This is a genomic window from Amycolatopsis sp. lyj-109, from assembly GCF_046548995.1.
In the GTDB taxonomy this organism is placed as follows: Bacteria; Actinomycetota; Actinomycetes; order Mycobacteriales; family Pseudonocardiaceae; genus Amycolatopsis.
Genome location: NZ_JAJPWR010000002.1, coordinates 618,165 through 731,143 on the forward strand (window position 1 = coordinate 618,165; position 112,979 = coordinate 731,143).

A 112,979-nucleotide genomic window follows, 5' to 3' on the forward strand; every position below is an offset into this window, starting at 1 on the left:
GGGCGCCCAGCTGCCGGTCCCGGGCCTCGAGCTTCACGAAGGACAGGGTACGTAGCGGAAGTCCGGGCCCTGGTCGAGGTCGGCGACCAGGGACTTCGCCTGTTCCGCGCGCGGGTAGACCGAAACCCAGTACGGCGTGCCGACGCGGCGGAAGGTCGCGACCTCGTACTTCCCCGCGTACACCGGGTCGATCGCGCAGTGCTGCCGATCGGCGTAGCCGCCGTCGGCGGGCACGGCGACGGTCGGACGGCGGCCGTTGACCACGTAGTCGTAGTCGGTCGCGACGCCGCCGTCGTGCCGTCCATCGCGGGCGATGTGGTCGTCGGTGCGGCCGAGGACGTCGATGATGAGCAGCTGCCCGCCGCGGGCGGCGAGCGCGCCGGGCGCGGCGGCACTGACCACCGAGCCGGGCGGCAGGTACTCGCCGAGCCAGCCGCCGATCTCGGTGAGCTCGCTGCCGTGCGAGTGCCAGTCGCGGACGCGGTCGAGCATCTCGGGGCTGAACACCGAGACGAGCACCGCGATCCCGGCCAGCCCGCAAGCGGTCACCGGGACCAGCCGCGTCGTGAGGGGTTTCGGCCGCGGCGACGGCTTCGCCACGATGTCCGCGGTCAGCACGCCGTACGTCCCGGCGGCCGCGACGGCGAGCAGCGGCGGCACCGGTGCCAGCAGCCGCCACGACGGACCGGGGTCGCCGCCGATGAGCACCGCGGCCGCGGCCAGCACGGGGATCATCGCGAACAGCAGCCAGAGCAGCGCCCGAGCCTCGACGGCTTCGGTGCGGCGCAGCACGAGCGCGACGGCCGAGACCAGGCCCAGCAGCACGAAGCCCTGGTGCGCCAGCGCGAACCCGGACAGGTACGGCCAGCCGCCGTCGAGGTGCTCGCCGAGCGGGCCGCCGAGCTTCGCGGCCAGCGGCGCGGGCAGGAAGTGCTGGTAGAACGTCGCGCGCCAGGCGAGCCGCGGGATCAGGAAGACCAGCGCGCCCAGCACGTACCCCACCGGCGCCCACCAGCTGTGCTTCTCCTTGAGCGCGGCGCCGACGAGCCACAGGCCGGCCAGCACGGCGACCACCAGGCCTTCCGGACTGGTCATCACGGCGAAGGCGACGAGTACCCCGGCGACCACCGGGCGGCGCGCGGCGAGCGCGTAGCCGACGGCGAGGACGAGCAGCACGAACAGCGGGACTTCGGAGCCCGAGGCCCCGTAGACCGCCAGGCCGCCGGCGCTCGCGGTGAGCACCGCGGCGGCCACCCCGATCGCGGGCCGCGGGCCGGCGCCGTTCGGGGCGGCCGCGGCGACGATCCGGTTGACCAGGAAGCAGGACACGAGCACGCAGCCGAGCGCGGCGAGGACCCCGAGGACGACCGCCGTGGTGCGGACGTCGGCGCCGAACGCGGCGCGCGGCAGGGCGACCAGCACCAGCCAGAAGAAGTTCGTGTACCCCTCGACGCGTTCGCCGGGGTTGAAGACCGGGCCGTTGCCGTCGGCGATGTTCTGCGCGTAGCGGAAGGTGACGAGCGCGTCCTCGGTGACGGTCGCGAACAGCAGCTGGTGCAGCAGGGAGAGGCCGAGCGTGAGGGTGAGGACGAAGGCGCGCCAGCCGCGGTCGGCGTCGAGGCGGGCCCAGGTCAGCACCACGATCGCGGCGACGACCAGCCACGCCACCACGACCGCGTAGACCACCCGGCCCCCTCCGCCTCGGCACCGCACCCGCCCGGCTCTTCGGCCAGGTTATCGATCGTCGGCGGCGAAGTGTTTCCTGTGGACCGATCACGAGCCCGAATGGGGGATGGATCACTTCGCCGGCGACAGTCAATCAGGGAAATTCACCGCCCAGAATAACCCGATCGGGTGTTGCCCCGGAGGGCCGAAGTGACGTCCTGAAAAAACGCCGATCGAGGTATCACCTCGGCGCGACGGACCGGTCATTCCCGGCTTACTCTCCACCGTGCTCTGCGTAGGCATCGCCATTGTCGTCATCACCGGCCCCGGCCTCCTGATCGGTCTCGCCGCGGGTTTGCGCGGCTGGGTCCTGGCCGGGATGGCGCCGCTGCTGAGCTACGCCGTCGGCGGGCTGACCGGTCCGTGGGCCGCCGCGGCCGGGCTGTCGTTCACGCCGCTGACGTACGGCGTCTCGACCGTCGCGTTCACGGCGATCGCCTTCGGTGTCCGTACGTTCACGGTGCGCGACCACTGTCCGGAGCCGCCGTTGTGGGCGCGCCGCGGGCACCTGGCGGTACTGGCCTGCCTGCTGTTCGCGGCGGCCATCGGGTGCTGGGCGGCCCTGCTCGGGCTGGGTCACATCGGCGCCCTGCCCCAGGGCTTCGACGCGGTCTACCACGGCAACGCCGTCCGCTACCTCGCCGACACCGGCGACGGCAGCCTGTTCGGCACGGGCCACGTGAACTGGTACGGCGACGCGGCGCCGGTGTTCTACCCCAACGCCTACCACCTGCTGGCGGCGGTGACGTACCGGCTCGGCGGGGCGTCGATCCCGGAGACGCTGGACGCGAACACCGTGCTGTTGCCGGGTCTGCTGGCGTTGTCGCTGGTGACGCTGGTGCGGGAGTTCCGCGGCCGGGCGGTGCTCGCGGGCGCCGTGGCGCTGGTGGCGGTGGCGCCGGTGACGGGCGTCTACGAGTCGATGAACCGCGGGCCGCTGCTGCCGTTCGCGCTGGGCGTGACGCTGACGCCGCTGGCCGCGGTGGCGCTGCGGCGGTACCTGGAGCGGGCCGCGCCGGACACCGGGCTGGTGCTGGTGCTGGCCGCGGTGGGGCTGCTGTGCATCCACTCGTCGACGTTGTTCGGCGGGATCCTGTTCGCCGGCCCGATGCTGGTGCAGCGCCGGCTCGCGGGATGGCGCCGGCTCGGCCGCGACCTGCTGGCGTTGCTCCCGATCGCGGTGGCGTCGCTGCTGGTGGCGTGGCTGCAGCTGTTCGGAGCATTGGGTCTGGCGTTGCCGTACTACGGCTGGCCGAGCGAGTACCGCGCCTCGACGGCGTTGGGTGCGCTGCTGGGGTTCCAGCACTTCGAGCCGCACCCGCAGGTGTGGCTGTCGGTGGCGTTGTTCCTGGGGATCGTGTTCTTCGCGCGGGCGGGCGAGCTGCGCTGGATCGGCCTGACGGCTTTGGTGACGGGGTTGGCGTACGTGGCGGTGGCGTCGTCCGACGCGCCGATCGTGATGGCGCTGTCCCGGCCCTGGTGGGACGACCCGTTCCGGTTCTTCTCGATGGCGGCGGTCCCACTGTCGGTCCTGGCGGCCCACGGCTTGGCGTCGACGCAGGCCTGGCTGCGTGACCGGCTGCCCTCCCGGGTCCCGGCTGTCGCGTTGCTGGTCCTGCCGGGGTTCGTGCTGCTCTCGGACGGGCTGTACGTCCGATCGAACGGGGACGAGGTGTACCCGGGCTACCAGGCGGCGGACCCGTCGACGCTGCGCGTGACACCCGGCGAGGAGACGGCGATGGCGAAGCTCGGCACCTTGGCGGCCCGCGGTGAGTGGGCCATGAACGACCGGTTCGACGGAACCGCGTGGACTTACGCTTTGACGGGAATTCGAACGGTCGCCGGACATTTCGACGAAACTTCCCCACCGTCGGACGCGGTGTTGCTGGCGAACCGCTTTCGAGACTATTCGACGGATCCGGCGGTCCGGGCGGCGGTGCGCCGGCTGAACATCCATTGGGTCATTTTGGGAAAACCGTCCGGCGACCCGGGCAAGCCATATCAGCCGGGGTTGACCGGATTGGCGGGCGAGCCGTTCTTGACGCCGGTGTACCGCAACCCGGACGCGGTGATCTACCGACTGACGCCCTGAGTTGTCCACATGTGCGCAAGGGCTGTGGACAACCTGGGGACAACTGGCTCACACGGGGGTGGCGACCGTGCGGGCCGCGACCGCCGCGAAGCCGGCCGTCAGGAGGTCCGCCACCGTGAACATCACCCGGGAGGCCACCGCGAACGCCGTGGCCTGGCCGACCGTCAGGCCGCTCGCCGTCAGGACCGCGACCTGGGCCACCTCACGGACGCCGACGCCGCTGGGGAGGATGAACGCGAACGTGCCCACCGTCATCGCCACGGCCATCGCGCCCACGCACAGCACGAAGCCGCCGATGCCCGGGGTGCCCACCGAGTTGGCCAGCAGCCACAGGTGGACGCCCTGCAGGCACCACGCCGCCGTCGAGGCGCCGAAGACCTTGCCGATCACGCGCCAGCCCAGCGGGTGCGCCAGCGGCGGGCGGCGGAGGATCCGCAAGACCAGCGAGGTGCCCCAGGTCAGGATCTTCGGGTGCAGCATCGCCAGGCCGAGCGGGATGAGCACGAACAGCCACAGCGCGCGCGGGCTGTTGCTGAACACCGCCGGCGCCGCCAGGAGCGACACCACCAGCGCCGACACCATGCCCACGCCGAGCTGGATCAGGGAGCCGGTGAAGATGCGGGCGCGGGCCAGGCCCGCCTTGCGGCCCAGCTCCATCTGCAGCAGGTACGCCCAGACCGAGCCCGGCACGTACTTGCCGAGCGAGCCGACCAGGCAGATCTGTGCGCCGCGGGCGTAGCCGATCGGCTCACCCAGGTCGTCGACCATCACCTGCCAGCCCCAGGTCGACACCAGGATCGCCGCGACCAGGGCGACCAGGCTCAGCAGAGACGACTCCCAGGCGACGTCACGCAGGGTGTGCCAGAACTCGCCCCAGTTGGCCGCCAGCTGCTTCGCCGCGAAGCCGATGACCAGCAGGATCGCCACCCACCGGACGACGTCGAGGATCTTCGCCCGGGTGGACTTCGGCTGCTTGCCGGCAGCCGGCAGGTCCTCAACTGTCGTCATCGACGGCTCTCCTCAGGCCTGCACCGTGACCAGGCGGCTGAACTCGGAGAGCAGATCGTAGCCGTCCCACACCGCCGAGAAGGTCAGGGCGGAGCCGAAGGGGACGATCCGGTCGACGCCGCGGCCCGCGAGTTCGTGCGCGAACGCCGTCAGCTCCTCGGCCGTGAAACCGAACTGGCTGACGGTCTGGTCCTTCCGGAGGACGATCGGCACCAGATCCGCCAGCGAGGACACCCGCGCGTTGGCGAACGTGCCCGCGCCGAGCCACTCGCGCGGCAGCACCGCCGGGTCGGTCAGCTCGAGCGTCGCCAGGCCGTTGCCCTGGAACTCGATCTCCTTGACCAGGCCGTCGACCGCCGCGCCGTACGCCGAGACGCGCTTCTGGACCGCCATCGCGGGCTCGGTGACGTGCTGCTTCGTCTCCAGCACCGCCGCCAGCAACGTCCGGAACTCGCTCCCCGCGGCCTGCGCTCCGGCTTCGTCGCCGACCCAGAACACCGCGCGCGGCGACGAGCAGGCGGCCTGGTCGAACCAGTACGAGTCGTTGTAGAAGCCCTCGGCGGCCGCGCGACGCTCTTCGGCGGACGCGCGCTGCCAGCCCGCCACCGACGCGACGGCAAAAGACGAGCGGTCCGGGAACGTCAGGTCACGCGCGTGCGGCGCCAGGGGGTACTTCCGCAGGGCCGCGACCGAGCCGTCGCCGCCCCAAATGACGCGCAGGTCGGCGGCCAGCGACAGGGCGCCGCTCACCTCGTCGCTGCGGTCGTACGTGACCATCCGCTGGGTCGCCGTGATCGCGGCGGCGGTCGAAGGGTCCACTTCGGACAGTGCCGCGTTCAGCGCCTCCAGCACCGCCTCGGCCGCCCCGGCCGAACGCGACGAGACCCGCACGACGTTGTGGTTGCCCGCCAGCGCGGACAGCGCCCACGAGTAGACGAAGATCGTGTCGACGTTCGCCGGCGGCACGTGGAACACCAGCCCGCGCGGGAACCGCAGCGCGTTCCCCGAAGTGTCCAGAGTGGACAATGCCTTGGCGATTTCCCCCTTGCGCAGGAAGAAACCGAGGGAGGCGAGCTCCGGGAACCGGCGCGCGGTGGCCGGGGCCAGCAGCTTGCGCGCGAACTTAGTGACGAACTCGATGATCCGCGGGTCGCCGACCTTCAACCGGCCACCCGGCGGCTCGGCGCGCAGCTGGTCGGCCAAGTCACTCACGGAAACCGCCGGAGCAGCGGGGAACCGCTGGGTCAGAGAAGTCATGCCGCCGCTCCCGAGAACGTGTCCGAACATCCGCGGGCCTCCGCCTTCGGCAGCCGCCCGAGCACGGAGAAGTGCTTGCCCGGCCAGTCGCCGTCGTCGATGCCGTTGCAGACACCCAGGTCTTCGGTCAGCAGCACGTGGCCCGGGTAGGACCGCGGCAGCGTCGAGACGACCTCGATCACGCCCGGCTCCCCGACCGGCTGCTCTTCCCACGTCTCCGGGTTCCGGATGACGACGTCGGCGAAGTCCGGGCAGTACAGCGAGTTCCCGGACGGGCCTTCGAGGAACACGGTGCCGATCTGCTCGATCATCCCGTAGTAGTTGTGGATCCGGGTGAGGCCGGTGTCCTCTTTGAACCGCCGCCGGAACTCGGTGTTGTCGACCGCGCGGTCGATCAGCTTCTTCCAGCCGCCGGAGTGGATGAGGGTGCCGTTCGACAGGTCGAGACCGTGGTCCCGCGCGACCTCGTACAGGTACTGCCACACCATGAACGTGAAGCCGAAGATCAGGAAGGGTTTGTCGCCGTACTCGGCCAGGAACTTCTTGACCGCTTCGATGTCCGGCTGGTCGTTCTCGTCGAGCACGTAGGTGTGCTTGCGGCCGAAGTTCGCCATGCCCAGCACGCCCGCGCCGCGCGCGGAGAACGAGCGGCGGTTCTTGATGATGCCGATCGTGTCGACCATCAGCATCGGCAGCCGCTCGCCGCCGAGGACCTCCTGCAGCGTCGCGCCCAGCTGCTTCGTCTGCGCGCCCGCCGCCTCCTTGTCGAGGTAGATCCGCGACGCGCCCGCGCCGGTGGTGCCCGACGACGTCAGCGTCTTGAACACCTCGCTGTCCGGGACCGACTTGAGGTCGTGCGTCTTGAACATCCGCACCGGCAGCCACGGCAGGTCGGCGATCGAGCCGAAACGCGCGTCCGAAGCGATGCCCAGCGAGGAAAGGATCCGGTCGTAGCCCTCGGAATTCGCCCGGTGGTGGGCGGTGAGCGAAGCCAGCTCGGGCAGCAGCAAGGCTTCCCGATCGGCCCGCGACCGCGTGAACACGCTCATGCGCCGACCTCGCTGACGCTCAGGTCGGCCTGAGCGGCAAGCGCTGTGTTGAATGATTCGCTCGCAAGCTCCCTCATACCCGCCCCTCCAAGGTCCGGTAGTCGATCTTGCCGCTGGCCAGCAGCGGCACGGTGTCGATCGGGCGGACGTCGAACCCGCTGACGTGCAGGTGCAGCCGCTCGGACAGCGCCCGCGACGCGTCCTTGCAGATGTCCTTGTCCACCCCTTCGGCGAACAGCACGACCTTGTCCCCGGCGGCCACCGCGGCCACCACGTCGATCCCGACCGCCGCGGTGCGCGCGGCCTGCTCGAGATCGTCGAGGCTGACGCGGTTGCCGAACACCTTGCCGATGCGCTTGAGCCGCCCGGTGATGAAGAGGTAGCCCTCTTCATCGACGTACCCGAGGTCACCGGTGGCCAGCACGCCGCCGTATTCGTCGCCCTTGGCCAGTCCGGACTCGTCGTCCGCATAGCCCATCATCACGTTGGGCCCACGGTAGACGACCTCACCGACAATTTTCGGGTGCGTGGTCTCCGAGCCGTCGTCCCGGCGGACCGCGAACTTCCCGCCCGGCAGCGCCGGCCCGGCGGAACCGAGCTTTTCGGCCAGCTTTTCGGCGGGCACCGTCGTCATCCGCGGCGACGCCTCGGTCTGGCCGTACATGACGTACATCCGGCCGCCGACGGCGAGCATCTTGGCGTTGAACTCGGCGATCAGTTCGTCGCGCAGCCTCCCGCCGGCCTGCGTCAGCGTCCGCAGCGTCGGGTACTTCGCGGGGTCGAACTTGAGCCGCCGCAGCATTTCGTAGTGGTACGGGACACCCGAAAGCGACGTGACGCCGTAGGTGTTCACCGCGTCCCAGAAGCCGCGGCCGAGCACGCCGGACGGCTCGATCACGACGGTCGCGTCCCGCACCAGGTGCGAGTTCAGCACCGACAGGCCGTAGCTGTAGTGCAGCGGCAGGCAGGTGGGCGCGACCTCGTCGGCGTCGATGTGCAGCACCTGCGCGATGGCGTCGGCGTTCGAGAGGATCGCCTGGCGCGAGAGCCGGACGAGCTTCGGGTTGCCGGTCGATCCGCTGGTCGGCAGCAGGACGGCGAGGTCGGGGTGCGGCACGACACCTTCGGCCGACGTGCGGACCCAGTCGGCGCCCTGCGCGGTGTAGCCGTCGGGCGCGTCGCCGGAGGCCGACAGCACGGCCGCCGGCCGGAACCGCGAAACGAGCCCGGCCAGCACGTCGGCGTCCAGCGCCGGGTCGATCAGCGCGATCGCCCGCCCGGACTCGAACGCGCCCAGGTAGGTCAGCACGCTCGGCAGATCGATCGACATCCGCGCGAACACGACACCGGTCGGCAGCGCGCTCAGCGCCTCCATCGCGCGGCCGACTCCGGCCGACAGTTCCGCGCCCGCCAGCGTGCGGCCCCCGGCCACGTCCACCAGCCGAGCTCCCGCACCCAGCAACGTCACAGCACCAAGCCTCCGTCGATCCCCAGCACCTGGCCGGTGATGAACGACGCTTCGTCGCTCACCAGGAACCGGATCGCGTTCGCCACTTCTTCGGGCCGGCCCAGGCGCCCGAGCGGCGTCCGGCCCGAGTTTTGGGCCTTCGCGTCTTCGCTCAGGCCCGCGGTGAGATCGGTCTCGATCACGCCCGGCGCGACGGCGTTGACGCGGATGCCGGACCGGCCGAGCTCCTTCGCCGCCGACCGCGCGATGTTCGCAACGGCCGCTTTCGACGCCGCATACACCGTCTGACCAGCGCTTCCGTGCTCGCCGACGATTGAAGCCAAAACGACGATCGCGGCTGTGCTTGTGCCTCTATCGCCGGCGGGCGAGGCTTTCTTCCGCATCATCGCGCGGGCCGCGGCCTGGACGGTGTGCAGCGTGCCGGCGACGTTCGTGCTCAGCGTGGTGTCGACGAGCTCTTCCTTGATCATGCCGAGGAGCGCGTCCTCCATGATCCCGGCGTTCGCGACGACGATGTCGAGCTTGCCATGCTCCTTCGCGACACCCCTGACCAGCGAAGACACCGCCTTCGCGTCGGTGACGTCGAGCGCGAGCCCAGAGGCGCCGACGGAGGCGGCCGCCTCCTTGGCGCGAGCCTCGTCACGTCCGGTCAGCACCACCGTCGCGCCCGACTCCACCAACGCGCGGGCGGTGGCCAGGCCGATCCCCCGCGTCCCGCCGGTGACGAGCGCGACACGACCCGACAAATCAGTCATTCTTCGACTGCAGCTCGGTGACCATGTCCACGGCGACCTTGAAGCTCGACATGTCGATGACCTGGTCGGTGTCGAACTCGACGTCGAACTCGTCCTCGATGGCCGCGACCAGCGCCATGTGGCCGACCGAGTCCCACGCCTCGATCTCGCGGTACTTCAGGTTCTCGACGTCCACGTCGCCGTCGAGGTCCAGTGCCTCGACGAAGACCTCGCGCAGCTTGGGGGCGACTTCCGACATCTGACAGCTCCTAGTGCTCTTCGCGCGGGCGGGCGTCCCACGCCTTTACCAAGGTAGAGAGGTCTTCGGGCAGCGTGACGTCCGGGAGACCTTCCTTGCCCTTGAGCCACGGCCCGAGGGCCTCGATCGTCTCCTCGTCGAGACCGCGGCGGGACAGGCCCACGACGTTCACGCCGGTGACGCGGGCCGGGTTGCCGACGGCGATGGTGAACGCGCCGATCTCGCGCCGCACCGCCGAGCCCATCCCGACCATCGCGCCGGGGCCGATCACGACCGTCTGGTGCAGGATCGCGCCCATGCCGAGGTTCGCGCCGTCCCAGATGTGGCAGTGGCCACCCGTGACGGCGTTGGAGGCGATCGTGACGCCGTCGCCGACCAGGCAGTCGTGTGCGATGTGGGAGTTGCGGAGGAAGTAGCTGCCGCTGCCGACGGTCGTTGTCCGCCAGGTCCCTTGGTGGACACTCACGTACTCGCGGATCCGGTTGCGGCTGCCGATGACCACCCCGTGGCCATCGTGATCAGGGTCACCGGTCGGTGTGTCTTCCCAGGCCGCGGGATGGGGACGGCTACGGTCCTCGCCGGGCGTGCCGATCGTCACGTGCGGGCCGATCCAGTTGCCGTCGCCGATGCGGGTGGGCCCGGCGATCACCGCGAACGGCCCGATGACGTTGTCCTCGCCGAGCTCGACGCCTTCGCCGATGACGGCGGTCGGGTGGATGCGGTTGGCCACGGGCGGGTATCCGTTCGTCGGCGGCTGGGTACTGGGCGTGCTACCGCGCCCGGTAACGTGTGGCCCGCGTTGCTGCAGGGCGGCCGGGCGCAGAACCGGCGGCTCACTGTACCGGACGCACCGAAATCGCCTGCCGAGAGAGACTGCCCATGATCCCCATCACTGTGGTCGACGTCCGCGACGCGGAGGACCTCGTCGTCGAGGTGCTGCGCTCCGGCGCCATCGCACAGGGACCGATGGTCAAGCGCTTCGAAGACGCCTTTGCGGCGGTCTCCGGGACGAAGCACGCGATCGCCGTCAACAACGGGACCACCGCGCTGGTCGCGGCCCTGCAGGTGCTCGACCTGAAGCCGGGTGACGAGGTCATCACCTCGCCGTTCACCTTCGTGGCGACGCTGAACGCGATCCTCGAGGCCGGCGCGACCGTCCGGTTCGCCGACATCCGGCGCGACGACTTCGCGATCGACCCCGACGCCGTGGCCAAGGCCGTGACGGACCGCACGAAGGTCCTCATGCCGGTGCACCTCTACGGCCAGACGGCGGACATGGGCAAGCTCGCGCCCCTGGCCGCCGAGCGCGGCCTGCAGGTGATCGAGGACTCGGCGCAGGCCGTCGGCGCGTCGTTCGAGGGCAAGCAGGCCGGTTCGTTCGGCATCGGCTGCTTCTCGCTGTACGCGACGAAGAACATCACCACCGCCGAGGGCGGCGTGATCACCACGGACGACGACGCGCTGGCCGACAAGCTGCGCGTGCTGCGCAACCAGGGCATGCGTGCCCGCTACCAGTACGAGGTCGCCGGGCACAACTACCGGATGACCGACCTGCATGCCGCGGTGGGTATTCCGCAGCTGGAAAAGCTCGACCAGCTGACCGCCGCCCGCCAGGCGAACGCGAAGCGCCTGTCGGAGGGCCTCGCCGGCACGCCGGGCCTCGACATCCCGCAGGTGCTGCCGGGCCGCGAGCACGTGTGGCACCAGTACACGGTGCTGGTCGGGCCGCACGCGTTCCTCTCGCGCGACGAGCTCGCCGCCGCGTTGACCGAGCGCGGCATCGGCAACGGCATCTACTACCCCAAGATCGTCTTCGACTACGACTGCTACGCGGGTCACGACCTGATCCCGGGCGCGCGTGTCGAGGACTTCCCGGTGGCTCGCGCCGTTTCGCAGCAGGCGCTGTCGCTGCCGGTGCACCCGCACCTGACCGAGTCCGACCTGGACACCATCATCGAAACCGTTCGCGAGGTACTGGGCGCATGACGCATCGGATCGCTCTTGTCGGTACCGGGAACATGGGTTCCCTCCACGCCCGCGTGCTCGCCGGGAACGAGCGCGTCGACCTGGTCCGCGTGATCGATCCGCGCGAGGAAGCGGGCAAGGCCGTCGCCGAGCGGTACGAAACGCAGTGGACGCCCGAGATCGGCGAACTGTCCGATGTGGACGCTGTCGTGCTGGCCTCGGCCACCGAGGTGCACTACGACCTGGCGCAGGAGATCTTCCGCCAGGGCAAGCCGATGCTGGTCGAGAAGCCGGTCTGCAACAGCTTCGAGAAGTCCCAGGAAATCGTCTCGCTGTCGGCGAAGAACGACATCCCGCTGATGTGCGGGCTGCTGGAGCGCTACAACCCGGCGGTCATGACCGCGCGGGCGCTGGTGCAGGAACCGATCCACCTGATGGCCCGCCGCCACGGCCCGTACGCGCCGCGCATCAAGACCGGCGTCGCGTGGGACCTGCTGGTGCACGACGTCGACCTGGCGATCCAGTTCTTCGGCGGCGCGACGCCGGCGCGCGTGACGTCCGGCGCGGGGTACTTCCACCCGTCGTCGGCCGAGGGCGCCGAAGACACCATCGAGACGGTCCTGTCGTTCCCGACCGGCCTGGCCACGGTGTCGGCGTCCCGGTTGGGGCAGCGGAAGGTCCGGTCGCTGATGGTGTCGGAGCTCGACCGGCTGATCGAGATCGACCTGCTGCGCCGCGACGTCACGATCTACCGGCACATCTCGCACGACTCCGTCACCCCGGACGGCCTCGGCTACCGGCAGCAGACGGTCATCGAGATCCCGGAGCTCGTCACGGCCCGCGAGCCGCTGGCGACCCAACTGGACCGGTTCTGCGACCTGCTCGAAGGCAAGATCGACGCCGACGCCGAGCGCGACCTGATCCTGCCGTCGCACCACGTCGTCGAGCAGGTCCTGACGCAGGCCGCCGCCTAGCTCGGTCAGCGAGTTGGCCGCTCCGGTCCGCGAGTTGGCCGCACCGGTCTGCGAGTTGGCCGCTCCGAGTTGTCCACATCGGGCAAAGTTGTCCACAGATTTCGCGAGCGATCACCCACGGTCATGAGTTCGATGCATGCTGTGTCACGTGGACACGCTTTTTCCTGCCCGGCACGGCGCCGCGACCCGTCAGCAAGTACGCGATGCCATCGGCAACCAGGCCTTGCTGGCCGCCCTCGGCAACCGATCCCTGGTCCAGCCGTGGCGGGGCGTGGTCATCCTGGGCAATCGCGCGCTGGATCCGCTCACCCTGGCATCCGCCGGGTTGCTCGCCGCCGGCCCGGAAGCCGTCCTTTCCCATGACACTGCAGCCGCCCTGCACGGCTGCAGTGTCATGGCGACCACGGACGTGCACGTGACCGTCCCGTACTCGCATTGGGCCAAGTCCAAACGCGGTCTCGTCGTTCACCACGGCCATTTCACCGGCAGGGACGTCGTCGAACGGCATGGCATGCCGGTGTTCAAGCTCCAACAGGTGGTCGCCGACGTCCTGTGTTCCCCTCCGCCCTGGCGTGCTCTCGCCTGTCTTGACCAGGCCCTTTCCGGGCTCGACGACAAGCAGGCCCGTACGTTGGTCGCGAAGGTCGATCGGTATCTGGCCGACCGCCTTGACCGCCGCGGGACCCGCATCGCCGAATCACTGCTCTGCCTCGGTTCGGGGAAAGCGGAGTCTCCGCAGGAAAGCCGGCTGCGGTTACTGGTGATCCATGCGGGTTTCCCCGCCCCGGTACCCCAATACCAGATCCTGAGTCTGTCCGGAACGCTCTTGTATCGCCTCGACCTGGCGTGGCCGTCGTTGCGTATCGCCCTCGAATATGACGGCTACGAAGCGCACGAGGACCGCGCCGCCGAAGACGCCACTCGCGATCACCGCATGAGCGAGCGGGGGTGGATCGTCATTCGCGCCCGTAAGGCCGTGTTCACCTGCCCGGAGGCTGTTCTGGGCGAGCTGGAGACGGCTTTCCGGGTGAGAAGGGTCGCCTAGGGCCGCACGGAGTGGCCAATTCGGGCACCGGAGCGGCCAACTCACCCGATGGAACGGCCAACTCACCCGCCTACTTGGTGAGCCGCTTGCCGTCGGCGTCGTAGGCGATCAGCGGCGTCAGGACGGCGGAGTCGGGGACGGCGTCGGGGCTGAACCAGAAGATGACCACCTCGGGGTCGGCGGTCCACTTGGCCAGGTGCGCCTCGACGGTCTGGCCGTGCACCGTGGTCGTGATCTTCGCCGCCGGGCCGGCGAAGTAGCCGAAGACCGGGATGAGCTGGTCGCGAATCACGTCGCCACCGTCGGTGGCGTGGAAGCCGAACGACCGGTCGGAGCCGCGGGTCTCGTTCGTCGCCAGCACGGGCTCCAGCGACGTCCCGGACCGGAAGCCGGCCACCAGGCCGAAGCGGATGCCCGGCAGGGTGACGGTCCGCGCGTAGATCACGATCTCCCCGGCGGGAGTCCGGATCCCGGTGCCGACGACGTCGCCGATCGCCTTCTCCGCGGGCGGCGTCGGGGACGTCGTGGACACGGCCGGTGACGGCGGCTTCGCGACCGGCGCGGGCGCGGGCTGCCGCAGCTGGATGGCGAACACCACGACGAGCACGACGGCGGCCGCGGCGGCGACCCCGGCGGTCCCGGTCAGCAGGCGGCGGCGACGGCGCAGGCGTGTGCCGCCGGCCATGATCGCGGCCAGGTCAGGTTCGGCGAAGGGCTCCTCGGGCGGCTGCCGGAGGGCGGCGCGGAAGTCGTCGAGATCGTTCACCGCCCGCTCCTCCCGATCAGCGTGTCTTCCGGGTCCGCCTCGACCCGCAGCTTGGCCAAGGCCCGCGAGTTCGTGCTCTTCACGGTACCCAGTGAAACGCCGAGCTCACGGGCCACGTCGGCTTCCGGCAGGTCGAAGAAGTGCCGCAGCACGACGACGGCGCGTTCGCGGTCGGTGAGCGTCTTGAGCACCGCGGTCAGCCACGCGCGCTGGGTGACGGCCTTGTCGACGTCGAGGCGGTCCGGTCGCTCGGGCATCGCCTCGGTGGCGTACTCGCGGATGGGGCGCCGCCAGCCGTCGATGACGTGGTTCATCAGGACGGTCCGGGCGTAGCCGTAGGCGTCCTTGTGCCGGACCCGCGACCAGGCGGCGTAGGTGCGTGTGAAGGCGGTCTGGGCGGCGTCTTCCGCCTGGTGGCGGTCCCCGGTGAGCAGGAACGCGGCGTGCGTGAGCCGAGCCGACGACACGCGGACGAACTCCGCGAACTCCTCGTCGCCCCGCGCCATGCGTCACCTCGTTTCGTCCTTCCCAGCGACGGCCGAAGCGCCGGAAGGTTGCTTCTCAACCTTTTCGAGGTTACGCGCGTACTGGGTGTGGACGATCTTGCTCCCGGCTCGCACCGGGAGCCGACTGAGGGAGATAGCCCATGAGCAAGCGCATTCTCGTCGCCGCCGTCGCAGCCGCCGCCGGCGCAGTCGCCGGGGCGGTGCTGCTGTCCGGCGTCCCGGCCTCAGCGAACGCGGCGACGCCAGTGCCCACCGCGGCCGCCGCGGCCGCCGTCACGACCCCGGCGCTGGGCGACGTCATCCCGTCGGGCTTCGGTGACGTGGTGTTCTACGGCGTGCCGGTGCAGCTGCCGCGGCTGCCGGAAACGACGTTCGGCATCATGGCCGGCGCGCGCGACGCGGCGGGCGGGCTGACGAACCTGGTGGCCACGAACGAGACGTCGGGCTCGGACAAGGCACCGGGCTTCCACGCGGTGGCCGCCGGCATGAACGTCGGCGGCCACGACGTCCCGACGTTCGGCTACTACTACGGTCCGGCGGCGAAGATCACCGCCCGCATCCGGGGCACGGTCGGGGTGGCGCACCAGGCGCGCTGGAGCGAAGACCCGAACGTGGTGGTGTTCTGGTTCGACCCGGGCGTGGCCGACCCGGAGAACCTCCAGGCCTTCGACGCGGCAGGCACCGAGCTCCCGGCGGGCGACACGGGCGTCGGCCACGGATGAAACGTTGCGTAACCGATATCTCGCGCTCGGTCACTGAGTACTAGATTGTGTGCTGCGCGCGGATCGTGCGGTTCCGTGCGGAGGACTTCGCCGCCGGGAGGATCGGGCGGTTTCACGACGGCGGTACCGGCGTTCGGCGCCGGTGCCGCCGTCATCCACGTCAGGGCCGCTGGGCGCGCCGGGCGGTGAGGGCGTCCAGGTCGATGATGAGCGACGTCAGGCGAACGGACGGTCAACGGCGCTTCGGAAACGACGATCTCGACTTCGCTCAGCGCCCAGTACTCGTCCGCAAGCTCCTCACGCCAGCTTGTCCTATCGCTACTCCGCTGAGTAGTCGCCCGATGGGGCTCCCCAGCCCGAAGTGTCCTGCCCGTGCGACTCCGCGATCTCCCGGCGCCGCGCGTTCTCCGCCCGCACCCGGTCCACTTCGGACTGGATGTACTCCTCGTCGTACCGCTGGAACACCCGCGCCGGGTTGCCCGCCACCAGCGTCCGCGGCGGGACGTCCTTCGCCACCACCGAGTTCGGCTGGACCGTGGCGAAGTCGCCGATCGTCACGCCCGCCATGATCACCACCAGGCCGCCGATGAAGCAGCCTTTGCCGATCTTGACCGGTTTGCGCTCGATCAGGTCGCTGCCCGAATGGTTCTGCAGCGTCATGTTCGCCAGCCAGCTGGAGTGCGTGAAGATCAGCGTGTTCAGCCCGATGCTGGTGTGCTCGCCGATCTCCAGGCCGCCGCTCGCGTCGAGGGCCGCTCCTTCACCCACCCAGCAGTGGTCGCCCATCTTCAGGTTCTCCGGGCTGATGATCTTCACGCGCTCGCGGACGCGGCACGTCGAGGGCAGCCCGTAGAACTGAGCACGCTCGGCGTCGTTCATGTACTGCGAGACGAGCTCGGTCAGGATCTGCGGGCGCAGCCGGTGGCTGCGCTCGTCATCGAAGAACATCGGCTTCCGACACCAGCTTTTCGAAGGTCCTGAGGTGCTCTTCCGCGACGACGTCGAGGCCGAAGTTCGACCGCACCATCTCGCTCTCCCGCTGGGCGATCAGGGCCCGCTTCTCCGGATCGTCGAGCAGCCCGATCACCGTGCGGGCCACCGCTTCCGCATCATCCGGGCGCACCAGCAGCACGTTCTCGCCGTTGCGCAGCTCGATGCCCGGGTAGTTGTCCTCGGTGACCGACGCGATCGTCGCCGTTCCGGACAGCATCGCCTCCAGGGACGCCGTGCCGCAGCCGCCGTTGAGGTCGTGCGTGACGATGTCCGCCGCCGCGAAGTACGCCGGGACGTCCTCCTTCGGCACCGCGCCCGTCACGATCAGTGCGTCCGAGACGCCCAGCTCGGCGGCCCGCTTCAGGAACGCGTCGTGGTACACGCGGCCGACGACGACCACCCGGACGCCGGGGTGCTTGTCCAAAATGGACGGCAGCGCCTCGATCAGCGGCAGCCGGTTGCGCAGCGGGATGACGTGGCCCAGCGAGACGATCAGCGGAGCGTCGCCGATCCCGTGCTCCGCGCGGACGTCCTTCTCCACCGGCTTCGCGAAGTGGCCGGTGTCGACGGCGATCGGGAAGTACTCCGAGTTCGCGTCGCTCGTGCCGTACCGCACGACGCAGTAGTCGACGCCCAGCTTGTCGAGGATGATGTACTTCGGCTTCAGGTACGCCAGGATCGGCCGCACCAGGACCGCGTCGAGCAGCCGGAACACGCCGCCGTACAGCTTGTTGTCGCTGATCAGCAGGGTGTGGATGGTCAGCAGCGTCGGGACGTCGTGCCGCCGCGCCCAGATGCCGGCCAGCCACGACAGGTCGAAGAACTGGCCGTGCAGGTGGATCGCGTCCGGCCGGAACTCGTCCAGCAGCTTCCACAGCCGCCGCCAGTTGCCCGGCCTCAGCGACGCGAAGCTCATGTCGAAGTCGATCGACAGGCCGATCTGCGGCATCTTCACCGCGGGGAAGCGCACGACGCGGTAGCCGTCGCGCTCCTCTTCCGCCGGGGCGTCGGCGTACTCCGCGGTGATCGCCAGGACCTCGTGCCCGGCCGCGGCGAACTGGGCCGCCAGCGACGCCGCCATGTGCGCGCTGCCGCCCACCCGCGGCGGGAAGAAGTTGTTCACCACCGCGATGCGCATCGCACGTCCTCGGGCCGGCCCCGCGGTAGTAGTCACTCCGTTTCCTTGACCAGATCCCGCATGCCGTCTTCGACGGTGATCCGCGGCTCCCAGCCCAGCACGTCCCGCGCCCGGCTGATGTCGGCGGCGCGCCGCGAGACCAGCACGTCACGCTCGTTGAACAGCGGCTCGACGTCGACGCCGACGGCCTCGATGAGGATCTTGGCCAGCGCCGCGATCGACGTGTCGATGCCGGTGCCGATGTTGATCGGCACGTTCGCCTTCTCCGACTCCAGCGCCGCGACGACGGCGTGCGCCAGGTCGGTGACGTGCACGAAGTCCATCGACTGATCGCCGCGGCCGTCGATGATCGGCGGCCGGCCGTTGCGCAGGCGCTGGATGAAGTGGTTGATCACCGACGTGTAGTAGGCCTCGATCTTCTGGCCCGGGCCGTACACGTTGAAGAACCGCAGCGCGTTCCAGGACAGGCCCTTCTGGCGCTCGTAGAAGCCGAGCAGGTCCTCGCCGGCGCGCTTGGAGATGCAGTACGGCGTGAGCGGCTTGAGCTCGTCGTCCTCGTGCATCGGCAGCCGCTTCGGGTCGCCGTAGACCGACGCGGTCGAGGCGAACACCAGCCGCTCGACGCCCTCGTCGGCGGCCGCGGCGAACACGTTGTGGTTGCCGATCATGTTGATGTCGATCGACTCGTGCGGGTCGGCGATCGACTTGTTGATCGACACCGTCGCGAAGTGGATGACGTGCGTGCAGCCGCGCATCGCCTCGCGCACCGCGCCGCCGTACCGGACGTCCTTCTCGACCAGCTCGACCTGGCCGGTGGCGACGAACTCGTTGACGCGGGCACGGTCGCCGCGGGTCATGTTGTCGAAGATCCGGACCGTGTAGCCGCCTTCGAGCAGCAGCGGGATCACGTGCGCGGCGATGAAGCCACCGCCCCCGGTGAAGAGCACCTTCTTGTCGGACACCAAATTCTCCTCGGTCGGTGGCTTCAGGACAGGGACTGCACGGCTTCGCGCACGACCTCGGCGACGCGGGTGACTTCGGCATCGGTGAGGTTGGCGTGCATCGGGATGGCGAGCTGACGTGCGAACGCGTCAGCCGAGACGGGCAGCGGGGCCTGAGGCCCGTAGATCGGCTGCAGGTGCGACGCGTACGTGCCGAAGTTGCACTGGACACCCTGAGAGCGGATCCGCAGGGCGAGGGTGTCGCGGCTGACCCCGGGCGCGACCGTGAGCAGGTAGGCCTGCCACGGGTGCTCGCGGTCCGGCAGCTCGACAGGGATCGTCAGCGCGCCGGTGTTCGCCATGTCCTCGAACGCCTCGTGGTAGCGCTTCGCGACCGAGCGGCGGGCGGCGAGGAGGTCCGGGAGGCGGTCGAGCTGGACGTTCATGATCGCGGCCTGGACGTCCGACAGGCGGAAGTTGTAGCCGAGCTCGTGGAACTCCGGGATGGGCAGCGTGTCCGAGCCCTCGCGGCTGATGGCCGGCTCGATGCCGTAGGTGTGCAGCTTGCGGGCGCGGCCGATGAGGTCTTCGCGGTCGGAGACCAGCGCGCCACCCTCGCCCGCGGTGATGCCCTTGCGGCCGTGGAAGGAGAACGCGGCGAGGTCGGCGAGGCTGCCGGCCGGGCGCGTCTTGTACGTCGCGCCCGCGGCGCAGGCGGCGTCCTCGAAGAGCCAGAGGCCGTGCTTGTCGGCGATCGCGCGGTATTCGTCGAAGTCACCGGGCTGGCCGGCGACGTCGACCGCGAGTATCCCCACCGTCTTCGGCGTGACCAGGGCTTCGACGTGCGCCGGGTCCGCGCTGAAGACGTCCGGGCGGATGTCGGCGAACACCGGCTTCGCGCCGGCCTGCACGACGGCGTGGCCGGTCGCGGGGAACGTGTAGTCGCCGACGATCACCTCGTCGCCCGGCTGGACGCCGAGGACCTTGAGCCCGAGGAAGAGCGCCGAGCCGCAGTTCGCGGTCGTCAATGCGTGCGCCGTGCCGGTGACCTGGGCGAACCGCTCCTCGAAGCGGCGGCACGCCGGTCCGGCGCCGGCCAGCCAGCCGGACCGGAAGACCTCGGCGACAGCGGCGAGCTCTTCTTCGCCCACGGTGGGTTGACCTAGGGCAATCCCGCCGACGGACTCTTTCCCGCGGAGGCGGAGTTCAACACTGTCGGACGACATACCTCTCCCATTGCGTGGGGACCCGGCGAAGTGTATATACGCACGCTCAGGTGATTCACAGGCCCACGCCGAACTCCCCTTTGGAGGGACACCCGCCGCAGGTCGGGGACGTCTTAGGCTGGGTCCATGCGATTCGGGGTGCTGGGGGCCGTCGCCGCGTGGCGCCCGGACGGCACGCAGGTGGCGGTGGGCGGCCCGCGGTCGCGGACGCTGCTGGCGCTGCTCGCGCTCGAGGCCGGCCGGTTCGTCCCGGCCGAACGGCTGATCGACGGCATGTACGGCGAATACCCGCCGGACGGCGCCGCGAACGCCCTCCAGTCGCAGGTGTCGCGGCTGCGGACGGTGCTGAAGGACCTCGCGCCGGTCGAGTTCACCGCGGCCGGGTACCGGCTGGCTGTCGCACCGGACGAAGTAGACGTTCACTGCTTCGAACGTCTCACCCGCGAAGGCCGCGGGCTGCTGAAGAACGGCGAGCATGCGCGGGCGGCGTACGTGCTGGGCGAAGCACTGGCGTTGTGGCGCGGGCTCGCGTTCACCGACCTGGCCGACGCGCCGTTCGCCGCCGCGCAGGCCACCCGGCTCGGGGAGCTGCGCGCGGACGCCGTGGACGACCACGTCGAGGCCCGGCTGGCACTCGGGCAGGCCGAAGACGTTCTGGCCGGCCTGCGGGAGACCGTCGCCGCACACCCGCTGCGGGAACGGCCGCGCGCGCAGCTGGTCCGGGCGCTGGCCGCCGCGGGCCGGCCGGCCGACGCGCTCGCCGCGTTCGAAGACGCCCGCCGCACGCTGGCCGACGAGCTGGGCGCCGATCCCGGCCCGGAACTCGCCGAAGCCCACCTCGCGGTGCTTCGCGGCGAAACCGAGACGCCGGTCCTGCCTGCGTTGCCCGCGCAGCTGACCACCTTCGTCGGCCGCGACGCCGAGCTGCGGCAGGTGACGCAGCTGCTGGTCCAGGCCCGGCTCGTGACGCTGACCGGGCCGGGCGGCACCGGCAAGACCCGGCTCGCGGTCGAGGTCGCCGCGGCCCAGGCGGGCCCGGTCGCGTTCGTCGAGCTGGCCCCACACGGCGGCGGCGACGTCGCGGGCGCGGTGCTGGCCGCGCTCGGCCTGCGCGAGAGCTCGCGCGGTGGCCCGCAGGACCCGGTCGAGCGGCTGGTGCCGGCGCTGCGCGACCGCCCGGTGCTGCTGGTGCTGGACAACTGCGAGCACGTCGTCGACGTGGCGGCCCGGCTGGCCGCGCGCCTGCTCGCCGCGTGCCCGGGGCTGCGGGTGCTGGCCACCAGCCGCGAGCCGCTCGGCATCACCGGCGAGCAGCTGGCACCGGTGCCGCAGCTGGCCGTGCCGCCGCCCGGGACGTCCGCCGCGCAGGCCCGGGAGTTCGCCGCCGTCCGGCTGTTCGCCGACCGCGCGGCGGCGAGCGACCCCGCGTTCGCACTCGACGAGTCGACGATCGGCGACGTCCAGCACGTCTGCGCGGCCCTCGACGGCCTCCCGCTGGCCCTGGAGCTGGCGGCGGCCCGCGTCCGGACCTGGGAACTCGGCGAAATCGCGGCCCGGCTCGACGACCGTTTCCGGCTGCTGGCCCGCGGCAGCCGGACGGCCGAAGCGCGGCACCGCTCGCTGCGCGGGGTGGTCGAGTGGAGCTGGGACCTGCTGACCGGCGAGGAGCGTTCGCTGGCCAGGAGACTCGCGGTGTTCGCCGGCGGCGCGACCGCCGCGGCCGCCGCCGAGGTGTGCGGCGCGGACGCCGACCTGCTGCCGGAGCTGGCCGACAAGTCCCTGGTCGAGGCCGTCGGCGGCCGGTTCCGGATGCTGGAGACGATCCGCGCGTTCGGCGGCGAGAAGCTTGCCGAGGCGGGTGAGGCGGAGACGTTCCACCGCGCGCACGCCGAGTACTTCCTGCGGTTCGCCGGGGAAGCGGACCCGATGCTGCGGACGGCGGAGCAGCTGGAATGGCTGGCCCGGATCGACGCCGACTACGACAACATCCTGGCCGCACTCCGCTGGTCGACCGAAAACGACGTCGTGCTGGCGCTGCGGCTGGTGCCGCTGCTGGCGATGTACTGGTGGATGCGCGGGCGGCGGTTCGAGGGCGCCGGGCTGTCGCTGGCCGTGGTTTCGCGGTGCTCGCCCGAGGTGCGCGAGGAGTACGTCGAGGAGTTCCTGGTGTGCGTGCTCGGTGCGCTGGCCGGGCCGCCGCACGAGTCGCTGGAGCAGTACCTGCCGCTGGTCCGCCGGTTCGCGACGACGGAGGACTGGACGCCCCGGAACCCGATGCTCGTGATGCTGCTGGGCGTGGTGGCCGGCCCACCGGGTGACGAAGCCGAGCTGATCGGCCGCGGCCTGCTGGCGGCCGGCGACGCGTGGGGCTGGGCACTGCTGCCGATGGGCATGGGGTTGCGGGCGATGATGTCGGGCGACCTGGCGGCCGCCGAAGAAGGCCTGCGCGAGGGCGCGGCGCAGTTCCGCGCGCTCGGCGAGCGGTGGGGCCTGTCGATGGCGCTGGACCACCTGTCCCAGCTGCTGACCTGGCGAGGTGAGTACGCGGCCGCCCTGCCGCTGATGGATGAGGCGCTCGGCCTGATGCACGAGATCGGCGCGACCGACGACGTCGCGGACCTGATCTGCCGCCGCGCGTGGAACCACCTGCTGTCGGGAGATCACGCCCGGGCCCGTGCGGACTACGAGCTGGCCGCGGCCACGGCCCGCCGATCGGGCATGCCGGAGTCGCGCGCGGCGGCGTACGTCGGGTTGGCGAACCTGGCCCGGCTGTCGGGCGAGCTGGCCGCGGCCCGGGAGCTGTGCGAGCGCGCGCTCGCGGAGTGCGCCGGCGGCTCGTTCTCGGCGGAGGCGGTCCGGGCGACGGCGCTGGTCTCGCTGGGCTGGCTGGCCCTGGCGGAGGGCCGGGCAGCGGAGGCGGCGGGATTGCACCGCTCGGCACTGGTGATCGGACGGCAGTGGAACGCGAGCGACGTGGTGGCGTTCGCCCTGGAAGGCCTGGCGGGGGTGGCGGAACCGGAGCAGGCTGCGGTCTTGCTGGGCGCGGTGGTGACCGTGCGGGGAACGGCGATCAGCGGCGACCCGGACGTCTCGGCGGTCCGGGCGCGGCTGGTGGCGTCGCTGGGCGTGGCCGGCTTCGAGCGGGCCTACCGGACCGGGCTGGGGATGACGGCCCAGAAGGCGCTGGAACACCTCACCCGCTGACCAGCGGGACCGCCCGCCGATCCCCCGACCGGACCATCGCCAGCAGCGGCTTCACCAGCACGCTGAGCACCCGCGCCACCACCGGCCGGCCGTTCTCGCGGGCGATGTCCGGGCCGAAGCGGTCCATCAGCGCCACCAAGCCCGGCAACGTCCGCACGAACAGCGTCGCCTCCTCGATCAGGCCGTCGTCGTTCAGCTTCAGCAGCGCCGCTTCCTCGATCGGCTCGCCGCCGACCCGCGCGGTGTAGACCAGCACGCGGGTCCGCGCGTCGCCGGTGTCCGTGTGGAACCGGATGTCCGTCAGGTGCCGGTACGCCACCGCGATCAGCGGCCGCAGTTCGGCGTGGCCGGTGAAGCGCACCCGGGACGTCAACGGCGAATGCAGTACCGCGTCCGGCGCGAACGCCGTCAGTGCCAGTTCGGCGTCCCGCGTTTCGGCTGCGCGCCGGTAGATCTCGGTGCTCATCGTTCCCCCTTGATCAGTGTCGCGAGCCCGCGCCACAGCAGGTCGACCGTCAGCGCCACCACCTCGTCGCGTGGGATGTCGCGGTGGCGCCACCACCACGTCGCGATCGAGTTCAGGGCGCTCTTGCACGCCTCCGCCAGCACCTCGTCGGCCAGCGGGCGCGGGATGCCGGAGGTCAGGTCCAGCGGCACCCCGTGGAACAGCGAAGCCAGGTTGGCCGTCGCCCGGGCCTGCCCGTGGCGGTGCACCGCGGCGACCGCCGGGTCCGACGGCGCCTCCGCGAAGATCATCCGCCAGCCGCGCTCGTGCGCGTCGATCCAGCGGAAGATCGCCGACACGCGGCTGCGCAGCAGGACCTCCGGATCGTCCGGCGCCGGCAGCGCGGCCCAGCCGGCCAGCAGTCCGTCCACTTCGGACTCCAGCAGCGCCGCGTACAGCTGCGCCTTCGCCGGGAAGTGGTCGTAGAGCACCGGTGTGCTGATCCCGGCGGCCGCCGCGACCTCGCGCATCCCCGCGGCGTCGTAGCCCGCCGAAGCGAACACTTCGCCGGCCGCCGCGAGGATCCGCTCGCGTCGCGCTTCCCGCGTCAACCGCTTACCTGACATCGGTTAGGTACTGTACCTGACGAACGTTAGGTAACGCCAGGAACACGACCTGCAAAGACTCGCGTAGCCTGATCGACCGTGCGTAACGTGGTAGTCGTCGGGGGCGGGATCGTCGGTCTGGCCGTGGCCTGGGAGCTGACCAGGCGCGGGCTGGACGTCACCGTCCTGGAAAAGGAATCCCGCTGGGCGGCCCACCAGACCGGGCACAACTCGAACGTCGTGCACGCCGGGCTGTACTACAAGCCCGGTTCCTTCAAGGCGCGGATGTCCGTCGCCGGCAACCGGTCCATCGTGGACTTCGCGCGGCAGTACGGCGTGCCCGTCGAGGTGTGCGGGAAGCTCGTCGTCGCGACCCACGAGCGGGAGATCCCCGCGCTGAACACCCTGGCCGAGCGAGCCGAGGCCAACGGCGTCCCGGCCAAGCAGATCTCGCCGGCCGAGGCGCGCGAGTACGAGCCCGAGGTCGCCTGCGTCGCCGCGCTGCGCGTCGAATCCACCGGGATCATCGACTTCCCGGCCGTCTGCCACGCGCTCGTCCGGCTGCTCGACGAAGCCGGCGTCGACCTGCGGCTGAACTCACCCGCCCTGGCCATCCGGCCCGGGAACACCGGCGGTGTCGAGGTCGCGACCGGCGACGACGTGGTCCAGGCCGACGCACTGGTGAACTGCGCCGGCCTGCACTCCGACCGCGTCGCGCGGCTGGCCGGGCTGACGCCGTCGGCGAAGATCGTGCCGTTCCGCGGCGAGTACTACGAGCTCAAGCCGGACCGGCGGCACCTGGTCAAGGGCCTGATCTACCCCGTGCCGGACCCGACACTGCCGTTCCTCGGCGTGCACCTGACGCGCATGCTCGACGGCAGCGTCCACGCCGGCCCGAACGCCGTGCTCGCGCTGCGCCGCGAGGGCTACCGCTGGCGCGACTTCTCCCCGAAGGACGTCGCCGAGGTCGCCGCCTTCCCCGGTGCCTGGCGGCTCGCGAAGAAGTACGCGTTCCCGACCGGGCTCGAAGAGGTCCGCCGCTCGTTCTCGAAGAAGCGGTTCGCCGCGAGCCTCGCGCGGCTCGTCCCGGCCGTCACCGAGGCCGACATCGTCCGCCACGGCTCCGGTGTGCGCGCCCAGGCGATGCGCCGCGACGGCTCGCTCGTCGACGACTTCCTCATCGAGACCGCGCGCGACCAGGTGCACGTCCTGAACGCGCCGTCGCCGGCCGCGACGAGCGCGCTGGAGATCGCGCGCCACATCGCGGACCAGGTTTCCGAGGGCTAAGCGGGCAGGTTCGCGGTCACCAGCGGCAAGCCCTGCTTCACGAGGTCGCAGGTCTTCGCGTCGTCGCCGATGAATCCGCTGACCACCTGCACCGACGACGTGCCGGTGATCGCCAGGGTCGCGCCGCAGGTGACCCGCAGGCCGCCCATGTTCGGGAACAGGCCCCACTTCTTGCCGCCGACGTCGACGGTTTCGGTCGGGGTGACGCCTTTCGCCCCCGGCCAGTCCCCGACCGGTGTGCTCGGGCCGAACCAGACCTCGAACGCCTTCTGGCCGCCGTCGCCGTCGGTGTCGTCCCAGAGGCAGTAGGACGCGTTCGGCACCGTGGACGAGGTGTCCTTCTCCCCGGTGGGCGAGATGTCCTTCAGCTGCGAGACCTGGTCCGGCTTCAGCATCGCGCACGGGTCCGCCGACAGCAGCGGGCCGCCCGGCTCGGGCTTCGCCGACCTCGACGGCGTGACCGGCGGTGCGTCCTGCCCGCCCGGCAGGTGCGCCGCGGCCTGCGGGATCGCGAGCTTCGCCAGCTCGCACGACCGGTCGAGCTTGCCCGCCGAGACGCCGACGTAGGCGAAGGACTTGGCGCCGAGCAGGGCGTAGAACGTGCAGTCGTCGGGGAGGATCGAGGCGTACTGCGTCCAGGTCAGCCCGCCGATCTCCTTCGGCTCGGACTTCTTGACGGCGCCGGAGATGTACTCGTTGAAGTCCATGTCCGAGGCGAGGCCGACGCTGAGGATGGCCGACGGTTCGATGTCGTCCTTGGAGTTCCACAGGCACATCGGCGGCTGGAGCCGGTCCTTGTTCTCCTTGACCGGCTTCCCCGGGGCCTCGTAGCCGAGGGCGTCGACCTGAGCCTGGTCGAGCAGCGCGCAGGCGTCGACGGCCTTGACGATCGGCCCCTGGCCCGGGACCGGCGACGCCGAGCCGCCGACCGTCACCGTGCAGCCGGTCACGACGGTCACGGCCGCCAGCGCCGCTGCGACCTGCCACTTGTTACGCATGAGTCCTCCCGTTCGGCCCGGACTGTACTGGGACGAACGGAGCAGCACCGCGGATCCGCCCGATTCAGCGAGGCGTGAGGACTTCCTTGCCGCCGACGAACGGGCGCAGCGCCTCCGGCACGCGGACCGAGCCGTCCTCCTGCTGGTGGTTCTCGACGATCGCGACGATCCAGCGGGTGGTGGCGAGGGTGCCGTTGAGCGTCGCGGCGATCTGCGGCTTGCCGTTCTCGCCTCGGTAGCGGACCGACAGCCGGCGGGCCTGGAACGTCGTGCAGTTGGACGTCGAGGTCAGCTCGCGGTAGGTCTCCTGCGTCGGGATCCACGCTTCGCAGTCGAACTTGCGGTGCGCGGAGGTGCCGAGGTCGCCGGTCGCGGTGTCGATCACCCGGTAGGGCACCTCGATCTTGGCGAGCATCTGCTCTTCCCAGCCGAGCAGCCGCTCGTGCTCCGCCTCGGCGTCCTCCGGCTTGGTGTAGACGAACATCTCCACCTTGTCGAACTGGTGGACGCGGATGATGCCGCGGGTGTCCTTGCCGTACGAGCCGGCCTCGCGCCGGTAGCAGGACGACCAGCCCGCGTAGCGGTTCGGGCCGTCGGTGAGGTCGAGGATCTCGTCGGCGTGGAAGCCGGCGAGCGGCACCTCCGACGTGCCGACGAGGTAGAGGTCGTCGTCTTCGAGGTGGTAGATCTCGCTCGAGTGCTGGCCGAGGAAGCCGGTGCCGGCCATGATCTCGGGGCGGACCAGCGACGGCGTGATCATCGGCGTGAAGCCGTTGTCAAGGGCCTGCGCGATGGCCATGTTGAGCAGGCCGAGCTGCAGCTGGGCGCCGACGCCGGTGAGGAAGTAGAACCGCGAGCCCGAGACCTTCGCGCCGCGTTCCATGTCGACGCCGCCAAGCGCTTCGAGCAGCTCGAGGTGGTCCTTCGGGGTGAAGCCGAGCTTCGTCGGCTCGCCGACGTGCTTGACCACCTTGAAGTCGTCCTCGCCGCCGACCGGCGCGCTCGGGTGGACCAGGTTCGGCACGGTCCGGAAGAGCTGGTCGAACTCCTCCGACGCGGTGTTCTGCTCCGCCTCGGCCGCCTTGACCTGCGCGGCGAGCTCCTTGGCCGTGGCCAGCAGCCGCTGCTTCTCCTCCGGCAGCGCCTTCGGGATCTGCTTGCCCAGGAGCTTCTGCTCGTTGCGCAGCTTGTCGGCGGCCGCGATCGAAGACCGGCGCCGGGTGTCGAGGGAGAGCAGTTTGTCGACCACTCCCTCGTCTTCACCACGGGCGCGCTGCGACGCGCGCACGGCTTCCGGGTCATCGCGCAGAGTCCTGGGGTCAATCACGGATCTGAGGGTAGTCCGTACAGACTGTGCGTCCCTACTGGGTTATCCCGACAGTCTGATCGTTGAAGCGCTGTTCACGGCCTCCCCATACTCCTTGGAGACCGCAGAGGAGGCGTCCGAATGACCGACGAGCTGCTGGCCCGCCACCGCGCAGTGATGCCGAGCTGGATGTCCTTGCTCTACGAAGAGCCGATCGAGATCGTGCACGCGCACGACCGCCGGATGACGGATGCCCAGGGGCGCACGTACCTGGACTTCTTCGCGGGGGTGCTGACCAACTCGATGGGCTACGACGTCGCCGAGATCGGCGACGCGGTCCGCAAGCAGCTCGACACGGGCATCCTGCACACGTCGACGTTGTACTTGATCCGCTCCCAGGTCGAGCTGGCCGAGCGGATCGCGAAGCTGTCGAACATCCCGGACGCCAAGGTGTTCTTCACCAACTCCGGCAGCGAGGCCAACGACACGGCGCTGATGCTGGCGACGCAGTTCCGCCGCAGCAACCAGGTGCTGGCGATGCGCAACTCCTACCACGGACGGTCGTTCGGAACGGTCGCGATCACCGGCAACCGCGGCTGGTCGGCGTCGGCGCTGAGCCCGGTCAAGGTCAACTACGTCCACGGCGGGTACCGCTACCGCAGCCCGTTCCGGGACCTTTCGGACGCTGCCTACATCGACGCGTGCGTCGCGGACCTGGTCGACGTGCTGAACACGGCGACGGCGGGCGACGTGGCCTGCCTGATCGCCGAGCCGATCCAGGGGGTCGGTGGGTTCAGCCTGCCGCCGGACGGGCTGTTCCGGGCGATGAAGGAGGTCCTGGACGAGTACGGGGTGCTGTTCATCTCGGACGAGGTCCAGACCGGCTGGGGCCGCACGGGCGAGCACTTCTGGGGCATCGATGCGCACGGCGTGACGCCGGACATGATGACGTTCGCCAAGGGGCTGGGGAACGGGCTCGCGGTGGGTGGCGTGGTGGCGCGCGGGGACGTCCTGGACTGCTTCCAGGCGCAGTCGTTCTCGACGTTCGGCGGGAACCCGGTGTCGATGGCCGGGGCGACGGCGGTGCTGGACTACATCAAGGACCACGACCTGCAGGCGAACTGCGCGGCCCGGGGGGCACAGTTGCTGTCGGGGCTCCGGGCGGCTTCGTCTCCGCTGGTGGCGGAGGTCCGCGGCAAGGGTCTGATGATCGGAGTCGAGCTGATCAAGCCGGGAACGACCGAGCCGTTCGTGGCCGCGGCGGCCCGCATGCTCGAGGAGACGAAGAAGCGCGGGTTGCTGATCGGCAAGGGCGGCCTGCACGGCAACGTGCTACGGCTGGGCCCCCCGATGACCCTCACCGCGGACGAGGCCCAGGAGGGCCTGGACATCCTGGTCGATTCGCTGGCCGCAACGCACGCAGCGCTGGCCTGACCCCAATCAGGCGACGGGATGACCACCCAGCGGCCCACCTCTCAAAGGCGAGACGGCAGCGATCCCGGTGGTCATCCCGGAGCCTGCCTGTCCGGCGAGGACGCTCTTTTCTTTCCTGCCGCGTGTTTCTACCGCGGCAGGGTCCCGCCAAAGTCGCGGTGGCTCGCTCACCCGGCAACGCAGCTCAGCCAACGTCTTGAATGACTCATTCAGGACCTCCGAAGCCCTGAATGACTCATTCAAGACACCGCGGCCACACCAGCGCCGCCGAAACCGCCCCCTTCGGACCCGCCCCCTCGACTTTGCCGGAACCCTGCGCCCCTCCGGCAGCGTGGAAATCGAGGGAAGCTCACCCACGCACGAAGCGGGCCACGTGCTCGGCCAGTTCCTCACCCTTGTCCTCCTGCAGGAAGTGCCCCGCGCCGGCGATCACCGGGTGGTCCAGGCCCTGCGCGCCCTTCATCGAGCGCTGCAGGATCGGGGCCAGGCCACCCGTGATGGGGTCGCCGTCGGAGAACGCGACCAGGAACGGCAGGTCCAGCGTGCTCAGGGTCTTCCAGGCCGCGCGGTTGGCCTCCGTCGCCGGGTTGTCCGGCCGGTAGGGCACCAGCGAAGGCATCGCCCGCGGGCCCGCCTTGTACATCTCGTTCGGGAACGGCGCGTCGTACGCGGCCCGCTCGGCGTCGGAAAGAACCGAGGTACACCCCGACTGCACGAACCGCCCGACGTCCAGCACCGGCGCCTTCTCCACCGCCTCGCGGAAGGCGTGCCAAAGGGGCGGCATGTCGTGGTCGCCGCTCGGCAGGCCGGTGTTCGATGCCACCACCCGGGCGAAGCGGGACGGGTGTTCCGCGACCAGCCGGAGTCCGATCAGCCCGCCCCAGTCCTGGCCGACCAGCGTCACGTCCCGCAGGTCCAGCGCGTCGAACGCGAACCCGCGCGTCCACTCCACGTGCCGGGCGTAGCTGTGGTCGGCGAGGTCGCCCGGCTTGTCGGAGCGGCCGAAGCCCACCAGGTCCGGGGCGATCGCCCGCAGTCCGGCGGCCGCCAGTACCGGCAGCATTTTCCGGTACAGGAACGACCAGCTCGGCTCGCCGTGCAGCAGGAGCACCACCGGGCCGTCCGCCGGGCCCGCCTCGACGTACCCCACTCTGATCCGGCCGCCGTGGGGATCCGCCAACTCGACGTAGCGAGGTTCGAAGGGGAAGTCGGGCAGGTCCGTGAACCGGTCGTCCGGTGTCCTCAGCAGGCGCACGCACCCACGCTAGTGCGAATGCTCAGGAGATGCCGACCGCCACCACGAGGCCCAGGCCGAGGTGGGCCGCCGCGACGACGATGCTCACCGGGGCGAACTTCTCGCTCTCGATGGTCGAGGCCACGTCGATGCGGGTCGCCCACTCCAGCAGCCGGACCGCGACCACCTGGACGATGATCCCGAGCAGGCCGTAGACCAGCGAGGTGATCAGGCCCTCGGTCAGGTCGCTCGCCGAGTTGAAGATCGCCACCACGACGATGAACGCCATCGAGAGCATCCCGGACGCCGTCACGATCACGGCGTTCGGCAGGCCCTGCGTGACCAGCTTCGACAGCTTGCCGGGCGTGGTCCAGTCGATGGCGTAGAACCCGGCGAACATCAGCAGCAGGCCGATGACGCCGTACAGCAGGATCGCGCCGATCCCCCGCACGAGGTCGGAGCCGAACGTGTCGGACAGCGCAAGCGTCGAGGTCACGAGTTTTCTCCCGGAAGGTCAGCGATGGGGTGTTTTATCACGACTCGACGATGCGGTGTGGGACGAATGCCGCACCGTCGTCGGTGACCAGGCCGCCGGTTTCGCGGATGCCCAGCCCGGCGGAGCTGTCGCCGACGATCCACGCGCCGAGCGCCGGCCGGTAGCCGTCGAACTCGGGCAGCGGGTCGAACGCCTGGTAGACGAAGCCTTCCGCGCCGTACACACCGTCGGTCTGGGTCTCGTAGCCGGTCGCGACGATCTGGACGTTCGCGCCCTCGCGGCCCAGCTTCGGCTTGCGGACGTACTCGGTGAGCAGGCCGGGGTCGTCGGCGAACGCGGGCAGCAGGTTCGGGTGGCCCGGGTAGTTCTCCCACAGGATCGCCAGCAGCGTCTTGTTGGAGAGGATCATCTTCCAGAGCGGCTCGATCCACAGCGTCCGTGGCAGCGACTCGACGGCGTGGCGGCCGAACTCCTCGTCGACCACCCACTCCCACGGGTACAGCTTCAGCACGGTCGCGATCTGCGCCTCTTCGAGGTCGACGAACCTCTTGAGCACCGGGTCCCAGCCGATCTCCTCGATCGCCAGGCCCACCGTGTCGAGACCGGCTTCGGCCGCGGTTTCCTGCAGGTACGCCGTCGTGACGTTGTCCTCGCCGGACGGGTCCGCCGCCGACCAGGTGAAGTGCAGCTCGTTGGACGGCAGCTTGTCCCGCAGGAAGGCCCACCGCTCGACGAGTTTCTCGTGGATCGAGTTCCACTGGTCGTCGTCCGGGAAGACGTCGGTCTTCCAGTGCCACTGCAGCAGCGACGCCTCCAGCAGCGTGGTCGGCGTGTCCGCGTTGTACTCGAGCAGCTTCGCCGGCGACTTGCCGTCGTAGCGGAGGTCGAACCGGCCGTAGACGTGCGGGTCCTGCCGCTTCCACGACTCGGCGATGTGCGGCCAGACCCACTCCGGGATGCCGAAGCGCTGGTAGCCCTCGGTCGTCACGACGTTGTCGACGGCCTCCAGGCACATCGAGTGCAGCAGCTCGACGTCGGCCTCCAGTGAGAGGACCTCGTCCATCTCGAAGACGTAGTGCACGGATTCGTCCCAGTACGGCCGCACCCGGCCGCTGCTGTCGCGGGCCGGCGTGCCGTAGACGAGCCCCTGCTCTTCGACGATCCGCTGCCAGTCGCGCCGCGGCTCACGCCGATCCCGGTACACCTACGATCCCCCGCTCTTGCCGCTGCCGCCGCTTCCGCTGCTCTTGCCGCTGATGCCGAACCCGCCGCGCTGGACGGACTTGCCCGACTTGGTGTTGACGTTGGCGCGTGACGACGGCGCGTCGTACGTGCCGCCGGTCACCCGCTGGCCGACCGCGCCGCTGCCGCCGTAGTTGTACCGGTAGCTGTTGTAGCCGCCGCCCGGGATAGGCAGGAACAGGAAGCCACCGCTGCTGTAGCCGCCGTGGCTGGTCACGTAAGTCTCGTCGCAGTCGTCGTCGTTCTGGACGACGCCGTTCGAGTCGGTGCAGACCGCGGTGACGTTCTCGGTCTTCGCCACCGTGTAGTACGTCGCGACCAGGCCGACGAGCCCGACCGTGACGCCGCTGCCGATCAGGATCTTGCGCCGCGTCGCCGACTTGGCGTCGGCCTGGCGGGCCAGTTCCTCGTCGCGCTCCTCCTGGGCGAGCGCCTGCTGGCGGGCCCGCTGCTCGGCCAGCGAGGGCTGGCGGGGCTGGGTGTTCGAGTCCTGAAACCTCATCGAGCCACGCGCCGGCGGCTCGGGGGGCGGCTGGTCCCCAGTACTGTTGTCCTGCGTCATGTGCGCTCCGTAATCACCGGCCACCGCGAAACCCTGACCACCCTAACCACCCGGACCGCGCACGTCATGCGCGACGCAGGCATCATGGACTGCGATGTCCTCCAGCGCCGATCGGTTCCCCACCGCCACGCAGACGTTGCGTACTCGCGTCGTGATGGGCGGGATCTTCGCGGGCGCGCTCATCGCGCTCGCGCTCAGCGTCGTGTTCTCGTGGAGCGACGGCATCACCGGCGGGGCCGGCGGCGGCGCCGGCAAGCTGTCCGCGGCGGCCCAGGAGGCGTTCCACTCTCCGCCTGGCAGCTGCCTGACCTGGGACAATCCGGACGCGAGCGACGCACGCAAGGTGGCCTGCACCCAGCCGCACCTGTTCGAGGTGACCACGCTCGTGGACATCGGCGCCCAGTTCCCGGAGGGCGCGCCCGTCCCGTCGCTCGACCAGTGGCAGCAGATCGCGCAGCAGAAATGCACCGCGGACGTGAAGCCGTACCTCGGGCACAAGCTCGACCCGTACGGCAAGCTCACGACGAACCTGCTCCGCCCGACGCCGTCACAGTGGGAGGACGGCGACCGCCAGCTGCGGTGCGGCCTGCAGTGGGCGGGCTCCGGTGGCAAGCTGCTGCCGACCACCGGGCCGGCCAAGGAGCAGGACCAGTCGCTGGTCTTCGACCCGGGCACCTGCCTGGCGCTGCTCGGCAAGGGCGTCGGCGATCCGATCGACTGCACGAAGCCGCACTCGTACGAGATCGTCGCGACCCTGGACCTCAAGTCGAAGTTCAAGGACGCCTACCCGTCGCAGGACGACCAGAAGGCCTGGCTCGACACCGAGTGCAACAGGGCGGCTCTCGTCTACAGCGGCGGCGCCGAACTCGACGCGAAGAAGCTGATCCTGACCTGGGACCTGCGGGAGCAGGAAAGCTGGGACGCCGGCTCGGCCAAGGTCAACTGCAAGGTCGCGTCGGCCCTGCCCGACAAGAGCGGCCTGCAGGCGGTGACCGGCAGCCTCAAGGGCGCCCCGGCGGCCCCCGACGGCGGCCCGCCGTCCGATGGCGGCGGTGGCCCGGCCACGCCGGGTTCCGCCCCGACGACGGCGAAGCAGGGCGGCTGATGCCGGTCGAGATGAGCCGGGAGCGCTTCGAAGAGCTGGTCTCCGAAGCCCTGGACGAGGTGCCGCCCGAGTTCGCGCGCGCGATGGACAACGTCGTCGTGCTCGTCGAAGAGTTCAACGACGAGGCCCCGGACATCCTCGGGCTCTACCACGGCATCGCGCTGACCGAGCGGACGTCGTCGTACGGCGGGGTGCTGCCCGACCGGATCTCGATCTACCGGCAGCCGATCCTGTCGATGTGCGAAGACGAGGACGAGGTCGTCGAAGAGGTCCTCATCACCGTCGTGCACGAGCTGGGCCACCACTTCGGCATCGACGACGCCCGGCTGCACGAGCTCGGCTGGGGCTGAGCGCACCCAGTAGTAATACGTGACCACGATCGGGTGACGGCACCCCTTATCCTGTTACCCGAAGTAGCTGGGTGACTGCGATGTGTGCCGGGGGCGACGATGGACAACGCGCGGAGACTCACGTGGCTGCTGACGTCGAGCGCGGCGTCCCACCTGGGCGACGGCATCGGCAAGGTGGCCCTACCCCTGCTGGCCACGACGCTGACGCGCGATCCGGTGCTCATCGCCGGGCTGTCCGCCACCCAGTTCCTGCCCTGGCTGCTGTTCGCCGCGGTCGCCGGCGCGCTGGTCGACCGGATCGACCGGCGGCGCGCGATGATCGTCGCGAACACCGCCCGGGCCGCCGCCGTCGGCGCGCTGGCCGTGCTCGTCGCCGCCGGCGGCAGCACGATCTGGCTGGTCTACCTGACCGCGCTGATCATCGGGACGGCCGAGACGATCGCGGACAGCGCGGCGAACGCGCTGATCCCGGCGGTCGTCGGTGACGGTTCACTGGACGCGGCCAACAGCAAGCTGCAGGCCTGCGAGATCGTCGGCCAGACGTTCCTCGGCGGCCCGGTCGGCAGCCTGACGTTCGCGCTCTTCGCCGCCTTCCCGTTCATCCTCAACTCCGCCGGCTTCGCGATCGCGGCGGCGGTGCTGCTCGGGCTGGCCGGCACCTACCGCGCGAAAGCGGAGACGCCGGTCGAACCGGCGAAACTCCGCACCGAGCTCGCCGAAGGCCTGCGCTGGCTGCGCGGGCACCCGCTGCTGCTCCGGCTGGTCGTCGTCGCCGGGCTGCTCAGCCTGGTCAGCGAGCTCGCACAGGCGCAGCTGGTGCTGTACGCGCTCGAGGACCTCCACCTGTCCGACGCGACGTTCGGGTTCTTCGCCTTCGTGGGCGGGATCGGCGGGCTGCTCGGCGCGGGCGTCGCCCCGCGGCTGGTGCGAGCGGCCGGCCGACTCCCGGTCGTCACCGGCGGGATCGTCTGCTGCGGCCTCGGGTTCGGCGGGATGGGCCTGGTGCGCTCGCCGGTCGTGGGCGCGGCGCTGTTCGGGCTGTTCGCGGCGGCGGTGGTGGCGGTGAACGTCGTGCTCGCGACGGCCCGCCACACGCTCGTGCCCGGCGAGCTGCTCGGCCGGGTGCTCGGGGTGTGGCGCACGGTCGTCTGGGGCGCGATCCCGCTCGGCGCGCTGCTGGGCGGCGTGCTGACCGAGCGGCTCGGCTCGGCCGCGCGGACCTTCGCGGTGTCCGGCGTGGCGATGCTGGCGGTCGCCGCGTTCGCGTTCGGCGCGTTGCGGCGCTTCTCCCTCGGTGACAAATCGGACTCAGCCGCGGCCCTGACGCACCACGATCCGGGAATGTGAGCTGAAATAGCTCCTCACCCAGGTGGTGAGGAGGCAGTCATGCGCACCGTGGACCCGGGGACCGGCACCGACGCCGATCCCGACTTCGACGAGTCTTCGGAGGAGGCCGAGTCCAAGTCACCCCCGCCGTCACGCCGGCTGCTCGTGCTGTCCGCGGTGGCCGGGTTCGTGCTGGGTGGCAGCGTGCTCGGGCTCCTGTGGGGACTGTCCGGGGTGCACGCCGGCGCGCTCGACGACGCCGTCGCGGCGTGCCAGGCGCTCGACCGCGTGGGCGAGCTGCCCGACACGAGCCGGGACACGCGGCCGTCGCTGACGCCCAGCCTCAGCTCGGAGCGGCTGCACCGGATGATGGCCGCGCGCGAGCTGTCCGCGGCCGCCGCCCAGGTGAACGCGAACTACCAGCCGCTGGCCGATCACATCGACGGCGTCAGCCGGATGGTGCTGAGCCTGCACTTCAACGACATCTCCGGCCAGCGGCACCTGACCGAGGCCAAGGAGATCTGCGGCCGCATCTAAGCGGGGTGGACCGTCTTCACCGCGAGCTGGTTGCCGGGGATCTTCGTGCTCGCGCAGCCGGTGCCGTCACTCGGCACGAAGTTCGACGCGGTCTCCTGCGGCAGGTAGATGCGCAGGCCCTTGACCGGCGTCGGCTGACAGGTGCCCGGGTCGTAGTTGCGCACGTTGACGAACTGGATGTCGGCGGCCGCGGTCTGGCCCGGGTCCAGCTTGACGGCGTTGCCCTTGGTGCCTTCGCGGAAGGCGTCCTTGCCGACCTGGTGCCCGTCCGTACCGGCCACATAGGACACGCCGGGGAACCCCTGGATGGTGCAGGGCTTGGCGCTGGAGTTCGTGATGAGCAGCGGCCGGTACGTCGAGCCGGCGCCCGAGTCACCCTGGCCGAGCGAGAGCTTGACGTCCCCGGACTTGCACAGCCCGTTGTCCGCGGGCTGGGCGGCCGGGGTCGAAGCGGGGCTCGACGTGGCGGTGGTGACCGTGGTGGTGGCGGTCTCCGAGGACGACGCCGTCGACGCCGTCGACGCCGTGGAGCTGCTCGCCGCGTTCGTGGTACCGCCACCGCCGCAGGCGGAGAGCGCGAGGACTCCCGCCGAGGCCGCGACGACCGGGAACAACCGTGAAAGCTTCATGTCAATCGCCTCCCTGGTGTGGTGCTACTGGGGTAGACGTACCGGGTCGCGGGCGGGTTGGCTGCTTTCGTAAATTCCCCACCGAACGTGTTCTAAACGTGACAGGATCACACGTTCGTGGCGTTCAGAGCGGCGTGTCGACCCAGGTCAGGCACCGCCACCGACCGTCCGGCTGCGCCACCAGCTCCACCAGCCCGGTGTTCGGGATCAGCGCCGCGTTGGCGACGTCCGCGTGCACGTTCGGGGCCAGCCATTCCGCGCCCAGCCGGATCGCGCCACCGTGGCTGACCAGTGCGATCACGCCGTCCGGGTCGGCCTGCTCGTGCTTGGCCCGCAACCGGCCGACCGCGTCCAGCATCCGGGTGCGCACGCTCGTGCCGTTCTCGCCGCCGGGCAGCGACGGCGCCAGCTCGCCGAGCGTCCAGCGCCGGACCGTGTCCATGTAGGTCCGGATCGACGCGTGGTCCGTCGCCCCTTCGAGGTCGCCCGCGACGACCTCGTGCACGCCGTCGACGACCTGCACGTCCAGGGAGAACCGCGCGGCCAGCGGCGCCGCCGTCTGCTGGGCGCGCGTCGCCTGCGACGCGTACACCGCGACCAGCGGTTCCTCCGCCAGCCGCGCCGCGAGAGCGTCCGCCTGCCGGCGGCCGAGGTCGGTCAGCGGCGGGCCGGGCAGGGCGGTGTCCAGCGCGCCACGGACGTTCCCGTCGGTCTGCCCGTGGCGGATGAGCAGCAGCCTCACGCCAGGTCCCCCTTGCGGACCGCGTCGGCCCACACGGCCGCTTCGACGAAGTCGTCGTTGCCGAAGCCCTGCTCGATCGTGGTGCGGGTCCCGTCGGCCCGCGGGTGCGAGCCGAGGAACCGGAGGTTGCGGCAGTGCCGGCGCAACGCCGTCAGCGCGTCGAGGACCCGCGGCTCGGCCACGTGGCCCTCGAAGTCGATGAAGAAGCGGTACTCGCCGAAGTTGCTGCGCGTCGGCCGGGCGTCGAGCCGGGTCAGGTTGATGCCGCGGCTGGCCAGCTCGGTGAGCAGCTCGGCGAGGGTACCGGTGCGGTTCGTGGCCGCGGCGACCACGGACGTCCGGTCCGCGCCCGTCGGCTCCGGCAGCTCGCCCGGCGCGCGGACCAGCAGGAACCGCGTCGCCGCGTCGGTGACGTCGGCGACCTCGGTGGCCAGCACCTCGAGGCCGTAGTGCTCGTTCGCGACCGGTGCGCAGACCGCCGCGTCGAAGTCGCCCTCCAGCACGCCGACCGCGGCGGCGGACGTCGACGACGACGCCACCGGGTGCGCGCCCGGCAGATTCCCCTCGAGCCACTCGCGGACCTGGGCCAACGCGTGCGGGTGGCTGGCGACGGTCCGGATCTCGCCGCCACCGGGCCGGGTCAGCACGCTGAAGTGGATCGGCAGGATGGTCTCGGCGACGGCGACCAGCGGCGTCGACTCGCTGAGCGCATCGAGCGTGGTGGGCACCACGCCTTCGACCGAGTTCTCGATGGGGACGCACGCCGCGTCCGCCTCGCCCTTGCGGACGGCCGTCATCGCGAGCCGGACGGTCTCGACCGGGATCAGTTCTTCGCCGGCGGCGAGCACCCGCGCGGCCTGTTCGGTGAAGGTCCCTCGGGGGCCGAAGTATGCGATCCGTGACACAGCACCCAGGCTACGGGGCCTGGCCGTGGCGACATTCACTCGGACAGCCGGTACGGGAACCGGTTACGCCGGGTGGCATTTTTTGCGATGCTGAGGGCGTGACCGCCGAATCGGGCACGCACACCGGACATGAGGGCACCAAGCCGCCGCTCGCCCCTCGCACACCGGAGCTGGTGCTGTGCGCCGTCGATGACCCACTCGCCGATGCCTGGACCGCCGCCGCGCAGAAACTGGCCGGCCGGGTCCGGGTGCACCGCGGGTCGGTGCTCGACGTCGTCGCCCAGGCCGTGGTCAGCCCGGCCAACTCCTACGGCTGGATGCGCGGCGGCATCGACGCCGTCTACGCGCGGGCGTTCCCGGGCGTGGAGCAGAGCGTCCGCAGCGCCGTCCTGGCCTTCCACGGCGGTGAGCTGCCGATCGGCGACGCCGTGGTGGTGCCGACCGGCGAAGCCGAGCCGGCCTGGTTGATCAGCGCACCGACCATGCGGGAGCCCGGCGAACGGCTGCCCGCCGACACCGTCCACCCGTACCTGGCGGCCCGCGCGGTGTTCCTGACGTGGCGCGACGGCCGGCTCGACCACGGCCCGGTGCGGGAGTTCGTCGGCACGATCGCGATGCCGGGGCTCGGCACCGGCGTCGGCGGCGTCGCCCCCGCGACCTGCGCCCGGCAGGTCGCCGCGGCCTGGGCCGAGGTCTTCGAAAACCCGTGACGCTCGGTGATCAACCCCGAATGGGGGGTGGACTACGTCACAGCGCTTTCACCAGCCGTAAGCCCTACCGTTAATCACGCAGGTGAACGTCCGCCAGTGCAGGCGACGGCCGGAGGAGTGTGCGATGACCCGGGTTCGCGAACTCAGCCCGTATGTCGAGCTGCACCGGGAACAATGGAAAGAACTGCGGAGCTCGACTCCGCTGCCGCTGACGGCGCCCGAGCTGCTGCGGCTGCGCGGCCTCGGCGAGCAGGTGGACCTGGCCGAGGTGGCCGACGTCTACCTGCCGCTGTCCCGCCTGATCAACCTTCAGGTCGCCGCGCGCCAGCGGCTCTACGAGGCGACGACGACGTTCCTCGGTGACGACTCCCGCGGCACGAAGGTCCCGTTCGTGATCGGCATCGCCGGGAGCGTGGCGGTCGGCAAGTCGACCACCGCCCGCATCCTGCGCACGCTGCTCGCCCGCTGGCCGGACCACCCCCGCGTCGACCTGGTCACCACCGACGGCTTCCTGCACCCGCGCGCCGAGCTGATGCGGCGCGGGATCATGCACCGCAAGGGCTTCCCGGAGAGCTACGACCGTCGCGCGCTGCTGCGGTTCGTCACGGAGGTCAAGTCGGGCGCCGAGCGCGTCACCGCGCCGGTGTACTCGCACCTGGCCTACGACATCCTGCCCGGTCAGGAGCAGGTGGTGCAGCAGCCGGACATCCTCATCCTCGAGGGCCTGAACGTGCTGCAGCCGGGGCCGCGGCTGATGGTCTCCGACCTGTTCGACTTCTCGATCTACGTCGACGCGCACACCGACGACATCCAGCGCTGGTACATCGAGCGGTTCCTCGAACTGCGGCACACGGCGTTCGCGGACCCGGCGTCGCACTTCCACCACTTCGCCGGCCTGCCCGACGACGAGGCCCGCGCCGAGGCACGGCACCTGTGGCACTCGATCAACGAGCCGAACCTGATGGAGAACATCAAGCCGACCCGGCCACGGGCGACCCTGGTGCTGCGCAAGGACTGCGACCACACCATCAACCGCGTCCGCCTGCGCAAGCTCTGACCCGCGCGTGAGTGGCCTGCCGCGGCTCTCGTGAGTGGTAATTCGGGTTAGAACCCTAATTACCACTCACGACGGTGGTGACTGGCCTCGTCACCCACATGCCGCACATTCGCACGCTCAGCGAGTGGGCGGGCACGATTCGTCGGGGGCTCGCGACTCTCCGCGCCGGAATCCGGCCGATCGGCCGAGGCGGGCCGTTCAGCCGTAACCGGTTGGCCGATACCGGGCGGCTGCGGTGAAAGCGACCCTGAAGGAGTCAGGAAAACGGCTCTGAGCTGGGGAGGAGGCCCACGATGTTCACGATGATCCTCACGTGGGTCGGTGCGGTGCTCGGTTTGGCCTTGCTGATCGCGATGGCCGCCGGAACGTTCGTCGTCGACTTCGACGACCGGCTGCAGGAGCGCCGCCGCAAGGGGAAGCCCGCCGAACCGGCAGGCCCCCTCCCCTAGCGGGTCAGAGCTCGGCCAGCGCCTCGAGGTAGGCGTCGGCGTCGTATTCGAGGTTTTCCGCGTCGATGAGACTGTTTTCCAGCGCGTCGATCAGCTGCTCGAAGATTTCGCCGCGGTCGAGCTCGCCCTCCTGCAGGCGTTCGACGGCCGGCCAGACCTCGGCGGGCTCGTTGTCCCACAGCTGGTCGACGATCGTCGCGCGCAGGATCAGCCGCTGCTCTTCCTCGTCCTCGTCGGCCTCGGCGATGACGAGCGCGCGGCGCTGGTCGGGGTCGGTCGGGTCGAGGTCGACCTCTTCCTCGTCGATCTCCGTGGTCAGCGACGGCACGGCGAACATCCGGCGCTCCAGCGCGTCGGCCAGTTCGGTCGGCGACAGGTCGCCGGTGTCGGCGAAGTAGCGCTCCAGCGGGGAGTCGTCCTCGTCGGCGTACTCGCTCAGGTAGTCCTGGACGGCCTCGTCGAGGGCGGCGATCGCGGTCTCGGTCAGGTGCGCCCGCTCGCCCGTCCACTGCACCCAGGCCAGCACGACCGGCTCGACGGCGTCCTCGTGGTCGGCGTCGAGCTCGTACTCCTCGCCGAGCAGCCCTTCGAGGAACCGCGCGATCTTCTCGGGCCCGACGCGCAGCGGGTTGCCCGGGTCGGTGCGCAGGCCATGCTCCAGCAGCAGGCCCCCGAGCGCGCGGGCGGCGTCGGCGTCTTCACCGCTCGCCGCGACGAACTGCTCGACGACGGCGGCGCGCTCGGTCTCAGACCACTCGGCCACCTCGGGCACGAGCGCGGGCTCCGGCAGCGCGCGGCACCAGGTGAGCGCGACCGCGTGGAAGCGGGCGTAGTCCTCGCTGACGTCGGCCTCGTCGAGGTGGTCGGTGGCGGCGAGGCCGTCCGCGATCAGGCGGTGGGCCTCGGCGGGGTCGACGGCCTCGAAGAGGACCAGCTCCGGATCGGCGTCGGACTGCTCCCGCATCTCGGCGACGACATCGGCCGGCCCGTCGATCACGACGAGGTCCCGCACCCGGCCGCCCTCGGTGAAGTCGAGCAGCGCGAGCAGGCCGTATGCCTGGTCGCCGTGGGAAAAGACGCAGAGCAGGGACGACTCGTCGCCGTAGACGTCCCCGGTCCGCCAGCACTCGCCGGCGGTGGCCCGGCCCAGCCCGTCGGCCCAGGTGGGTGCGGGGATCCCGCGGCCGAGGACAACCTGCAGCCCGGCGTCGGCGGCCTTGCGCTCGACGTCGGTCTCGGCGACAACCTTCAGCGCGGCCAGCAGCGCGGCGGCACCGGGCGTGATCTTGCGCTGCGCGAAGGCGATGAGCTCCAGGCCGAGCGGCTCTTCGCCGGCCTCGACGGGCACGTCGTGGAACTGGCCGAGCACCTCGGAGGCGAGCAGTTCGACGTCGACCGGCGCGGGGTCGGCGCCCAGCGCCGAGAAGTCGTTCAGGACGTCCTTGAACAGGCCGGTCACGCTGTGGGTGACGGGCTGCGGCGGCTTCTTGCGGGCGCGACTGACCGGGCTCATGGCTTCATGCTTTCACCTCACCGCGAACGGGTCGCGGTGGCCCTGGCGCGGGTCCCGCCGCGTGCCCGGCGGGGAGGCGCCGAGCCGGACGACGGAACCGGGCCACCGCGACGCCTGGCGCGTTCACGATGTCCCGGTGCACGTGAAACACCGGTTCGACTGGGTCAACGAGGTGCGCGCGGGGAGGTTACGGCCTTTGGCATGGCGATCCTGGCGGCCCGGATTTCCGTGATCAGACGGGTTTTCCGCCGGTGGTTTTCCACCAGTGCAGCCAGGTAAGCGGTGAATTCTTCGGAGGTCTCGGCTCGCTTGTGCAAGGTGCGCAACAGCTTCAACCGGCGGGCGGCGTCCTGGTAGGCCTGCGGATCCTTGCGCTCGATCAACTCGTCGACGTGCTCGCGGAAGACCGGGATCGTCTCGGCCGGGTGCTCGGCCGCCCGCTGTTCCGCCAGTTCGAGCTTGAGCTCGGCGGACGCGCCGAATCGGACACAAGCTCGCCAGGCTTCGTCGGGACGGCCGTCGTCCAGCAGGACCCGGACCAGCTCGTCCGCCTGCTCGACACCCTCGGCGGCACGTTCGCGCAGGCACGCCAGCGCGTCCCGGCGCTGCACCGTCCACTTCCCGTCGGCCGTCGCGGCCTCGCGCAGGGCGGCGAACGTCTCGCGATCCGGCTTGGCGTCGAATTCCTTGCGACGGCGGGCGGTTTCGCTTTCCGGCTCCGGTGCCGGCGGATTCTTGTCGTGCGTGAGCGCGCGGGCGGCGTGTGCGATGGCCTCGCTGTGCCGGCCGGCGGCCCGCAGCACCCGGACGATCTTGAGGCTGACGTCCACCCGCGGCGGCTTGGCCGACAGGATCGCCACCAGCTCGTCGACGTCGCCGAGCACCTCGGCCAGCTGTTCCCGCAGCCGTTCGGCCACGTCGCGGCGGTGTCCCGGCCCGTTCGCCGCGAGCACGTCGTCCACAGTGGACTTGATCCGCTTGAGGCCCGGCTCGCCCAGCGCCGTCGCGAACTCGGCGAGGTCGATCACCGGGCGGCCGGGGCCGTCGAACTCGACCTCGAGGATCCAGCCGGCCAGCTTCTCCGGGTCCGGCGGCCGGGCGGCGCACGCGCGGGCGTACAGCTCCACGGCCCGGTCCAGCCGGTCGGCCAGGTCGCCGGGGTGGTCGCCGGACTGCTCCAGCACCTCACTGATGTCGTCGACCGTGCGCCGGGCCAGCGGGGCCAGGTCGGCGCGGCTGCCGGCGTCGAGCATCCGCTGCAGTGTGTCGAGGACCGCGCCGATCTTGGCGGTGTACTCGACGTTCCCGTCGGTGACCGCGGTGTCGAGCAGCCGGTGCGCCTCGCTGACGTCACCGGATTGGGTGGCCGCGCGCAGTTCGAGCGAATGCCGCAGCTCGGGATCGCGCTCGGCTTGGGCGTGCAGCAGGTCCGCCAGCGTCTCCGCGTCCAAAGTGCGCAGGTAGGGGCGAAGATCCGAGTGGGGACTCACGCGCACCAGTGTGCCCGACGGCCGTGGCCACGCGTGTGGGCCAACCGCGTGCTCTTTTCGGAGTAATCAGTCACTTTGCGTGAACAGTTCATTGGCGTCGCAAGTCGTCGAACACGGCTTTCAGTGGCCACGGATCCGGGAGTCCCGGCCGTCGTGACCGTGCGTGTCGGGGCAGCGGGATGGCCGGGTGCACGGTCGGCACCATGATCGGCACGACGGGCACCGGCACCCGCGCCACCAGCCGCCGGACCACCACCATCAGGAGCCCGGCGAACAGCAGGAGCGCCGTCCCCGCCGCGAGGGCGCCGGCGAGGGTGCGGCGGCCGTCGTCGAGCGTCAGCTGCACGGCGTACTGGCTCTGCTGCGTGTACATCAGGCCCAGCTGAGCGGACACGGAGTAGGCGGCGCTGCGCCAAGCGTGCTCGGCGACCGGAAGCGCTTCGGCGGCGGTGAAAGCGTTCTCGGCGGCGGCGAGCCTGCTCCATTCGGCGCTGCGCGTGAGCGATTCGTACGCCATCCGGCCACTCTCGGTGAGCTGGGGGACGACGCGGGCCAGGTCGGCCCGGTAGGAGGCGACGGCGGAGGTGAAAGATCCCCGCGTCACATCGTCCAGCCCGGCCAGGGCGAGGGAATCGGAGCGATCCATGCCCTCGGCGACGGAAAGCAGCTCGACGGCGGTCGTCTGCTGGTAGGCGGATTCGGCGTCCGGGGCGTGCCGCGCGTAGTCGCGCAGCCCGGCGATGGCGGACTCGATCCGCTGGGTGTAATTCGCGTACGCGGCGCTCCGCTGCTCGGGCGCGGCCATCGCCGCGCTCCGCTCGCCCTGCAGCGCGACCACCGCGCGGGCCGTCCGGTCGGCGGCGGTCGCCGTCTCGACGGCCATGTCCCGGGTCCGAACCGCTTGGTGGATCAGGAGAATCGCGATCACGACAGCCACGGCGACGAGCGCGCCGCCGGGGATGAACGCGATGCCCAGCATGCGGCCGCGGACGGATCGCAGGTACTTCAAGACGTTCCCTTCCCAGCCTTGGTCCCCGCAAGAATCCCGACGAAGTTCAACCTATTGAGTGAGAGATTTACCGGTCAACGCCAATCCGCCATACGGCCGTTAGCGCAGCGTGACCACCGGGATAATCGCGCCGTGACTTTCGACGACGTGACCCAGCGGCTGCGCGGCTTCGCGGCGGCCCGCGCCTGGGAGCCGTACCACACCCCGAAGAACCTCGTGATGGCGCTTTCCGGCGAGGTCGGCGAGCTGACCTCGCTGTTCCAGTGGCTGACCCCCGAAGAATCCGACGCGTGGCGCGAGAATCCGGCGCTGGAAGCCGAGGTGCTGGACGAGATCGCCGACGTCACGCTGTACCTGCTGCAGCTGGCCGACCGCCTCGGCGTCGACCTGGCCGCCGCGGCCCACACGAAGATCGACCGCAACGAGGTCCGCTTCCCGCCGCCGGCCTGACCACCGTCCAGGACCAGTACTACAGGGACAGTTCTTCGGTCGGCGTGGCCGTGGTGGCTGGTCTGCCGGGACAGGAACGGCCAACTCACCGCTCGCAGCAGCCAACTCACGCACCGGAACGGCCAACTCGCCGGGCACTCGGGTGAGTTGGCCGCTGCGGTTGGCGCTGATGCGCCTCACGACAGCTGCGGCAGACCGGCCAGCCGGGTTTTGCCAGGTCGCGCGCACAAGTGTCCCTGTAGTACTAGCCCCAGAACACCCCGCCGGGATTGCGTTCGATCTCGGCGAGCAACGCGGGCGGCGTGCTGGCGACCGGCGCGTCCGGGTAGCTCAGCCACCGCCCGTTCCGATCGGCCCACCACACCGACCAGATCCCGAACTCGTCGAACCGCAGCTGCGCGATCTTCTGCTCGGTCCAGTCGGGCCCGGCCTGCGGCGACCACGGCGCGCGGCATTCGACGATGGTCACCGCGCGGCCCCGGGTCCGGCACTCGACCCGGATCCGGTCCTGGAGGTGCTCGGGGACGCGCTGCGCGCACCACCGTTCGATCTGCCGCAGCGCGAGCTCCGGAATTGCCATGACTCCAGTGAACCGGACCCGCTCAGCCGGCGCGCAGGTGGGCGAGCACGGCGTCGTAGGTGTCCCCGGGCGCACCCGTCGGTCCGCACGACGGCGCAGCCGGGCCGCTGCGGGAGGTAGGCGGCGAGCTGGTCGTGGATCCGTTCGACCAGGGCCGTCCCGCCGCGTTCCTGCACGACGTCGTCGACGCCTTTGGTCGCGGCAGCGCCGTCCGCGGCCCGCGCGGCGAACCGCCCGCAGGCGACGGATTTGTCGGCGGTGAGCAGGATTTCCCGGTATTCGGCGTGGCACCTCCCGGCAGCGGTCTCGAACGGCTCGACGTCGGCGACCCGGGTGGCGAGCTGCGGCATGACGACGTCGTGCCCGGTCCGCAGGTGCGTCTCGGCCATGGCGACGGCGAGCAGCTGCGCGGCCTGGAAAGTCTGGAAGAAGGTGTCCCGCCAGCCCCCGATCAGGCAGACGACCCGGTCGGTGTCGAGGTTCAGCACCCCGGGGTGCTGCTCGGCGTAGGTCTGCGCGATCGTCGACTTCCCGATCCCGGACGGACCGTTCAAGTGGATCAGTCGTGGCACCGCACCGAGGCTAGCGCGACGCGGGCTCGGCGAGCCACCAGCCGCCGAGCAGCGCCCCCACCCCGAACACGGCGAAGAAGATCCCGGCACCCACCGGCGTCCCCCCGAACATCGCGACGACGACGATGAACATCAGCAGCAGCCCGATCCCCATCAGGACCCGCCCGCCGACCAGCTTCGACGTCGCCGCGGACACCGCGGACACCACGGACGCCAGGGCCGGTTGCGCGGGCGGCGGGTCGAAGCCGAGGGCCACCGGTGCGACGCCGACGTCGAGCAGCACGGCACCCAGCTCGGCGGCCCGCGCCGGCCGGGGGTCGTTCGCGGGCACAGTCTCGTCAGCCACGACGTGGGTGACGCTCGCGGTCAGCTTCTTGGCCAGCTGGACGCCCTCGGCGAGGACGCGGGCTCGCAACCGGTCCGCCGCCACGCTGGTGCCGAGCACCAGCACGCGGGTCGGTTTCCCACCGGCAGCCGGCCGCAGGTCACCGGCGGCGGCGACGCCGAGCGCGGTCGCCACCTGCCGCAGCTCGCGCGCTTCCGCCGCGGTCACCACGCCGTCCCGTTCCGCGATCTGCCGCAACGCGGTCACCAGCTGCTCGTGCGTCGACCGCACGTGCGCTTCGGACAACCCGGCCTCGCTCGCCAACGCGGCCAAGGCCGTCACCTCGCCGGGCGTCAGGTGCTGGTCGGCGACGACGCCGGCCAGCAGGTCCAGGTAGGCGTTCCCGGCCCCGTCGTCGGGGATCCGCTCGACGGCCTCGGCCATCCACCCCGGCTCGGCGGGAAGCTCCTCGGCGCGGGGCAGCAGCCGGCCGCCGGCGAACCGCGGCAGGCCGGGGAAGACCGGCGGCGACGCGAACGTCAGGCCGTACCGCCCGAACAGGACGGTCGCCAGCCGGGCGAGCGTCCTCGCCCCCGACAACGCGGACGACCCGGGCCCGGCGGGCACGCCGAGGGCGTGCGCCACGGTGGCCGGCCGGTAGTTGGGCAGCCGCACCACCGACCGGGCGGCCGCCGGCACCGAGACGCCCGGCAGGGCGGGCACCCGGACGCCGGTGGCCCCGATCTCGCGGTCGAGGAACGACCCGGCGAAGGCGGGGTCGTGCGCCACGATCACGCTGCCGGCGCACAGGTCGAGCAGTGGCCCCAGCACTTCGCCGAACGGCGGCGCGCCGTCGAGTTCGCCGCGCGTGATGCCGTGCACGAGCGCCGGGCCGAGCGGCACCCCGGGGCCGGGGTCCACCAGCGTCGACAGCTCACCGGCGAGCGAGCCGTCCGCGTGCACCCGCACCGCGGCGAGTTCGACGACGCGGCCCGGGCGCAGGCCGGTGGTCCGGATGTCCACAGCGGTGAAGTCGAGGCCGTGCGCGGGACAACCGCCGGCGCCGAGCAGCGGGAGGGATTCGATCACGTCCGCAGGTCGTTTCCCGATCCGCCGTTGTGACACCTTTTCGGTGCGCGGCCGTGGTTCGTGACGTGATCGTGACGGCAACATTCCGCCGGATAACGACTGATGGTCGATCACCAGCTTGTGCGTAACAAGGGCGGGAGATTTCCCGAGTACACCGTCGGCACGTCGCTCGAGGAACGAGGAAATCCCGCATGCAGCCGAAGAAGCGCTTTCCGAACTGGCTGAAGATCGTCCTGGCCGCGTTCGCGGTCCTGTTCGTGCTCGGCGCGATCTTCGGCGAGGCACCCGAGCCGAAGCTCACGACCGCCGCCGCTCCGGCGTCCTCGACACCCCCGCCCACCAGCACGACCGCGTCCCCGACGCCGACGCCGGTGGCCGTCACCTACACCGTCACCAGCGTGCCGGACGGCGCGACCGTCGTCGTCAACGGCAGTGACGGGACCAGCAAAACGGTGCACGTCCTCGGCGCGATCGCCCCTCTCGCCGGCAACGGCTGTTACGCCGCGGAATCGCTCGCCTGGGCCGCCTCGACGCTTTCCGGCAAAACCGTCACGCTCGGCACGGAAACCGCGCAGGGCATCGCGGTGACACTGGCCGACGGGCAGGACTACGCGACTCTGGCGATTCAGAACGGCTATCTGAAGTACGCGGCAGGCGCCGCATTGCCCGCACTCGCCGCCACCGAAAACGCGGCGAAGACCGCCGTCAGCGGGCTGTGGGGGCCGCCGTGCAACGGGACCATCGACGCACCCGCCCCGGCGCCGACGCCCGCGCCGGTCGCGACACCCACCCCGGCACCCACTCCGGCCCCGAAGCCGGCCCCGAAGCCGGCCCCGGCCACGAAGGCGGCTCCCCCGCCGCCGCCTGTGGAGGCCACCGAAGAAGCCCCCGCCCACAGCGCCTACTACGCGAACTGCTCGGCCGCGAAGGCCGCCGGCGCGGCACCGCTGTACCGCGGCGAACCCGGCTACCGGTCCGGGCTCGACCGCGACGGTGACGGCGTCGCCTGCGAACGGTGATCTAGCCTGGGTCGATGACCACCGCCGACGAACTGTTCGGCAGGCTCGCGGGCCTGGACAAGAACGCCCTGGCGAAGGTGCTGGCCCACCGGCCGGACGTGCTGGAGGAGCCGTGGCCGCGGCGGCTCGACGTCGTCGCCGCACGGCTCGCGTCGCCCGGGTCCATCGATGCCGCGCTGCTCGCGCTGCCGATGCCGCTGGTTCAGGTCGTGCGAGCCGTCCAGCTGTGTTACGCGCTCGGGCAGCGGCCGGCCCCCGTCGGGGAAGTCGCCCGGCTGCTCGGCACGGACCTCGCAACCGTCGAGTCCTCGGTGGACGAACTGACCGAGCGCGCCCTGCTGTGGTGCGACGATGGCGGCGTCAAGCTGCCGGAATTGCTGCACCGCAACAGCTTCGGCGTCGAAGGGCTCGGCAGGCCGGTCGCGGACCTGCTCGGGGAACTCGGCGCGAACCGGCTGACGACGCTGTCGCGGGCTCTCGGGTTGCCCGGCACCGGCCGGAAGCCGGAACTCCTGCTCGGGCTCGTCCGCTTCTTCCGGGACGGCGAGCGCGTCCGCGAACTCTTCGCCGCCGCGCCTGGGGAGACGCGGAAGCTGCTGCTGGACATGGCCGACGGCGTTCCCGAGGTCGAGGGCCTGGTGCCGGCGGGCTGGGCGTTCGACCACGGCTTCCTGTTCGGAACCTACTTCGGCACCGTGGCCATGCCGATCGAGGTGTCGCTCGCGCTGCGCGGTCCGGACCACCAGCTGCCGTTCACGCCCGAGGAGCCGCCGTACGCCGTCGCCCACACCGGGGCGGAAGCGGCCGAGGCGGCGTCGTCGGCTGCCGCGCTGCGGTTGCTCGACCGGGTGTCGGCGATCCTCGACCTCGCCGCCGCGGAGCCGTTGCCGCTGCTCAAGGACGGCACGATCGGCGCCCGGCTGGTCAAGAAGCTCGCCAAGGAGACCGGGGGCGCACCGGCGGAGATCGAGCTGGCCATCGACCTCGCCGCGCAGGCCGGGCTGCTGCTGGCCGACGAGCCACCGCCGCCGAGGCGGGGCCAGAAGCCGCCCGCGCCCACGCTCGCACCCGACCCGGACCTCGCCCGGCCGGAGCCCGCGCTGCTGTACCGCCTGCTCCTGACGACCTGGTGGGACCCGGCGCCCCCGGAGTTCGAGACCGACGTCGACGCGCTGGTGCGGCGGCTGGTCGTGCGGCTGCTGGCGCGGCTCGGTCCCGGCGACGCCGTCACCGACGTCGACGCGCTGATCCGGCTCGCCGAGTGGCACGCGCCGCTGCTGCCGACCGACGACTTCGCCGGGTACGTCCGGGGAGCGCTCGACGAAAGCGAACTGCTCGGCGTCGTCGCGCACGGCGCCGTGACCGCGGCCGGCCGCGCCCTGCTCGCCCCGGAGCGGCTCGTCGACGTCACCGGCGAACTGGTCTCGCGGGCGCGCACGACCGCGTTGTTCGGCACGGACCTGACGGCGATCGTGCCCGGCTCGCCCGACACCCGGCTCGCCGCGCTGCTCGACCGCGTCGCCGACCGGGAGACCCAGGGCACCGCGACCAGCTGGCGGTTCTCGCCGGCGTCCGTGCGGCGGGCGTTCGACCAGGGCGCGACGACCGGCGGCCTGCTCGACGACCTGCGTGCCGTCGCCGCGGACGAGCTGCCGCAGCCGCTGGTGTACCTGGTCAACGACGTCGCGCGGCGGCACGGCGAAGCGCAGGTGATCGACGTCGCGAGCGTGGTCGTCGGCGAACCCGCCGTGCTGGCCGAGCTCGCGGCGCACCGGAAGCTCGCCAAACTCGGCCTGCGCGCGGTGGCCCCGACCGTGTTGACGTCCACTGTGGACGCCTCGGGCACGCTGGCGGCCCTGCGCCAGGCGGGTTACGCGCCGACCCACCACGCGGCGGACGGCAGCATCGTGCTCCCCGCCCGTGAGCAGGCCGAGCCGACGGTGGCCGTCCACGACCCGGAACCCGGCGACCGGCCGGCCGATCCCGCCGGCCACGCCGAGCGGCTGCTGGCCGCCCCGGCGACCGGCCCGGCGCTGCTGCGCGGCCAGCTCGCGCGGGCGATGAGCGACCGCTACGCGGGCCGGCTCACCCCGAAGCAGCAGCAACTCTGCTGGCAGCTCGAAGCCGGGCTGCCGGTGGACATCGCCTACGGCGGCGAGCACCTCGTCATCGCCTACCCCGAGCTCGATGGTGACGTCCTGGACGTCTGGTCCCTCGGGGAGCGCACCTACCGGCGGCTCGAACTGGCGCGGATCGACCTGGCTCAGGCCTCGACGGCGGTGAGCCTCGCGTAGGCGACGACGTTGTCGAGGTAGTTGCCGCTCTCCCGGTCGAACACCCCGCCGCAGGTGATGAGCCGCAGTTCGGGGTCCGGTGTGTCGCCGTAGACCTGGTCGGTCGGGAACGCGGCCTTCGGGTAGCGGTCGACGCGGTAGACGGTGAAGACGGCGATCCGCCCGTCCGCGCGGCCGACCCTGGCCTGCTCGCCGGGGCGCAGTTCCTTCAGGCGGGAGAAGGCGCCGGGCACGTGCTTGTAGTCGACGTGCGCGGCCAGCACCGCCGGGCCGGCCTCCCCGGGCGACGGCGCGCCGGTGAACCAGCCGACCGTCGTGGCGTCGCCCGGGACTTCCAGTGCGCCGTCCGGCGTGAGGCCGAGGTCCTTGATGTCCTCGGCCCGCACGCCGATCGCCGGGATGCTCAGGGACGCCGGTTTCGCCGCGGGGAGGCCGTCGGCGGTCGTTGCCGGGGTGTCCGCGACGCTCGCGGTGCCCGCCGGATTCGTGGCGGCCGGGCTCGGGGCGATCTCCTGCGGCGCCTTCGGCGACAGGACGAGGACGAGGGCCACGGCCACGACCACGCCGAGCGCGGCGATGACCGCCGTGACCGCCGGCCACAGGCGCGGGTGCCTCAACTCGGGCGCCGACGCAGGTAGAGCACCATGCCGCCGGACACCGTCGCGGCGAGCAGCGTGCCGCTGAGCACGAGGAAACCGGGGACGTCCTCGTCCGGCTCACCGCCGCCGGTGGCGACACCGCCGGCCGGCTTGACCTTCACCTGGTTGCCGGTGGCGGGCTTCTTGGTGGCCGTCTTCGGCGGCGCGGGCTTTTTCGCCGTCGACGTCGTCGTGCTCGGCTGCTTCGGACGGTGCGCAAGGGATTCGCAGGCGATTCCGTCTTTGTCGTCGTCCAGGTGGTAGGGGTCGCCCGGCGTGGCGTCGAGGACGTCCTGGGCTTCCTCCTGGTACTGGAAGTTCTTGCAGTCCACGTCGCCGGTCAAGGGCGTCGCGAGCTGCGCGGAAGCGAAGGGGACGGGGCCGAGGAGAGCGAACCCGGCGACGGCTGCGGCCGTCGTCAAGGCACGACGAAACAGGGACAACGGAATTCCTTCCGAACGGAATCTGGGGCGATTGCGTGGTTACTATCGCGGCCTCGGCGACACTGTTACGGACCTTTCCGAAATTCCGGAAATGCCAGCGCTCCACGAAGAACGGCGGGTTCCGTGATTCTTTCGCATTTCCGCCTCGACCTTCGGATTTTCGGTCCCGGAATGCGTACCGGCCGGAATGTTACGGGGTCGCGGCCACACCTTTGAGGTAATTCACGTGTGATGGTGCCGACCGGCCGCCACCGCGGCGGCCGCACACCCCGTAGCCTCGGGGTATGCCGATCCAGGTACTGCTCGTCGACGACCACGAACTGGTCCGCCGCGGGCTCCGCGACCTTCTCGGCGACGAGCCCGACATCGAGGTCGTCGCCGAGGCGAGCAGCGTCGAAGAGGCGCTGGCGGTGGCGATGCACGTCGAGCCGGAGGTCGCGGTGGTCGACGTCCGTCTCGGCGACGGCGACGGTGTCACGCTCTGCCGCGAACTGCGCTCGAAGCCGAACCCGCCGGCCTGCCTGATGCTCACCGCGTTCGACGACGAGGAGGCGATGGTCGGCGCGATCATGGCCGGGGCCGCGGGCTACCTGCTGAAACAGGTGCGCGGGCAGGACGTGGTGAACGCGGTCCGCGAGGTGGCGGCCGGCCGGTCGCTGCTGGACCCGGTGAGCACCACGCGGGTGCTGGACAAGATGCGGCACCCGCCGACGGACGAGCTGGCGACGCTCACCGAGCGCGAACGCGACGTGCTCGAGCTGATCGGCCAGGGCCTGTCGAACCGCGAGATCGCCGAGCGGCTGTTCCTCGCGGAGAAGACGGTCAAGAACTACGTCACGTCGGTGCTGGCGAAGCTCGGCATGCAGCGCCGGACGCAGGCCGCCGCCTGGATCGCGCGGCGCGAGAAGTAAACCGGCCGCGACCTGCGGGTCCGCAATCCGCCGTTCGCTGCGACCTTTTCAGCACCTCGTCACGGTCCGCCATGTCGATCAGGGCATTTTCCGGCGAAGATTCACTCGGACGTGAGTCGAATATATGTTCGACGAGCCGGTAAGATCAACGGTGAGGACGTGGAAAGGAGGCTGGATGACCCGAGAAGGATGAGTCGCAGAAGTACCGGTCAGTCGAGTGGCAGGTCGAACGCGACGAGTGTGCCGAGGCTGGGTGAGGAGTTCAGGAAGAACTTCCCGCCCGCGGCGTCCGCGCGTTCGGCGAGATGACGCAGGCCGCGGGTGGCGACGCCTTGGGGAACGCCGGAACCGTTGTCGCGGACGCGAAGTTTCACGCCGCCGGAGTCTCTGGTCAGTGTCACGCGGGTTTCGCTGGCGCCGGAGTGCCGGACCACATTGGACAATGCTTCCCGCAGCGCGGCCCGGATGTGGTCGGCGCGTTCCGCGGGAACGTCGGCGAATTCACCGGACAGCTCCAGGGTCGGCGGGTAACCGAGCAGCTCGCCGGCGATGCGAACCTCGCCGCGCGCCGACTCGGCGAGGTCGGCGGGCGTGCCGGTGTCGTGGCGAGGCTCCGGTGACCGCAGCGCGCGCACGGTGCCGCGGATTTCCTCGATGGTCTGGTCGAGCTGGTCGATGGCGTCGGACAGCCGGACCCCGTCCGCCTGGGCGAACCGCTTGCGCATGTTGCGCCGGACGCGGTCCAGCTGCATCCCGGCACCGTAGAGCCGCTGGACGATGACGTCGTGCAGCTCGCGGGCGATGCGCTCCCGCTCTTCGAAGAGAGCAACCCGGTGGCGCGCGTTGGCGCCTTCGGCAAGCGCGAGGACGACGCCGGCTTGCGCGGCGAAGGCGACGAGCATCTCGACGGTCCCGGCGGAGAAGGGCTCGCGCCCCCGCTTCCGGTAGACGGTGAGCGACCCGAGAACCCGGCCACCTGAGCCGAACGGCGCGGCCGCGAAGGGCCCGTAGCCGTTGAGTTCGGCAGGCACGTAGGGCGCCGTACGCGGGTCGACGGTGAAGTCTTCGCTGGAGACGGGTTCGCCGCCACGGGCGACCTGCCCGGCCGCGGAGTCGGCGGGAAGGGCGAGGCCCCGCAGGAATTCCACCGAACTGCTCGCGGCAGCCGTGGATTCCGCGGGCAGGTCCCCGGGCCGGGCGGATTCGTCGTCAGCTCCCTCGCTGGTGGCGTAGTGGGCGGCCTCGACCACCACGCGGCCGTCTTCCGTGCTCACCATGGCCAGGCCCAGGTCGGCGTCGGCCAGTTCGGCGGCTCTTGCGACGACCGTGTCCAGCACCGCTCCCGGGTCGTCGCCGGACAGGGCGGTGCTCGTGATCTCGGTGGCTGCGGACAGTGCCCGCGCGGCAAGCGTCGGATCCATGAGTTCCGTCATTATCGCGCGGCGCGGTGGCGGCACGGCAAGGACACCGCGGGAATCGATCACGAGACCGGCACCCGCGTGACGACCCGGCCGTCGCGGAGCTCGAGGACCACGTCCGCTCCGGCCGCTTCGTCCGCTCGGTGGGTCACGTGCACCACCGTCCGGCCCGCCAGCGCCTCCCGCAGGTGCGCGCGTACCGCCTGGGCCGTCACTTCGTCCAGGTGCGCGGTGGGTTCGTCCAGCAACACCAGCCCCGCCGACGGCGCCCCGAGCAGCGCCCGCGCCAGCGCCACCCGCTGGGCCTGGCCGCCGGACAGTCCGGTGCCGCCGCTGCCGAGGACCGTCTCCGGCGAGACGTCGGTCAACGCCGCGCCGTGCAACGCCGCGCGCAGTTCCTCCTCGGTCGCCGTCGGGCGGGCCAGGCGGAGGTTCTCGGCGATCGTCGTCGCCGCGAGCATCGGCTCCTGGGGTGCCCATGCCACGCCATCCGGGACCGCGACCGCGCCCCGCCGCGGCGGGAGGAACCCCAGCAACGCGGCCACGAGCGTCGACTTGCCCGCCCCGCTCGGGCCGACCACCGCCGCGTACGTGCCCGGCGCCAGATCCACGTCGACGTCGTGCAGCACCACCGGGCCGCCCGGCCAGCCGAGGTCCGCTCCCCGCAACGCGACCGCCGGTCCCGGGACCGGCGACGGCGCTTCCGGCACGTCGGCGAGGCGGCGACGCGCGCGGTGCAGCGTGTCCCAGTGCTGGGCCACCGGCGGGAGCAGCGCGAGGACCTCCGCCAGCGCGAGCGGCACCAGGGCGAGCAGGGGCGCCAGGACCGGGTCGAGGCGCCCGGCCGCGACCGCCGCCGCGGCGAGCGCCGTGCTGACGACCGCCGCCGCTCCGCAGGCCAGCGTGACCAGCGCTTCCGCCGCGCCCGCGCCGAACGCCTGGCGACGCGCTTGCGTCACCAGGCGGGTGTCGGCGTCCGCGAGGGCACGGCGATGGTCCACGGCCCTCCCGAACGCGAGCAGCTCAGCCGCCGCTTCGAACAGCACCAAGACCCGGGTGGCCACCTCACGGCGGCCGGCTGCCAGCGCCGATGTGGCGCGGCGCTCGGCGCGCAGGGCGACCCACGGGGCGCACAGCCCGAGTGCCACCGCCGCCGCGAGTGTCCACCCCGCGGCCGGCAGCACCCACGTCTGGACGGCGATCGCCCCGGCCGCGACCAGGGCCACCACCAGGGGCGGCGACACCACCCGCGGCAGGAGGTCGCGCACGGTGTCGACGTCGCCGACCAGCCGGCGATGCCCCTCGCCCGCGCGCAGGCTGCGAGCCGGCCCGAGCCGGACCAGCGAGTTCCACAGCCGCACGCGGACGCGGCCGGCGATGCGGAACGCGGCGTCGTGCGTGACCAACCGTTCGACGTACCGCAGCCCCGCGCGGCCGAGCCCGAACGCGCGGACGCCGACGACCGCCACCGTCAACGTCAGGATCGGCGGCTGCTGGGACGCCTTGGCGATGAGCCAGCCCGACGTCGCCGTCAGCGCCACGCCGGCCAACAGCGCGAGCGCGCCCAGCGCGGCGCCGCCGAACAACCGTCCGTCGAGGAGCGCGCGCCACCCCAGCGACGTGGCCGAAGTGTCCACTGTGGACGCCTCGGCGGCCGCGACGGCCTCGGACGGCAGGTCCACCGCCGCGGTGCGCTCGTGGGCCGCGATGATCGCCGCCGCACCGTTGTCGACGGCGTGCTGCACCGCGTCGAGCACCAGGCGTGCGCCGGCTTCGTCGAGGTGCGCCGTCGGCTCGTCGAGCAGCAGCAGCCAGGCGCCGTGCCGCACCCGGTGCAGCGCCCGGGCGACGGCGACGCGCTGCCGCTGGCCCAGCGACAGCCGGGAAACCGGCCGGTCGGCGAGCCCGGCCAGCCCGAGTTCGGCGAGCCCCGCGTCCGAGCCCACCTCCTCGCGGACCGTGCCGCCGGCGAACACCGGCGACTGCGGCACCCACGCGACCTGTGCACGCCAGCGCGCCAGATCGGCGTCGGCGAGGTCCGTCGAGCCGATGGTGATGGCGCCGTCGTGCGCCGGGACGAAGCCGAGCAGGGCCGAGAGGGTCGTCGACTTGCCGCCGCCGCTCGGGGCGCGGAGCCAGACCGTCTCGCCGGGGCGGACCGCGAACGATTCGCCGTCCGGGGCGAAGCCGCCGCGGCGCGCCACCCGGAGAGAAGAGACGCGTAGCTCGCCCGCCACCGGGATCGCGGTTCCCTCGGCGCGCACCGGGAGGGCCAGCAGGTCGGCGACGCGCCGGACCGCTTCGACGCCGTCCTCGCTGGCGTGGAACGCGGCGCCGACCGCGCGCAGCGGCTGATAGCACTCCGGGGCGAGGATCAGCACGCCGAGCCCGATGGCCAGCGGCAGGTGGCCGCCGGCGAGCCGGACGCCGATCACGACCGCGACCAGCGCCACCGACAACGTCGCGACCAGTTCGAGCACGAACGCCGAGGAGAAGGCGACCTTCAACGTCTTGAGCGTCGCGCGGCGGTGGCGTTCCGACAGCCGCCGGACGGTCTCGGCCTGCGCCTCCGCGCGGCGGAACGCGGTCAGCACCGGCAGCACGCGCACGAGTTCGAGGAGCCGCTCGGACATCCGGTGCGTCGCGTCGGTCGCGCCCGCGACGCGGTCGGCGGTGTACTTGCCGACGAGGATGGCGAACATCGGCAGCAGCGGCACGGTCAGCGCGACGATCACGCCGGACGGCCAGTCGGCGAACAGGATCGCCGCGCCGGCGCCGAGGGGCACGACGGCCGCCGTCACCAGGGCGGGCAGGTACTCGCGGAAGTAGGCGTCGAGCGCGTCGAGGCCGCGGGTGGTGAGCGCGGTCAGCTCGCCGTGGCCGCGCCGGGCGATCCACTCGGGGCCGAGGTGCAGCGCGTGGTCGACGGCCTTGGCGCGCAGTTCGCTTTGCGCGGTCGCGGCGGCGCGGGCGGAGACCGTGCGCACCGCCCAGCCGGTCAGCGCGCGCGTCACGACGAGCGCGAGCAGCGCGGCCAGCTGAGCGGTGCGCCCCCCGGAACCTGCTCCGACGATCGCCGCGAGGACGTCGGCGAGCAGGAATGCCTGTGCCACCAGTGCGGCGGCGTTGACGAACGACAGGAAGCCCACCAGGGCCAGCGCTCGGCGCACGGCCGGCACGAGGGCCGGCAATGCGCCGAGCGGGCCCTTTCCCGGCCGCGCTGAGTCCACGGTGGACTCCGAGGCGAGAAGGGTTGCGCGCCCGGGAAGCTGTGACAACCGGGGCTCCGCCCCGGGCCGGGGGCTCCGCCACCCGGAACCCCCGAAAAGATGCCTGGTCATGGTGCGTGGACCGCCGGGATGTGCTGGGTCCCGATGCGCTTGCGGAACACCCAGTACGTCCAGCCCTGGTAGATCAGCACGGCGGGAGCACCGAAGACGGCAACCCACGTGATCACGGTCAGCGTGTACGGGCTCGACGCGGCGCCCTCGATGGTGAGGGTGTTGGCGACGTCCAGGGTCGAGGGCAGGACGTTCGGGAAGAGCGACCCGAACATGACCACCGCGGCCCCGGCGATGACGACGCCGAGCGCGGCGAACGCCTGCCCGTCGCGGTCGGCGCGCAGCCGCAGCCAGGCGACGACCGCCGCGACCGCGCTGATCCCGAACGCGAGCAGCGTCCACAGCGTGCCGGCGCGCCACTGGACGACCGAGAGGAACCCGACCATCGGCACCATCGCGACCGGCAGCAGCCGCAGCGCCAGGATGCGCGCGCGTTCCCGCAGGTCACCACCGGTTTTCAGGGCGAGGAACGCGGCTCCGTGGGTGATCGAGAAGGCGGCGATGGCGACGGCTCCGAGGAGGGTGTCCCAGCGGACGGCGGCGAACGCGGAGCCGACGCGGTTGCCCTCGGCGTCCAGCGGCAGGCCGAGCACGGTGGTCGCGAGGATGAGGCCGACGCCCAGCGGTGGGATCCACGAGCCGATCACGATGACGCGGTCCCAGTTGCGCCGCCAGCGGTCGGAGTCGACCTTGCCGCGGTAGTCGAAGGCGACACCGCGGCCGATCAGGGCGAGCAGCACGAGCAGGAGCGGCAGGTAGGCGGCCGAGAACAGCCCGGCGTACCAGGCGGGGAAGGCGGCGAACATGGCCCCGGCGGCGACGATGAGCCAGACCTCGTTGCCGTCCCAGACCGGCCCGATCGTGTTGACCATGACGCGGCGCTCGGTGTTGTCGCGCCCGAGCACCGGCAGCAGCATGCCGACACCGAAGTCGAAGCCTTCGAGGAAGAGGTAGCCGAGCCAGAAGAAGGCGATGACGACGAACCAGACGATTTCCAGGCTCATCACGCACCTCCGTCCAGCCGGTAGCCGTGAGTTATCCACAACTGGGCGAGTTGTCCACAGGTGGACTGTGGGTAACTCGGGCGAGTGGTCACATCGACACTCATCGTCAGCACCTCAGTAGGCGAAGGCGAGGGTGTCCTCGCCCGGTTTGTCGGAGTCCTTCGGCTTCTCCGGAGGCATCACCGCGTCGACGCCGCCGCGGATGTACTTGCGCATCAGGTACACCTCCACCACGCCGAGGGCGGCGTACACCGTGGTCAGGGCGATCAGGGACGTCCACACCTCGCCCGTGGTCACGTGGGAGACCGCCTGGGCGGTGAACATCCACACGCCGTCCACTCCGCTGGGGTTGGGCACCACCACGAATGGCTGACGGCCCATCTCAGTGAAGATCCAGCCCGCGCTGTTGCCCAGGAACGGCGTCGCGATGCCGCCGAGGACCAGCCACGGGAACCAGCGGCTGCCCGGGATGCGGCCGCGCCGGGTCAGCCACAGGGCCAGAACGCCGATGCCCGCCGAGACCGCGCCGAAGCCGATCATCATGCGGAAGCCCCAGTACGTCACGGGCAGGTTCGGCACGTAGTCGATCGGCTTGCCGGCCAGCGACCCCAGGGCCGGGTCGTCCGGGTAGTTCGTGCCGTACTTGGCCTGGTACTCCGTCACCAGGTTCTCGACGCCCTTGACCTCGGTCTTGAAGTCGTTGTGCGCCAAGAACGACAGCAACGCGGGCACGTTGAACGTCTTCACGTCTTCGCAGTTCGCGCCCGACACGTCACCGATCGCGATGATCGAGAAGCTCGCCGGCTTTTCCGTGTGGCACAACGCTTCGGCCGACGCCATCTTCATCGGCTGCTGCTCGAACATCAGCTTGCCCTGCGCGTCACCCGTGATCGCCAGCACCGCGAACGCGGCGACGCCGACCCAGCCGCCGAGGCGCAGCGACGAGCGCCAGACGTCCTCGTGGTCGCCGCGCCGCCACAGGTGCCAGCCCGCGACGCCCACCAGGAACGCCGCCGCCACCGAGAACGCGCCGGCCAGGGTGTGCGGGATCGCGGCCAGCGCCGTGTTGTTCGTCAGCACCGCCCAGATCGAGTTCATGGTCGGCTTGCCGTTCTCGAACGTCACGCCCACCGGGTGCTGCATCCACGAGTTCGCGGCCAGGATGAAGTACGCCGAGGCCATCGTGGCCAGCGAAAACGCCCACGCGCAGGCCAGGTGGACCTTCTTCGGCAGCCGGTCCCAGCCGAAGATCCACAGGCCGAGGAACGTCGACTCGACGAAGAACGCGACGAGCCCTTCCATCGCCAGCGGCGCGCCGAAGACGTCGCCGACGAAGCGGGAGTACGCGCTCCAGTTCATCCCGAACTGGAACTCCTGCACGATCCCGGTCACCACGCCCATGGCGAAGTTGACCAGCAGCAGCTTGCCCCAGAACTTGGTCATCTTCAGGTGCCGCGGCTCGCCGGTGCGGACCCAGCGGGTCTGCATCGCCGCGACCAGGATCGACAGCCCGATGGTCAGCGGGACCATCAGGAAGTGGTAGACGGTGGTGATGCCGAACTGCCACCGCGCTAGCTCAAGGACCTCCACGTGGTCCAGCCTGCTCCGGGGGAGGCGCCCCAGCCAGATCAACTGGTCCCGTCCGGCACAGGACCAACGTCCCGGGTGACTACAGCTGGTCGAGCGCCTTCCGCGCCTCGTCCGCCACGAGCCGCCGCGGGCCCTCGTCCCCGAGCTCGAGCACGTGCCGCAGAGCCAGCGCGTACGCGGTGTCGAACGCCTTGTCCGCGGCGGCCGGGATGTTCGGCGGCACGCCGGTGCCCTCCCAGTTCTCCCCCGTCTTCGGGTCGTACGAGCGGGCGAGCGGCACCGTCACGTCCAGGTAGGTGTCCACTTTGTACTGCTCGCACGGATGGGCGCCGCCCCGCGTCGGCTCGCCGACGGTCTTCGCGCGCCCCTGCCGCTGCAGGGAGAACGCGAGATCTTCGCCGCCGGAGAACGTCGCCGGGCCGGTGAGCACCCAGATCGGCTTGGTGCCGCCGAACTTCGGGCCCGGGACGTACGGCAGCGTCCACATCTGGGTGACGCGGTCGCCGTCGCGCTCGTAGATGTCGAGGTAGTGCGTCCGCTCGTCGACGAGGTAGCTCTGCAGGAACGCGCTGGTCTCCGGGTCGCCGCCGCGGTTGCGCCGCACGTCGAGCAGGAGCGCGTCGCCCGGCGCGACCAGCGTCATCGCCGCCGAGACGGCCGCCGCCGCGAAGTCGAGCGGGTAGAGCATGGTCGTGTCGACGTAGCCGACGTTGCCCGGGAGCCGCCGCACCGACGCGATCCCGAAGTTCTCCAGCTCGGCCGTCTGCCGGAAGTCCGCCGAGGCGTGCTGCGCGTCGCCGTCCCCGGCCACCGGGTCGGCGTGGTGGCGCAGCCGCAGGTGCTTGTCGTCGTTCACCGACTGGAGGTCCGCTGTGACGGCCGTCGCGAAGTCCGCGTCACCGAGGTCCGCGTACGCGTCTTCGTCGAGACGCGCGCGAAGCAGCTTCGCGAGCTTCGCGGCGACGTCCGGGAAGACGTAGTGCGCTTCCACCCGGCGGATGACCTCTTCGACCTGCGCAGCACGCGCCCGTGACCCCATGCCGGTGAACCTACCGCAGGCCACAACCGAAAATTCGGCACGCCGAAAAAATTTGTGCGACACCCCCGGATGTCAAATTCATGGCCGCCGATCAGGCAATTTCGCGCACGCCATCAGCTTGCGGCTTTCCTGAGCGCCCCTTTATCGTTGCAGTGAAAGGGGCGAAAATACTCATGACTGCCGCGATGGTGGCGCTGATCAGCGCGTTCGGCCTGGTCCTCGCCGTGGAGCTGCCGGACAAGACGCTGGTCGCGACCCTGGTGCTGACCACCCGTTTCCGCGGCTGGCCGGTTTTTGCCGGGGTGTGCGCCGCGTTCGCCGTGCAATGCGTCATAGCGGTCGCGTTCGGCAGCGTGTTGACGCTGTTGCCGGACGTGGTTCTTTCGCTGGTCGTCGCCGCGATGTTCGGCCTCGGCTCTTTCATGCTCCTTCGCGAGGGATTCAGCGACGCCGACGAAGCAGGCGAAGACGCTTCGCGCACCGGCCCCTCGCCACTGTCCTTCACCCGCTCGGCGATGACGTCCTTCGGCGTGCTCTTCGCCGCCGAGTGGGGTGACGCCTCCCAGCTCGCCACGGCGAGCCTCGCCGCCCGCATCGGCAACCCCTTCGCCGTCGGCGTCGGCGCCTTCACCGCGCTCGTCGTGGTGGCCGGGCTCGCCGTGTTCATCGGCGCGAAGCTCCGCAGCCGGATCAAGCCGAAGCTGATCCAGCGCTGCGCCGGATTCGCGTTCGCCGGGTTCGCGGCGTTCGCGCTGGTCCAGCTGGCCTTCTGACCGATCTTTCACAGGTTCGCCCGGTAACCTTTCGGAAACGAAAGGGAGAGCACCGGGTGAACTCGCCGAAGACGCACGCCGTCTCGCCGCTGCACGGCCGGGTCGCGCTCGGCGGCATCGGCCTCGCCGTGGCCATCTCGATCGACCTGCACCTGCGGCTGTCCGGCCAGGTCAGCCCGATCTGGCAGACGCTGTCGGAGTACGTCTACGGCAAGCTCGGCACGTCCTCGGCCGCTCCCCTGTTCAGCGTCATGTGCTTGGCCCTGTCGCTCGGCTCGGTCGCGCTGCTCGCCGGGATCGCGAAGGCCCACCGCCCGGGCACCACCGCCGTCTGCGTGCTCCTCGGCGTCTGGTCGGCCGGGCTGCTGGTGTGCGGCCTCGTCCCCGTCGATCCCGACGGGCAGGCGCGTTCGCTCGCCGGACAGGTCCACAACATCGCCGCCCTGACGGCGTTCGTCGCGCTGCCCGCGGCCGCGTTGGTGCTGACGAAGAAGGGCCGCGAGCGCTGCCCGTGGGAACCCCGCCGGACGACGATCCGGCGCCTGGCCACGGCGAGTTTCGCCAGCGTCGGCGTGGTGCTCGGCGGGTTCGTCCTGACGCTCGTCCTCGGCCCGGCCCAGCAGGACGTCACACTGGGCCTGTTCGAGCGCCTGCTGTTCACCGTCGACGTCGCCCTGCTGCTGACCATGGTCCGGCCGCTGCGTTAGCCGTCCGTCCTCAGGATCTCGGTCAACCGGGTGGCGGCCGCGACGACCTGCGGGCCCACCTCAGCGGCCTTCAGCGGCTCCATCGAGACGACGCCGACGCTCGCCCGCAGCCCCGGCACCCCGCGCACCGGGGCCGCGACGCCGGACGCGCCCGCCTCCAGCTCGCCCGCCGACGTCACCCAGCCGTCGCCGCCGGGGCGCAACGTCATCGCCTTGCCGGCCGCGCCGGCGGTCAGCGAGTGCCGGCTGCCCACCCGGTAAGCGACGTGGAAATTGGTCCACGACGGCTCGACGACGGCCACCGCAAGCGCTTGCGTCCCCTGCGCGACCGACAGGTGCGCGGTCGCGCCGACCTTCTCGGCCAGCTCGCGCAGCACCGGGCCGGCCGCGTCCCGCAACTGCGGGAGCACCTGCCCGGCCAGCCGTAGCAGCCCGACGCCGAGCCGGACCTTGGTGCCGTCGCGCCAGACCAGCCCGCGTTCCGACAGCGGCACGAGCAGCCGGTAGACGGCCGCGCGGCTGGCCCCGATGGTCACGGCCAGCTCGGAGATGGTCGCCGCGTCGCCGCCGGCATCGGCCACTGCCTGCAGCAGCGCCAAGCCCCGGTCGAGCGTCAGCGACCCCTCCCGGCCGGTCACAGCAAGCCGAGTTCGCCCAGGTCGGCGACCGGCTCCTCGAACGACGCCGCCGCGTAGGACGCGAAGAGCGCCCGCACGGCCTTCGCCGCCGGCTCGGACAGCGCACGGGCCTCGTCGGCCAGCGCCTGGGCGTCGGTCGACTCCAGGGCCGCCCGGACGTCGCCGCCGGCGAGGCTGCGCGCGGAGGCCACGAGCAGGTTCAGGAAGCCGTGGTGCACGAAGCCGGTGCCCGGGTCGGTGTGCCGGACCGCGCGGTGCAGGCTGTTCGTCGCCTTGAACGACGCCCCGGCGGACCCGGACACGACGGCGAGGAAGTCCGCGACCTCGTCGACGTTGGGGAAGTTCTCGCCCGCCTTGCCGCCGCAGCGGATCTTCGGCCAGCTGCCGTGCTCGATCACCTTGCGGACGCCGTCGAGCCAGCCGACGCCGCGCCGCGGCTCGACCACCCGGATGACGTCCTCGGGAACGAACTCCGAGACGCGCTCGAGCCACACCTCGTCGACGTCCGACGGCGCGGGCATCTCGACCATCCGGAGCGCGAGCAGTTCGCTGCGCGACTCGACGATCGAGATGGCCTTCGGGACGCCGCCGAGGCCGGTGTCGATGATCAGCGAAAGCGGCAGGGGCTGCTTCGGCTTGATCTTGATCAGCTCGGTGATCAGCTCGGGCAGCCGCGACGCCTGGCAGAGGAAAACCCCCAGTACACCGGCGTGTTCGGAGTCCCGGCTGGCGAAGTGCGCACGCAGCGCCTCGGGCATGGCCGCATCGCCTGGAGGGAAGAGCGCCGAGTCGTCGACGAGCCTCGCGAACAGGGGAGGAATTCCACGGGGGCCGGGTGGCGTGAGTTCCACAGCGCTTGACACGACTGACACGCTAGTAGCGTACGACATCAGGACAAAATCGTTCGCACAACGGACACGTCAGAAGGGGACGTCGATGCCTTACTACCGGCGAGTAGGCGAGCTTCCGCACAAGCGGCACACCGCGTTCCGGAAGCCGGACGGCGGCCTCTACGCCGAGGAGCTGATGGGCGTCGAGGGCTTCTCCGCCGACTCCGCGCTGCTCTACCACCGCGGGCTGCCGACGGCGATCGTCGACGCCGTCGCGGTCGAAGAGGACCGCGGGTCGCTCACCCCGAACCACCCGCTCAAGCCGCGGGCGTTCCAGACCCGGGACCTCAAGTTCGGCGGCGAGACCGACGCGGTGACCGACCGCCGCCGGCTGTTCGGCAACAACGACGTCACCATCGGGTTCGTCACGGCGACCGCGCCCAGCCCCCTGTACCGCAACGCGACCGGCGACGAGCTCTTCTACGTCCACGGCGGCTCGGCGACCTTCGAAACGATCTACGGCCGGCTGGCGGTCGGCGACGGCGACTACGTCGTCATCCCGACGTCATGCACCTACCGGGTCGTCCCCCACGGCGAGGTCAGCCTCTTCACGTTGGAGGCGCGCGGCCACATCGGGCCGCCGAAGCGCTACCTGTCGGCGAAGGGCCAGTTCCTGGAGCACTCGCCGTACTGCGAGCGCGACATCCGCGGGCCGGCGGAGCCGCTGTTGGAAGACGGCGAGGACGTCGAGGTGCTCGTCCGGCACCGCGCCGGGCTGACCCGGTTCACCTACGCGACGCACCCCTTCGACGTCGTCGGCTGGGACGGCTGCCTCTACCCGTGGGTGTTCAACATCGACGACTTCGAGCCGATCACCGGCCGCGTGCACCAGCCGCCGCCCGTGCACCAGACGTTCGAAGGCCCGAACTTCGTCGTCTGCTCCTTCTGCCCGCGGAAAGTCGACTACCGCGAGGGCGCGATCCCGGTGCCGTACAACCACGCGAACGTCGACTCCGACGAGCTGATGTTCTACGTGCGCGGCAACTACGAGGCCCGGAAGGGCTCGGGGATCGGGATCGGCTCGCTCTCGCTGCACCCGTCCGGCTTCACGCACGGCCCGCAGCCGGGCGCGGCGGAGGCGTCGATCGGCGCGGAGTTCTTCGACGAAACCGCGGTCATGGTCGACACGTTCGCGCCGCTGGAGCTCGGCGAAGCCGCGGACGCGTCCGAAGACCCCGGCTACGCCTGGACGTGGTCGCGCCGCGGTCCGAAGAGCTGACGGGAACGGGGCCCTTCCCCGCTGGTGCGAGGAAGGGCCCGTCCGCGGGATCAGCCGTCGTACCAGCCGTAGTTGGTGATGGTCCCGTGGCCGTAGCAGTTGCCGCCGAAGAGCCAGTAGCCCGGCCCCTGCAGCGGTCCGTAGACGTCGGCGCCGTCCGAACAGTGCGTCCACGCACCGCTGCGGCCGTAGTCGATTCGCACGTTGGCGTTCCAGTCGTCGCTGTCGAGGTGGGTGGTCTGCCAGCTCTGGACGTGGTCCGTCAGCGCGCCGCCCGGCCCGGCGAGGACCGAGTGCGCCCCCTTGGGGACGTCGGCGGCCGAGGCCGGCGCGGCCCCCGCCAGCCCGACGGCGAACAACGCCCCCGCTCCGAGCACCGCGGCCCCGGCCCGCTTCATCGTCGTGGTGTTCATGATCCCTCCAGTGTCGTCGTGCTTGACCACTTCCCGGTTTAGTGCGTTGGGGTTGTTCTGTCCGGTTCGGTGGACAGCGAACGACAACCTCCGAACAATGGATTACGCCTAGGGGGGTGGCGTAATGCCGCGTGGGGAACGTCCGCTTGATACGGACGACGAGGTGTTGTCACAGTTTGCCGGGGACTTGCGCCGATTGCGGGAGAAGGCGGGCCGGCCGCCATATCGGCAACTGGGAAAACGGGCGCATTATTCGGCGGGAACATTGTCCGACGCCGCGAGCGGCCGGAAACTGCCGACGCGCGCGGTGGCATTGGCTTATGTGCGCGCCTGCGACGGGCCGGTCGCCGAGTGGGACCGAAGGTGGCACGAAGTCGCGGCGGAATTGAGCCGGCGAAGACGGGCGGCCCCTCGATCCGCCGCGGAGCCGCCGTACCCGGGCCTGGCCGCGTTCGGCACCAAGGACGCCGCCCGGTTCTTCGGCCGGGAAGACGTCGTCGACCTGCTGCTGGGCCGGTTGGCCGGGGCGCGGTTCCTGATCGTCTCGGGCCCGTCCGGCAGCGGCGTGACGTCGGTGCTGCTCGCGGGCCTCGTCCCCCGGGTCCGGGAGCCCGTGGTGGTCCTGCGGCCGGGACGGCGTCCCCTGGAGGAGTGCGCGGCGCGGCTGGCGGCGCTCACCGGGACGCCGGCGGTCCGGCTGCGCACGGAATTCGCCGCCGACCCCGGTCACCTGTACCTGCGGATCCGGCAGGCCCTGCCGCCGGACGCCGAATTCCTGCTGGTCGTCGACCAGTTCGAGGAGGTCTTCACCGCCGGGGCGGCCGAGCGGGCGTGGTTCTTCGCCGCGCTGGCGAGGGCGGCACAGGCCCCGGCTCGGGTGGTTCTCGGCCTGCGCGCCGACTTCGCGGACGCCTGCGTGCGGCACCCCGCACTGGCCGGGCTGACGCGGAACGCGCTGATCCCGCTGGAACCGCTGACCGCCGGGCAGGTTCGCGCCGCGCTCGTCCGGCCCGCCGCGGACGCCGGCCGCGGACTGGAGAACGCGCTGGTCGCAACCCTGATGGCCGAGGTCGCGCGGCAGCCGGGGGCGCTGCCGTTCGCCACCGAGGCCGTGCGCCGGACCTGGCAGGCCACCCAGGGCGTCACGCTCACCCTCGCCGCCCACGAGGCCACCGGCGGCATCACCGCGGCACTGGCCGGCGCGGCCGAAACGGTCTACGGCCGGCTCGCTCCGCCGGAGCGGGCCGAGGCCAGGAGCCTGTTCCTGCGACTGGTCGGCTTCGGCGACGGCACCCCCGACACCCGGCGGCACGTCCCGCACGCCGAACTCGACCCGACACCGGTGGTGGCGCAGTTCGTCCAGGCCCGGCTGATCACCGCCGGCCGGACCGGACTGGAACTCGCGCACGACACGATGATCGACGGCTGGCCGCGGCTGCGCGGCTGGCTGGCCGCGGACCGGGACGCCCTGCGCGTCCACCGGCGGCTCACCGAGGCGGCCGGGCTGTGGGAAACCGCGGACCGGGAGCAGGCCGTGCTTTACCGGGGTCACCGGCTCGACGAAGCGCTGACGTGGGCAAAGCGCGCCGACGCGAGGCCGAACACGCCGGAACGCCGGTTCCTCCGGGCGAGTGTCGAACTCCGGGCGGCCGAAGAAATGGCGACCCGACGGCGACGACGGCTTTCCGCGGCGACCGCACTGACCGCATTGCTCGCCGCGGCTTCGACCGCAACGGCGATTCGGCGCCGAATGCACTGACGACATTTCTACCGTCAGCGAGCCGCGAGCGGGCCGGATTCCCGGTGGCAACGGTTCGGCAACGCACCTCCGACCACCGGCCGCCCGCCGGATAATGACCCCAGACGCGGAGACGGGGAGGATTCGATGATCAATTCCCAACCAGCACGGCGTAGGAGAAAATTTCTCCCCTTCTTCGCCGCGATCGTGGTTGCCATCGCCTTGATCATCGGAATCCGGTACTGGACCAGCGGTTCGAGCGACGACGCCGACGCGCCGAAGTGCTCGGGTGCGGACGCGATCGCGCTCACCGTCGCTTCTTCGCCGGAGAAGGTCGGCATCGTCCAGGAAGCCGCGAAGGCCTACTCCGGACGGACGGTGGCGGGGCACTGCGTCGACGTCGTCGTGAAATCGAAGTCGTCGGGCATCGCGATGCAGGCGCTGGCGAACGGCTGGAACGAAGCCACCGACGGGCCGCGCCCGGACGTCTGGACGCCGGCCGCGAGCGGCTGGGTCAACCTGCTGCGCGTCAACGCCAAGGGCGACTCGGCGTCGATCGTGCCGGACGGCGATCCGCAGTCGATCGCGAACTCGCCGCTGACGGTGGCCATGCCGAAGCCGATGGCCGAAGCGCTCGGCTGGCCGGCCAAGCCGATCGGCTGGAAGGACCTCGCCACGCTGGCGACCGACCCGGCGGGCTGGGCGAAGTACGGCCACCCGGAGTGGGGGAAGTTCCGGCTCGGCAAGACGAACCCGAACATCTCCACCGCGGGGCTGAACGCCACCATCGGCGCGTACTACGCGGCCACCGGCACGTCGTCCGACCTCACCGCCGCCGCGCTCGAGAAGCCGGAGGCGAAGCAGTTCGTCACGAACATCGAGCAGGCGATCGTGCACTACGGCGACAACACGCTGACCTTCCTGTCGAACCTGCAGAAGGCCGACGACCGCGGCGCGGCGCTCTCCTACATCTCGGCGGTGACCGTCGAGGAGAGCTCGCTCATCGGCTACAACCAGGGCAACCCGACCAACGACCCGGCGAAGGTCGGCCAGCACGCGCCGCCGAAGGTGCCGATCGTCGCGATCTACCCGGCGGACGGCACGCTCAACTCCGACCACCCGTTCGTCACGCTGAACTGGGCGGACCAGACCCGCAAGCAGATCGCCGCGGACTTCCTCGGCTACCTGCGCGGACCGGAGACGCAGCAGCGGTTCGCCGCGCTGGGCTTCCGGTCGTTCGACGGCAAGCCGGGCCCGCAGGCGACCACCGCCAACGGCGTCCAGCCGGACGCGAAGATCACCTTCCTGCGGCCGCCGGCGCCGACGGTGCTCTCGAAGCTGCTGACGACGTGGACCGACCTGCGCAAGAAGGCGAACGTGCTGCTCGTCGTGGACGTCTCGGGCTCGATGGGCGAAGAGGTGAAGGGCACCGGCAAGAGCAAGATCGACCTGGCGAAGCGGGCCGCGATCGACTCGCTCGGCCAGTTCGTGCCGCGTGACCAGGTCGGGCTCTGGCAGTTCTCGACCCACCTCGACGGCGACAAGGACTACCAGGAGCTCCTCCCGGTGCAGCCGCTCGGACCCAGCGGCAAGGAGACACTGGCGACGCGGCTGAGCGGGCTGATCCCGCAGTCCGGCACGGGCCTGTACGACTCGTCTCTGGCCGCGTACGAATACCTGAAGGCCCACGTCGACCCGACGGCGATCAACGCGGTCGTGGTGCTCACCGACGGCCGCAACGAGGACTCCGGCGGCGTCGACCTCGAGCACCTGATCCCGCAGCTGCGGCCGGAGGGCAACGCGGAGACGGTCCGCCTGTTCACCATCGCCTACGGCTCGGACGCCGACCAGGACGTGCTGAAGCAGATCGCGGAGGCGACCGCGGGTTCGGAGTACGATTCGTCCAAACCGGACTCGATCAACCAGGTGTTCACCTCTGTGATTTCCAATTTCTGACATGAAGTTCGCCCGTGAGCTCGCCGAACCGTGGGGGCTGCTGCTCGCCGCCACGTCGGCCGGGATGGCCTGGGCCGTGCAGCTGCCGGTCGTCGCCGCCGTCGGGGTCGGAGTGGCGGTGCTCGCCGCGCGGGCGGGCGTGGCGGTGGCAACCCGCGAGAAGCAGCCTCCGCCGCGCGAAGCACGAGTACTCGAGGTGACGCCCGGGTCGGCCGAGGAGAACTGGCTGCACCGGGCCGAGGGCGCGGCCGAGGGGTTCGGCTCGCTCAGCGCCTCCCTGGTCGCCGGCCCGCTCGCCGAGCGCGTCGCGGACATGGAGCCGGTGGTCCGGGAGACGCTGTCGACATTGACCCGGCTGGCCGGCCGCGCGTCGGCTACCGGCCAGGCGCTGGCCCGGGTCGATCCGGACGCCGTCGCGCAGGAACGACGCCGGCTGCAGCGCGAGTTGCGGACGGCGAACCCCGAGGTGCGCGGCGACCTCGAGCAGGCACTGAACGCGGTACAGGCCCAAGCGGACGTGCACGCCCGGCTGACCGGCGCCCGCGACAAGCTGCTGGCCCAGCTGCAGTCCGGCGCGCTCGGCTTGGACAGCCTGGTGGCGAGGGTCGCCGAGCTGACGGCGGCGACGTCGGACGTCACCGTGGACACCGGAGCGGTGCGCGAGCTGAGCGACCAGCTGGAAGGCATCCGCCAGGGCGTGCTGGAGACGGAACAGGCGACGCGGAGGTCGCTCGGTTAGGCGGCCACCGGCGTCCGGTCGCGGCGGGGCAGCAGGAGCGGCGTCGCCAGCACGAGGACCCCGGCGATCCCGATGGCCCAGCGCGGGCCGGCGAGGCCGGCCAGCACGCCCCAGATCGCGGTCAGCGTGGCGATCGCCGCCTTCGTGCTGACCGACCACGCCGAGAGCGTCCGCGCGATGCGGTCCGCCGGGAGCTGCTCGAGCCGGTAGGTCGCGAGCACCGGGTTGAAGACGCTGCAGCTGACGATCAGGCCGAGTTCGACGACCATGACGTACCCCAGCCCGGCAGGGCCGGCCGGGATGAAGGCCAAGGCGAGCAGCCAGCACGCCCGGACCGCGCCGGCCGTCACCAGGACCGGGTGGCGCCCGAACCGCTCGACGAGCCGCGGAGTCAGCCGCGAGCCGGCCAGCCCGCCGAGGCACGGGACGGCGAACGCGAGCCCGTACTGCCACGGCGCGAACCCGAGCTGGTTGAGCATCAACACGGCGAGCAGTGGCTCGGTGCCCATGACCAGGCCGTTGAACAGCATGGCGTTGACGAGCAGCGGCCGCAGTCCCCGGTGCGCCAGCAGGAAGCGCCAGCCGTCGGCGAGATCGCGCGCGCGGAGCCGGGTGGCGTTGCGCGGCCGGGGCTCGTCCCCGCCGATGGCGCGGATCCCGAGCGCCGACAGCAGGAAGCTGACGGCGTTGGCGACCACCGACGTCACCGGCCCGAACAGGGCGAACGCCGCCCCGCCGAGCGGCGGTCCGAGCGCGGTGGCGGTCCAGTTCGTCGACTCGAACCGGCCGTTCGCGACGAGCAGGTCTTCGGGCGGCACCAGTCCCTTGAGGAAGGCGCCACTGGCCGACGAGAAGGTGATGTCCGCCGCCGCGACGACCACCGAAACGGCCAGGAGCTGCGCGAAGCTCAGCACCCCGAGGGCGTAGCAGGCAGGCACGCTGACCAGCGCCCCGAACCGGACGAGGTCCATGGCCACCATGACCGGCCGCTTCCGGCGGCGGTCGACCCACGGGCCCAGCGGCACGGCCACGAGCGCACCGACGGCCGGCCCGGCCGCGGCCAGCGCCGAGACGGCCGTGGGCCCGGCGTGCAACACCAGGATCGCGAGCATGGGGAACGCCCCGAAACCGAGCCACGTCCCGAACGCGCTCACGGCGTAAGCCGACCAGAGCCACCTGAACCGCGGTCCCAGCGACCGCCCGCGCATCACGCCGGAGATCAAAGCCGGGAACGACCGCGCGGGGCAAACAACCGACGCGGCGGCGAGCCACAACGCCGCGTTGTGAATCTAGAGTCGGTCGTCGTGGACCTCGACGCCGTGCGCACCTTCGTCGCTGTGGTGGAGGCGGGCCGGTTCCAGGACGCCGCCACCGATCTGTCGATCACGCAGCAAGCCGTCTCGAAGCGCATTGCCGCGCTGGAGAAGTCGCTCGGGGTGCGGCTGTTCACGCGCACCGCCCGCGGCGCCGTGCTCACCGGGGACGGAGCGGCCTTCCTGCCGCACGCCCGCGAGCTGCTGTCGGCCGAGCTGCGCGCGCTGGCGTCGGTGCGCACCGGGCCGCTCCGCGTCGACGTCATCGGACGGCGGCTGTGCCCGGCCACGTTGCTGCGCGAGTTCCACGAGGCACACCCGGAGGTCGCGTTGGAGGTCGCGACGCTGTTCGACACCGCGATCGCCGCGATCCGGGGCGGCTCGATCGACGCGTCGTTCCGCGCGGTCGTCGCGCTGCCCGAGGACCTCGACGCGCAGTGGGTGCTCGACGAGCCGATCCAGCTGGTGTGCGGACCCGGGCATCCGCTGGCCGGGGCGCCTTCGGTGACGCCGGCCGAGCTGGCCGGGCGGCGGATCCGGCTGCCCGGCGTGGTGCCCGGGACCGAGTGGGGCGCGTACTACGCCGAGTTCGCCGCCGCGTTCGACCTGTGGATCGACTCGGCCGGGCCGAACTTCGGCATCGAGGTGGTGCTGGACACGATCGCGGAGTCGGCCGAGGTGGCGACCCTGGTCGGGGCGGGGAGCCGGGTGTGGTGGCCGGCCGGGCACGACCTGCGGCGCGTGCCGATCGAAGGACCCGTGCCGGTGTACCCGCATTCACTGGTGTGGCGGCGGGGAAACGCGCACCCCGGGCTCGCGGCGCTCCGGCGTCACCTCGCGAAGAGCGAGCGCGTCGCCGGCGCGTGGCGGCCGAGCTGGGCCGCTCAGCCGAGCCAGACGGTGCCCAGCACCGGGTAGCCCGGAAGACCCGTGCTGGCCGCGCCCGGCCGGGGGACGCCCGCGATCCACAAGCGTCCGGTGGCCGCGATGTTCGCCGCCATCGACGGGTCCGCCTTGGGCAGGCGGAACGGGACCACGCGGCCGTCGGCCAGCATGGTCAGGCCGCTCAGCCTCGCCGCGCCGGAGCGGCTCATCCGGACCGGGCCGTCGAGGACCACGCGCAGCTCGGTCCAGTGGTCCGCCGGGAGCGGCCTGCGGTACGCGATCGCGCGGAGTGCGGTCACGCACGCACCCAGCAGCGTGCCGGCCCCGAACGTCCACGCCACCCAGCTCGCGACCGGGAAGTCGAGCCCGACCCAGCCCGCGAACCCGGCCAGCACCAGCAAGAACGCCGTCGTCGCACGCAGGTCGCGGGCGATCTGCCGGCGGTGTGCGGTCAGCACGGGGTCGAGCCTCGGCGAACCGGATCCGGCGGGCGCCACCACCGGCATCGCACCCGGCGGCGGCCCGTCGTGGATGCGGGCGCGGCGGAGGCGCACCACGCCGGAGAAGCCGACGAACAGCTTCGGGCCGCGGCCCAGCAGCCACACCCGCCGGTGCCCGGCCACCAGCAGCCGGTGTGCTTCGTCGAGCCGGACGCGTAGCCACCGGCCGTCCGGCAGGCGCACGCCGACCGTCCGCCCGGCCGCGACCAGGCCGTCGGCGGTGATGTCCACCTGCCGGAACGCTTCCCGCTTCAGCCGTGTCCCGGGCACGTGGGCGTGCGCGCGGTGGAGCCACCACGCCTCGATCGCGCCGGCCAGCGCGAGCGTGCCGACCGGCAGCGCCACCCCGGCGCCGGCGAAGAACTGGGCAATCCCGAACACCAGGAAGAACCCCGCCACCAGCCGCTGGTTCGCGAGGTCGCGGCCGATGCGGTCGAGGTACTCGCCGAAGATCGGCAGCGCCCCGGACGGCATGGCGGGGTCGAGTTCGAAGGCGCGGACGCGCTCGGGGACCGGGACGATCGGCACGCGGAACCCCCAGGGGGTCGGGTCGTTACCCGCTTTTCGGCAAACTGGGCACCGGCGTTACCGGATGCGCCGATCAGCGGAAGCGACGTGACCGCCACGACTACCCAGACCGTCGAATTCAGGTTAGGCTCACCTAAGTAGGAGGTGAGCTGTGACCGAAGCACCCACATCCGTCCGCCGCCCGCCGGCGCCGAACCCCGCCGAGCGCGCCAAGACGATCGCGACCCGCAACGGCCCCGCGTCGTTGCTGCCCACCTGTGATCGCACGGAGCTGAACGGCGAGCGCGTCGTCCCCGTCCTGCACCACGTGCACCACAGCGGCAGCGTCAGCGTGCTGCTGCCCGACGAGCACCCGATGGTCCGCGCGGCGAAGCAGAGCGAGCGCGGCGAGCTGGCCGTGATGGTGGAAATCGCCGACCAGGCCCCGGTCGACCTGCGGGAACCGATCCGCGGGTTGCTGTGGATCACCGGCTGGCTGCGGCCCCTCTCGCCGGTTTCGGCCCGCGCGCGGGCGGTGGCGATCGCCGAGACGCGGCCGGACGAACGCCTCCTCGACGTCGGCCACGGCAGCACGCTCCTGCGGCTCACCCCGGCGTCGCTCGTGCTCGCCGACGCCGAGGGCACGCACTCGCTGCGCCCGCACATGTTCAGCGCCGCGCCGCCCGACCCGTTCCACGACTACGAGGCCCAGTGGCTGCGGCACCTGGAGAGCGACCACTCCGACGTCGTCGAGCAGCTGGCGAAGCACCTGCCGGCGGCGCTGCGCGGCGGCCGGATCCGCCCACTCGGGCTCGACCGGTTCGGGCTGCGGCTGCGCGTCGAGTCCGACACGGGTGACCACGACGTGCGGCTGGCGTTCTCGAAGTCCGTCGACAGCCCGGCGCAGCTCGCGTCGGAGCTGCGGCGGCTGGTCGGCTGCCCGTTCCTGCGCGGGCGGTCAGGCTAGTTCGGCCGGGAAGCCGCCCTTCGCGATCGGCCCCCAGTTCTCGATCGTGACGCGGATGATGCTCTTGCCCTGCTTGACCATGGCCTCGCGGTATTCGTCCCAGTCCGGGTGTTCGCCCGAAATGCTGCGGAAGTAGTCCACGAGCGGCTCGACCGAATCCGGGACGTCCAGCACCTCGGCGGTGCCGTTGAGCTGCACCCACTGGTCGTTCCACTCGTCGGACAGGATGCAGGCGGAGACCTTCGGGTTGCGCTTGACGTTCACGACCTTCGCGCGTTTCGGGTAGGTCGAGACGACCAGCCTGCCCTCGGCGTCGACGCCGCAGGTGACCGGCGAAAGCTGCGGGTCGCCGTCGGCCTTCGTGGTCAGCAGGATCGCGCGGTGGCGGGTCGACAGGAACTCGACCAGCGCGGCGCGGTCGACGGATTCGTTGGTGGCGATGCTCCTCGGCATACCCCGAAGGTAGCGTGCGTCCATGACGTTCACCGCGCGATCGTGGCTGGCGCCGGATCGCCCCGAGTTCCCCGGGACGATCGAGGACCCGGCCGAGCGCCGAGCCATCAAGCTCGAGCTGCTGATCGTCTTCGGGATCACGCTCGGCATGTCCGGGGTGCGCAGCCTGCTGTCCCTTGTGGACTCGCTGCTGCAGCCGGTGCCGCTGGCCCAGCAGCAGACCCAGCTGAACGTGCCGCAGGCCGCGGCGAGCCTGATCGACCTGCTCAAGCAGCTGCTCTCGGCGGCGCAGCTGGTCGGCTGGGGCGCGCTCGGGCTGTACCTGCTGTGGCGCGCGGGCATCAAGATCAGCCGGCTGGGGCTGGACCGCCGGTCGGCCGGCTACGACACGCTCCTGACGCTCGGGCTGGCCGCGGCGATCGGGATCCCCGGCCTCGCGCTCTACTTCATTTCGTACCACCTCGGGTTCAGCCTGGCGGTGCAACCGTCCACTTTGGGCGATACGTGGTGGCGGCCGATCACGCTGACGCTCTCGGCGTTCGGCAACGCCTTCGCCGAGGAAGTCCTGGTCATCGGCTACCTGCTGACGCGGCTGCGGCAGCTCGGCGTCCGGGAGAACAACGCCGTGTTCGGCGCGGCCGTGCTGCGCGGGTCGTACCACCTGTACCAGGGGTTCGGCGGGTTCGTCGGTAACTTCATCATGGGGCTGGTGTTCGGACGGCTGTGGCAGAAGACCAACCGGCTGTGGCCGCTGGTCGCCGCGCACACGCTGTTCGACTTCGTGTCGTTCGTCGGATATTCGCTGCTCAAGGGTCACGTTTCGTGGCTGCCCTGAGTACGCTCGGCGGGTGATCGACGAAACGACACCTCCCCGGGTGGACAGCGAAGTCGGACCCCTGCGCGCGGTGCTGCTGCACCGGCCCGGCAACGAGCTCAAAAGGCTGACGCCCCGCAACAACGACCAGCTCCTGTTCGACTCCATCCCGTGGGTCGACCGGGCCCAGGCCGAGCACGACGCGTTCGCCGAGGTGCTGCGCAACCGCGGCGTCGACGTCCTGCTGCTGGCCGACGCGCTCCGGACGGCCCTGGAAGACGACCGCGCCCACGCGGCGGGCGTGCACGCGGCGGTCGACGACCGGCGGCTCGGCGGCGACCTGGCCGACTCGCTGCGGTCGCACCTGTCGGGCGTCGACGCGGCCGGCCTCGCCGAGGTGCTGATGGCCGGGATGACGTTCGAGGAGCTGCCGTCGGCGGAGGGCGCGTCGCTGGTGCGGATGATGAACCACCCGCACGACTTCGCCGTCGACCCGCTGCCGAACCTGCTGTTCACCCGCGACTCGTCGGTGTGGATCGCCGACCGCGTCGCGATTTCCTCCCTGAACATGCCCGCGCGCCGCCGCGAAACCGCGGTGCTCGACCTGATCTACGCCTACCACCCGCAGTTCCGCCACGCCGCCCGCGCGTACGGCGCCCATTCGGCGCCCATCGAGGGCGGCGACGTGATGCTGCTGGCGCCGGGCGTGCTCGCCATCGGCGTCGGCGAGCGGACGACGGCGGCCGGCGCGGAGTCCCTCGCCCGCTCGGTGTTCGCCGACGGCATCGCGCACACCGTGCTGGCGGTGCCGATCGAGCAGTCCCGCGCGACCATGCACCTGGACACGGTGTGCACGATGGTCGACGCCGACGCGGTGGTGATGTACCCGCTCGCCCGCGACCTGCTGACGGCGTTCACGCTGCGCCCGACCGGCGACGGCGGGATGAAGGTGGCCGGCCCGACGCCGTTCCTGGTGGCCGCGGCCGAGGCGATGGAGATCGACCGGCTGCGCGTCATCGACACCGGCCTGGACCCGGTGACGGCCGAACGCGAGCAGTGGGACGACGGCAACAACACCCTCGCCCTGGCGCCCGGCGTGGTCGTCGGCTACGAGCGGAACGTCGAGACGAACGAGCGACTGGAAGCGGCCGGCATCGAAGTGCTGCCGATCGCGGGCTCCGAACTGGGCTCCGGCCGCGGCGGCCCGCGGTGCATGTCCTGCCCGGTCCGCCGCGATCCGCTGTGATGAAGCCTTCCCTAATCGGCGCACACCATTAGGGAAGGCTTACTTAAATTAGGTGAGTCTTCTTTAGGAATGGTAACCCTAATAGGGGGTAGATCACCAGTACGAAGTGGTCGAAAATCGAATTCTGCCGTATCGTGGTGACCATGGCCCTCACCAAGAAAAAAGAGCCGCGCTCGAAGTTCTATGAACTGCTGCAGGCGCAGATCCACAACGAGTTCAACGCGTCCCAGCAGTACATCGCGCTCGCGGTGTGGTTCGACGCCGAGGACCTGCCGCAGCTGGCGAAGCACTTCTACAAGCAGTCCGTCGAGGAGCGCAACCACGCGATGGCGCTCGTGCAGTACATGCTCGACCGCGACCACCACGTCGAGATCCCCGGCACCGGGGAGGTGCGCAACGACTTCTCCGGCGTCACCGAGCTCATCGAGCTCGCGCTCGCGCAGGAGAAGGAGGTCGCCGTCGACATCTCCGCGATGGCGAAGGCCGCGCGCGCCGAAGAGGACTACATCGGCGAGCAGTTCACGCAGTGGTTCCTCAAGGAGCAGGTCGAAGAGATCTCGCAGATGAACACGCTGCTGAACGTCGTCAAGCGCGCGAACGGCAACCTGTTCGAGGTCGAGAACCACCTCTACCGCGAGTCCGTCGGCGACGGCGGCACCGACTCGCAGATGCCGCCGGTGGCCGGCGGCGCACTCTGACGCTCTTTTGACCGGAAACCCGGGCTCTCCCCCTGTGGACAGCCCGGGTTTCCGCATGCGGTCGGCCCTCAGCCGGCGCAGTCCTGGGTGACGCTCGTCAGGCTCGTCTGCACGACTCCGGTCTCACCGAGCCGGAAGCGGTACTCGGCGGCGCCCCCGGCCGGCGCGACGACGTCGCTGGCCTCGTCCTTGGCCGCGGGGTAGGTGGCGAGGATCTGGTCCTTCGTGGACCCGGCGCCGATGCCCTCGGCGGTGTGCGCGGCCACGTCCGGGGTGACGACGACGAGCCCGGCCGCCTTCGAGATGACGACGCTCGCGGCCGCGGGAACCCCGCTGCCCTGTGCCTTGTAGACGGTGCAGCCGGCCCCGGCCTGCGCGTCGCTGAGCGTGACTGTCTGCGCGATCACATCGGCCTCGGACATGCCGAGCTTGAGCCGGCCGAATCCGTCGGCCGCGAGCAGCGGCCCGCTGGTCACGGCGGGGAGCGTGGACGGCCGCGGGGAGGCCGGTGGCCGCGGCGTCCGCGACGTCGCTGCTCCCGGCGGTGCGGAAACCTGGATGCTCTGGGTGCCGGTCGGCCCCGGCGACGACGGTTCCGGCGACCGGCCCGCCGTGAGGTTCTCGGGTGGTTTGACGCCGGCCCCGGTCCCGGGGGGAGACATCGCCGCGGTGCCGTCCTCGGTGTGGAGCCGGAACACGTTCAGCCCACCGGCGACGACGACCGCCGCGGCCGCCACCCCGGCCACGGCCTGCACGACGTGGCGACGACGGCGACGACGGCGCGCACCGGTGACGATGACCGTGCCGGCGTCCGGCGGCGGAGGCAGGTCCAGCCGCTCGTCGGCGAACAGGGCGCGCAGGCGCTGCTCCAGTTCGTCCTCGGAGATGTTCAACCCGCACCACTCCCTTCGCCTTCGCCGTCGGCCGACTTCAGCTTCATCCGCAGCGACGTGATCGCCTTGCTCGCCTGGCTCTTGACGGTGCCCTGGGTGATCCCGAGAGCACCGGCGATCTCCGCTTCGGAGAGACCTTCGTAGTAACGCAGCACCATCACGGCCCGTTGTCTCGGCGGCAGCGTTCGTAACGCACGCCACAGCGGCTCGTGCTCGAACGGGTCGGCCGGCACGTGCGGGCTGGTGTCCGGCAGGTCCGCGACCAGGTTCTCCCGGCGCGTCCGGCGCCAGCGGCTCACGTGCGCGTTCGCCATCGACCGGCGGACGTAGGCCAGCGGGTCGCCCGTCTTCTCGTGGACGTACGTCCAGCGCGAGCCGATCTTTTCCAGCACGGTCTGCACCAGGTCCGCCGCGTCGTGCGGGTTCCCGGTGAGCGCGTGACCGTATCGCAGCAAGCCCGGCAGCGTGGCCTGCACGAAGTCGCCGAAGTCGACGAACTCGCCAGCCAACGTCGCGGCCCTCCCTCGGCCTGCGCTGGTCACCGGGGTGATGATCCGGCCGAAAGCAGGCGGACACGGTCCGGAGTCAATCCGCTCACCGGCACCCATTCCGCCGTGACTGCCGGTCGGATCATCACCGGTCGACACAGCATCTCCCCCGGTGAAGACGGGTGCCGCAGCGGTCACCGTATCGCCTCCCATCGGGGTCGGGTAGCCAGAAGCCGAGTCGCTTTCCTCCCCAACACGCATCACAGCCCCCTCAGGTTGCCTGCGTACCCGGCCGAATTCGCTCTTCGTCGGCCGGGTGACGGTCTGCCCACGTCAGCGGTGGGCGAGCGAGTCGGGCAGGCGGAAACCGCTGCCGTCGGACTCTCGGAATTCGTGCACGCCGACGACCGCCGCATGCGGAATCGGACCGTAGACGTGCGGGAACCAGATCCCGGCCGGGTGCGGCGGCGCGCCGTCCTCCCAGCGGACCGGTACGTCGAGCTTCCCCAGGTCGATTTCGAGCAGCACCAGATCGGCGCGACCCCGGTACAGCGCGTTGGCCGGCAGGTGTGCCGTGCCGAAGTCGGAACAGTGGACGAACCCGACTTCCCCCAGTGAAGACGGCCGGTACTCGCCGCCTTCGCCCACTTCGGCCCACTCGGCCGCCCCGCAGATGTGGAGTATCACGCCGAGAATCGTCCCACCGGCCGGAACCGTCAGCGGTGTCTCTTGCGCCACATAATGCCTGGTTGAACGCTCATCGAGCGGGTGGAGGACCACCGGTTCATACCGATGGTCCGGCACCCGCCGACGAGCCACGGACGAGTTGACTGACGCCCCGTAGGCGCGGTGCGGTCAGCGCAGGGTCAGCTGCCGGCCGATGAGGCCGTCCCGCGCCCGGCGCTCGGTCGCGTTCAGCGGCTCGCCGTCGAGCGACTTCAGCGCCGTCTCGAGCCGGGCACCGAGAGCGTCCTTCGCTTCCGCCCACTCGCGGGCGTGGGCCTCGGGGTCGAGGTCCCAGACCGGGACGAGCAGACCGTGCGCCCGGAACGAGCCGGCGTAGCGCGAGCCCTCACCGAGGCCGAGCTCGCCGGCCGCGGACAGCCGGGCGAGGGCCTGGAGCAGCAGGTTCTCCGGCTCCGGCCGGACCCAGCGCAGGTGCGCCTTCTCGCCGGCGAGGACCCAGTAGGCACCCGAGCCGAGCCGTTCGGTGGGCATGATCGCGGCGTTGGCGCGCTCGAGCGACACGGCGACGTCCCCGGTCGCGTCCGCGTCCTCGGGCAGCCACCAGGCGAAGTCCTTGTGCAGCGTGACGTCGAGTTCGGCGCCCGGCGCCAGCAGGTCCTGCAGCCGCGCGTGCTCGTCGGCGGACGGCGGGGTGGTGGTGTCCGGCACGCCGAGGACGTCGCCCTCCTTGGCGTCCAGCAGCCACTTCAGCGACCGGCCGAGGTCACGGCTGATGTCGGACGAGCGGGTCTGCACCTGCAGGCCGAGGTACCGCCGGCCGTCCGAGCGGACGAACGCGGCCGCCGCCATCGGCAGCACGGTCCCGAGGGTGACGTCGCCGCCGTCGACGAGGGTGAGCTGAGCCGTCGCGGACGGCACGAACTCGCGCAGCGCGATCAGCTCGGGCTCCGCCGTCAGCCCTTCGAACGGCTGGCCGACGAAGACGTCGCGCACCTTCGGCTTGCGGTCCGATGCCTGCTTGGGACCCTTCTTGCGCGCGCCCTTGCCCACTGCTGCCTCCTCTGGCTCGGCTTCAGACGCTATCGAAGGGTTAGTCTCGCGACGTGTTCGACCCCCGCGATCCCGCGTTCCTCGACGACCCGTACCCGGCGTTCGCCGCACTCCGCTCGCAAGGCGAAGTTCATTTCCACGAAGGGCTCGGCCTCGCCATCGCCGTGTCGCACGCCGCGTCGTCGGCGGTGTTGCGCCACCGCGGCCTGGGCCGGATCTGGCAGGACGCCCAGCCGCTCGAGCGGTTCGCCTCGTTCAACCTCCTGCACCGCAACTCGCTCCTGGAGAACGAGCCGCCGGCCCACACCCGCCTGCGCCGCCTGATCGCGGGCGCCTTCGGCCGCGGCCACGTGCAACGGCTGCGTCCGATGGTCGCGACACTCGCCACCCGCATGGTCGACGACCTCGCGGCCGCGATCACCACCGACGGCAGTGCCGACCTCCTCGAGCACCTCGCCCAGCCGCTGCCGGTCGCGGTGATCGCCGAGTTGCTGGGCGTCCCCGGCACCGACGGGCCGCGGATGGTCCACCTGTCCAACGCCATCGTCAAGATGTACGAGTACGACCTCGCCGAGGAAGGACGCGACGCGGCCGAGGAGGCCGCGGCCGAGTTCGTCGACTACGTCCGCTCCGTCGCCGCGGCCCGTGCGGACGCACCGGGCGACGACATCATCAGCGACCTCCTCCGCAGCGAGCTGACGCCCGACGAGCTGGTGGCCACCGCGGTGCTGCTGCTGATGGCCGGCCACGAGGCGACGGTCAACGTGCTCGGCAACGGCATCACGGCCCTGCTCACGCACCGGGACCAGTGGGAGCGCCTGCTGGCCTCACCTGCCCTTCTGGATTCGTGTGTCGAGGAGCTGATCCGGTTCGACGCGCCCCTGCAGTTGTTCGAGCGGACGGCGACCGAGGACGTGTCGATCTGCGGACATGTCGTTCCGCGCGGCCAGAAGATCGGCGCGCTGCTGGGCGCCGCGGCCCGCGACCCGAAGGTGTTCGACGAGCCGGACCGCCTGGACATCGGCCGGACGCCGAACGCCCACCTCGGGTTCGGCCTCGGGATCCACTACTGCGTGGGTGCTCCTCTCGCTCGGGTGGAGATCGCCGCCGCGCTGAGCGCGCTGGCGGAGAAGCTGCCGGGGTTGCGGTTGGTGGCGGCTCCGCCGCGGCGGCCGGAGTTCGTGATCCGCGGGTTGCGGGAGCTTCGGGTCACCGTGTGACTGGGGTTCCAGCCGGGGATCGCGCGGGATCCGGGGCGGACCTCGCGTGATTGGAGGGGTATCTCGCGTGTCTGGAGGGGCATCATGCGTGATTGGCGGGCCATCACGGGGGTTCATGGGGTCAGTCCGGTGAAGAGGTCGGTTTCGAGGAGCGGGCCCGGCGTGGGGTGGGCTCGGTGGTAGTCCTCGTGGGGCCAGACTCGGCGTTCGATTTCGCGTGAGTGCTGGAAAAACGGGTGGGCCGGGTCTACCTGGGTGGTGTGGGCCAGGAGGGCTTGGTCGCGGGTGGCGAAATAGGCGTCGCAGCGGATTTTTGTGGTGACCGGGAATTTGTCGGGTGGGAGCTCGGTCAGGACTTCGGCCATTGAGGACTCCAGGCCGGCGGCCAGGGTGGCCTCGTGCAGCGCCTCGAACCAGGCACGGCTGAGGGTTGCTTGGTAGTACAGCTTTTGCGGACGCCACGGCTCGCCGGTGCCGGGATAGCGGGCGGGATCGGCGGCCGCGGCAAAGGCTTCGACCGTCACCTCGTGGGTGCGGATGTGGTCCGGGTGCGGGTATCCGCCCGTTTCGTCGTAGGTGATCACCACATGCGGGCGGAACTCGCGGATCAGCGCCACCAGCGGCGCCGCCGCCTCGGACAGCGGCAGGGCCGCGAAGCAGCCCTCGAGCAACGGCTCGCCGGAGGCGGGCAGGCCCGAGTCGGCCAAGCCGAGAAAGCGCTGGCGGACGCCCAGGATTTCGGCGGCCGCGGCCATCTCGCGACGACGGATCGCTGGGAGGTCCGCCCACGTCTGGGGCGTGTCCAGGGCCGGATTCAGGACGTCGCCGCGTTCGCCGCCCGTGCAGGTGGCGACCAGGACATCGACGCCTTCGGCGGCGTAGCGGGCCAGGGTGGCCGCGCCCTTGCTGGACTCGTCGTCGGGGTGGGCGTGGACGCTCAAGAGGCGGAAGGTCACCGGGTGCTCCTCTGCGGGTAGAAAAGGGCGGGGATCAAGGTCAGCGCCGACAGCGCCAGTGCCCACGTGAAGGTGGTGCCGTACGCCGCCGGGGCCGGCGCGGCCATGAGTTCGCGGTGGAGGATCGCGGCCAGCAGGGCGGTGCCCAGCGAGCCGCCGATGCGGTTGACCACGTTGAACGCGCTTGCTGCCCGGGGAATGCGGGACCGCTCCAGCGAGCCGTACAGCGTCGTCATGCCAGGGGCGGTTGCCGCGCCCAAGCCGGCGCCGCGGATCAGGAGGGACAGTGTCAGCAGGACCCCACCGGGCGCCGAAGCGAGCTGAGTGAACGCGATCGTGCCCAGCAGGGACAGCGCGATCCCGCCCAGCATCATGCGACGCGGCCCGAAGCGGGCCAAGAGCCGTCCGCTCGCCAGCATGACCACTGCCGAGCCGAGGGCCTGGGGCGCCAGCAGCAGCCCGGCCCGCAACGCGCTCGCGTGCTCGACCTGCTCGTAGTACAGCGGAAGCAGCAGCATCGAGCTGTACAGCGACGCCCCCAGCAGGAACGTGCTCGCGCTCGCGGCCGCGAACCCCCTGTTCCGGAACAACGTCAGATCGAGCACCGGCGACGCCGCTCGGGAAGCGTGTACGCCGTACGCCAGCACCAGCGCGGCCCCGGCCACCCAGGCGACGACCACGCCTTCGGCCAGGCCGTAGACGAGCGCGCCGAGCCCTGGTGACAGCAACGCGATTCCCCGGACGTCCAGTGGGGTATGCGGGCCGTCCGGCGCCGGAGCCGGGAGCAGCCGGCGCGCGAAGAGGAACGTCGCCACGCCCAGCGGGACGACGCCGAAGAACATCCAGCGCCACCCGAAGTCCGCCACCAGCGCGCCGCCGAGCATCGGGCCCAGCACCGGGGCCACCGTCGCCGGCAGGGTGATCACGCCGATCATCCGGCCCAGCGCCGGCCCGGCCGCCTGCGCGAACACCGCCTGCCCGACCGGCTGCATCAGCCCGCCGCCCAGCCCGTGGAGCACCCGGAACGCGATCAGGGCCGGCGCGGACCAGGCGAAGCCGCACAGCAGCGTGCCGGCAGTGAAGATCACCACCGCCGTCAGCCAGACGGCACGGCCACCGAACCGGTCGGTCAGCCAGCCCGACAGCGGGATGGCCACCGAGGCCGCGAGCAGGTACGCGCTCGCCACCCACTGCACCGTGGTCAGCGGGCTGTCCAGGTCACGGGCGATCGAGCCGATCCCGACGGTCACGATCGTCGCGTCGAGGATCGACAGCACCGCGCCCATGATCAGCACACCGCCGAGCCGCCACAGCGCCGCATCCGGCCGAACTGCCGTCCTCATGCTCACCCCCAGATTGATTAGGTCGAACCTCAGATTAGGTCGGACCCACTCATTGGGTCAAGCACAATCTTGGGTCCGACCCAGTAGAGTGACGCCATGAGCGAGGGACTGCGGGCCCAGAAGAAACACGAGACCAGGAAGACCATCTCCGACGTGGCCACGCGGCTGTTCATCCGCAACGGCTTCGAGGACGTGACGATCGCGGACATCGCCGCGGAGGCGCGGGTCGCCAAGATGACCGTGACGAACCACTTCCCCCGCAAGGAAGACCTGGTCTTCGACATCCGCGAAGACTTCGTGTCCTGGCCCGCCGCCCTGATCCGCGACAGCGTCTTCCACGACACGCGCGAGCTCTACTTCGAAGCGCTGGGCGCCGAGCACGCGCTGGTCGGCTTCTCCGGCCCCGGCTTCGTGCGGATGATCAAGGAGAGCCCGGTCCTGACGAACGCGCTGCACGAGCTGCACCGCGAGCGCGAGGCGACGCTCATCGACCTCCTCGTCCGGCGCCACCCCGAAGAGGAGCTCAACCCGATGCTCGCCGCCGCCCACCTCGCGACGGTCCTGCGCGTGCTCTTCCAGGAGGTCTCCGACCGGACCCTGGAGAACGAAGAAACGATCGTCGACGAGCTCTGGCCCATCGCGGAACAGGCCTTCGACCAGCTCGAGCCGGTCTTCGGCCGCTACTAGCGCGCGGCGCCGGCGGGCCGCGAAGTCCGCAGCTCCGGCTCGGGCGCACCCTTGACCTTGAGCACGCGCATCTCGCGCACGTCCCGCACGTCCGACGGCGCCAGCAGCGCGGAGAACCGCCGCACCACCAGGGCCGTCAGCACCGCCAGCGCGGCCGCGGAAAGATCGGTCAGCGCGACCAGGACGACGCTGTCGGCCATCGACTGCACGTCGTCACGGAAGCGCCAGAAGATCGACACGCCCAGCAGGATCCAGTTGAGCAGCCAGGCGCCCCACCAGCCGAGGACCTGGCGCGACGGCTTCGGCCGGGCGTCCCGCGAGCGGCCCAGCACCGCGTGCTCCAGCTCGCCGACGACCGACAGCGCCAGCGGCAGGTTCGCCACCGGCACGAGGACGCCGACCAGCACCTGCCACACCGGCCGCGGCGGGTCGTCGCCCGAGACGTCCGCCGCCGCCTGGCGCGCGACCAGCAGCCACCAGAGCGACAGCCCGGCGGGCAGCAGCGCGAGGGTCGAGGCGAGCAGGCCCGCGGTGAGCACGAAGCCGTCGGAGAACGCCACCACCGAGCGGGACAGCGCGGAGTCGCGGCCCTGGATCAGCAGCACGTACCGCCAGATTTCCGCACCGGCGGCGGCCGCGGCGAGCACGGCGAAGGCGAAGAGGACGGCGACCACGCTGCGGCTGAGCACCGGCACCCGGTCGATCGGGCGGGTCTCGTCGGAGGCCGTGCCGGGCACCGTCGTCGGACGGCGCCAGACCAGGTTGGGGAACCCCCAGCGCGGCGGCACCGGGTACGACGGCGGGCCCAGGTACGGCTCGGGCGCGACGACGCGGCGGCGTGGCCAGGCACCGGGCGGCGGGGTCGCCACCCAGCGCAGCTTCGGCCGGTGCACCGGACGGCGGTGGTAGGGGTACGGCTCTGGCTGGGCGGCCAGCGTCCGGCCCTGCAGCTGCTGGGCGGACGGCGGCGGCGCTTGACGCGGCCAGTACCCGGGCGGCGGGTACGGCTGCCCGGCGGGAGGCTGCCCCGGGTGCAAGGCTAGATCACTTCGGGTTCGATGCCGGGGTGCTCGCCGACCATCGGACGGCCTTCGCGTTGCCACGCGCCCATGCCACCGGCCACGTTCACCGCGTCCCAGCCGCTCTGGTTGAGCCACGCCGCGGCGCGCGCGGACCGGCCGCCGCTGCGGCAGATCACGTGGATCGGCTGGTCGTCGGGCAGATCGGCCAGTTCACCGACGCGGGCGGGCAGCTCCCCCATCGGGATGTGCACCGCACCGGGCGCGTGTCCGGCGGCCCACTCGTCGTCTTCGCGGACGTCGAGCAGCACGAGGCCGTCCTTGGGCAGATCGCGGACCTCGGCGGTCGGCAGTTCAGCAGGGCTCACCACGATTCCCATGCTGCCATGCCGGGGCGTTGCCCGCGCGTGAGGTGTGATTCGGAGGTCGACACGCGTGATTGAGAAGTCGACACGCGTGATTGGGGGGTCGACACGGAAATCACTTGCGGTGCCGGCCGCGCCCGGCGATGCGGGTCTTCTCCTCGGCCTGGCCGAACCGCGCGACGGCCCTGTCCCGCATGAAGCCGAGCGGGTCCGGCGCGTGCAGCCGCAGCATGATGTCGTGGACGTGCTCCGGGCGGCCGTACCCGGTCACGCGGCTGACCAGGTACGTCGTCACGAAGGCGGCCGGGACGGTGATCAGCGCGGGCTGGTTGACGAACCAGGGCGCCCAGCCGCCGGTGTAGCCGCTCACGACGTCGACCACCAGCGCGGCCAGCACCAGGCCGCCGCCGACGAACATCCCGGCCAGCGCACCCGGCCAGGACAGCTTGCGCCACCAGATGCCCAGCACCAGCAGCGGGCTGAACGTCGACGCGGCGAGCGCGAACGTCAGCCCGATCGACAGCGAGATGTCCTCCGGCCGCAGTACGACCGCCAGCCCGATCGGGCACAGCGCGACCAGCCCGGCCGCCACGCGGAAGTCCCGCACCCGGCCGGGCAGCAGGTCGGTCGACACCACCCCGGCGACGCTCACCAGCAGCCCGGACGTGCTGGACAGGAACGCCGAGAAGGCACCCGCCGCGGTGACCGCGCCGAGGATCTGGCCACCGAGGCCCGGCAGGATCGCCGAGGGCAGCTCCAGGATCGCCGCGTCCGTCTTGCCGGTCACCAGCAGTTCGGGGACGTACATCCGCGACAGCGCGCCCAGCAACGTCGGGAACAGGTAGAACAGCCCCAGCAGCAGCAGGACGTGCACGGTCGTGCGGCGCGCGGCCTTCCCGTCGGGGTTGGTGTAGAAGCGGACCAGCACGTGCGGCAGGCCCATCGTGCCGAGGAACGTCGCGAACATCAGCGAGTACGTCTGGAGCAGGTCGGTGAGGCTGCCCGAGCCCGGGTGCAGCCAGGCCGCGTTGTCCGCGACGGAGTCGCTCACCACGGGGACCGGCGTGCCGGCCATGAACTTCAGTTTGGTGCCTTCGGAAACCGTGTGGGGCGCCAGCGGTGTCCAGTGCGTCGGCCCGGCGGCCGGGCCGTTGTCGGTGCGGCCGTAGGCGTAGAGGTAGGTGTCCGAGGTGACGTGCAGGGTGACGTCGGTCTGCACGTCCACTGTGGTGTCGCTGACGAAAACCGGTGGTGCGGGCGCGCCGAGGGGCCGGAACCCGTCCGGGCTGCCGCCGGTGAAGAACACCGTGCAGAGCACGAACGCGGGCACCGAGATCGCGAACAGCTTGATCCAGTACTGAAGCGCCTGCACCACGGTGATCGCCCGCATGCCGCCGGAGATCACGTTGAACGCCACGAGAACCATCACCGCGACGGCACCCGACCACACCGGCACCGGGAGGATCGTCGCCAGCGTCAGCCCGGCGCCCTGCAGCTGCGGGACCATGTAGAGCACCCCGATGAACACGACGAACGCCGTGGAAAACCGGCGCAGGCCCTGCGAGCCGAGCCGCATTTCGACGAAATCGGGCAGCGTGTAGGCCCCGGACCGGCGCAGCGGCGCCGCCACGAACAACATCAGCGCCAGGTATCCCGCGGTGAACCCGATCGGGAACCACAGCGCGTCGGCGCCGTCCTTGAGCACGATTCCGGCGATGCCGAGGAACGAGGCCGCGGACAGGTATTCGCCGGAGATCGCGGCGGCGTTGCGGCGGGACCGCACGGTGCGCCGCGCGACCAGGAAGTCGTGCGTGCTCGTCGCCGACCGCGAGGAGCGGTGACCGAGGTAGGGCGTCACCACGGCGACCAGCACGATGCCGGTCAAGGCCCACGGGTTCAGCTGCACGGGAGGAATCCTCGCACGAGTCAGTGCGAAACTAGTTTTCGATCATGTCCACGAACGCGCGTTCGTTGCGTTCGGCGAGCCGGTTGTACCAGATTCCGACGCCGAACAGGAATGGGAAGGGCAGCACGCCGAGAATCAGCCAGGCCACCGGGATGCCGAGCAGGCTGGCCCGGGAGAACCCGGGCAGCAGGTAGAACAACGCGGGCAGCGAGCCGAACACGCCAGCGACGAGCAGCGAGAGCAGCAACGCCGTCCGCAGCTGCACCTTCACCAGGTGGTCGCGGACGAGCAGCTTCCCCCAGCTGGTCTGCTCCTCCAGCTCGACCCGGGCGCGCAGGGTGCCGGCGCCGCGCCGCGGGTCGGCGAGGATCACCCGCTCGCGCTTGGGTTTCGCGTGGTGTTCCGGCTTCGGCGGCGGCTCGTTCTCCGGTGCCGGCGGCAGGGACTCGACGACGGCCCGGTCGGCCGGCTGCGGCAGCGGCCGGGCGCGCCTGCCGAGGGTCGGATCCGGTTCGCGGACGCCGTTCGAGCGGCGCTCGTAGAAGTCGTCGGTCATGGCCGGTCCCGGTCAGCCGTTCCGGCCCGAACCGACCAGCCGGTCCTTCAGCGCGCGAGTGTGCCGCCGGCTCACCGGCAGCACCTTCTCCTCGTTGCCGATGACGACCTGGTAGCCACCCTGGCCCATCCGCAGCTCGGTGATCAGCGGCAGGGCGACCAGGAACGACCGGTGGATGCGTACGAACCCGGCTTTCTCCCAGCGCTCTTCGAGCTGGGCCAGCGGGATGCGGACGAGGTGGCTGCCTTCGGTGGTGAACAGCCGCGCGTAGTCGCCCTGCGCCTCGACCCAGCGGACCGAGGAGCGCGGGATGAGCTTGGTGGTGCCGGCCAGCTCGACCGGGATGACCTCGTCGTCGTTCTTGACCGGATCGCCGCCCAGCGCGCCGGGCGGGGGCGCCGCGGCGGCGGCCAGCTTCTCCAGCACGCGCGTGATCGCGCGGTCGAGGCGGTCCTGCTGGTACGGCTTCAGCACGTAGTCGAGGGCGCCGAGGTCGAAGGCGTTGACGGCTTCTTCGGCGTGCCCGGTGACGAACACCAGCGCGGGTGACGGCCGCAGCGCGGCGAACACGCGCGACATCTCCATCCCGGACAGTCCGGGCATGTCGATGTCCGCGAAGACGGCGTCGACGATCGGCAGGCCGCGGTCCTTGCGCTCGCGCAGCCGCGGGTCGTCGGTGGACAGCAACCGCAGCGCCTCGGAGGCGTCGATCGCCGGGAACACCTTCGCCACGTGCGGGCTGTTGCGCAAGCAGTGGACGAGTTCGTCAAGACCGTTCGGCTCGTCGTCCACAGCCAGGACCACGAGTTTCCGGGTGTCATCGTGAGCACTCACAGTGAAACGCATCCTGCCCATTGCCGAGTGCAATGTCCAGCCCCCGTCCGCCTGATGTGGGGAGACCCGCAGCCGGGCCGCGGGTCCCCCTCGTCTCAGTGCACGAAAGTGAACCAGTTGAGGTTCACGAAATCCGCGGGCTGGCCGCTGGTGAACGTCAGGTAGACGTTGTGCACGCCGGTGACGGCGCTGATGTTCGCCGGGACGGTCCGCCAGCTCTGCCAGCCGCCGGTGTTCCCCACCGCGAAGCTGCCGACGGGCGCGTTGGACCGGCTGTCGAGCCGCACCTCGACGAGTCCGCTGACCCCGGCCGCCGCCCCGGACGCGACGCGCGCCTGGAAGTTCGTGGCCGCGCCGCTGCCGAAGTCGACTCCTCCGTAGAGCGCCCAGTCGCCGTTGGCCACCGCGCCGATGTTCTGGCCGCCGCCGGTGTCCGTGGTGGCCTCGGTGATCACGCCGGCCTGCTGGGTGTACGCCTCCGCCTGGATCGTGCTGTAGGCGCTGCCGCCGTTGCCGGGCGGCGTCGTGGTGGTCGGCGGGGTCGTCGTGCCGCCGCCGCTGCCGCCGCGGGTGGTCACCGTGACGTAATCGACCACCATCGGGTGACCCGGCACGATCCCCGGCCCCGGTGTGGTCGTGCCGGAGTTGTTGTTGGGGAACGCGCCGCCGATGGCGAGGTTCAGCAGCACGAAGTAACCCTGGTGGGTGGTCATGTTCGCCCACGTCGTCGCGTCGAGCTGGTTCTGGCTCACCGAGTGGAACTGCTGCCCGTCGACGAACCAGCGGAGGACCTGCGGGCTGCTGCTCGCGTCCCATTCGAAGCGGTAGGTGTGGAAGGCCGACTGGCAGCTGCTGCCGGGGCAGGCCCGGTTGTTCGGCAGGCCGGTGGTCTCGTTGCACGGGCCGCCCGGGTTGACGCCGCAGTGCAGGACGCCCCAGACGGAGTTGATCCCGTTGACGTTCTCCATGATGTCGAACTCGCCGATGGCGGGCCAGTTCCACCAGTTGCCGCGGTAGGGGCCACCGAGGGCCCAGAACGCCGGCCAGTAGCCGAGCGCGGCCGCGCCGGTGACGTTCGGCATCTGGATCCGGCTTTCGATCCGCATGACGCCACCGGCCGGTGGCTTGAAGTCGGCGCGCTGGGTTTCGATCCGCGCCGACGTCCAGTTGCCCGCGCCGTCGCGCAACGGCGTGATGCGGAGGTTGCCTGCGCCGTCTTGTGCGAGGTTGGCCGTGCCGGCGGTGTAGTTCTGGATCTCGCCGGTGCCCCAGTTGCTGGGGCCGCCCGGGTAGCTGTGGCCGGTGTCGATGATCCAGTTCGCGCTGGACGGGAGCGAGCCGGAGCCGCCGGTGAAGTCGTCGGCGAAGACGGTGGTCCAGCCCGATTCGGGCGGCGGGATCGAGGCCGCCGCGGGCAGCGTGAGGGGGATGGCGATGAGCGCGGCGCCGAGCACGGCTCCGATGGCGAGTCTGCGGGAGTGGGGCATCGGGTACGACCTCCTTGTCGACCGGATTTGTTGCCGTTCACAACAAAGCCCGTCGACAAGGAGACCTGAGGCCCCACCTCGATTCCAGGGGCGTTACACGGGTTGGGTGATCCAGGTCACAAAGTCTGCCCGGAAGGCCACTGGCTCAGAGGCCGAAGCGGGACCAGGCCGCCTTCTGCGTCACCGCGTCGCGTCGTTATTCGGTGCCTTTCGGATGACCAGTACTCGCCAAGATCACCCGAACGATCCTTCTGTCCGGATCGGGGCAGTACCAGATCCGGCCGCCGGCAGTCACTTCGTACTGCCATTGGTCGAGCGCCCGACCACCGATTCCTCGCGTGGCGAAGGCACCCTTCAGCTTGTGTTGGCGGGCGGCGCAACACGATCGCCGCGTTTCGCCGGCATGTTCAGACGTCCGTGGGGCCCGGCACCGGACCGTGGTCTTCGTCGATCGGTCCGGTGAGCTTGGCAGCGAGTGCCGGATCGGCATGAATGGCGGCAGTACTGCGCCATTCCGTGATCGTCTGGGCAAGAACCGACCACTGCCCCAGTTCCGCCGAGGCCTGGAAGGCGCGCGCGAAGTCCCTGACGAACTGGATCTGCTCGGCCTTGGGCAGGACGTCCACCCAAGGGAATTCGTCGAGGAGCGCCGTCGCCGCCACGTCATGCGGAAGGTGCGCCAGCACATTGCGCAGTGCGCGCGCCGCCGCCACCGAGCCTTCCGAAGCCGAATGCGCGCGATCTTCCCTGGTCAGCAGCAAGGCAGCACCATCTCGGCGACGGACCCGGACATCGCCTTCGTCAGCGAGTGCAGCGACGCTCCTGGGATCGCGCTGCAACTCGCTCCACTGCACTTCGGTGGTGACCATGCCGCAATTCTGAACTTTTTCAGAAGTTATGGCAAGTCCGGCCGCCCGGCCAGGTGAACGCCTGCTCCTCAGAGGCCGAAGCGGGACCAGGCCGCCTTCTGCGTCACCGCGTCCAGCACCGCCGACGCCGCCGCCGGTGCGCCGATGCCCAGCCGTGCCAGTAGCGGCCTCTTCGGCTCGGCCACCGAGATCTCCGCGTCCGGGTAGCGCTCGGTGATGATCTGCCGGAGGCTGCCGAGGCCGTCGATCAGGCCGAGGTCGAGCGCCTTCGCGCCGAGCCAGACGTCGCCGGTGAACAGGTCCTCCGCGTCGGTCAGCCGGTCGCCGCGGCGCTCCTTGACCCAGCTCACGAACAGGTCGTGGAGCTGGGTGTGCATCTTCTTCAGCCACTCGACGTCTTCGGGCTTCTCCGGCGAGAACGGGTCGAGCCGCGACTTGTTCGCGCCCGCCGTGTGCAGCCGGCGCTCGATGCCGAAGCGTTCCAGCAGGCCGGTGAACCCGAAGCCGCCGCTGATCACGCCGATCGAGCCGACCATCGACGTGCGGTGGGCGTAGATCTCGTCGGCCGCGCAGGCCAGCCAGTACCCGCCCGACGCGGCGACGTCCTCGCAGAACGCCAGTACCGGGACGTTCTTCTCGTCGGCCAGCTGCCGGATCCGCTCGGCGACCAGGCCCGACTGCGTCGGCGCGCCGCCCGGGGAGTTCACCAGCAGCGCGACCGCCTTCAGCCGATCGTGCCCGAACGCCCTGGTCAGCGCCGATTCGACGGCGGCGAGGTTGATCGCGCCCCTGGCCAGCGGCGACGGCGACGGCGTGATCACGCCGTGCAGCTTCACCACGGCCACGACGTCCTTGCGCTCGACCCGGTCGGCGAGCACCGGGATCCGCGAAGCCAGTTTGTCCGTAACGCTCATGAAGCCAGGCTAGCCGGATTTTTCGGGGGTCCGGGTGGCGAAGCCCCCGGCCCGGGGCGAAGCCCCGGATGTCAGCGGATTCAGCCCATGGGGAGGATGCCGGAGCGCGTGCCGTTGACGCCGTTCACCTCGGCGCCGTTCAGCTGGGAGGGACCGCCCTGGGCCGGGACGTCGGCCTCGCCGGAGTCGGTTTCGGAGCTGTAGTCCGGCATGTTCGGCCGGACGCCCGGGACGAACTTGGGCACCCGCAGCGTCACCTTCATGCCGGCGCCGGGCGCGGTCTCGACCATCACCGCGTAGTCGCTGCCGAAGACCTGCTGCATGCGCTGGCTGATGTTGCCGAGCCCGACGTGCGCGCCGGTGCTGTGCGCGTTCTTGACGTCCTTCAGCCGCCGTGGGTCCATGCCGATGCCGTCGTCCTCGACGCTGATCAGCGCTTCGGTGCCGTAGTCCTGCGCGATCACCGTGACGCAGCCGCCGCTGGGCTTGCTCGCGAGGCCGTGCTTGACGGCGTTCTCCACCAGCGGCTGGATGATCAGGAACGGCACGACGACGCTGAGCACCTCGGGCGCGATCTTCATCCGCACCTCGAGCCGGCCGCCGAAGCGGGCGTTCTCGATGGTCAGGTAGCGGTCGATGTTGCGCAGCTCCTCGGCGAGCGAGGTGAACATCCCCGACGTCCGGAACGAGTAGCGCGTGAAGTCGGCGAAGTCCTGAAGCAGCTCGCGCGCCTCCTCGGGATCCGTGCGGATCAGCGCGGAGATCGTGTTCAGCGCGTTGTAGACGAAGTGCGGGGAGATCTGCGCCCGGAGCGCCTTGATCTCGGCCTGCTGGAGCTGCTGCTTCGACTCGTCGAGCCGGGACAGCTCGAACTGGGTGCAGACGAACTGGGCGACGGCGTCGGCCATCTGCACCAGCCGCCCGCGAGTGCGGCCGACGACGATCAGCGCCGCCTCGGTCTCGCCCTCCACCAGCAGCGGCACGATGACCGCGGTCTTCATCCGGCAGGTGCCGCGGTGGTTGCACGGCATCCGGTCGTGCGCCACGACCTCGCGGCGGTGCTTGCGGATGGCCGCGCCGATCGCGTCGACGAGGTCGACGTAGTGCTCGTTCGCCTCGCCGTCCCAGGACAGCAGCGTGCCTTCGCTGTCGGTGATGCCGACGGCGACGCAGTCGAGCATCTGCAGCAGCTGGGTGGTGATCTTGTCGGCGGCGTCCTCGTCCAGGCCCGCGCGCAGGTTCGGCGCGGCCTTCGACATCCGGTGCACCGCCTGCAGCATGGCGTCCTCCACCACACTGGCGGGCCGGCGCTGCTTGACCAGCAGCACGATCACCGCGGCGACGAGCAGCACCACAAGACCCCACGGGACGATCTGCGCAAGCGGGAACCCGGACACGGCGTCCATGCTCTGCGCTCGACCGACCGGGTGCAAGGCCTGATCCCACTTTCTGTCCAACTGCGCTGACCGAGGGTTGCCGAGACCTTACCGAGCGTCCGGAACCGGCTACTTCAGCAGGCGCGACATCCGGCGGTCGGCAAGCGGCTTGCCGCCGGTCTGGCACGTCGGGCAGTACTGGAACGACTTGTCGGCGAAGGATATTTCGCGGATCGTGTCGCCGCAGACGGGGCACGGCAGCCCGGTCCGCGCGTGGACGCGCAGGCCCGACCGCTTCTCCCCCTTCAGCCGGGCCGCCTTCTGCCCCACCGACCGCTCGACGGCGTCGGTCTCGATGTCGTGGATCGCCTCGGCGAGGGTTTCCAGCGCGCCTTCGTCGAGCTTGCCGATCGTGGCGTAGGGCGAGAGCTTCGCGCGGTGCATGATCTCGTCGGAGTAGGCGTTGCCGATCCCGGCGAGCAGCGACTGGTCGGTGAGCGCCCACTTCAGCCGGGTGTTCTTGCCGGCGAACAGCGCACGCAGCTGAGCGGCGTCCACGGCGAGCGCGTCCGGGCCCAGCCGCGCGACGCTCGCGATCTCCTGCGGGTCCTTGACGACCCACACCGCGAGGCCCTTCTTCGTGCCCGCTTCGGTGAGGTCGAAGCCCGGGCCGGTGGCGGCCTCGAGGTGCACCCGCAGCGAGATCGGGCCCTTCCCCGGCTTCAGCGGCGCCGCGGCGAGGCCGTCGGACCAGCGCAGCCAGCCCGCGCGGGCCAGGTGGACGACCAGGTGCAGGTCACCGGCCACGACGTCGAGGTGCTTGCCGTGCCGGGTCGCGCCGGTGATCTCGCGGCCGTGCAGCTCGGTCCACGGTGGCGTCGCCGTCTTCAGCACACTCAGCGATGCGACATCGATGCGGAAGATCGTCCGGCCTACGGCGTTCTCGCGCAGGTGGTGAGCCAGTGCTTCGACCTCGGGTAGCTCGGGCATGGCTCCAGTGTCCTACTCGACCGGGTGAAGCGGCCCGTCGAAGTCCGGCAGCGAATGCCGCTGGATGGTCTTGGAGATCTTCTTGACCTCGCCCTGCACGGTGAACATGCCGCGGATGGTGCCGACCCAGCGCTCGGACGGCCTGTCCCCGGTCACGTCGCCCTCGGTCTCCGCGACCACGGTCCACGGACGGCGCAGGATCCACCGCAGCGGGAAGAACAGCACCACGAGCAGCAGCGCCAGCAGCACCCACGCCGGGATGTTGACCTGGTCGGGCGTCCACACGACGAGGATCACGGCCAGCAGCGTGGTGACGACGATCATCGCGATCCCGGGCCCGTAGCTGCCCGCGACGTCGTGCTCGAAGTCGTCGGCCGTTGCCGGTGCGCGCCATTCCATCTGGGCACGGACCACCCAGTCGCGGCCGTCTTCGCCGCGTACCAGCCGGTTCATTCAGTTGCCTCCCGGGGCGCCCGCAGGGTGAGCGCCTCAACGGTACCGTGCCCGGGCTCACCCGCGCGAGGGAGGAACCGGACATCTCGCCCGGTGGAGGAGATCACCGCTGATCAAGAACCCGACGGTGCGGCCGGTGCCGGGTCCGCAGGTTCGCCCGACCCGGTGACGGCGGACGTGCCGGCCGGGCACGGCTTGCCCGAAGTCGGCGTCACCGTCGTCGACGGCTCCGGCGGCGGCTCGGTGTCGTCGGTCTCGTCGTCCTTCGGCGCGGGCTTCTCCGCGTCATCCGACGACGGGGCCGGCTTGCCGGGCCGGCCGGTCGGCGACAGGTCGGGCGCTTCGGCGTCCTCCGGCACGGGCGCGTCGGTGGACTCGGTCGTCATCGTCAGGTCGGGCCTCGACGAGTCCAGCCGCGGCGACGTCGCCGGCTGGTCGGACGCGACGAACGTCGAAGACGTGAGGTCTTCGCGCGGGGCGGGCTGGGCACCGTCCACCGCCGCGACCGGGACCTCCCCGGCGACCGGCAGCTCCGGCACTTCGTTCGCGGCAACCTGCCGCTCCCCGTTCCGCGACCGGGCCGGGACCGCGACCCCGGTGCCGCGGCCGTTGAGCACGCCGATGCCGATCCGCGGCTCCGGCGGTGCCTGCGGCGGCGGCTGGTGGTGCGTCTCCGACGGCGGCACCACGACCAGCTCGGGCGCCCCGCCGGACAGCCCGACGTCCAGCACCGGCCCGGCCCCGAACAGCACCGGCCCGGCCGCGACGCCGACGGCACCCACCGCGGCGGTCGACGCCAGCGCCAGCCCGATCTTGACCTTCGAACCGACCAGGACACCCTTGACCGTCGCACCGAGCCCGGCCAGCACCCCGCTGCCGCCCACCGACGCGGCGGCCGGCACCAGCAGCACCAGCACCCCGGCGTGCGCCCGCAGCGACGAGCAGACGTCCCGCAGCTCGTCCTGCGTCGCCCGGCACGACGGGCAGCCGTGCAGGTGCGCCTTGATCCGCTCGGCCTCGGCGCCGGTGACACTGCCCGCGGTGAACCCGCCGAGCTTTTCGACGACCGCCCGGCACGAATCCGGCCCGCGGTTCACCGAAAGGTGCGCCTGCAGGTACGCCGCACGCAGCCCCTGCCGGGCCCGCCGGGCCAGCGCGGCGGTCGCGTTCGCGCTCAACCCGAAATGGGGAGCGACCATCGCGGGCTGCTCACCCTCGACCTCGGTCTGCCACAACACCGTCCGCCACCGCTCCGGCAGGCTGGTGAACGCCGTCGTGATCAGCGTGTGCTCGGCCGTGCGGGCGTGCGTGTCGGCACCCGCCCCGGCGCGGAAAGTCAGTTCGTCGTCGGACACCGGGACGTCCCGGCGCGCCCCGTGCCACTCCCACGAAACGCGGCGGGCCACGGTCAGCAGGTAGGCGCGGACGTAGTCACGGGGACCGGCACCCCGGCGAAGAGCCTGCAACACGCGAAAGAACGTCTCCGCGGTGATGTCCTCGGCCTCGGACCGATCGGCCGCCAGGCTCTGCGCGAGCCGGCGGACCGCGGCGGCGTGCAGCTCGAACAGTTCCCCGAACGCGGCATTCTCGCCGTTGCGGAGCCGTTGCAGCAGTGCCTGCTCGTCGGATTCCGAGGCCGCTGGTGGCGGCACCGTGCCCAGCTCGGTCATCCGGCCCGGCACCTCCTCCCCGAAGGTTTCCCCATTCGGTCGAATGGAGACACCATACGGAGGGAATCAGCCGTCGTCACCCCTTGTACGCCAGCTGTGACACCGAAGCACCGGTCCGGGGAGAGGGGGACCCGGTGACACGACGCTCACAGGGACGGTATAGAGTTCTCTCCATCAGCAAGACAACGCGGATGTAGCGCAGCTGGTAGCGCATCACCTTGCCAAGGTGAGGGTCGCGGGTTCGAATCCCGTCATCCGCTCTCAAGGGTTGAAAGGGTTGTATCGGCAGAACGCGCCGATACAACCCTTTCGTCGTTTCACCCGGGGGCCGAGCCCCCGGACCCCCACGGTGCGTTCGTCAGGCCTGGGAAGGTGCCCTGGCCTCGGGGGATCCGGCGTTGCGGGGTGGGTCAGAGCTCGTAGGTGTCCAGGACGGTGGGGGCCACCGGGGTCAGGTGAGGGTCTTCGCGCTCGGTCACCTGGCCTCGGGCCATTCGGTACACGCGGAAGTTGTTGTCGTTCTCCGTGTCCTGGTCGTCCCACGTGTGCAAGAGGCCGTAGGAACCCGGAGCCAATTCGCCCGCGCGGGTGAACAATGTCAGGAGTTCGGGGCCCAGATCGCCGCCGTGCTTGTCGAAACCGCCGAAGTGGAGCATCGGCATTCCGGCACTCCAGCGGAGGTCGACCAAGTCGAAGTCGCCCGCGTCGCGGATCGCGCGGTGGACGCGGTCGACCAGGCGTTCCAGGAGCGCCGCGTCGTCATCGCCGCTCGCGGTCGCCTGGATGGTCACCCAGCCGTGATATTCGAACACCCGCAGAACGGTAGCAAGAGATCAACCAGCGGTTCAGCGGGCCAGCTCGGACGGCTCTTCGGGGGTCCGGGTGGCGAAGCCCCCGGCCCGGGGCGAAGCCCCGGTTGTCTCCGACGGCTTCCCGTCGCGGCGCAGCACGTTCGTCAGCACGCCTTCGCCGAGCCGCTCGAACGCCGGCACCAGCTTCTCGCCGAACACGCACAGCGTCCGCTCCCACGGGTGGCCGAGCGTGCCGTAGGAGAAGTCCGCGGCCAGGAACAGGTGGTAGTCCGCACGCGGGAACACCGGCACCGGCCACCGGGCGCTCCCGGACATCAGGTGCGGGCGGACGCGGTAGGACTGGTGCTGCCAGTGCAGCGCCCACATCCAGTCGTTCGGGCCGCAGACCTCGCGGAACGCGGCCAGCGCGATCGTCCCGACCTGGTGCTCCTCGACCGCGTACGGGCCCAGCCGGAACTCCGCCGAGGCACGGTCCAGGTTCCCGGGCGAAAGGTCCCACGTCCGCGACGGCGCCGGCTCCCGGAACCCGGGCCAGGCGTGCGCGTAGGTGCTCGGCCAGAACGCCAGCTTGTCGTACACCCAGTACCAGGCGGGCTCGTCGACGACGCGGGAGACGGCTTCCCAGGAAGCATTCACGTTTTGAGACCTCGAGTCGGCCAGGCGCGGAAGAACACGCGAAAGCTTCGTGTTCGGCCTCCGGTTTGTCCAGCCCCCGTCCGCCAGCCGCGAGGTGTGTCACTCGTCCGGGTGGGTTCCGCCAAGTAGTCACGGCGCGTGCTGCTCGCCGGCCGAGCGGGAGGCGCCGGGGCAACGCCCGGCGCCTCCCGGGCTCAGGCCGCGTCCCAGAGGGTGAGGAACGCCGAGGCCTCACTGCAGGCCCACGGTCGCATCCGGGCCCGGTCGCGGGCGGAAAGCCGATACTCCTTCGCCCGGCGGACGTCGATCACCAGCGCCTCGCCGCCGGGCAGGATGTCGGGCATCGCCTGCTCCAGCACCCAGAGCGCGAGCTGCGCCGACGCCTTCGCCAGTGGCTCCTCCTTGAAGTAGAGCCAGGTCGCGTAGGGGCGGCCGTCGCTCTTGCGCAGCCCCATCTGCGGGCTGACGCCGATTTCGAGCTCACCGATCCGGCACCGGCCGCGCCCCACCTCGACCAGCCGTGGCGACTTGCGGCCGAGGTATCGCAGCCAGCCCTCGGCGATCGCCGCGTAGTGCGGCTTCGTCCGCTCGTCGGCGGCGTTGACGAGCGCGCGCAGCGCCACCTCGTCCTGGTTCGCCGCCCGCCCGGACCGCACCGCGTTGGCCGCCCGCCGGTAGTAGTTGAACGCCGCCCGGGCCGGATCTTCGTACTGCCGGCGCTGCCGCCGGACGAACGACGACCGCGACGGCCCGGAACTCGCGCTGTAGCCCACGAATGTGGACAGGGTGATGTAGGCCATGGCCCTGCCTTCCTCCATCACGCCGCCCGCGGACGCGGGCGGCATCTCCCCTGGACAACGCCAATTTTAGAACATATGTACGACAGTTTCGGGGTCCTGACGGGTGACGGCAGGCGGAATCCCGACGCCCGCTCGGGCCGGACTATGGTTGAGGCGTGTCGGTGCATTTGGAAGGCGGAAAGCCGGATAAGCGGGTCCGGCCGCTGACCGTCCACGAGGCATGGCTGCCGAATGGCCACTCGATGTACCGGCCGCGCCACGGCCGTCAGCAGGTGGCCCTGATCTGCGCGCTCGTCTTCTTCCTGGCTCCGATGGTGTCGCTCGGCGTGTTCGGCAGGCCGGCGGCGTTCGAAAACCACCAGCTCCACGACTTCCCGAGCCCGGCGGACGGCTGGGGGTTCTTCAGCGGACTCAGCGCGTGGGCCACCGACTGGCTGCCCGGCCGCCAGGCCGCCGTGCAGGCGGAGGACGCGATCAGCCGGTCCGTGTTCGGGGAGCCGCCGCCGCTCGGCGCGCAGGGCACCCAGCCCGGCGTCGGCCCGGTCGCGAACCAGCCGCCCGCCCGGCCGGAGACCGGCCCGGTGCAGGGCCAGACGAACAGCAACTACCCGCCGGTGGTCGAAGGCCGGGACGGCTGGCTGTACCTGGGCAACGACATGTACGCCAAGTGCAACCCGATCATCCCGTCCGCCGACGTGATCGGCGAGCTGATCGGTCTCCGCCGGGCCGTCGAGGCGTCGGGACGGCGGCTCGTGCTGATCGTCCCGCCGGACAAGTCGGACATCTTCCCCCAGTTCCTGCCCGACCAGTACGCCGGCAAGGACTGCGCCCCCGTCGCCGCCCGGACGATGTGGCAGCGGCTGGACACCGAGGTCGGCTACCTGGACCTGCGGCAGCCGTTGCTCGCCGAGTCGCAGCGCCGTGGTGCCCCGATCTACTTCAAGCAGGACACCCATTGGCAGTTCCACGGTGGGTTGACCATGGTCCGGGCACTGGCCGAAAACCTCCGGCCCGGCGTGACGAGCACCTGGCGGACCGCGCCCAAGGAGACGTTCGACAAGCTGACCGACCTGCCGCCGCTGATCGGCCGCACCGGCAGCGAGCCAGCCGAGCTGGAGTCGCTGGCCCCGGACGGCGGCGCGGACCGGACCCGCACGTTCTTCGGCCAGCCGAACACGATCCCCATCGAGCTGCACGGCCGGCCGGCCACCGGGACCATCTCCGACAAGGTCGCGATGATCGGCGACTCGTTCACCGGCTTCGCCAACATGTACCTCGCGGCCGCGTTCACGGACCTGACGATCATGCACTCCGACTACGTCCAGCAGGACGCCTCGGCGGCCGCGGCGAAGCTCGTCGACAGCGACGTCGTGGTGATCGAAATCGCCGAACGCAACCTCATCGGCGGGCAAAGCCCTATCCTGGCCCCCGCTGTGGTCAAGACGCTGAGCGAACAGCTCGCGAACCACCCCCGGCGATGAGCGCGGCACCGCGCACGGACGAAGGAACAAGATGATCGAGCGGGAGCTGCCGTGGCTCGCCGGCGTGGACGCCGCCGGTGCTTCGGTGACCGCCGACCGGATCTCGGTCGGCGGCTGGCTGGTCTCGCCGGCCGGCCCGGACGGCAGCACCGTCCGGATCGGCGGCCGGGTCGCCACGGTGCACTGGGAGCGTGGCACCGACGCGGTGCCGGGCGTCCCCGCGGACTGGCCGGTCTGGACGTGGCGGGCGGAGGCCGAGTGCGACCAGCCGGTCGGCGCGGAAACGACGGTCACCGCGCCCGACGGCACCGAGCTGAGCCACACGACCGTCTGGCCGGAGAGCAGCTACCGCGAGCCCGCGCCGCTCGGCGAGATCGACTTCCCGGCCGCCGATGCCGAGATCGCCGGTGACCTCATGGTCGTCTCGGGCTGGCTGCTGCTCGACGGCAAGCTGCCCAGCCACGTGGAAGTCGACGTCGAAGGCGCCGCACCGCAGCGGGCGCGGCTGATGCTGCCCCGGCCGGACGTCACCAGCACGCTGCCCGGTCAGGTCCGGCAGGCCGGGTTGAGCGGTTACGAAGCCCGCATCGCCCTGCCCCAGGCCCCCGGCGAAAGCCGCAAGGTGGCCTACCGCGTGCGCGCGTGGACCCGCGACGGCCGCGAATGGACCTCGCCCACCCGGTACGCGACGCTGCGCAGGCGGCCCGTCAGCCGGCGTGACGCCGAGGCCGTCCAGCGCTCGACGGCGTTCACCGAAGAGCTCCTCGGCCGGGTCAAGGCGGCTGTCGACACCGACCACGTCCTGGTGGTGACCCACAGCCTGCGCGTCGGCGGTGGCCAGTTCTGGCTCAGCGAACTGCTGCGCCACCTGGCGGGCCCGCACGAGCACAAGATCACGCTGGTTTCGCCGGAAGACGGTCCCCTGCGCGCCGAGCTGGAAGAGCTGGGCGTCACGGTGCACGTCACCGGTCACCACCGCGTCCAGGACGCGGTCACCTACACCGCGTACGTCGGCGAGCTGGCCATGCTGGCCACCGCGTCCGGGGCGGGGGTCGTCCTGGTCAACACGCTCGGGATGTTCGCCGGGGTCGACGCGGCGATGCGGGCGGGCCTGCCCGTCGCGTGGGTCATCCACGAAAGCTTCAGCCTCGAGGACTTCGCGTACCTGAACTGGGGCATGGACGCGCTCGACCCGCTGGTCCGCGCCCGCTGGGAACACTGCCTGTCGGACGCCGACGCGCTGCTCTTCGTCGCCGACGCCACGCGCGAGATGTTCCTGCCGTGGTCTCGGCCGCGCCGATGCATCACCGTCCGGTACGGCATCGACCTCGCCCCGGCCAAGCAGGCGCTGTACACGACGAAGGAAGAGGTCCGGCGGGAGCTCGGGCTGCCGGAGCGGGCGACCGTCCTGGTCAACATCGGCGTGAGCGAACCGCGCAAGGGGCACGCCCCGCTGCTGCTGGCGTTCGAGCAGGTCCGGACCACGCACCCGGACGCGCACCTGGTGATCGTCGGTACCCACGAATCGCCGTACTGCGACGCGCTGGCGGACTACGTCGAGGCGGCCGGGCTGGGCGGCTCGGTCAGCCTGGTGCCGATCGCCCGCGATCCGCTGCCGTGGCTGCGCGCGGCCGACCTGTTCGTCAACAGCTCCGACATCGAGTCGCTGCCGCGCTCGATCCTCGAGGCCATGGCGTTCCGGGTGCCGGTCGTCGCCGCCGACGTGTTCGGCACCCGTGAGATCGTCAGCGACGGCGAGAGCGGCTGGCTCTTCCTGCCCAACGACCTCAACGCGCTCACCGTGGGGCTGTTGCGGGCGCTGGACACGCCGCCCGCGGCCCGCGAGCGGATCGCCGAGCGCGCGCTGGCCGGCGTCGGTTCCTTCCTGGACTCCGCGCACTACGGTCAAGAGTTCTCCACCATCCTGAACGGCCTCGCCCGAGGCACCGGTACCGAGGAACGGCACGCATGAGCGAGCTTGCGAGCGAATCATTCAACACTGCGCTGGCCGCTCAGGCCGCACCGAGCGTCAGCGAGGTGTGCGCATGAGCTCCGAAGAAGGCCCGATCACCCCGGCCGCCGACGAACCGGTCGAGTACGCCGTTCCCGCGTCCGTGCGCGCCGAGCTGCTGCAGCTGCGCGCGGAACGCTCGGTGCTGATGGCCGAGCGCGAGCGCCTGCTCGGCAGGCTCCGGGGCGCCGACGCGGACCTGCGCGAATCCCTCCGCGTGCAGGAACGGCTCGCCGAAGAAGCCCGCACCAACGACGACCTCCGCCGTCAGGTCGACGAAAGTTCGGAGGCCCGCGTCGAACTGGACGCCCTGCGCCGCGACCGCGACCTCGCCCGGCAGGAGCTGGAGCGGACCCGGACCGAGCGCGACCAGCTCCGGATGGACCTGCTGCAGGCCGAGCTCGCCCTGCACGGCGCCGACCTGCCCGAGGTCGTCCACCACGACGAGCGGGAAGCCGAGCAGCTGCGCCGCCGGGTCGCCGAGCTCACGCAGGAGCTCGAAGCGCACCGCCACACGCTCAGCTGGCGGGTGACCGCGCCGCTGCGCACCGTGCGCCGGAAGACCCTCTGACGGTGGCCGACCCCCGACTCGTGCTGGCGTCCGCGCCGGGCGGCAGCTCGTTCATGGAGGAGCTCCTCGAGGTCGTCGCCGACGCCGTGCGCTCGGTGGGCGGCCGGGCCGAAACCCACCTCGGGCCGCTGCCCGAGGAGGACGACGACACGGTGTTCGTCGTCGTCCCGCACGAGTACCTGGTGGTGCTGCCCGAGCACCAGCGCCCGCGGCCGGACCAGCTGCGGCGGACGATCGCGTTCTGCGTCGAACACCCCGGCACGCGCACCTTCGACACCAGCGCCGGCTTGCTGCCGCGGTTCGGCGGCGCCGTGGACATCAACGCCGACTCGACCGACGAACTCGTGCGCCGCGGGCACGACGTCCGGCGGTTCCAGCTCGGCTACACCCCGCTGTGGGACCGGTGGGGCGGCGACCCGGACAGCCCGCGCGACATCGACGTCACCTACCTGGGCACCGCCGAACACCGGCGCTCGGCCCTGCTGGCCCGTGCCGCACGCGACCTGGACGGCCTCGAAGTGCGGCTGCTGACCCCGCCGCACGAACCGATGGTCAAGCCGCGGCCGGACTTCCTGATGAACCGCGCGAAGCACGAGCACCTCGCGCGCAGCCGCGTGCTGCTGAACCTGCACCGGGAAGCGTCGCGCGCGCTGGAGTGGGTGCGCGTGCTGGAAGCGGCGTGCAACGGCTGCGTCGCCGTCACCGAGCCGAGCCGCGACCTGGCCCCGTTCACCGCCGGACAGCACCTGGTGGTCGCCCGGGAGACGGTGGTCGGCGCGGCCACCGCGGCGCTGCTGCGCGAACGCGGCCTGGAGCGGTCGATCCGCACCGAGGCCTACCGCTTCGTCCGCGAAGAGCTGGACATGGGCCCGTCGGCCCGGCGGCTGCTCGAACTGGCGGCCGACCTGGCCGAACGGCATCCGGCACCGGCCCGCTCGGACCGGCCGCCGCGAACGACACCGGTGGTGCGGCCGCCGTCCGAGACGCCGCTGGCCGTCGACACCCCGAGCTGGGATCCCCGGTTCCGCGGCGAAGCGTCGCTCGGCGCCGAGCCCGGACCGGACCGGCAACTCGCGGCGCGGCTCATCGTCGAACGCACGGAAGCCGCCCGGCGCACCGACGGCGTGCTCAGCACGCCGGCCGCCCTGCCGCTCGCGCCGAGCGCCGGGAACCGCGTCGACGACCTCGACGTGCTGATCGTGCGCCGCGCGGGCGACCCCGGTGTGATGGCCCTGGTCGACGACCTGGCCCGCGGAACCGCGGTGCCGTCCCGGGTCCTCGTGTGCCAGGACGGCACCGCCGAACCCGCCGGGCCGAAGCCCTACGACCTGCTCCACCACCCGATCGCCCGCGGCGCGGGCTACGCGTACAACCGGCTGCTGGCGGGCTCGCGAGCCGACCTGGTGCTGGTCCTGGACGCGGGCATGCGATGCTCACCGCACCTCGTGGCCCGCTTGCTGGCCGCGGTGCGCGGGGACGCGGACCTGGCCCACTGCCCGGTCGCGGACCCGGTGGCCGGCCTCGTCGGGGCGCTTCCCCCGGAAGCGCGGCGGCTGGCCCGGCTGCCCTACCTGGGTAGTGGGTACCTGGTGCGGCGGACCGTGCTCGACCGGCTGGGTGGCTGGCCGGACGACCCGTGGCTGGAGGGGCTCGAACACCACGGCCTCTGGCGGGAAGCCGCCGCCCGGAACGCCCGGACGGTGCTCGTGCAGCAGGTTCTGCTGTCCCGGGTGGTGCCCGATCCGCCGGCCCGGCCGGTCGACCTCGATCCCCAGCGCGCCTGGGCCGCGACGAACGCGAAACGGTAGGAAATGGACGCAACCGAGACCACGGACGTGCTGCCGGCGATCACCGCCGAGCGGCGTGCCGAACCGGCGCAGGCCGCCACGAAGGCCGATCTGGAGCAGGGGCCGCTCCCGGCGTTCATCCCGCAGCTGACCGGGGTGCGCGCACTGGCGGCGCTGTGGGTGCTGGCGTTCCACTTCCGCCCCGAACTGGTCTCGTCGTTCCCGTTCCTGGGCCGGCTGGCACCGCTGTTCGACTCCGGTTACCTCGGCGTGGACCTGTTCTTCGTGCTCAGCGGCTTCATCATGACCTACACCCACCTCGACCGGATGAGCGAACCGTGGACGCCGCGCAAGGCGCTCGGTTTCCTCTGGCTGCGGCTGAGCCGGATCTGGCCGGTGATGTTCCTCGTGCTGCTCGGCTGGGCTCTTTACCGCGCCTACTCGCTGCAGATGAACAATGACGCGAGCCTCCAGGCGGCCGCGAGCCCGGCCCGGTTCCTCGAGCACGTCCTGCTGATCCAGGGCTGGTTCATCGAGCCGGACCAGTGGAACCCGATCGACTGGTCGCTGAGCGCGGAGTGGCTGGCGTACCTGGTGTTCAGCGTCGCGGTCGCCGTGCTGGCCAAGATGCTGAAGACCGTGCGCGTCCGCTCGCTCGTGCTGTGCGCGCTGGTGTCGGTGTTCCCGATCGTCGCGATCGGCGTCACGATGGAGGACGGCAGCGACCTGCTGCTGTTCCACAACGCGCTGGTGCCGGGGATGATCCCGCTGCGCGTACTCACCGAGTTCTTCGGCGGCGCGTTCACCGCGTTGATCGTGCTGCGGTACGGCCGCTCCGCGCGGCTGCCGTGGTTCCTGCGGCCGACGGTCGTGTTCGTGGTGATCGTCGCCATCATCTTCCTGGTGCACCACTTCGACTCGTTCCGCCGCTTCAACATGGGCCTCGACTGGCGGATCAACGGCCACATCATGTGGGGCTCGGCCGAAACGGTGGTCGTGGTGCCGCTGTTCCTGCTGCTGATCGGCGGGCTGGCGATCGGCAACCGCGAGCCGATGGCGTGGCTGCTGCGGACCAGGCTGCTCGTCTGGGGCGGCAAGGTCTCGTTCGCGCTGTACCTGGTGCACTGGCTGGTGATCGACGTGATGCGGCACGTCATCCAGACCAAGCTGAAGCTCACGGACATGCCGACCAGCTGGGAGTACCGGCTGATCGTGCTGGGCTTCCTCGCGATGACGATCGTCATCGCCCACGTCCTGCACCGCTTCTTCGAGGAACCGACGCGCCGCGCGATGCGGCGGATGCTGCCGGAGTCGATGCGCGCCTGAGCGTCAGCGGCCGGACGGTTCGGCGAGCCGGACCGTCCAGGCCCGCGTCAGTTCTTCGGTCCGCGCGGCCAGGTACTCCGGATCGCACCGGCCCGCCTGCCGGACGGCCTGGAACCGCGCCTCCGCCGGCACGACACCGAGCACGACCGCTTCGGCCAGGCCGAGCCGCTCGCCGAGGTCGCGCACGACGTCGCCCACGGTCGGCCCCTCGGCGTGCCCGCCCCGAGCCAGTTCGTCGGCGGTGATGAGGATCCCGCGGGCGAGAACGTCGTCCGCCGAGCAGCCGTCGACCGACCATTCGAGGTCGATCGGGACGAGCCCCGATTCCGTCACGAGCAGGTTCTGCGGGGTCAGGTCCCACAGCCGCGGGCCCAGCTCGCCGGCCCGGGCGAGCACGAATTCGCGCCACTGGCCGAGCAGGTCCGTCAGCCGGCCGGGTTCCGCGCGCACGACGTCGAGCACGGTCGGGACATCGACCACTTCGTCCACTGTGGACACGACACGGACGCCGTGCGCCGAGCCGGGCCGGTCGGCCAGCGGCGTCCGGCGCACCCTCAGCGTGCCGCCGCTGCGTTCGACGACCGACCGGGTGCAGAAGTCCGCGGCCCGGTCGGTGCTGAAGAACGCCGCCAGCGTTTCCCGCGGCCAGACCCGCGGTTCTGCGTCCTTGCCGGCTAGCACGAGGAAGGAATTGCCGTGGTGCGCGGCCAGTCCGGCATCGACGAGCTCGGCCCAGACGCGCCCCTCGTCCGCGACGCGCGCCCCGGTGGCCGCCCAGTCGGGACTGGGAAAACCGGGCAGCTGCTTGGCGAGCCGCGGATGGGTGGCGAGGAGTTCGTCGGTGAGCACGGTCCGCGTCAGCTTGTAGTCCGGGAAGGCGCCGAGCACGGTGGTCCCGGTGAACCCGGATCGCTCGACGAGGCCGGTGAGCCGGGCGCGGGAGAACGTCCGGGCCACGCCGCCCGCCGGATAGCCGGCCACGCTGTCCCACGGAAGTCCGGTGTGGTCCTCGGCGGCTCCGCAGAGGTACTTGACGCCGAACTGGTTCTCGATCGCGAGCACCAGCGTCCCACCCGGCCGGAGCCGAGCGTGCGCCGCGCGCAGGAAATTCGCGTAGCGGTCGTCGTCGTTGCTGCCCGCGCCGACGTATTCCAGCACGCCGATGACCACCACGATGTCGTACGCCTCGATGGCCGGGACGTCGTCGATCCCGCCGACGAAGACTTCGACGTCGCCGAAGTCCCGGGTCCGGGCGCGCGCCCCGCGGGCCCGGCTCGGCACCGGTTCGACGGCGTCCACGAGCCGGCACCGTTCCGCCAGGTAGCTGGTCACCGCGCCGGTGCCGCAGCCGATCTCCAGCACCGCGGCGCCGGACGGCAAGTCCAGCGCCCGCAACACGTTCGCGCGGCCGTGATCGAGGTGGTAGCGCTCCGGCCAGGTCCGCGCGGCGAGCGTCAGCTCGTCACTGAGCGAACCACGGTCCTGCGCGTTCTCCAGCAGGGCGGTGACCAGATCTTCGGCCCCGTCGGAGTAGTCCGAGACGCCGGTGGACAACACCCGGCAGCCGTACTCGTCCGGCTCGGCACCGGCCCGGAGCGGCGTGGTCACCTGCGCACCGGTCACGAGTTCGGAACGTTCTCCAGCATCGCCTTCATGACGCCTTGGAACTCCTTGGTCACGGCCGTGTCGGTGGCCGGCGCCTGGTTGACGTCCACCCGGATCACCGCGGCTCCCGAGACGTACACGGCCCGGTAGGTCGTGTGGTCCGGCAGGACCGCCTTGAACACCCCGACCGACTGCGGGAGCCCGGCGCGGTCGCCGACCGGCTGGAGCCCGGTGCCGGAACCCGGCCGCTGCAGCGTCTGCGCCAGCCGTTCGGCATCCGCGACGCTCTTGGTGTTCACCAGCAGGACCGTGTAGTCGAACGGGTTGTTGGTGGACGCCTGGCAGCTGACGTACGCGGAACCGGCCACCTTGATCGAGCTCGCCTCGGCCGGGTTCAGGAACTCATTCTGCACGGCTTCGTCGACACTCATCGTGCCGTTCTTGTCGCTCGCCTTGCCGGGCATCGGCGGGACCCGGGTGGGTGCGACGCTCGGCGGCGGCGGGGTGGTGCTCGGCGCGGTCGTCGTCGGGGTGCCCGTCTGGCCGGCGACCGGCGTCGAGTCGCTGCGGAGCCCGAACCACCAGATGGCGAATCCGGCGAGCAGCAAGACCAGCACCGCCGCGACGATGCTGATGACCTTCTTCTTGCCGGACCCGCTCTTGGTCTCGAAGTAGGACTCCGGACCCTGGCGCATCCAGCTCAGGTCGTTCGGGTTGTGCGCCTGCCCGCTGTCGTCGGTGCTCCACGGCGGCGCGGCGGAACCGGGCGGCACCTGGTTCCAGCCCGGCTGGGCGGGCGGCTGCTGCGAATAACTCTGGTAGCTCGGCTGGTACTCGCCGGTGTTGCGGACGACCTGCGTGCGTTCAGGGTTGTCGTCGGTACCCTGCGGCGGCGGCGCGAACCCGCCGGGCGGCGAGAACGGCTGCGACTGCACGGGCGGCACGTAGGCGGTCGCGTCGGGGTCACCGGGCCGCTGCTGCTGCTGCTGCTGCCAGGCAACCGCCTGCGTGCGTTCGGCGTCACCGGGGTTCGGCTGCGGTGTCCCGCCGGGCGGGCTGATCGGAGCGATCACCTGGGTCGCGTCGGCGCTCGAAGGCGACGGCGGCTGCGGTTGCTGGTCCTGCACTCCAACGGCCGAGGAAAGCACCTGGTCACGGCGTGCCCGATATTCGTCGGCGGACAGCTGACCCGCCGCGAGCTCCTCGTCCAGCCGTCGCAGCTCCTCCTGCCAGGACACCAGGAGCCCCCTTATTCCGGTCCGGTCGGCCGACCACGGCCGACCGACACACTTCGCCTGTTCAACAACATGCACATTGTGCACTTCGAGGTGGCTCGACCACCCCGCGGGTCGGCTTGTCACCCGGCCTTCGCGGGCATCCGCTCAGCCGGCGGGCAAGACGGTCGTCACGGTGTCGCGGATCGCCTCGAGCCGGGACCGCAGCGGAGCCGAGTCGGCGGTGCCCGACTGGGACACGCCGATGCCGACGACCACCGCGCCGGAGGCGTACCAGAGGATCCCGACCCAGCCGTCGGTCCCGCGCTGGGTGTACATGAGGTCGTCTTCGGTCGGGCCGAGCCGGGTCGCCGCCAGCCGCGCGCCGGAGAGGTTCTGCCGGAGGCCCGTCACCAGGTGCTTGGCGTCGTAGACCGACAGCGTCGGGATCGCCATCAGCAGGTTGCCGTCGCGAGGCTTCGCTGGATCGGACGACGCGCGGAAGATGACTTCCCTGCCGTTGTTGGCCCGGATCTGCTTCGCGTCGGCCTCGGTGATCACCTTGGCTTCCAGCGCCTTGTCGATCGACATCGTCGAATCGGCGGGGTTCGCCTTGCCGGGCAGCGCGGGCAGGCGCTGCTCGAGCGTCAGCGACGGGTCGACGACGCCGTTCGTCTGCGGCGGCGCGCTCGACGACGCCGGCGGCGACAAGGCCACGTCGGAAGGCTCGGCGTCCTTCTTGCCGAACCAATAGATGCCGCCGACGACGAGGCCGACCACCAGCACCACGGCGAGGGTGATGAACAACCAGGCCGGGACGCCCAGGCGCGGCTCCTCTTCCCCGGCCGGGTCGGTCTGCCACCGGTGCCGTCCGGCACCTTCCGGCTCCGGGACCGGCGGCTCCGCCGGCCCGGCCCGGCCAACGACCGGCGGGAACCGGCTGGGCGTCGCTTGCTGCTGGTTCGGACCGTCGACGCGCAGGTAGCGCGTCGGCACGATGTCGGCCGGGCTCGGCGCGGTGGTCATGTGGTTGGGCAGTTCGGGGATACCGCCCGGCTTGGCCGCCGACGGCGCGCTGCGCATCCACGGCCGGTCCTGGGGAGTCGGCGGCCGCGGAGCGGCGGCCTGCGGCGGCACGACCGGGGCCGGCGTCGGTCCGGCCGGGCGGTCGTACGCCGGGTTGGCACTCTGCCAGGACCGATTGCCCGGCCGGCGGAGCGGTGAAGGCACGGGCGAGGGCACCGTCGAACCCGAGGCAGCGGCCAGCAGCTCGTCACGCTGCTTGCGATGCACCGAAGGCTCGATCCGCCCGGCCGCCAGGTCCGCGTCGAGTTGACGCAGATCATCCTGCCAGCTCATCTTCGACCCCCATCCGGCGTTCGGGGCAACAGTCTGGCACGGAGGGCCGACCTGCGAGGTTGCGGTTTGTGGTTGATCCGCAACGTAGCGGAGAACGTGGCCTTTGTGGAGGGTCATCCGGGCGTTCCCGGCATCCGATTCCGGTCCCCCGGAAGTGTGACGTCGGCCGTGTCGGTGAACGCCCTCCCCCTCTCGGACGCCCACTGAGCAGAGCATCGGCCGGGAAAGGAGGCGCCGTGATCTGGATCTGCCTGGTCAGCGTCCTCGCCGTGGTGTTCCTGGTGCGCGCGGTCCGCGTGGTGCGCCGGGTCAGGCGGGGCGACGCGGTGTGACGAGCCCGGACTCGTAGGCCAGCACCACCAGCTGGGCGCGGTCGCGCGCGCCGATCTTCGTCATGATGCGGCTGACGTGGGTGCGCGCCGTCGCCGTCGAGATCACCAGGTGGGCGGCGATTTCGTCGTTCGACATCCCGCCCGCGACCAGGCCGAGCACCTCGCGCTCGCGGTCGGTGATCTCGCGGACGGCGCTGGTGTCGATGCGCCGGTTCTCCGGGCGCCCGACGAACTCCTGGATCAGCCGGCGGGTGACCGTCGGCGCCAGCAGCGCCTCGCCGTCCGCGACGACCCGCAGCGCGCGCAGCAGCTCGACCGGCTCGGTGTCCTTCAGCAGGAATCCGCTGGCGCCCGCGCGCAGCGCTTCGTAGACGTACTCGTCGACGTCGAAGGTGGTCAGGACCAGCACCTTCGTCCCGGCGAGGTCCGGGTTCGCGGTGATCCGGCGGGTCGCTTCGAGGCCGTCGACGCCGGGCATCCGGATGTCCATCACGACGATGTCCGGCCGGTGCTCGATGGCGCCGGCGACCGCCTGCTCGCCGTTGCCGGCCTCGCCGACGACCTCGAAGCCGTCTTCGGTCTCCAGCAGCACGCGGAACCCGGCGCGGACCAGGACCTGGTCGTCGGCCAGCAGGACGCGGATCATGCTTCCCCCTCGATCGGTAGCTCGACGCACACTTCGAAACCGCCGTCGACCGGCCCGGCGGTGCACCGGCCGCCGAGCGCCGCGGCGCGTTCGGACATCCCGCGCAGGCCGTGGCCCGGGGTCGGCGGCGCGGTGCCGCGGCCGTCGTCGCGCACCCTGAGCGTCAGGGACCCGCTTCGCCGTTCGAACCGGACGTCGACGCGGTTCGGCTGGTCGGCGTGCCGGACGACGTTGGTCAGCGACTCCTGCAGGATCCGGTAGGCGGCGGCGTCGACCGGGGCCGGGAGGTCGCCGGGTTCGCCGTGGACGTCGACCGTGAGCCCGGCGTCGCGGGCGTGGTCGAGCAGCTCGCCGGCCTGGGCGAGGCTCGGCGCGGGCGCCTTGTCCTCCCCGGAGCGCAGCACGGCCAGGGTGGCGCGCAGGTCCTTGAGCGCGGACGCGCTGGCCGCCTTGATGTTGAGCAGCGCTTCCTTCGCCTGCTCGGGCCGGCGGTCGGCGACGTGCGCGGCGACGCCCGCCTGCACGTTGATCATCGCGAGGCTGTGCGCGACGACGTCGTGGACTTCGCGGGCGATCCGCAGCCGTTCCTGCTCCGCGAGCCGGTGCCGGTGTTCGTCGGCCTGCGCGCGGCGGGCGGCGAGCGCGTCCAGCTGGTACCGGACGGCGGTGCCGATGCCGATGACGGCGGTCAGCCAGACCACGAGGAACCCGGCACCGACTGCCAGTGTGAACGACCCCGACGTCACGATGTGGGCCAGGTAGAGGACGGTGAGCGCGGCTGCCCCGGTGATGCCGGCGGTGAGCGGACCGCGCTGCCGGGTGAGCAGGAACAACGCGATGGTCGGGACGATGATGATCGGGCCGCCGGGCAGCCCGGAGGCGTAGTAGCCGAACGCGGACGCCGTCGTGACCAGGAAGATCGTGAGCGGGAAGCGGTGGACGGCCAGCAGCGTCAGGCCGGTGG

108 protein-coding genes and 1 tRNA gene (2 of these 109 cut by a window edge) are annotated in these 112,979 nt (G+C 71.3%); 38 read left to right on the top strand and 71 right to left on the bottom strand.

Annotated elements, in window-relative coordinates; all coding sequences use genetic code 11:
- Both ACLJQF_RS06790 and ACLJQF_RS06795 read right to left on the bottom strand, forming a co-directional pair.
- Positions 1-37: the start of a hypothetical protein gene (locus ACLJQF_RS06790; protein ID WP_410607327.1), read on the bottom strand. Its footprint begins 1,403 nt before the window's first position; the window shows 37 of its 1,440 coding nt (coding positions 1-37); its start codon is at positions 35-37; the stop codon falls past the left edge of the window.
- A complete protein-coding gene (locus ACLJQF_RS06795) occupies positions 34-1,686 on the bottom strand; it encodes a hypothetical protein (protein WP_410607328.1) in 1,653 nt (550 codons plus the stop codon). Before ACLJQF_RS06795 ends, ACLJQF_RS06790 begins: the two co-directional genes overlap by 4 nt.
- A 265-nt stretch (positions 1,687-1,951) precedes the next feature.
- Between ACLJQF_RS06795 and ACLJQF_RS06800 the strand changes: the two genes are divergently transcribed.
- Entirely contained in the window at positions 1,952-3,817 is a 1,866-nt protein-coding gene (locus tag ACLJQF_RS06800; protein WP_410607329.1) for a DUF6541 family protein, read from the top strand.
- 48 nt (positions 3,818-3,865) lie between these two features.
- Here the strand turns inward: ACLJQF_RS06800 and ACLJQF_RS06805 are convergent, their stop codons facing one another.
- The 7 genes from ACLJQF_RS06805 to ACLJQF_RS06835 form a co-directional block, all read right to left on the bottom strand.
- A complete protein-coding gene (locus ACLJQF_RS06805; protein ID WP_410607330.1) occupies positions 3,866-4,825 on the bottom strand; it encodes a lysylphosphatidylglycerol synthase transmembrane domain-containing protein in 960 nt (319 codons plus the stop codon).
- 12 nt (positions 4,826-4,837) lie between these two features.
- Complete coding sequence (locus ACLJQF_RS06810; protein ID WP_410607331.1) at positions 4,838-6,082, bottom strand: acyl-CoA reductase; 1,245 nt, start codon at positions 6,080-6,082, stop codon at positions 4,838-4,840.
- The gene (locus ACLJQF_RS06815; RefSeq protein WP_410607332.1) at positions 6,079-7,131 is read right to left on the bottom strand and encodes an acyl-protein synthetase; all 1,053 of its coding nucleotides are present in this window, start codon (positions 7,129-7,131) and stop codon (positions 6,079-6,081) included. Before ACLJQF_RS06815 ends, ACLJQF_RS06810 begins: the two co-directional genes overlap by 4 nt.
- Before the next feature lie 73 nt (positions 7,132-7,204).
- Positions 7,205-8,599 (bottom strand): AMP-binding protein, encoded by a 1,395-nt coding sequence (locus tag ACLJQF_RS06820; protein ID WP_410607333.1) that lies wholly within the window; start codon positions 8,597-8,599, stop codon positions 7,205-7,207.
- Positions 8,596-9,354, bottom strand: coding sequence for an SDR family NAD(P)-dependent oxidoreductase (locus ACLJQF_RS06825; protein ID WP_410607334.1), 759 nt, complete (start codon positions 9,352-9,354; stop codon positions 8,596-8,598). The genes ACLJQF_RS06820 and ACLJQF_RS06825 overlap by 4 nt, the downstream gene beginning before the upstream one ends.
- A complete protein-coding gene (locus tag ACLJQF_RS06830; protein ID WP_247059911.1) occupies positions 9,347-9,592 on the bottom strand; it encodes an acyl carrier protein in 246 nt (81 codons plus the stop codon). The genes ACLJQF_RS06825 and ACLJQF_RS06830 overlap by 8 nt, the downstream gene beginning before the upstream one ends.
- 10 nt (positions 9,593-9,602) lie before the next feature.
- Complete coding sequence (locus ACLJQF_RS06835; protein ID WP_410607335.1) at positions 9,603-10,322, bottom strand: UDP-N-acetylglucosamine acyltransferase; 720 nt, start codon at positions 10,320-10,322, stop codon at positions 9,603-9,605.
- Positions 10,323-10,471: 149 nt separating this feature from the next.
- On the opposite strand from ACLJQF_RS06835, the gene ACLJQF_RS06840 reads away from it, so the two are divergent.
- From ACLJQF_RS06840 to ACLJQF_RS06850, 3 genes are all read left to right on the top strand, one after another.
- Positions 10,472-11,578: a DegT/DnrJ/EryC1/StrS family aminotransferase gene (locus ACLJQF_RS06840; protein WP_410607336.1), complete on the top strand. Its 1,107-nt coding sequence runs from the start codon at positions 10,472-10,474 to the stop codon at positions 11,576-11,578.
- Positions 11,575-12,531: a Gfo/Idh/MocA family protein gene (locus ACLJQF_RS06845; protein ID WP_410607337.1), complete on the top strand. Its 957-nt coding sequence runs from the start codon at positions 11,575-11,577 to the stop codon at positions 12,529-12,531. Before ACLJQF_RS06840 ends, ACLJQF_RS06845 begins: the two co-directional genes overlap by 4 nt.
- 148 nt (positions 12,532-12,679) lie before the next feature.
- A complete protein-coding gene (locus ACLJQF_RS06850; RefSeq protein ID WP_410607338.1) occupies positions 12,680-13,576 on the top strand; it encodes a DUF559 domain-containing protein in 897 nt (298 codons plus the stop codon).
- A 70-nt stretch (positions 13,577-13,646) separates the two neighbouring features.
- Here ACLJQF_RS06850 and ACLJQF_RS06855 read toward each other — a convergent pair whose 3' ends face one another.
- Positions 13,647-14,342 (bottom strand): hypothetical protein, encoded by a 696-nt coding sequence (locus ACLJQF_RS06855; protein WP_410607339.1) that lies wholly within the window; start codon positions 14,340-14,342, stop codon positions 13,647-13,649.
- Positions 14,339-14,848 (bottom strand): SigE family RNA polymerase sigma factor, encoded by a 510-nt coding sequence (locus tag ACLJQF_RS06860; RefSeq protein ID WP_410607340.1) that lies wholly within the window; start codon positions 14,846-14,848, stop codon positions 14,339-14,341. Before ACLJQF_RS06860 ends, ACLJQF_RS06855 begins: the two co-directional genes overlap by 4 nt.
- A 140-nt stretch (positions 14,849-14,988) precedes the next feature.
- Here ACLJQF_RS06860 and ACLJQF_RS06865 point away from each other — a divergent pair, with 140 nt between their 5' ends.
- On the top strand, positions 14,989-15,570 hold the full coding sequence (locus tag ACLJQF_RS06865) for a hypothetical protein (protein ID WP_410607341.1): 582 nt from the start codon (positions 14,989-14,991) through the stop codon (positions 15,568-15,570).
- Positions 15,571-15,888: 318 nt separating this feature from the next.
- Here the strand turns inward: ACLJQF_RS06865 and ACLJQF_RS06870 are convergent, their stop codons facing one another.
- Genes ACLJQF_RS06870 through ACLJQF_RS06885 form a run of 4 tightly spaced genes read right to left on the bottom strand, consistent with a single transcriptional unit; the run spans position 15,889 to position 19,793 of the window.
- Positions 15,889-16,518, bottom strand: a complete 630-nt coding sequence (locus tag ACLJQF_RS06870) for an acyltransferase (protein ID WP_410607342.1) — start codon at positions 16,516-16,518, stop codon at positions 15,889-15,891.
- Positions 16,505-17,701 (bottom strand): glycosyltransferase family 4 protein, encoded by a 1,197-nt coding sequence (locus ACLJQF_RS06875; protein WP_410607343.1) that lies wholly within the window; start codon positions 17,699-17,701, stop codon positions 16,505-16,507. The genes ACLJQF_RS06870 and ACLJQF_RS06875 overlap by 14 nt, the downstream gene beginning before the upstream one ends.
- A gap of 32 nt (positions 17,702-17,733) precedes the next feature.
- Positions 17,734-18,663, bottom strand: coding sequence for an NAD-dependent epimerase/dehydratase family protein (locus ACLJQF_RS06880; RefSeq protein WP_410607344.1), 930 nt, complete (start codon positions 18,661-18,663; stop codon positions 17,734-17,736).
- 23 nt (positions 18,664-18,686) lie between these two features.
- Positions 18,687-19,793 (bottom strand): DegT/DnrJ/EryC1/StrS family aminotransferase, encoded by a 1,107-nt coding sequence (locus ACLJQF_RS06885; protein WP_410607345.1) that lies wholly within the window; start codon positions 19,791-19,793, stop codon positions 18,687-18,689.
- A gap of 201 nt (positions 19,794-19,994) precedes the next feature.
- On the opposite strand from ACLJQF_RS06885, the gene ACLJQF_RS06890 reads away from it, so the two are divergent.
- A complete protein-coding gene (locus ACLJQF_RS06890; RefSeq protein WP_410607346.1) occupies positions 19,995-23,072 on the top strand; it encodes a BTAD domain-containing putative transcriptional regulator in 3,078 nt (1,025 codons plus the stop codon).
- Here the strand turns inward: ACLJQF_RS06890 and ACLJQF_RS06895 are convergent.
- Entirely contained in the window at positions 23,062-23,538 is a 477-nt protein-coding gene (locus ACLJQF_RS06895) for a nuclear transport factor 2 family protein (RefSeq protein WP_410607347.1), read from the bottom strand. The genes ACLJQF_RS06890 and ACLJQF_RS06895 overlap by 11 nt on opposite strands.
- Positions 23,535-24,143, bottom strand: coding sequence for a TetR/AcrR family transcriptional regulator (locus ACLJQF_RS06900; RefSeq protein ID WP_410607348.1), 609 nt, complete (start codon positions 24,141-24,143; stop codon positions 23,535-23,537). The genes ACLJQF_RS06895 and ACLJQF_RS06900 overlap by 4 nt, the downstream gene beginning before the upstream one ends.
- A gap of 78 nt (positions 24,144-24,221) precedes the next feature.
- Between ACLJQF_RS06900 and lhgO the strand changes: the two genes are divergently transcribed.
- Positions 24,222-25,409 carry an L-2-hydroxyglutarate oxidase gene (gene lhgO / locus ACLJQF_RS06905; RefSeq protein WP_410607349.1) on the top strand — a complete coding sequence of 396 codons (1,188 nt, stop codon included), beginning with the start codon at positions 24,222-24,224 and terminating at the stop codon, positions 25,407-25,409.
- Here lhgO and ACLJQF_RS06910 read toward each other — a convergent pair.
- Entirely contained in the window at positions 25,406-26,407 is a 1,002-nt protein-coding gene (locus ACLJQF_RS06910; protein WP_410607350.1) for a DUF3558 family protein, read from the bottom strand. The genes lhgO and ACLJQF_RS06910 overlap by 4 nt on opposite strands.
- Positions 26,408-26,471: 64 nt before the next feature.
- On the bottom strand, positions 26,472-27,734 hold the full coding sequence (gene serS, locus ACLJQF_RS06915; protein ID WP_410607351.1) for a serine--tRNA ligase: 1,263 nt from the start codon (positions 27,732-27,734) through the stop codon (positions 26,472-26,474).
- A 120-nt stretch (positions 27,735-27,854) separates the two neighbouring features.
- Between serS and ACLJQF_RS06920 the strand changes: the two genes are divergently transcribed.
- A complete protein-coding gene (locus tag ACLJQF_RS06920) occupies positions 27,855-29,147 on the top strand; it encodes an aspartate aminotransferase family protein (protein ID WP_410607352.1) in 1,293 nt (430 codons plus the stop codon).
- A gap of 349 nt (positions 29,148-29,496) precedes the next feature.
- Here the strand turns inward: ACLJQF_RS06920 and ACLJQF_RS06925 are convergent, their stop codons facing one another.
- Genes ACLJQF_RS06925 through ACLJQF_RS06940 form a run of 4 tightly spaced genes read right to left on the bottom strand, consistent with a single transcriptional unit; the run spans position 29,497 to position 32,681 of the window.
- Positions 29,497-30,402 carry a haloalkane dehalogenase gene (locus tag ACLJQF_RS06925; RefSeq protein ID WP_410607353.1) on the bottom strand — a complete coding sequence of 302 codons (906 nt, stop codon included), beginning with the start codon at positions 30,400-30,402 and terminating at the stop codon, positions 29,497-29,499.
- A gap of 22 nt (positions 30,403-30,424) precedes the next feature.
- A complete protein-coding gene (locus ACLJQF_RS06930) occupies positions 30,425-30,877 on the bottom strand; it encodes a DUF350 domain-containing protein (protein ID WP_410607354.1) in 453 nt (150 codons plus the stop codon).
- Positions 30,878-30,914: 37 nt separating this feature from the next.
- Complete coding sequence (locus ACLJQF_RS06935; protein WP_410607355.1) at positions 30,915-32,081, bottom strand: glutathionylspermidine synthase family protein; 1,167 nt, start codon at positions 32,079-32,081, stop codon at positions 30,915-30,917.
- On the bottom strand, positions 32,082-32,681 hold the full coding sequence (locus tag ACLJQF_RS06940) for a hypothetical protein (protein WP_410607356.1): 600 nt from the start codon (positions 32,679-32,681) through the stop codon (positions 32,082-32,084).
- A 94-nt stretch (positions 32,682-32,775) separates the two neighbouring features.
- Between ACLJQF_RS06940 and ACLJQF_RS06945 the strand changes: the two genes are divergently transcribed.
- The 4 genes from ACLJQF_RS06945 to ACLJQF_RS06960 all read left to right on the top strand — a co-directional run bounded on the left by ACLJQF_RS06945 (position 32,776) and on the right by ACLJQF_RS06960 (position 35,999).
- Positions 32,776-33,786, top strand: a complete 1,011-nt coding sequence (locus ACLJQF_RS06945; protein WP_410607357.1) for a septum formation family protein — start codon at positions 32,776-32,778, stop codon at positions 33,784-33,786.
- The gene (locus tag ACLJQF_RS06950) at positions 33,786-34,136 is read left to right on the top strand and encodes a metallopeptidase family protein (RefSeq protein WP_372667721.1); all 351 of its coding nucleotides are present in this window, start codon (positions 33,786-33,788) and stop codon (positions 34,134-34,136) included. The genes ACLJQF_RS06945 and ACLJQF_RS06950 overlap by 1 nt, the downstream gene beginning before the upstream one ends.
- A 99-nt stretch (positions 34,137-34,235) precedes the next feature.
- Positions 34,236-35,483, top strand: coding sequence for an MFS transporter (locus ACLJQF_RS06955; RefSeq protein ID WP_410607358.1), 1,248 nt, complete (start codon positions 34,236-34,238; stop codon positions 35,481-35,483).
- 39 nt (positions 35,484-35,522) lie between these two features.
- The gene (locus ACLJQF_RS06960; protein WP_410607359.1) at positions 35,523-35,999 is read left to right on the top strand and encodes a hypothetical protein; all 477 of its coding nucleotides are present in this window, start codon (positions 35,523-35,525) and stop codon (positions 35,997-35,999) included.
- Here the strand turns inward: ACLJQF_RS06960 and ACLJQF_RS06965 are convergent.
- The 3 genes from ACLJQF_RS06965 to pheA all read right to left on the bottom strand — a co-directional run bounded on the left by ACLJQF_RS06965 (position 35,996) and on the right by pheA (position 38,275).
- Positions 35,996-36,634, bottom strand: a complete 639-nt coding sequence (locus ACLJQF_RS06965) for a DUF4232 domain-containing protein (RefSeq protein WP_410607467.1) — start codon at positions 36,632-36,634, stop codon at positions 35,996-35,998. The genes ACLJQF_RS06960 and ACLJQF_RS06965 overlap by 4 nt on opposite strands.
- A gap of 118 nt (positions 36,635-36,752) precedes the next feature.
- A complete protein-coding gene (locus tag ACLJQF_RS06970) occupies positions 36,753-37,370 on the bottom strand; it encodes a histidine phosphatase family protein (RefSeq protein WP_410607360.1) in 618 nt (205 codons plus the stop codon).
- Complete coding sequence (gene pheA, locus ACLJQF_RS06975; protein ID WP_410607361.1) at positions 37,367-38,275, bottom strand: prephenate dehydratase; 909 nt, start codon at positions 38,273-38,275, stop codon at positions 37,367-37,369. The genes ACLJQF_RS06970 and pheA overlap by 4 nt, the downstream gene beginning before the upstream one ends.
- A 98-nt stretch (positions 38,276-38,373) precedes the next feature.
- On the opposite strand from pheA, the gene ACLJQF_RS06980 reads away from it, so the two are divergent.
- From ACLJQF_RS06980 to ACLJQF_RS06990, 3 genes are all read left to right on the top strand, one after another.
- Complete coding sequence (locus ACLJQF_RS06980; protein WP_410607362.1) at positions 38,374-38,985, top strand: macro domain-containing protein; 612 nt, start codon at positions 38,374-38,376, stop codon at positions 38,983-38,985.
- A 124-nt stretch (positions 38,986-39,109) separates the two neighbouring features.
- Complete coding sequence (gene coaA / locus ACLJQF_RS06985; protein ID WP_410607363.1) at positions 39,110-40,042, top strand: type I pantothenate kinase; 933 nt, start codon at positions 39,110-39,112, stop codon at positions 40,040-40,042.
- 293 nt (positions 40,043-40,335) lie between these two features.
- Positions 40,336-40,491 (top strand): hypothetical protein, encoded by a 156-nt coding sequence (locus ACLJQF_RS06990; protein ID WP_285987652.1) that lies wholly within the window; start codon positions 40,336-40,338, stop codon positions 40,489-40,491.
- A 4-nt stretch (positions 40,492-40,495) separates the two neighbouring features.
- Here the strand turns inward: ACLJQF_RS06990 and ACLJQF_RS06995 are convergent, their stop codons facing one another.
- From ACLJQF_RS06995 to ACLJQF_RS07005, 3 genes are all read right to left on the bottom strand, one after another.
- A complete protein-coding gene (locus ACLJQF_RS06995; RefSeq protein WP_410607364.1) occupies positions 40,496-42,004 on the bottom strand; it encodes a hypothetical protein in 1,509 nt (502 codons plus the stop codon).
- 164 nt (positions 42,005-42,168) lie between these two features.
- Entirely contained in the window at positions 42,169-43,494 is a 1,326-nt protein-coding gene (locus ACLJQF_RS07000) for a hypothetical protein (protein ID WP_410607365.1), read from the bottom strand.
- Between the two features lie 88 nt (positions 43,495-43,582).
- Positions 43,583-44,503 (bottom strand): nitrate- and nitrite sensing domain-containing protein, encoded by a 921-nt coding sequence (locus ACLJQF_RS07005; RefSeq protein ID WP_410607366.1) that lies wholly within the window; start codon positions 44,501-44,503, stop codon positions 43,583-43,585.
- Positions 44,504-44,635: 132 nt separating this feature from the next.
- Here ACLJQF_RS07005 and ACLJQF_RS07010 point away from each other — a divergent pair, with 132 nt between their 5' ends.
- On the top strand, positions 44,636-44,953 hold the full coding sequence (locus ACLJQF_RS07010; protein WP_410607367.1) for a nucleotide pyrophosphohydrolase: 318 nt from the start codon (positions 44,636-44,638) through the stop codon (positions 44,951-44,953).
- Between the two features lie 244 nt (positions 44,954-45,197).
- Here ACLJQF_RS07010 and ACLJQF_RS07015 read toward each other — a convergent pair whose 3' ends face one another.
- The 3 genes from ACLJQF_RS07015 to ACLJQF_RS07025 are packed head-to-tail and all read right to left on the bottom strand — an operon-like array spanning position 45,198 to position 47,519.
- The gene (locus ACLJQF_RS07015) at positions 45,198-45,422 is read right to left on the bottom strand and encodes a DUF3024 domain-containing protein (protein ID WP_410607368.1); all 225 of its coding nucleotides are present in this window, start codon (positions 45,420-45,422) and stop codon (positions 45,198-45,200) included.
- Positions 45,419-46,105 carry an AAA family ATPase gene (locus ACLJQF_RS07020; protein ID WP_410607369.1) on the bottom strand — a complete coding sequence of 229 codons (687 nt, stop codon included), beginning with the start codon at positions 46,103-46,105 and terminating at the stop codon, positions 45,419-45,421. Before ACLJQF_RS07020 ends, ACLJQF_RS07015 begins: the two co-directional genes overlap by 4 nt.
- 10 nt (positions 46,106-46,115) lie before the next feature.
- Positions 46,116-47,519 carry an exonuclease domain-containing protein gene (locus ACLJQF_RS07025; protein ID WP_410607370.1) on the bottom strand — a complete coding sequence of 468 codons (1,404 nt, stop codon included), beginning with the start codon at positions 47,517-47,519 and terminating at the stop codon, positions 46,116-46,118.
- A gap of 191 nt (positions 47,520-47,710) precedes the next feature.
- Here ACLJQF_RS07025 and ACLJQF_RS07030 point away from each other — a divergent pair, with 191 nt between their 5' ends.
- Together ACLJQF_RS07030 and ACLJQF_RS07035 are read left to right on the top strand one after the other, a co-directional pair.
- A complete protein-coding gene (locus ACLJQF_RS07030) occupies positions 47,711-48,538 on the top strand; it encodes an excalibur calcium-binding domain-containing protein (RefSeq protein WP_410607371.1) in 828 nt (275 codons plus the stop codon).
- Between the two features lie 14 nt (positions 48,539-48,552).
- On the top strand, positions 48,553-50,832 hold the full coding sequence (locus tag ACLJQF_RS07035; RefSeq protein ID WP_410607372.1) for a helicase-associated domain-containing protein: 2,280 nt from the start codon (positions 48,553-48,555) through the stop codon (positions 50,830-50,832).
- On the opposite strand, the gene ACLJQF_RS07040 is transcribed toward ACLJQF_RS07035, so the two are convergent.
- Both ACLJQF_RS07040 and ACLJQF_RS07045 read right to left on the bottom strand, forming a co-directional pair.
- A complete protein-coding gene (locus tag ACLJQF_RS07040; protein WP_410607373.1) occupies positions 50,802-51,449 on the bottom strand; it encodes a class F sortase in 648 nt (215 codons plus the stop codon). The two genes, ACLJQF_RS07035 and ACLJQF_RS07040, sit on opposite strands and share 31 nt — an antisense overlap.
- Positions 51,446-51,913 (bottom strand): excalibur calcium-binding domain-containing protein, encoded by a 468-nt coding sequence (locus tag ACLJQF_RS07045; protein ID WP_410607374.1) that lies wholly within the window; start codon positions 51,911-51,913, stop codon positions 51,446-51,448. The genes ACLJQF_RS07040 and ACLJQF_RS07045 overlap by 4 nt, the downstream gene beginning before the upstream one ends.
- A gap of 284 nt (positions 51,914-52,197) precedes the next feature.
- Here ACLJQF_RS07045 and ACLJQF_RS07050 point away from each other — a divergent pair, with 284 nt between their 5' ends.
- Positions 52,198-52,824, top strand: coding sequence for a response regulator (locus ACLJQF_RS07050; protein ID WP_410607375.1), 627 nt, complete (start codon positions 52,198-52,200; stop codon positions 52,822-52,824).
- A gap of 209 nt (positions 52,825-53,033) precedes the next feature.
- Here ACLJQF_RS07050 and ACLJQF_RS07055 read toward each other — a convergent pair whose 3' ends face one another.
- The 5 genes from ACLJQF_RS07055 to ACLJQF_RS07075 all read right to left on the bottom strand — a co-directional run bounded on the left by ACLJQF_RS07055 (position 53,034) and on the right by ACLJQF_RS07075 (position 61,216).
- Positions 53,034-54,245 carry a GAF domain-containing protein gene (locus tag ACLJQF_RS07055; RefSeq protein ID WP_410607376.1) on the bottom strand — a complete coding sequence of 404 codons (1,212 nt, stop codon included), beginning with the start codon at positions 54,243-54,245 and terminating at the stop codon, positions 53,034-53,036.
- Between the two features lie 59 nt (positions 54,246-54,304).
- Complete coding sequence (cydD, locus tag ACLJQF_RS07060) at positions 54,305-57,472, bottom strand: thiol reductant ABC exporter subunit CydD (RefSeq protein WP_410607377.1); 3,168 nt, start codon at positions 57,470-57,472, stop codon at positions 54,305-54,307.
- 107 nt (positions 57,473-57,579) lie between these two features.
- Complete coding sequence (cydB, locus tag ACLJQF_RS07065) at positions 57,580-58,587, bottom strand: cytochrome d ubiquinol oxidase subunit II (RefSeq protein ID WP_410607378.1); 1,008 nt, start codon at positions 58,585-58,587, stop codon at positions 57,580-57,582.
- Between the two features lie 114 nt (positions 58,588-58,701).
- Positions 58,702-60,177 (bottom strand): cytochrome ubiquinol oxidase subunit I, encoded by a 1,476-nt coding sequence (locus tag ACLJQF_RS07070; RefSeq protein ID WP_410607379.1) that lies wholly within the window; start codon positions 60,175-60,177, stop codon positions 58,702-58,704.
- Positions 60,178-60,256: 79 nt separating this feature from the next.
- The gene (locus ACLJQF_RS07075; protein ID WP_410607380.1) at positions 60,257-61,216 is read right to left on the bottom strand and encodes a S41 family peptidase; all 960 of its coding nucleotides are present in this window, start codon (positions 61,214-61,216) and stop codon (positions 60,257-60,259) included.
- Between the two features lie 185 nt (positions 61,217-61,401).
- Between ACLJQF_RS07075 and ACLJQF_RS07080 the strand changes: the two genes are divergently transcribed.
- Together ACLJQF_RS07080 and ACLJQF_RS07085 are read left to right on the top strand one after the other, a co-directional pair.
- Positions 61,402-61,989, top strand: a complete 588-nt coding sequence (locus ACLJQF_RS07080) for a TMEM165/GDT1 family protein (protein ID WP_410607468.1) — start codon at positions 61,402-61,404, stop codon at positions 61,987-61,989.
- 56 nt (positions 61,990-62,045) lie between these two features.
- Complete coding sequence (locus ACLJQF_RS07085; protein ID WP_410607381.1) at positions 62,046-62,696, top strand: DUF998 domain-containing protein; 651 nt, start codon at positions 62,046-62,048, stop codon at positions 62,694-62,696.
- On the opposite strand, the gene ACLJQF_RS07090 is transcribed toward ACLJQF_RS07085, so the two are convergent.
- Together ACLJQF_RS07090 and ACLJQF_RS07095 are read right to left on the bottom strand one after the other, a co-directional pair.
- Entirely contained in the window at positions 62,693-63,334 is a 642-nt protein-coding gene (locus tag ACLJQF_RS07090) for an IclR family transcriptional regulator (protein ID WP_410607382.1), read from the bottom strand. The genes ACLJQF_RS07085 and ACLJQF_RS07090 overlap by 4 nt on opposite strands.
- Positions 63,331-64,185, bottom strand: a complete 855-nt coding sequence (locus tag ACLJQF_RS07095) for a hypothetical protein (RefSeq protein WP_410607469.1) — start codon at positions 64,183-64,185, stop codon at positions 63,331-63,333. The genes ACLJQF_RS07090 and ACLJQF_RS07095 overlap by 4 nt, the downstream gene beginning before the upstream one ends.
- An 85-nt stretch (positions 64,186-64,270) precedes the next feature.
- Here ACLJQF_RS07095 and ACLJQF_RS07100 point away from each other — a divergent pair, with 85 nt between their 5' ends.
- Positions 64,271-65,443 (top strand): homogentisate 1,2-dioxygenase, encoded by a 1,173-nt coding sequence (locus tag ACLJQF_RS07100; protein WP_410607383.1) that lies wholly within the window; start codon positions 64,271-64,273, stop codon positions 65,441-65,443.
- A gap of 50 nt (positions 65,444-65,493) precedes the next feature.
- Here the strand turns inward: ACLJQF_RS07100 and ACLJQF_RS07105 are convergent, their stop codons facing one another.
- Positions 65,494-65,856 carry a hypothetical protein gene (locus tag ACLJQF_RS07105; RefSeq protein ID WP_410607384.1) on the bottom strand — a complete coding sequence of 121 codons (363 nt, stop codon included), beginning with the start codon at positions 65,854-65,856 and terminating at the stop codon, positions 65,494-65,496.
- A 265-nt stretch (positions 65,857-66,121) separates the two neighbouring features.
- Here ACLJQF_RS07105 and ACLJQF_RS07110 point away from each other — a divergent pair, with 265 nt between their 5' ends.
- The 3 genes from ACLJQF_RS07110 to ACLJQF_RS07120 all read left to right on the top strand — a co-directional run bounded on the left by ACLJQF_RS07110 (position 66,122) and on the right by ACLJQF_RS07120 (position 70,289).
- Positions 66,122-67,615: a hypothetical protein gene (locus ACLJQF_RS07110; RefSeq protein WP_410607385.1), complete on the top strand. Its 1,494-nt coding sequence runs from the start codon at positions 66,122-66,124 to the stop codon at positions 67,613-67,615.
- 126 nt (positions 67,616-67,741) lie between these two features.
- Positions 67,742-69,550, top strand: a complete 1,809-nt coding sequence (locus ACLJQF_RS07115) for a substrate-binding and VWA domain-containing protein (protein WP_410607386.1) — start codon at positions 67,742-67,744, stop codon at positions 69,548-69,550.
- Position 69,551: 1 nt separating this feature from the next.
- Entirely contained in the window at positions 69,552-70,289 is a 738-nt protein-coding gene (locus ACLJQF_RS07120; RefSeq protein WP_410607387.1) for a hypothetical protein, read from the top strand.
- Here the strand turns inward: ACLJQF_RS07120 and ACLJQF_RS07125 are convergent.
- Positions 70,286-71,500 carry an MFS transporter gene (locus ACLJQF_RS07125; RefSeq protein ID WP_410607388.1) on the bottom strand — a complete coding sequence of 405 codons (1,215 nt, stop codon included), beginning with the start codon at positions 71,498-71,500 and terminating at the stop codon, positions 70,286-70,288. The two genes, ACLJQF_RS07120 and ACLJQF_RS07125, sit on opposite strands and share 4 nt — an antisense overlap.
- Before the next feature lie 93 nt (positions 71,501-71,593).
- Here ACLJQF_RS07125 and ACLJQF_RS07130 point away from each other — a divergent pair, with 93 nt between their 5' ends.
- Complete coding sequence (locus ACLJQF_RS07130; RefSeq protein WP_410607389.1) at positions 71,594-72,520, top strand: LysR family transcriptional regulator; 927 nt, start codon at positions 71,594-71,596, stop codon at positions 72,518-72,520.
- Here ACLJQF_RS07130 and ACLJQF_RS07135 read toward each other — a convergent pair.
- On the bottom strand, positions 72,487-73,515 hold the full coding sequence (locus tag ACLJQF_RS07135; protein ID WP_410607390.1) for a hypothetical protein: 1,029 nt from the start codon (positions 73,513-73,515) through the stop codon (positions 72,487-72,489). The genes ACLJQF_RS07130 and ACLJQF_RS07135 overlap by 34 nt on opposite strands.
- Positions 73,516-73,666: 151 nt before the next feature.
- Here ACLJQF_RS07135 and ACLJQF_RS07140 point away from each other — a divergent pair, with 151 nt between their 5' ends.
- Positions 73,667-74,461 (top strand): DUF2470 domain-containing protein, encoded by a 795-nt coding sequence (locus tag ACLJQF_RS07140; RefSeq protein WP_410607391.1) that lies wholly within the window; start codon positions 73,667-73,669, stop codon positions 74,459-74,461.
- Here ACLJQF_RS07140 and ACLJQF_RS07145 read toward each other — a convergent pair.
- The gene (locus ACLJQF_RS07145) at positions 74,453-74,914 is read right to left on the bottom strand and encodes a PPOX class F420-dependent oxidoreductase (protein WP_410607392.1); all 462 of its coding nucleotides are present in this window, start codon (positions 74,912-74,914) and stop codon (positions 74,453-74,455) included. The two genes, ACLJQF_RS07140 and ACLJQF_RS07145, sit on opposite strands and share 9 nt — an antisense overlap.
- 22 nt (positions 74,915-74,936) lie before the next feature.
- Here ACLJQF_RS07145 and ACLJQF_RS07150 point away from each other — a divergent pair, with 22 nt between their 5' ends.
- The 3 genes from ACLJQF_RS07150 to ACLJQF_RS07160 all read left to right on the top strand — a co-directional run bounded on the left by ACLJQF_RS07150 (position 74,937) and on the right by ACLJQF_RS07160 (position 77,672).
- On the top strand, positions 74,937-75,749 hold the full coding sequence (locus tag ACLJQF_RS07150) for a CPBP family intramembrane glutamic endopeptidase (protein WP_410607393.1): 813 nt from the start codon (positions 74,937-74,939) through the stop codon (positions 75,747-75,749).
- A gap of 40 nt (positions 75,750-75,789) precedes the next feature.
- Positions 75,790-76,974: an arginine deiminase gene (locus ACLJQF_RS07155; protein WP_410607470.1), complete on the top strand. Its 1,185-nt coding sequence runs from the start codon at positions 75,790-75,792 to the stop codon at positions 76,972-76,974.
- 143 nt (positions 76,975-77,117) lie between these two features.
- Entirely contained in the window at positions 77,118-77,672 is a 555-nt protein-coding gene (locus tag ACLJQF_RS07160; RefSeq protein WP_410607394.1) for a ferritin, read from the top strand.
- 68 nt (positions 77,673-77,740) lie between these two features.
- On the opposite strand, the gene ACLJQF_RS07165 is transcribed toward ACLJQF_RS07160, so the two are convergent.
- The 4 genes from ACLJQF_RS07165 to ACLJQF_RS07180 all read right to left on the bottom strand — a co-directional run bounded on the left by ACLJQF_RS07165 (position 77,741) and on the right by ACLJQF_RS07180 (position 80,790).
- On the bottom strand, positions 77,741-78,565 hold the full coding sequence (locus ACLJQF_RS07165) for a hypothetical protein (protein ID WP_410607395.1): 825 nt from the start codon (positions 78,563-78,565) through the stop codon (positions 77,741-77,743).
- On the bottom strand, positions 78,562-79,074 hold the full coding sequence (locus ACLJQF_RS07170; protein ID WP_410607396.1) for a SigE family RNA polymerase sigma factor: 513 nt from the start codon (positions 79,072-79,074) through the stop codon (positions 78,562-78,564). The genes ACLJQF_RS07165 and ACLJQF_RS07170 overlap by 4 nt, the downstream gene beginning before the upstream one ends.
- Positions 79,075-79,386: 312 nt before the next feature.
- Positions 79,387-79,740 (bottom strand): DUF952 domain-containing protein, encoded by a 354-nt coding sequence (locus ACLJQF_RS07175; protein ID WP_410607397.1) that lies wholly within the window; start codon positions 79,738-79,740, stop codon positions 79,387-79,389.
- Between the two features lie 168 nt (positions 79,741-79,908).
- The gene (locus tag ACLJQF_RS07180; RefSeq protein ID WP_410607398.1) at positions 79,909-80,790 is read right to left on the bottom strand and encodes a DUF5926 family protein; all 882 of its coding nucleotides are present in this window, start codon (positions 80,788-80,790) and stop codon (positions 79,909-79,911) included.
- Between the two features lie 53 nt (positions 80,791-80,843).
- On the opposite strand from ACLJQF_RS07180, the gene ACLJQF_RS07185 reads away from it, so the two are divergent.
- Positions 80,844-82,010 carry a cytochrome P450 gene (locus tag ACLJQF_RS07185; RefSeq protein ID WP_410607399.1) on the top strand — a complete coding sequence of 389 codons (1,167 nt, stop codon included), beginning with the start codon at positions 80,844-80,846 and terminating at the stop codon, positions 82,008-82,010.
- 113 nt (positions 82,011-82,123) lie between these two features.
- On the opposite strand, the gene mca is transcribed toward ACLJQF_RS07185, so the two are convergent.
- Positions 82,124-82,966: a mycothiol conjugate amidase Mca gene (gene mca / locus ACLJQF_RS07190; protein WP_410607400.1), complete on the bottom strand. Its 843-nt coding sequence runs from the start codon at positions 82,964-82,966 to the stop codon at positions 82,124-82,126.
- Positions 82,963-84,309, bottom strand: a complete 1,347-nt coding sequence (locus ACLJQF_RS07195) for an MDR family MFS transporter (RefSeq protein ID WP_410607401.1) — start codon at positions 84,307-84,309, stop codon at positions 82,963-82,965. The genes mca and ACLJQF_RS07195 overlap by 4 nt, the downstream gene beginning before the upstream one ends.
- Before the next feature lie 96 nt (positions 84,310-84,405).
- Between ACLJQF_RS07195 and ACLJQF_RS07200 the strand changes: the two genes are divergently transcribed.
- Entirely contained in the window at positions 84,406-84,996 is a 591-nt protein-coding gene (locus ACLJQF_RS07200; RefSeq protein ID WP_410607402.1) for a TetR/AcrR family transcriptional regulator, read from the top strand.
- On the opposite strand, the gene ACLJQF_RS07205 is transcribed toward ACLJQF_RS07200, so the two are convergent.
- The 12 genes from ACLJQF_RS07205 to ACLJQF_RS07260 form a co-directional block, all read right to left on the bottom strand.
- Positions 84,993-86,033 (bottom strand): DUF4328 domain-containing protein, encoded by a 1,041-nt coding sequence (locus tag ACLJQF_RS07205; RefSeq protein WP_410607403.1) that lies wholly within the window; start codon positions 86,031-86,033, stop codon positions 84,993-84,995. The genes ACLJQF_RS07200 and ACLJQF_RS07205 overlap by 4 nt on opposite strands.
- A gap of 2 nt (positions 86,034-86,035) precedes the next feature.
- Positions 86,036-86,395 carry a rhodanese-like domain-containing protein gene (locus tag ACLJQF_RS07210; RefSeq protein WP_086847539.1) on the bottom strand — a complete coding sequence of 120 codons (360 nt, stop codon included), beginning with the start codon at positions 86,393-86,395 and terminating at the stop codon, positions 86,036-86,038.
- 100 nt (positions 86,396-86,495) lie between these two features.
- Positions 86,496-88,286, bottom strand: a complete 1,791-nt coding sequence (locus ACLJQF_RS07215; protein ID WP_410607404.1) for a cation acetate symporter — start codon at positions 88,284-88,286, stop codon at positions 86,496-86,498.
- Between the two features lie 31 nt (positions 88,287-88,317).
- Positions 88,318-88,842, bottom strand: coding sequence for a hypothetical protein (locus ACLJQF_RS07220; protein WP_410607405.1), 525 nt, complete (start codon positions 88,840-88,842; stop codon positions 88,318-88,320).
- A 12-nt stretch (positions 88,843-88,854) separates the two neighbouring features.
- The gene (locus ACLJQF_RS07225; protein ID WP_410607406.1) at positions 88,855-89,688 is read right to left on the bottom strand and encodes a LytR/AlgR family response regulator transcription factor; all 834 of its coding nucleotides are present in this window, start codon (positions 89,686-89,688) and stop codon (positions 88,855-88,857) included.
- An 83-nt stretch (positions 89,689-89,771) separates the two neighbouring features.
- Complete coding sequence (locus ACLJQF_RS07230) at positions 89,772-91,163, bottom strand: carbohydrate-binding protein (RefSeq protein ID WP_410607407.1); 1,392 nt, start codon at positions 91,161-91,163, stop codon at positions 89,772-89,774.
- 407 nt (positions 91,164-91,570) lie between these two features.
- Positions 91,571-92,032 (bottom strand): hypothetical protein, encoded by a 462-nt coding sequence (locus tag ACLJQF_RS07235; protein WP_410607408.1) that lies wholly within the window; start codon positions 92,030-92,032, stop codon positions 91,571-91,573.
- Positions 92,033-92,100: 68 nt separating this feature from the next.
- Positions 92,101-92,946 carry a S49 family peptidase gene (locus ACLJQF_RS07240; RefSeq protein WP_410607409.1) on the bottom strand — a complete coding sequence of 282 codons (846 nt, stop codon included), beginning with the start codon at positions 92,944-92,946 and terminating at the stop codon, positions 92,101-92,103.
- An 80-nt stretch (positions 92,947-93,026) separates the two neighbouring features.
- The gene (locus ACLJQF_RS07245) at positions 93,027-94,352 is read right to left on the bottom strand and encodes a histidine kinase (protein WP_410607410.1); all 1,326 of its coding nucleotides are present in this window, start codon (positions 94,350-94,352) and stop codon (positions 93,027-93,029) included.
- Between the two features lie 99 nt (positions 94,353-94,451).
- Positions 94,452-95,312: an Fpg/Nei family DNA glycosylase gene (locus tag ACLJQF_RS07250; protein ID WP_410607411.1), complete on the bottom strand. Its 861-nt coding sequence runs from the start codon at positions 95,310-95,312 to the stop codon at positions 94,452-94,454.
- 12 nt (positions 95,313-95,324) lie between these two features.
- Complete coding sequence (locus ACLJQF_RS07255) at positions 95,325-95,765, bottom strand: hypothetical protein (RefSeq protein ID WP_020642704.1); 441 nt, start codon at positions 95,763-95,765, stop codon at positions 95,325-95,327.
- 113 nt (positions 95,766-95,878) lie between these two features.
- Positions 95,879-97,435, bottom strand: a complete 1,557-nt coding sequence (locus ACLJQF_RS07260; RefSeq protein WP_410607412.1) for a sigma-70 family RNA polymerase sigma factor — start codon at positions 97,433-97,435, stop codon at positions 95,879-95,881.
- Positions 97,436-97,622: 187 nt separating this feature from the next.
- Here ACLJQF_RS07260 and ACLJQF_RS07265 point away from each other — a divergent pair.
- Positions 97,623-97,695: transfer RNA gene (locus ACLJQF_RS07265), tRNA-Gly, on the top strand.
- A 150-nt stretch (positions 97,696-97,845) separates the two neighbouring features.
- On the opposite strand, the gene ACLJQF_RS07270 is transcribed toward ACLJQF_RS07265, so the two are convergent.
- The 3 genes from ACLJQF_RS07270 to ACLJQF_RS07280 form a co-directional block, all read right to left on the bottom strand.
- Complete coding sequence (locus ACLJQF_RS07270; protein ID WP_410607413.1) at positions 97,846-98,247, bottom strand: immunity 7 family protein; 402 nt, start codon at positions 98,245-98,247, stop codon at positions 97,846-97,848.
- Positions 98,248-98,280: 33 nt separating this feature from the next.
- Positions 98,281-98,883, bottom strand: coding sequence for a DUF2716 domain-containing protein (locus ACLJQF_RS07275; protein ID WP_410607414.1), 603 nt, complete (start codon positions 98,881-98,883; stop codon positions 98,281-98,283).
- Positions 98,884-99,077: 194 nt separating this feature from the next.
- The gene (locus ACLJQF_RS07280; protein WP_410607415.1) at positions 99,078-99,683 is read right to left on the bottom strand and encodes a hypothetical protein; all 606 of its coding nucleotides are present in this window, start codon (positions 99,681-99,683) and stop codon (positions 99,078-99,080) included.
- A 155-nt stretch (positions 99,684-99,838) separates the two neighbouring features.
- On the opposite strand from ACLJQF_RS07280, the gene ACLJQF_RS07285 reads away from it, so the two are divergent.
- From ACLJQF_RS07285 to ACLJQF_RS07305, 5 genes are all read left to right on the top strand, one after another.
- Positions 99,839-101,164: an alginate O-acetyltransferase AlgX-related protein gene (locus tag ACLJQF_RS07285; protein WP_410607416.1), complete on the top strand. Its 1,326-nt coding sequence runs from the start codon at positions 99,839-99,841 to the stop codon at positions 101,162-101,164.
- Positions 101,165-101,195: 31 nt separating this feature from the next.
- On the top strand, positions 101,196-103,136 hold the full coding sequence (locus ACLJQF_RS07290; RefSeq protein WP_410607417.1) for a glycosyltransferase family 4 protein: 1,941 nt from the start codon (positions 101,196-101,198) through the stop codon (positions 103,134-103,136).
- A 73-nt stretch (positions 103,137-103,209) separates the two neighbouring features.
- The gene (locus ACLJQF_RS07295) at positions 103,210-103,746 is read left to right on the top strand and encodes a hypothetical protein (protein ID WP_410607418.1); all 537 of its coding nucleotides are present in this window, start codon (positions 103,210-103,212) and stop codon (positions 103,744-103,746) included.
- 2 nt (positions 103,747-103,748) lie between these two features.
- Positions 103,749-105,554 carry a glycosyltransferase gene (locus ACLJQF_RS07300; RefSeq protein WP_410607419.1) on the top strand — a complete coding sequence of 602 codons (1,806 nt, stop codon included), beginning with the start codon at positions 103,749-103,751 and terminating at the stop codon, positions 105,552-105,554.
- 3 nt (positions 105,555-105,557) lie between these two features.
- Positions 105,558-106,859: an acyltransferase family protein gene (locus tag ACLJQF_RS07305; protein ID WP_410607420.1), complete on the top strand. Its 1,302-nt coding sequence runs from the start codon at positions 105,558-105,560 to the stop codon at positions 106,857-106,859.
- Positions 106,860-106,862: 3 nt separating this feature from the next.
- On the opposite strand, the gene ACLJQF_RS07310 is transcribed toward ACLJQF_RS07305, so the two are convergent.
- From ACLJQF_RS07310 to ACLJQF_RS07330, 5 genes are all read right to left on the bottom strand, one after another.
- Positions 106,863-108,467: an SAM-dependent methyltransferase gene (locus ACLJQF_RS07310; RefSeq protein WP_410607421.1), complete on the bottom strand. Its 1,605-nt coding sequence runs from the start codon at positions 108,465-108,467 to the stop codon at positions 106,863-106,865.
- A gap of 11 nt (positions 108,468-108,478) precedes the next feature.
- A complete protein-coding gene (locus ACLJQF_RS07315) occupies positions 108,479-109,702 on the bottom strand; it encodes a hypothetical protein (protein ID WP_410607422.1) in 1,224 nt (407 codons plus the stop codon).
- 144 nt (positions 109,703-109,846) lie between these two features.
- The gene (locus ACLJQF_RS07320; RefSeq protein ID WP_410607423.1) at positions 109,847-111,037 is read right to left on the bottom strand and encodes a hypothetical protein; all 1,191 of its coding nucleotides are present in this window, start codon (positions 111,035-111,037) and stop codon (positions 109,847-109,849) included.
- Positions 111,038-111,346: 309 nt separating this feature from the next.
- A complete protein-coding gene (locus ACLJQF_RS07325; RefSeq protein ID WP_410607424.1) occupies positions 111,347-112,015 on the bottom strand; it encodes a response regulator in 669 nt (222 codons plus the stop codon).
- Positions 112,012-112,979, bottom strand: partial view of a sensor histidine kinase gene (locus ACLJQF_RS07330; protein ID WP_410607425.1) — the 3' portion only. It continues 139 nt past the right edge of the window; 968 of the gene's 1,107 nt are visible here — the last part of the coding sequence; the start codon falls outside the window, past its right edge; it ends in the stop codon at positions 112,012-112,014. Before ACLJQF_RS07330 ends, ACLJQF_RS07325 begins: the two co-directional genes overlap by 4 nt.

What these genes read in the sequence shown, in the direction of transcription:
- ACLJQF_RS06805 (WP_410607330.1), bottom strand. Translation starts at nt 4,825, where the DNA reads ATGACGACAGTTGAGGACCTGCCGGCTGCCGGCAAGCAGCCGAAGTCC.
- ACLJQF_RS06810 (WP_410607331.1), bottom strand. Translation starts at nt 6,082, where the DNA reads ATGACTTCTCTGACCCAGCGGTTCCCCGCTGCTCCGGCGGTTTCCGTG.
- ACLJQF_RS06815 (WP_410607332.1), bottom strand. Translation starts at nt 7,131, where the DNA reads ATGAGCGTGTTCACGCGGTCGCGGGCCGATCGGGAAGCCTTGCTGCTG.
- ACLJQF_RS06825 (WP_410607334.1), bottom strand. Translation starts at nt 9,354, where the DNA reads ATGACTGATTTGTCGGGTCGTGTCGCGCTCGTCACCGGCGGGACGCGG.
- ACLJQF_RS06830 (WP_247059911.1), bottom strand. Translation starts at nt 9,592, where the DNA reads ATGTCGGAAGTCGCCCCCAAGCTGCGCGAGGTCTTCGTCGAGGCACTG.
- ACLJQF_RS06840 (WP_410607336.1), top strand. Translation starts at nt 10,472, where the DNA reads ATGATCCCCATCACTGTGGTCGACGTCCGCGACGCGGAGGACCTCGTC.
- ACLJQF_RS06845 (WP_410607337.1), top strand. Translation starts at nt 11,575, where the DNA reads ATGACGCATCGGATCGCTCTTGTCGGTACCGGGAACATGGGTTCCCTC.
- ACLJQF_RS06860 (WP_410607340.1), bottom strand. Translation starts at nt 14,848, where the DNA reads ATGGCGCGGGGCGACGAGGAGTTCGCGGAGTTCGTCCGCGTGTCGTCG.
- ACLJQF_RS06865 (WP_410607341.1), top strand. Translation starts at nt 14,989, where the DNA reads ATGAGCAAGCGCATTCTCGTCGCCGCCGTCGCAGCCGCCGCCGGCGCA.
- ACLJQF_RS06870 (WP_410607342.1), bottom strand. Translation starts at nt 16,518, where the DNA reads ATGTTCTTCGATGACGAGCGCAGCCACCGGCTGCGCCCGCAGATCCTG.
- ACLJQF_RS06875 (WP_410607343.1), bottom strand. Translation starts at nt 17,701, where the DNA reads ATGCGCATCGCGGTGGTGAACAACTTCTTCCCGCCGCGGGTGGGCGGC.
- ACLJQF_RS06890 (WP_410607346.1), top strand. Translation starts at nt 19,995, where the DNA reads ATGCGATTCGGGGTGCTGGGGGCCGTCGCCGCGTGGCGCCCGGACGGC.
- ACLJQF_RS06895 (WP_410607347.1), bottom strand. Translation starts at nt 23,538, where the DNA reads ATGAGCACCGAGATCTACCGGCGCGCAGCCGAAACGCGGGACGCCGAA.
- ACLJQF_RS06900 (WP_410607348.1), bottom strand. Translation starts at nt 24,143, where the DNA reads ATGTCAGGTAAGCGGTTGACGCGGGAAGCGCGACGCGAGCGGATCCTC.
- ACLJQF_RS06910 (WP_410607350.1), bottom strand. Translation starts at nt 26,407, where the DNA reads ATGCGTAACAAGTGGCAGGTCGCAGCGGCGCTGGCGGCCGTGACCGTC.
- ACLJQF_RS06920 (WP_410607352.1), top strand. Translation starts at nt 27,855, where the DNA reads ATGACCGACGAGCTGCTGGCCCGCCACCGCGCAGTGATGCCGAGCTGG.
- ACLJQF_RS06940 (WP_410607356.1), bottom strand. Translation starts at nt 32,681, where the DNA reads ATGACGCAGGACAACAGTACTGGGGACCAGCCGCCCCCCGAGCCGCCG.
- ACLJQF_RS06945 (WP_410607357.1), top strand. Translation starts at nt 32,776, where the DNA reads ATGTCCTCCAGCGCCGATCGGTTCCCCACCGCCACGCAGACGTTGCGT.
- ACLJQF_RS06950 (WP_372667721.1), top strand. Translation starts at nt 33,786, where the DNA reads ATGCCGGTCGAGATGAGCCGGGAGCGCTTCGAAGAGCTGGTCTCCGAA.
- ACLJQF_RS06955 (WP_410607358.1), top strand. Translation starts at nt 34,236, where the DNA reads ATGGACAACGCGCGGAGACTCACGTGGCTGCTGACGTCGAGCGCGGCG.
- ACLJQF_RS06960 (WP_410607359.1), top strand. Translation starts at nt 35,523, where the DNA reads ATGCGCACCGTGGACCCGGGGACCGGCACCGACGCCGATCCCGACTTC.
- coaA (WP_410607363.1), top strand. Translation starts at nt 39,110, where the DNA reads ATGACCCGGGTTCGCGAACTCAGCCCGTATGTCGAGCTGCACCGGGAA.
- ACLJQF_RS06990 (WP_285987652.1), top strand. Translation starts at nt 40,336, where the DNA reads ATGTTCACGATGATCCTCACGTGGGTCGGTGCGGTGCTCGGTTTGGCC.
- ACLJQF_RS06995 (WP_410607364.1), bottom strand. Translation starts at nt 42,004, where the DNA reads ATGAGCCCGGTCAGTCGCGCCCGCAAGAAGCCGCCGCAGCCCGTCACC.
- ACLJQF_RS07030 (WP_410607371.1), top strand. Translation starts at nt 47,711, where the DNA reads ATGCAGCCGAAGAAGCGCTTTCCGAACTGGCTGAAGATCGTCCTGGCC.
- ACLJQF_RS07035 (WP_410607372.1), top strand. Translation starts at nt 48,553, where the DNA reads ATGACCACCGCCGACGAACTGTTCGGCAGGCTCGCGGGCCTGGACAAG.
- ACLJQF_RS07050 (WP_410607375.1), top strand. Translation starts at nt 52,198, where the DNA reads ATGCCGATCCAGGTACTGCTCGTCGACGACCACGAACTGGTCCGCCGC.
- ACLJQF_RS07055 (WP_410607376.1), bottom strand. Translation starts at nt 54,245, where the DNA reads ATGGATCCGACGCTTGCCGCGCGGGCACTGTCCGCAGCCACCGAGATC.
- cydB (WP_410607378.1), bottom strand. Translation starts at nt 58,587, where the DNA reads ATGAGCCTGGAAATCGTCTGGTTCGTCGTCATCGCCTTCTTCTGGCTC.
- ACLJQF_RS07075 (WP_410607380.1), bottom strand. Translation starts at nt 61,216, where the DNA reads ATGGGGTCACGGGCGCGTGCTGCGCAGGTCGAAGAGGTCATCCGCCGG.
- ACLJQF_RS07080 (WP_410607468.1), top strand. Translation starts at nt 61,402, where the DNA reads ATGGTGGCGCTGATCAGCGCGTTCGGCCTGGTCCTCGCCGTGGAGCTG.
- ACLJQF_RS07100 (WP_410607383.1), top strand. Translation starts at nt 64,271, where the DNA reads ATGCCTTACTACCGGCGAGTAGGCGAGCTTCCGCACAAGCGGCACACC.
- ACLJQF_RS07105 (WP_410607384.1), bottom strand. Translation starts at nt 65,856, where the DNA reads ATGAACACCACGACGATGAAGCGGGCCGGGGCCGCGGTGCTCGGAGCG.
- ACLJQF_RS07115 (WP_410607386.1), top strand. Translation starts at nt 67,742, where the DNA reads ATGATCAATTCCCAACCAGCACGGCGTAGGAGAAAATTTCTCCCCTTC.
- ACLJQF_RS07120 (WP_410607387.1), top strand. Translation starts at nt 69,552, where the DNA reads ATGAAGTTCGCCCGTGAGCTCGCCGAACCGTGGGGGCTGCTGCTCGCC.
- ACLJQF_RS07145 (WP_410607392.1), bottom strand. Translation starts at nt 74,914, where the DNA reads ATGCCGAGGAGCATCGCCACCAACGAATCCGTCGACCGCGCCGCGCTG.
- ACLJQF_RS07150 (WP_410607393.1), top strand. Translation starts at nt 74,937, where the DNA reads ATGACGTTCACCGCGCGATCGTGGCTGGCGCCGGATCGCCCCGAGTTC.
- ACLJQF_RS07160 (WP_410607394.1), top strand. Translation starts at nt 77,118, where the DNA reads ATGGCCCTCACCAAGAAAAAAGAGCCGCGCTCGAAGTTCTATGAACTG.
- ACLJQF_RS07195 (WP_410607401.1), bottom strand. Translation starts at nt 84,309, where the DNA reads ATGAGGACGGCAGTTCGGCCGGATGCGGCGCTGTGGCGGCTCGGCGGT.
- ACLJQF_RS07200 (WP_410607402.1), top strand. Translation starts at nt 84,406, where the DNA reads ATGAGCGAGGGACTGCGGGCCCAGAAGAAACACGAGACCAGGAAGACC.
- ACLJQF_RS07210 (WP_086847539.1), bottom strand. Translation starts at nt 86,395, where the DNA reads ATGGGAATCGTGGTGAGCCCTGCTGAACTGCCGACCGCCGAGGTCCGC.
- ACLJQF_RS07220 (WP_410607405.1), bottom strand. Translation starts at nt 88,842, where the DNA reads ATGACCGACGACTTCTACGAGCGCCGCTCGAACGGCGTCCGCGAACCG.
- ACLJQF_RS07225 (WP_410607406.1), bottom strand. Translation starts at nt 89,688, where the DNA reads ATGCGTTTCACTGTGAGTGCTCACGATGACACCCGGAAACTCGTGGTC.
- ACLJQF_RS07230 (WP_410607407.1), bottom strand. Translation starts at nt 91,163, where the DNA reads ATGCCCCACTCCCGCAGACTCGCCATCGGAGCCGTGCTCGGCGCCGCG.
- ACLJQF_RS07235 (WP_410607408.1), bottom strand. Translation starts at nt 92,032, where the DNA reads ATGGTCACCACCGAAGTGCAGTGGAGCGAGTTGCAGCGCGATCCCAGG.
- ACLJQF_RS07240 (WP_410607409.1), bottom strand. Translation starts at nt 92,946, where the DNA reads ATGAGCGTTACGGACAAACTGGCTTCGCGGATCCCGGTGCTCGCCGAC.
- ACLJQF_RS07245 (WP_410607410.1), bottom strand. Translation starts at nt 94,352, where the DNA reads ATGGACGCCGTGTCCGGGTTCCCGCTTGCGCAGATCGTCCCGTGGGGT.
- ACLJQF_RS07250 (WP_410607411.1), bottom strand. Translation starts at nt 95,312, where the DNA reads ATGCCCGAGCTACCCGAGGTCGAAGCACTGGCTCACCACCTGCGCGAG.
- ACLJQF_RS07255 (WP_020642704.1), bottom strand. Translation starts at nt 95,765, where the DNA reads ATGAACCGGCTGGTACGCGGCGAAGACGGCCGCGACTGGGTGGTCCGT.
- ACLJQF_RS07260 (WP_410607412.1), bottom strand. Translation starts at nt 97,435, where the DNA reads ATGACCGAGCTGGGCACGGTGCCGCCACCAGCGGCCTCGGAATCCGAC.
- ACLJQF_RS07280 (WP_410607415.1), bottom strand. Translation starts at nt 99,683, where the DNA reads ATGGCCTACATCACCCTGTCCACATTCGTGGGCTACAGCGCGAGTTCC.
- ACLJQF_RS07290 (WP_410607417.1), top strand. Translation starts at nt 101,196, where the DNA reads ATGATCGAGCGGGAGCTGCCGTGGCTCGCCGGCGTGGACGCCGCCGGT.
- ACLJQF_RS07295 (WP_410607418.1), top strand. Translation starts at nt 103,210, where the DNA reads ATGAGCTCCGAAGAAGGCCCGATCACCCCGGCCGCCGACGAACCGGTC.
- ACLJQF_RS07305 (WP_410607420.1), top strand. Translation starts at nt 105,558, where the DNA reads ATGGACGCAACCGAGACCACGGACGTGCTGCCGGCGATCACCGCCGAG.
- ACLJQF_RS07320 (WP_410607423.1), bottom strand. Translation starts at nt 111,037, where the DNA reads ATGAGCTGGCAGGATGATCTGCGTCAACTCGACGCGGACCTGGCGGCC.
- ACLJQF_RS07325 (WP_410607424.1), bottom strand. Translation starts at nt 112,015, where the DNA reads ATGATCCGCGTCCTGCTGGCCGACGACCAGGTCCTGGTCCGCGCCGGG.